The sequence below is a fragment of the Gammaproteobacteria bacterium genome (assembly GCA_028819075.1).
In the GTDB taxonomy this organism is placed as follows: Bacteria; Gemmatimonadota; Gemmatimonadetes; order Longimicrobiales; family Gaopeijiaceae; genus BD2-11.
On record JAPPMM010000059.1, the window covers coordinates 57,672 to 142,022 of the forward strand.

General features: G+C 69.6%; 71 protein-coding genes, 1 tRNA gene and 1 pseudogene (1 of these 73 cut by a window edge). 23 read left to right on the forward strand and 50 right to left on the reverse strand.

Annotation, left to right across the window (positions count from 1 at the left end):
- The 15 genes from OXU32_15985 to recA form a co-directional block, all read right to left on the reverse strand.
- A protein-coding gene (locus tag OXU32_15985) for a sodium-translocating pyrophosphatase (GenBank protein ID MDE0075456.1) crosses the window boundary here: on the reverse strand, positions 1 to 243 show its beginning. It extends 1,875 nt beyond the left edge of the window; 243 of the gene's 2,118 nt are visible here — the first part of the coding sequence; its start codon is at positions 241 to 243; its stop codon lies beyond the left edge, outside the window.
- A gap of 55 nt (positions 244 to 298) precedes the next feature.
- Positions 299 to 862 (reverse strand): aminoacyl-tRNA hydrolase, encoded by a 564-nt coding sequence (gene pth, locus OXU32_15990; GenBank protein MDE0075457.1) that lies wholly within the window; start codon positions 860 to 862, stop codon positions 299 to 301.
- The gene (locus OXU32_15995) at positions 863 to 1,498 is read right to left on the reverse strand and encodes a 50S ribosomal protein L25 (GenBank protein ID MDE0075458.1); all 636 of its coding nucleotides are present in this window, start codon (positions 1,496 to 1,498) and stop codon (positions 863 to 865) included.
- 19 nt (positions 1,499 to 1,517) lie between these two features.
- Positions 1,518 to 2,573 carry a ribose-phosphate pyrophosphokinase gene (locus tag OXU32_16000; protein MDE0075459.1) on the reverse strand — a complete coding sequence of 352 codons (1,056 nt, stop codon included), beginning with the start codon at positions 2,571 to 2,573 and terminating at the stop codon, positions 1,518 to 1,520.
- 118 nt (positions 2,574 to 2,691) lie between these two features.
- The gene (locus OXU32_16005; GenBank protein ID MDE0075460.1) at positions 2,692 to 4,452 is read right to left on the reverse strand and encodes a hypothetical protein; all 1,761 of its coding nucleotides are present in this window, start codon (positions 4,450 to 4,452) and stop codon (positions 2,692 to 2,694) included.
- A gap of 92 nt (positions 4,453 to 4,544) precedes the next feature.
- Positions 4,545 to 4,615 (reverse strand) — tRNA-Gln (locus OXU32_16010).
- Positions 4,616 to 4,679: 64 nt separating this feature from the next.
- A complete protein-coding gene (locus OXU32_16015) occupies positions 4,680 to 5,582 on the reverse strand; it encodes a 4-(cytidine 5'-diphospho)-2-C-methyl-D-erythritol kinase (protein ID MDE0075461.1) in 903 nt (300 codons plus the stop codon).
- Entirely contained in the window at positions 5,579 to 6,610 is a 1,032-nt protein-coding gene (locus tag OXU32_16020; GenBank protein MDE0075462.1) for a lysylphosphatidylglycerol synthase transmembrane domain-containing protein, read from the reverse strand. Before OXU32_16020 ends, OXU32_16015 begins: the two co-directional genes overlap by 4 nt.
- An 11-nt stretch (positions 6,611 to 6,621) precedes the next feature.
- Positions 6,622 to 7,386 (reverse strand): pyridoxine 5'-phosphate synthase, encoded by a 765-nt coding sequence (locus tag OXU32_16025; GenBank protein ID MDE0075463.1) that lies wholly within the window; start codon positions 7,384 to 7,386, stop codon positions 6,622 to 6,624.
- Between the two features lie 8 nt (positions 7,387 to 7,394).
- Entirely contained in the window at positions 7,395 to 8,819 is a 1,425-nt protein-coding gene (gene hflX, locus OXU32_16030) for a GTPase HflX (GenBank protein ID MDE0075464.1), read from the reverse strand.
- A 21-nt stretch (positions 8,820 to 8,840) separates the two neighbouring features.
- Positions 8,841 to 10,286, reverse strand: a complete 1,446-nt coding sequence (locus OXU32_16035) for a replication-associated recombination protein A (protein ID MDE0075465.1) — start codon at positions 10,284 to 10,286, stop codon at positions 8,841 to 8,843.
- Entirely contained in the window at positions 10,283 to 11,602 is a 1,320-nt protein-coding gene (locus tag OXU32_16040) for a CCA tRNA nucleotidyltransferase (protein ID MDE0075466.1), read from the reverse strand. Before OXU32_16040 ends, OXU32_16035 begins: the two co-directional genes overlap by 4 nt.
- A gap of 44 nt (positions 11,603 to 11,646) precedes the next feature.
- Complete coding sequence (locus OXU32_16045) at positions 11,647 to 11,940, reverse strand: hypothetical protein (protein MDE0075467.1); 294 nt, start codon at positions 11,938 to 11,940, stop codon at positions 11,647 to 11,649.
- Positions 11,937 to 14,684: an alanine--tRNA ligase gene (gene alaS, locus OXU32_16050; GenBank protein MDE0075468.1), complete on the reverse strand. Its 2,748-nt coding sequence runs from the start codon at positions 14,682 to 14,684 to the stop codon at positions 11,937 to 11,939. Before alaS ends, OXU32_16045 begins: the two co-directional genes overlap by 4 nt.
- A 58-nt stretch (positions 14,685 to 14,742) precedes the next feature.
- Positions 14,743 to 15,894, reverse strand: a complete 1,152-nt coding sequence (recA, locus tag OXU32_16055; GenBank protein MDE0075469.1) for a recombinase RecA — start codon at positions 15,892 to 15,894, stop codon at positions 14,743 to 14,745.
- A gap of 248 nt (positions 15,895 to 16,142) precedes the next feature.
- On the opposite strand from recA, the gene OXU32_16060 reads away from it, so the two are divergent.
- From OXU32_16060 to OXU32_16070, 3 genes are read left to right on the forward strand one after another with little or no spacing between them, the layout of a single operon-like run.
- Positions 16,143 to 16,955, forward strand: coding sequence for a DUF547 domain-containing protein (locus tag OXU32_16060; protein MDE0075470.1), 813 nt, complete (start codon positions 16,143 to 16,145; stop codon positions 16,953 to 16,955).
- Positions 16,952 to 17,671, forward strand: a complete 720-nt coding sequence (locus tag OXU32_16065) for a TIGR04283 family arsenosugar biosynthesis glycosyltransferase (protein ID MDE0075471.1) — start codon at positions 16,952 to 16,954, stop codon at positions 17,669 to 17,671. Before OXU32_16060 ends, OXU32_16065 begins: the two co-directional genes overlap by 4 nt.
- A complete protein-coding gene (locus tag OXU32_16070) occupies positions 17,668 to 18,312 on the forward strand; it encodes a TIGR04282 family arsenosugar biosynthesis glycosyltransferase (GenBank protein MDE0075472.1) in 645 nt (214 codons plus the stop codon). Before OXU32_16065 ends, OXU32_16070 begins: the two co-directional genes overlap by 4 nt.
- Here the strand turns inward: OXU32_16070 and OXU32_16075 are convergent.
- The 13 genes from OXU32_16075 to glmM form a co-directional block, all read right to left on the reverse strand.
- Positions 18,282 to 19,688: a hypothetical protein gene (locus OXU32_16075; protein ID MDE0075473.1), complete on the reverse strand. Its 1,407-nt coding sequence runs from the start codon at positions 19,686 to 19,688 to the stop codon at positions 18,282 to 18,284. The two genes, OXU32_16070 and OXU32_16075, sit on opposite strands and share 31 nt — an antisense overlap.
- Before the next feature lie 130 nt (positions 19,689 to 19,818).
- Positions 19,819 to 20,058, reverse strand: coding sequence for a CcmD family protein (locus tag OXU32_16080; protein MDE0075474.1), 240 nt, complete (start codon positions 20,056 to 20,058; stop codon positions 19,819 to 19,821).
- An 18-nt stretch (positions 20,059 to 20,076) separates the two neighbouring features.
- On the reverse strand, positions 20,077 to 20,754 hold the full coding sequence (ccsA, locus tag OXU32_16085; GenBank protein ID MDE0075475.1) for a cytochrome c biogenesis protein CcsA: 678 nt from the start codon (positions 20,752 to 20,754) through the stop codon (positions 20,077 to 20,079).
- 23 nt (positions 20,755 to 20,777) lie between these two features.
- Positions 20,778 to 21,458, reverse strand: a complete 681-nt coding sequence (locus OXU32_16090) for a heme exporter protein CcmB (GenBank protein ID MDE0075476.1) — start codon at positions 21,456 to 21,458, stop codon at positions 20,778 to 20,780.
- Positions 21,455 to 22,198 (reverse strand): heme ABC exporter ATP-binding protein CcmA, encoded by a 744-nt coding sequence (gene ccmA / locus OXU32_16095; GenBank protein ID MDE0075477.1) that lies wholly within the window; start codon positions 22,196 to 22,198, stop codon positions 21,455 to 21,457. Before ccmA ends, OXU32_16090 begins: the two co-directional genes overlap by 4 nt.
- A gap of 7 nt (positions 22,199 to 22,205) precedes the next feature.
- The gene (locus OXU32_16100; GenBank protein MDE0075478.1) at positions 22,206 to 22,688 is read right to left on the reverse strand and encodes a zinc ribbon domain-containing protein; all 483 of its coding nucleotides are present in this window, start codon (positions 22,686 to 22,688) and stop codon (positions 22,206 to 22,208) included.
- 54 nt (positions 22,689 to 22,742) lie between these two features.
- The gene (locus OXU32_16105) at positions 22,743 to 24,782 is read right to left on the reverse strand and encodes a heme lyase CcmF/NrfE family subunit (GenBank protein MDE0075479.1); all 2,040 of its coding nucleotides are present in this window, start codon (positions 24,780 to 24,782) and stop codon (positions 22,743 to 22,745) included.
- On the reverse strand, positions 24,779 to 25,195 hold the full coding sequence (locus OXU32_16110; protein ID MDE0075480.1) for a cytochrome c maturation protein CcmE: 417 nt from the start codon (positions 25,193 to 25,195) through the stop codon (positions 24,779 to 24,781). Before OXU32_16110 ends, OXU32_16105 begins: the two co-directional genes overlap by 4 nt.
- Before the next feature lie 99 nt (positions 25,196 to 25,294).
- The gene (glpK, locus tag OXU32_16115; protein MDE0075481.1) at positions 25,295 to 26,812 is read right to left on the reverse strand and encodes a glycerol kinase GlpK; all 1,518 of its coding nucleotides are present in this window, start codon (positions 26,810 to 26,812) and stop codon (positions 25,295 to 25,297) included.
- Complete coding sequence (locus tag OXU32_16120) at positions 26,809 to 27,468, reverse strand: Maf family protein (GenBank protein MDE0075482.1); 660 nt, start codon at positions 27,466 to 27,468, stop codon at positions 26,809 to 26,811. The genes glpK and OXU32_16120 overlap by 4 nt, the downstream gene beginning before the upstream one ends.
- Complete coding sequence (gene dtd, locus OXU32_16125) at positions 27,465 to 27,905, reverse strand: D-aminoacyl-tRNA deacylase (GenBank protein ID MDE0075483.1); 441 nt, start codon at positions 27,903 to 27,905, stop codon at positions 27,465 to 27,467. Before dtd ends, OXU32_16120 begins: the two co-directional genes overlap by 4 nt.
- 61 nt (positions 27,906 to 27,966) lie before the next feature.
- Complete coding sequence (gene glmS, locus OXU32_16130) at positions 27,967 to 29,805, reverse strand: glutamine--fructose-6-phosphate transaminase (isomerizing) (GenBank protein MDE0075484.1); 1,839 nt, start codon at positions 29,803 to 29,805, stop codon at positions 27,967 to 27,969.
- A gap of 64 nt (positions 29,806 to 29,869) precedes the next feature.
- Positions 29,870 to 31,288 (reverse strand): phosphoglucosamine mutase, encoded by a 1,419-nt coding sequence (gene glmM, locus OXU32_16135; GenBank protein ID MDE0075485.1) that lies wholly within the window; start codon positions 31,286 to 31,288, stop codon positions 29,870 to 29,872.
- Positions 31,289 to 31,427: 139 nt separating this feature from the next.
- On the opposite strand from glmM, the gene OXU32_16140 reads away from it, so the two are divergent.
- The 7 genes from OXU32_16140 to OXU32_16170 all read left to right on the forward strand — a co-directional run bounded on the left by OXU32_16140 (position 31,428) and on the right by OXU32_16170 (position 39,344).
- Positions 31,428 to 32,612 (forward strand): PLP-dependent aspartate aminotransferase family protein, encoded by a 1,185-nt coding sequence (locus OXU32_16140; GenBank protein ID MDE0075486.1) that lies wholly within the window; start codon positions 31,428 to 31,430, stop codon positions 32,610 to 32,612.
- A gap of 144 nt (positions 32,613 to 32,756) precedes the next feature.
- Positions 32,757 to 33,785, forward strand: a complete 1,029-nt coding sequence (locus tag OXU32_16145) for a M48 family metallopeptidase (protein ID MDE0075487.1) — start codon at positions 32,757 to 32,759, stop codon at positions 33,783 to 33,785.
- 16 nt (positions 33,786 to 33,801) lie between these two features.
- Positions 33,802 to 35,079, forward strand: coding sequence for a phosphoribosylamine--glycine ligase (gene purD, locus OXU32_16150; GenBank protein MDE0075488.1), 1,278 nt, complete (start codon positions 33,802 to 33,804; stop codon positions 35,077 to 35,079).
- 73 nt (positions 35,080 to 35,152) lie between these two features.
- Positions 35,153 to 35,461 (forward strand): heavy metal-binding domain-containing protein, encoded by a 309-nt coding sequence (locus OXU32_16155; GenBank protein ID MDE0075489.1) that lies wholly within the window; start codon positions 35,153 to 35,155, stop codon positions 35,459 to 35,461.
- A 42-nt stretch (positions 35,462 to 35,503) separates the two neighbouring features.
- Positions 35,504 to 36,334 (forward strand): bifunctional DNA-formamidopyrimidine glycosylase/DNA-(apurinic or apyrimidinic site) lyase, encoded by an 831-nt coding sequence (mutM, locus tag OXU32_16160; protein MDE0075490.1) that lies wholly within the window; start codon positions 35,504 to 35,506, stop codon positions 36,332 to 36,334.
- Positions 36,331 to 37,854 (forward strand): pitrilysin family protein, encoded by a 1,524-nt coding sequence (locus tag OXU32_16165; GenBank protein MDE0075491.1) that lies wholly within the window; start codon positions 36,331 to 36,333, stop codon positions 37,852 to 37,854. Before mutM ends, OXU32_16165 begins: the two co-directional genes overlap by 4 nt.
- Complete coding sequence (locus OXU32_16170) at positions 37,851 to 39,344, forward strand: pitrilysin family protein (protein MDE0075492.1); 1,494 nt, start codon at positions 37,851 to 37,853, stop codon at positions 39,342 to 39,344. The genes OXU32_16165 and OXU32_16170 overlap by 4 nt, the downstream gene beginning before the upstream one ends.
- Before the next feature lie 32 nt (positions 39,345 to 39,376).
- Here the strand turns inward: OXU32_16170 and OXU32_16175 are convergent, their stop codons facing one another.
- Positions 39,377 to 40,105 carry a ubiquinone/menaquinone biosynthesis methyltransferase gene (locus OXU32_16175; GenBank protein MDE0075493.1) on the reverse strand — a complete coding sequence of 243 codons (729 nt, stop codon included), beginning with the start codon at positions 40,103 to 40,105 and terminating at the stop codon, positions 39,377 to 39,379.
- Between the two features lie 44 nt (positions 40,106 to 40,149).
- Between OXU32_16175 and OXU32_16180 the strand changes: the two genes are divergently transcribed.
- From OXU32_16180 to OXU32_16200, 5 genes are all read left to right on the forward strand, one after another.
- Entirely contained in the window at positions 40,150 to 40,734 is a 585-nt protein-coding gene (locus OXU32_16180; protein ID MDE0075494.1) for a sigma-70 family RNA polymerase sigma factor, read from the forward strand.
- Positions 40,735 to 40,890: 156 nt separating this feature from the next.
- Positions 40,891 to 41,835 (forward strand): hypothetical protein, encoded by a 945-nt coding sequence (locus OXU32_16185; GenBank protein MDE0075495.1) that lies wholly within the window; start codon positions 40,891 to 40,893, stop codon positions 41,833 to 41,835.
- Positions 41,822 to 43,438: a hypothetical protein gene (locus tag OXU32_16190; GenBank protein MDE0075496.1), complete on the forward strand. Its 1,617-nt coding sequence runs from the start codon at positions 41,822 to 41,824 to the stop codon at positions 43,436 to 43,438. Before OXU32_16185 ends, OXU32_16190 begins: the two co-directional genes overlap by 14 nt.
- On the forward strand, positions 43,431 to 44,327 hold the full coding sequence (locus OXU32_16195) for a hypothetical protein (GenBank protein ID MDE0075497.1): 897 nt from the start codon (positions 43,431 to 43,433) through the stop codon (positions 44,325 to 44,327). Before OXU32_16190 ends, OXU32_16195 begins: the two co-directional genes overlap by 8 nt.
- A gap of 49 nt (positions 44,328 to 44,376) precedes the next feature.
- Entirely contained in the window at positions 44,377 to 44,607 is a 231-nt protein-coding gene (locus tag OXU32_16200; GenBank protein MDE0075498.1) for a hypothetical protein, read from the forward strand.
- A 24-nt stretch (positions 44,608 to 44,631) separates the two neighbouring features.
- On the opposite strand, the gene OXU32_16205 is transcribed toward OXU32_16200, so the two are convergent.
- The 6 genes from OXU32_16205 to OXU32_16230 all read right to left on the reverse strand — a co-directional run bounded on the left by OXU32_16205 (position 44,632) and on the right by OXU32_16230 (position 51,051).
- Positions 44,632 to 44,811 (reverse strand): hypothetical protein, encoded by a 180-nt coding sequence (locus OXU32_16205; protein ID MDE0075499.1) that lies wholly within the window; start codon positions 44,809 to 44,811, stop codon positions 44,632 to 44,634.
- Positions 44,812 to 44,855: 44 nt separating this feature from the next.
- A complete protein-coding gene (locus tag OXU32_16210) occupies positions 44,856 to 46,013 on the reverse strand; it encodes an Mrp/NBP35 family ATP-binding protein (GenBank protein ID MDE0075500.1) in 1,158 nt (385 codons plus the stop codon).
- A 48-nt stretch (positions 46,014 to 46,061) separates the two neighbouring features.
- Positions 46,062 to 46,292 (reverse strand): NifU family protein, encoded by a 231-nt coding sequence (locus OXU32_16215; GenBank protein ID MDE0075501.1) that lies wholly within the window; start codon positions 46,290 to 46,292, stop codon positions 46,062 to 46,064.
- A gap of 97 nt (positions 46,293 to 46,389) precedes the next feature.
- Positions 46,390 to 47,415 carry a lysylphosphatidylglycerol synthase domain-containing protein gene (locus OXU32_16220; GenBank protein MDE0075502.1) on the reverse strand — a complete coding sequence of 342 codons (1,026 nt, stop codon included), beginning with the start codon at positions 47,413 to 47,415 and terminating at the stop codon, positions 46,390 to 46,392.
- On the reverse strand, positions 47,322 to 49,805 hold the full coding sequence (locus OXU32_16225; protein ID MDE0075503.1) for a hypothetical protein: 2,484 nt from the start codon (positions 49,803 to 49,805) through the stop codon (positions 47,322 to 47,324). The genes OXU32_16220 and OXU32_16225 overlap by 94 nt, the downstream gene beginning before the upstream one ends.
- 139 nt (positions 49,806 to 49,944) lie before the next feature.
- Positions 49,945 to 51,051 (reverse strand): glycosyltransferase family 2 protein, encoded by a 1,107-nt coding sequence (locus OXU32_16230; protein ID MDE0075504.1) that lies wholly within the window; start codon positions 51,049 to 51,051, stop codon positions 49,945 to 49,947.
- Positions 51,052 to 51,290: 239 nt separating this feature from the next.
- On the opposite strand from OXU32_16230, the gene pruA reads away from it, so the two are divergent.
- A complete protein-coding gene (gene pruA / locus OXU32_16235) occupies positions 51,291 to 52,922 on the forward strand; it encodes an L-glutamate gamma-semialdehyde dehydrogenase (GenBank protein ID MDE0075505.1) in 1,632 nt (543 codons plus the stop codon).
- 17 nt (positions 52,923 to 52,939) lie between these two features.
- Positions 52,940 to 53,779 (forward strand): pyrroline-5-carboxylate reductase, encoded by an 840-nt coding sequence (gene proC / locus OXU32_16240; GenBank protein ID MDE0075506.1) that lies wholly within the window; start codon positions 52,940 to 52,942, stop codon positions 53,777 to 53,779.
- A 37-nt stretch (positions 53,780 to 53,816) separates the two neighbouring features.
- Here the strand turns inward: proC and OXU32_16245 are convergent, their stop codons facing one another.
- From OXU32_16245 to OXU32_16290, 10 genes and pseudogenes are all read right to left on the reverse strand, one after another.
- Positions 53,817 to 56,108 (reverse strand): penicillin acylase family protein, encoded by a 2,292-nt coding sequence (locus tag OXU32_16245; GenBank protein ID MDE0075507.1) that lies wholly within the window; start codon positions 56,106 to 56,108, stop codon positions 53,817 to 53,819.
- Between the two features lie 125 nt (positions 56,109 to 56,233).
- A complete protein-coding gene (locus OXU32_16250) occupies positions 56,234 to 57,436 on the reverse strand; it encodes a PLP-dependent aspartate aminotransferase family protein (protein ID MDE0075508.1) in 1,203 nt (400 codons plus the stop codon).
- Positions 57,433 to 58,020 (reverse strand): hypothetical protein, encoded by a 588-nt coding sequence (locus OXU32_16255; GenBank protein MDE0075509.1) that lies wholly within the window; start codon positions 58,018 to 58,020, stop codon positions 57,433 to 57,435. The genes OXU32_16250 and OXU32_16255 overlap by 4 nt, the downstream gene beginning before the upstream one ends.
- A gap of 19 nt (positions 58,021 to 58,039) precedes the next feature.
- Positions 58,040 to 58,945, reverse strand: coding sequence for a hypothetical protein (locus OXU32_16260; GenBank protein ID MDE0075510.1), 906 nt, complete (start codon positions 58,943 to 58,945; stop codon positions 58,040 to 58,042).
- A gap of 49 nt (positions 58,946 to 58,994) precedes the next feature.
- Positions 58,995 to 60,020 (reverse strand): carbohydrate kinase family protein, encoded by a 1,026-nt coding sequence (locus OXU32_16265; GenBank protein ID MDE0075511.1) that lies wholly within the window; start codon positions 60,018 to 60,020, stop codon positions 58,995 to 58,997.
- Positions 60,013 to 60,999, reverse strand: coding sequence for an ROK family protein (locus OXU32_16270; GenBank protein MDE0075512.1), 987 nt, complete (start codon positions 60,997 to 60,999; stop codon positions 60,013 to 60,015). Before OXU32_16270 ends, OXU32_16265 begins: the two co-directional genes overlap by 8 nt.
- Before the next feature lie 82 nt (positions 61,000 to 61,081).
- Entirely contained in the window at positions 61,082 to 62,881 is a 1,800-nt protein-coding gene (gene lepA / locus OXU32_16275) for a translation elongation factor 4 (protein MDE0075513.1), read from the reverse strand.
- Positions 62,882 to 62,893: 12 nt separating this feature from the next.
- On the reverse strand, positions 62,894 to 63,943 hold the full coding sequence (locus OXU32_16280) for an aminotransferase class I/II-fold pyridoxal phosphate-dependent enzyme (GenBank protein MDE0075514.1): 1,050 nt from the start codon (positions 63,941 to 63,943) through the stop codon (positions 62,894 to 62,896).
- 37 nt (positions 63,944 to 63,980) lie between these two features.
- Positions 63,981 to 65,009 (reverse strand): homocysteine S-methyltransferase, encoded by a 1,029-nt coding sequence (gene mmuM / locus OXU32_16285; protein MDE0075515.1) that lies wholly within the window; start codon positions 65,007 to 65,009, stop codon positions 63,981 to 63,983.
- Positions 65,006 to 65,308, reverse strand: a pseudogene (locus OXU32_16290) (ArsC family (seleno)protein). Before OXU32_16290 ends, mmuM begins: the two are co-directional and overlap by 4 nt.
- 257 nt (positions 65,309 to 65,565) lie before the next feature.
- Here OXU32_16290 and OXU32_16295 point away from each other — a divergent pair.
- Together OXU32_16295 and OXU32_16300 are read left to right on the forward strand one after the other, a co-directional pair.
- A complete protein-coding gene (locus OXU32_16295; GenBank protein MDE0075516.1) occupies positions 65,566 to 66,294 on the forward strand; it encodes a hypothetical protein in 729 nt (242 codons plus the stop codon).
- A 23-nt stretch (positions 66,295 to 66,317) separates the two neighbouring features.
- Positions 66,318 to 67,400 (forward strand): ATP-dependent 6-phosphofructokinase, encoded by a 1,083-nt coding sequence (locus tag OXU32_16300; GenBank protein ID MDE0075517.1) that lies wholly within the window; start codon positions 66,318 to 66,320, stop codon positions 67,398 to 67,400.
- Positions 67,401 to 67,430: 30 nt separating this feature from the next.
- Here OXU32_16300 and OXU32_16305 read toward each other — a convergent pair whose 3' ends face one another.
- The 3 genes from OXU32_16305 to OXU32_16315 form a co-directional block, all read right to left on the reverse strand.
- Entirely contained in the window at positions 67,431 to 69,356 is a 1,926-nt protein-coding gene (locus OXU32_16305) for a hypothetical protein (GenBank protein MDE0075518.1), read from the reverse strand.
- Complete coding sequence (locus OXU32_16310) at positions 69,353 to 72,226, reverse strand: prolyl oligopeptidase family serine peptidase (protein ID MDE0075519.1); 2,874 nt, start codon at positions 72,224 to 72,226, stop codon at positions 69,353 to 69,355. The genes OXU32_16305 and OXU32_16310 overlap by 4 nt, the downstream gene beginning before the upstream one ends.
- A gap of 110 nt (positions 72,227 to 72,336) precedes the next feature.
- On the reverse strand, positions 72,337 to 73,557 hold the full coding sequence (locus OXU32_16315) for a cytochrome P450 (GenBank protein ID MDE0075520.1): 1,221 nt from the start codon (positions 73,555 to 73,557) through the stop codon (positions 72,337 to 72,339).
- A 95-nt stretch (positions 73,558 to 73,652) separates the two neighbouring features.
- Here OXU32_16315 and OXU32_16320 point away from each other — a divergent pair, with 95 nt between their 5' ends.
- Positions 73,653 to 74,822 (forward strand): kynureninase, encoded by a 1,170-nt coding sequence (locus OXU32_16320; GenBank protein ID MDE0075521.1) that lies wholly within the window; start codon positions 73,653 to 73,655, stop codon positions 74,820 to 74,822.
- A gap of 68 nt (positions 74,823 to 74,890) precedes the next feature.
- Here the strand turns inward: OXU32_16320 and OXU32_16325 are convergent, their stop codons facing one another.
- A complete protein-coding gene (locus tag OXU32_16325) occupies positions 74,891 to 78,082 on the reverse strand; it encodes an efflux RND transporter permease subunit (protein ID MDE0075522.1) in 3,192 nt (1,063 codons plus the stop codon).
- 286 nt (positions 78,083 to 78,368) lie between these two features.
- On the opposite strand from OXU32_16325, the gene OXU32_16330 reads away from it, so the two are divergent.
- Positions 78,369 to 81,044 (forward strand): GH116 family glycosyl hydrolase, encoded by a 2,676-nt coding sequence (locus OXU32_16330; protein ID MDE0075523.1) that lies wholly within the window; start codon positions 78,369 to 78,371, stop codon positions 81,042 to 81,044.
- 329 nt (positions 81,045 to 81,373) lie between these two features.
- On the opposite strand, the gene OXU32_16335 is transcribed toward OXU32_16330, so the two are convergent.
- Positions 81,374 to 82,258 (reverse strand): hypothetical protein, encoded by an 885-nt coding sequence (locus tag OXU32_16335; GenBank protein ID MDE0075524.1) that lies wholly within the window; start codon positions 82,256 to 82,258, stop codon positions 81,374 to 81,376.
- Positions 82,259 to 82,358: 100 nt separating this feature from the next.
- Between OXU32_16335 and OXU32_16340 the strand changes: the two genes are divergently transcribed.
- On the forward strand, positions 82,359 to 83,714 hold the full coding sequence (locus OXU32_16340; protein ID MDE0075525.1) for a DUF1592 domain-containing protein: 1,356 nt from the start codon (positions 82,359 to 82,361) through the stop codon (positions 83,712 to 83,714).
- Positions 83,711 to 84,351: carboxypeptidase-like regulatory domain-containing protein (locus tag OXU32_16345; protein ID MDE0075526.1), on the forward strand; the 641-nt coding region annotated here is incomplete at its 3' end. The genes OXU32_16340 and OXU32_16345, both read left to right, overlap by 4 nt.

Sequence of the window (84,351 nt, forward strand, 5' to 3'; positions counted from 1 at the left end):
CCAGGTCCACCCCGGAATCGCCACCGCCAGGAGAATGGCGACCAGCACCACGAACCCGGCCAGCACCGTGTATTCGCGGCGCAGGAAGGCCATGGCCCCGTCGTGGATCTGGTCGGCGAGGTCGATCATGACGGCCGTGCCCGGGTCCTGCCGTCTCAGGTAGGCGAAGACGCCGCCGGCTGCAGCGAGCCCGAGGATGCCGAACATCCAGGCCCAGTTCGCAAGGGGTACCAAGTTGTTCATCGGGTCCGTTTCCGGTTGGGGTTGGCGGTTCGGCTCCCCGCGTAGCGCGGGCGGGTCATCGGTTGTAGGCGTTCATCACGGGCTCGATGCCCTCGCACATCCACAGTCGGGCCGCGGCCGCCAGCTCGCCCAGCAGGGCGACCACCTCGCCCTCGTCGTCTTCCGGCATGGGGGAGAGCACCCAGTCCGCCAGATCCATGTCTTCCGGACGGGCGCCCACGCCGATGCGCAGCCGCGGGTAATCCGTGGTGCCGAGCACGCCGGCCACCGACCGGAGGCCCTTGTGTCCGCCGGCGCCGCCGCCGGGCCGCAGACGCAGCCGCCCGACGTCGAGGTTGACGTCGTCGGCCACGACCAGAAGGTCCTCCGCGAGGCGGAACTCCTCGGCATCGAGATACGGCGCCAGCGCGGCCCCGCTTCGGTTCACCCAGGTGACCGGCTTCACCAGGTGCACGAGGTAGTCATCGACGAACCCGTCGGCCAGCAACGAGGCCGCGGTTCTCTCGAAGGGCCCGAGATTCCAGTCGTACGCCAGGCGGTCGATGGCCCACCATCCGACGTTGTGGCGCGTGGCGTCATAACGGGCTCCCGGGTTTCCGAGACCCACGATGACCTTCAACTAGGACTCCTCGACATCCTCGCCGGCTTCTTCGACCTCGCCGACTTCCAGAGCATCTTCCTCCTCGTCAGGCGCCCAGGATGTCGCGATGTGACAGACGAGGGTATCCGGGCTGGAGAGCAGCTCGACGTCGTCGGGAAGGGCGATGTCACCGAGCCGAAGCGACTCTCCAATGCCCAGCTCCGAGATGTCGGCCTCTATCGACTCCGGTATCTTTGCGGGCGTGCAGCGCACATGCGCTTCGTGCGCGGCGATGTCCAGGCGACCGCCGGCGCGGGTCCCTTCCGGAGTGCCGGAGAGCGTGATCGGGACGTTCAACTCCACGGCGACGCCGTGACGCAGACGCATGAAGTCGACGTGGATGATGTCGGGGCGGAACGGATGGGTCTGGATCTCGCGCACCAGCGTCCGCAACGTCTCTTCACCTCCGATGTCCAGTTGAAGAACCGTGTTTGCCACCGGTATGGACTGGAACAGGTTGACTGCCTCCTGTTCATCCAGCGAGAGCGGGATGGGGTCCATGTCCTTGCCGTACACGACCGCCGGGATACGCCCCGCTCGCCGCAGGCGGCGTGCGACGCCCTTGCCGGTCTTGTTCCTGCGGCTCGCCTGGAGGGATGCTTCTGCTACGCTCATTTCGGGCTCTTCGTCGGTTTCAGGAAGCTGTAAGGGGGGATTGGCTGCGCGCATCGATCCACGCGCCTGCCGACGCGGGATCGCCGTCACCGGCATCAACCACGATCGGCGCCTCGCGGGCCGGCATCCTGAACAGCTGGCTCACCGAGGCGTTGGAGTGAATGTAGCGGATGGCATCGGAGAGAAGCCCGGCCACGGACAGCACCTTGAGCTTGGGGAAGCGCAACTCCGGGACGATGCCGATGGTGTTGGTGACCACGACTTCCTCGACCGGCGCTCCCTGCAGCCGCTCGGACGCCCTTCCCGACAGGAGGGCATGGGTTGCACAGGCATAGACGGCGGCCGCCCCGCGTTCCTTGAGGGCGTAGATGCCGTTGGTGAGGGTGCCCGCGGTGTCGACCATGTCGTCGACGATCAGGCAGGTCCTGCCCTCCACCTCGCCCACCACGTTGACCACTTCCGCCACGTTCGCGGTGCGCCGGCGCTTGTCGATGACCGCCAGGGACGCCCCGAGGCGGCGCGCGAAGCCGCGCGCCATCTTCGTGGACCCCGCATCCGGCGCGACGACGGCCAGATCATCCAGGTTCATGTCGCTGAAGTACCGGGTCAGCACGGGCGCGGCGTACAGGTGATCCACGGGGATGTCGAAGAATCCCTGGATCTGATGCTGATGGAAATCGACGCCCAGCAGCCGGTCGGCCCCGGCCGCGACGATCAGGTTGGCGACCAGCTTGGCGCCGATCGAAACGCGCGGCTGGTCCTTGCGGTCCTGGCGTCCGTACCCGAAGTAGGGCACCACTGCAGTGACCCGGGCGGCCGAGGCGCGGACGGCGGCGTCGACGAGGAGCAGAAGCTCCATGATGTTGTCGGCCGGCGTCGTCGTCGGCTGGATGATGAAGACGTCGCGGCCGCGCGCGTTGCGGTCCAGCCGGACGAAGATCTCGCCGTCGGCGAAATCCCGCACCGTGGCGCCGAAGGCCGACTCGCCCAGCCTCTCCCCGATCTCCGCGGCCAGCGGCCGGTTGGCCCGGCCAGCCAGGAGCAACAGCGGACCGCGGCGGTATTGGTCGTCCATGGGGGCGTCACCGTAAGCTGGCGTTCAGGGGGCGTTCGACGTGACGGTAGCCGTTAAGTGTAGATACGCCGGAGAGGAGCGTCAACGCGCGCTTTGCTCGGGCGCCAGCGCGCCCGCGCTATCCGACAATCTGCACGCGCCGGCGTCGTATCACGGGTGCCCAGTCGTCGACGCTGAGCTCCAGCCGGAGCTCGTAGATCCCGGGTTCCAGGTTTCTGAAATCGAGATCGACGGAGCGGAAGTGCGCACCCGGTTGCCCCGGGCTCGGCTCGATCCACTCCAGCGTCAGCGGATCGCCGCTCCCCACCAGCCTCAGGAACTCTCCCAGCCGGCGGAAGAACGAGCGGTCGAGCGGCTCGACTCCGAGGCTGTAGGCGATCCGGCTTTCGCCCGTCCCGAGCCCGTAGGCTTCCCACGCGACCGCCAGCTCCTGCAGCCCGCCGAGCGCCAGCGAAGGCAGCGCATGGTCCAGGACGTCGTCGACCGACTCGGGCATCCGGTCCAGAGCTTCGATGATCAGGAAGTCGGAGAGATCCGGGATGTCATCCGGATGCGGACCCAGTGCGAGGTCTCCCCGAAAGCGCGCTCCATGGCCGGCCCGGCGGTCGAGGGCTTCCACGCTGTACACGTAGCTGCCGAGCGGCACCATGAGCGAAAGCGTGCCCCTGTCCGAAAGCATGCGCTGCGTCGGCGGACGCGCCTCCCCGGTCGTCTCCGCCCAGGGCACCAGGAACAGTCCCGCCTGAACATCGCGCCGATGCTCGTTCGCTTCCTCGGGGCTGCCCGGGCCGGGAACCGCTCCGGACGTGTCCCGCGGTTCGAACCGGAACGGAGCCACAACCAGCAGCGAGTCGCCGCGCCGGAAGCGGGCGAGCACGGTGTACATCGTCCCCAGTTCGGGGGCATAGGATGGCGCATACGCGCTGCGAGGCCGTTCGACCGGGTCGCCCCAGACCATGCCCGGGGGCAGGCTGGCTACGCCTGTCAGCACTCCGTCCGGGGGCATGTACCGCTCGGAGTGGGGAGGATGGCGCCCGGTCACCCGCGGAGTCATGCTCGATCCGCTGGTGGGCACGTATCGGGTCCAGCTGGTTTCCTGCCCGTAGCGAATGGCGAGTTCATCGAGGCCGGATGTCCACGGCAGCCCGTGGGGATTGCGCGCACGCCGCTGAATGCGACCCACGGTGTGCCGGCTCATGTGTTCGGTCCAGCGGTCGTTGCCGCGCACCAGATAGTAGGGATCGGCGAGCGCCCACAGCCTGCGGCTCGCCGCCTCGCGCGCTTGCGGATCGAGGCCGTCCAGGCCGGATTCATCCGTCCTCTCCAGCAGGAGCGCCAGTGAAAGCCACTCCTCGGCCTCGCGCGGATCCATCGCTTCCAGCGCCAGGCGGTAGGTACGCTCCGCGTCCTCGAACCGCTCCAGGCGATGGAGCGCGAGACCGTGCAGCAGGTGGCACAGGTCGGGCTCCGGAGCGGCGCAGTCGCGGGCAACCTCGAGCGCTTCGTGCGCCCGGCCCGCCTCCACCAGGTAGAAGACGCGCTGGCCCGCGATCCAGCCGTCGCCGGGCAGCCGCCGCGCGGCGTGCGCCAGGGTGTCGAGAAGTTCCTCGCGCGCCACGGTGATCTCCACGGCCTCCGGATCCGGCTCGTGGTGATTGTCTCCGTGCCAGTAGCACATGCGGCCGATGAGTTCGTCGCACGGGGAGGAACCGGGCTCCATGGACCGGGGCAGATGCTGCACGCGCACACGCTCGAAGCGCCGCTGCGCGTCGCGGGCCCGGTCGTGGATCGCGGAGGAGTCGGGTTGAACCGACGCCTCCTGCGGAGATGGATCCGAGGGCAGGTTGCGTTCCTCCCGCGGAGGAACCGCGGCCGCCACGGACGACACTGCAAGGGTCGCGGCCAGCGCGAGCGTGGCGGGGGCGAGAACCGGACTCGCGATGAGGGCTCCTCCTTCGAGGCGGGAGCGGATTGGCCCGGGTGGATTCGAACCACCACCGCCGGTTCCAAAGACCGGTGTCCTGCCATTAGACGACGGGCCACCCACGATGGCTCTCGGAATCCTACTCGTGCGCCGCTGCGGTCTCAAGAGTGAACCGGGGCGCGCTACGTCGGTTGCAGCGCGGGAAACCTCGAAAGGGTGGTCGTCAGATGGACGTGTTCGCCTCCGTGCAGCGGCTGGACCTGGCGGTGAGCTCGCGCAGCCGACTCCTCGTGCGGGTAAACCGCGAAGATCGTGCTGCCGCTGCCCGACATGAGCGCCAGCAGGGGCGAGGTGTCGCGCAGCGAGAGCATCGTGTCGCGGAGGTCGGGGCGGACGGCGAAGATGGGCGCCTCGAAGTCGTTGTGGGCCATCCCGGCCACGGTCGGCCAGTCCCGGCAGCGGGCCGGGGTGAGGGGGACCGGCTGCCCGGCGGACGGCAACTCCACGCTCCGGCCCCTCCCGCGCGCGAGCAGGTTGTACGCCCAGGCCGTCCCGACCCCTTCCGGCGATCCCACCAGAAGCACCGGGCGGGGCGGCAGCGGGGGCAGCGGCGTGAGGTGGTCGCCTCGGCCGCCACCCAGTCCGAGCGGCGACGGCGACAGGAAGAAGGGGACGTCGGCGCCGAGGCCGCGCGCCATCCCGGTGAGCGCGGCGACGCCCACGGGTGGTCCGAACAACTCGTCCAGGCAGCGGAGCGTCGCCGCCGCGTCCGAGGAACCTCCCCCCAGCCCGCCACCGACCGGAATGCGCTTCTCCAGCTGGATCGCCACCCCGCCCTGCTCACCGCGCGCGACCAGATACGCCCGCGCCGCCCGGTACACCAGGTTGTCGCGCGGGTCGCCCAGGTCAGCGCCTGTGACCTCCACGGTGATGCCCGCCCGAGCGCGCTCCACCCGCAGGCGGTCGCGCAGCCCGACCGCCGCGAAGAGGGTGTCCACGTTGTGGTACCCGTCGGCGCGCCGCGCGCCCACGCGCAGCACGAGGTTGACCTTGGCCGGAGCCTCGACCACGACCGCGCGCTTCACCGCGCCGGGACCGCCTCTTCGCCGCCCTTCCGCGCCAGCCCGATCTGCCGGAACGAAAACCCCATGCGCCAGAAGTACCAGAGCCCGATCGCGGTCACGGGAATGAACGTCGTGACGTGGTACCCCGCGGCGAACGCGAGCGCGGGGTTCTCGCCAATCCCGAGGACACCGACGAGCGCGACCCGCACCGCGGCCTCGAACGGACCGAAGAATCCCGGCGCCGAGGGCAGCGCGACCGCCAGCGCAGTGATCCCGTTCAGGAAGAGCGCTTCCGCATATCCGGCATCGATGCCGAAGGCGCGGAAGCCAAGCCAGAACGACGCCGAATGCCAGAGCCAGAAGGCTAGGCTCCACACCGCGGTGCGCGCCACCAGTATTGGACTTCGAAGCGCACCCAGCCCCTCGACGAGCCCGTCCAGAATGGACAGCGCCCTGTCCCCGGCGGCGTCCGGCAGCCGGGAAGCCAGCGCACGAGCGGCGGCCAGCACCATGTACGGCCGCGCCAGCACCAGCGTCACCCCCAGGATGACGATCGCAAGCACGGCCAGGAACCCGGCAACCGCGCCCCCGACAAGCTCGCCGGCGAGCTCCGAGTCCGCGCGGAACCCCGGCAGCGACAGCGAAACCACCAGCAGCGCCACAACCGTGATGCCATCGAAGAGGCGCTCGACGACGAGGGAGGACAGGCACGCGGAGGTCCGCATCCTGGCCATGCGCGCGAGCGACCAGGCGCGGGCGAATTCGCCGGCACGGGCGGGCAGCAGGTTGTTGACCATGAATCCGATGGTGGTGGCGGCAAAGCGGGCCCGCAGACCGGTCTGCGACCGGAGCGGGGTGAGCAGCACCTGCCATCGCATGGCGCGCAACAGGTAGCCGGCGGTCGCGACGAACACCGACGCCAGCAGCCACCACGGGTCGGCGGCCGCCACCTCCGCGGCAATGGCGCCCAGGTCCTCGCCGCGGAACACCCACCAGAGCAGCAGGGCGCTGACGGAAAGCCCCAGGAGGGGCTTCCAGGACGATGTCACCGGGCGCGGCCTCAGAAGCCGATGGGAGGCAGCCAGCCCTCGGCGCTCATCATCGCGGGAGCGCGCCGGATGATCTCCTTCATCTCCCGCACCGCCCGCTCGAGCCCCACCAGCACCGCGCGCGAGACAATGCTGTGACCGATGTTGAGCTCCTCGATCTCGCCGACCGCGGCCACCGGGATGACGTTCTCGTAGGTCAGCCCGTGCCCGGCGTGCACCGCCAGTCCCGCGGCCCGCCCGGCGCGCGCCGCCGACACCAGGCGACCCAGTTGCGCGGGACGGCCGTCCATGTCAGCCAGCGCGTACTCTCCGGTGTGCAGTTCCACGGCATCGGCGCCCAGCTCGGCGCTGGCTTCGATCGCGTCCTCGTCCGGGTCGATGAAGAGCGACGTCCGGACCCCGGCGTCGGCGAGCCGGTCGAGCGCGTCCCGCATGGCGGCGCGCACCTCCGCCGAGCCGAGCGCCAGTCCGCCCTCGGTGGTGACCTCCTCGCGGCGCTCGGGCACGAGCGTGGCCTGCATCGGCGCCAACTCGCACGCCAGGCCGAGGATGTCGGGGGCCGTCGCCAGCTCGAGATTGATCCCCGTGCGTGTCGTCTCCATGAGCAGCCGGACGTCGCGGTCGCTGATGTGGCGGCGGTCCTCGCGCAGGTGCACGGTGATCCCGTCGCAACCTCCCAGTTCGGCCAGTACCGCCGCGCGCACGGGATCGGGTTCGTCCGTCCGGCGCGCCTGTCGGACGGTGGCCACGTGATCGATGTTTACGTAGAAGCGCATGGCGTGCCTCAACCGGATGAAGGGGCGATGTCCTCGGACGCCGCCCCGGCGGCGACCTCCAGGATATCGATGTCCCCGCGGGCCTGGAGGCGCCCCAGGGCCGGCGCGGGAAGTCGGGCCGTGACCATCAGGGCGGAGCCGTTTCGCGTCGTCTTCACAACCTCACCCTCGCGATAAAGCGCTGCAAGCGTCCCCCCGTCGGTCACCTTGAGCACCACCTGCACGCTCTGGAGGGCTGCCCGGATGCGCGTCAGCAGCACGCTGCGCAGCCGCTCGAGCGTCTCCGGCTGGTAGACCGACAGGAAGACGGAGGGAGTATGCTCTCGTCCCCGAACGCGTTCCCTCAGCACCTCCTCCTCGCCGTGGGTGATGAGGTCGGTCTTGTTGAACACGAGCACGCGGGGCGCGTCCAGGAGCTCGAGCTCCTCCAGCACCTCGTGCACGACCGAGAGCCGGCCTTCCCAGTCGGGCTCCGAGGAGTCCACGACATGCAGGATCAGATCCGCTTCGCGCGCCTCCTCGAGCGTCGACCGGAAGGAGGCGATGAGATCATGCGGGAGCTTGCGGATGAAGCCCACCGTGTCCGTCAGCAGCGCCTGGTGCCCCTCTCCCACCGGCACAACGCGCGTGGCGGAATCGAGAGTGGCGAAGAGCCGGTCCTCCACCAGCAGGTCGGCGCCCGAGAGCGCCCGGAGGAGCGACGACTTGCCGGCGTTGGTGTATCCGACCAGGGCCGCCCGGAAGGAGTTGGCGCGTCCCTTGCGCTGGGTGGCGCGGGACCGGGCGACCCCCTCGAGCTTGTGCTTCAGTTCCGAAATCCGGGTGCCGATCAGGCGCCGGTCGGTCTCGAGCTGGGTTTCGCCCGGCCCCCTGAGCCCGATCCCGCCGCGGATGCGCGAGAGGTGGCTCCACATGCGCTTGAGGCGCGGCAGCAGGTATTCGAGCTGCGCCAGCTCCACCTGCATGCGCGCTTCGCGGGTGCGCGCGCGGGTGGCGAAGATATCCAGGATGAGCTCGGCACGGTCCATCACCCGGATCCCCAGGAAGTCCTCCAAGTGGCGAGCCTGATCCGGCTTCAGCTCGTCGTCGAAGATGACCAGGTCGGCTTCCGCCGCCCGCGCCGTCGAGCGCAGCTCGCCAGCCTTGCCCTTGCCGATATAGAAGTGGGGATGGGGGCTGCGGATGCGCTGCTGCACCGTCCCCACGACATCCGCGCCGGCGGTATCCGCCAGGCGGGCGAGTTCCTCGAGGTGCTCGCGCGCGGTGACCCGGCGCATGCGCCCGCGGGGCGCCCCGACCAGAATCGCGCGATCGGTGGTGGGGCGGTTGTCGATGAATCGATCAGGTATGGCAGTGCCTCCGTGGGTGGCGGGCTTCCGCGGGCTCGTTCCGCCTGCGCCTGCAAGCCTCGGGACCGGGACCGCCCGTGGCAAGTTGGAGCATCCGGCCCTCGCCTACGTCCCCGAGCCCGGTGGCGGTTTCGACCCGCGCTCTTCCCCATGCGATGAAGCCCGGGCGCGCAGGGATCTGAAACGCTCGAGCCTCGCCGCGATACTCCGTTCTTCGCCCGCGGTCGCGGGGGCGTAGAAGCGCCGGCCATCGAGCTCGCCGGGCAGGTAGCTCTGCGCGGCGACGCCCTGCGGAGCATCGGGATCGTACTGATACCCGGCACCGTACCCAAGCTGTTTCATCATGTCGGTGGGCGCGTTGCGCAGATGAAGGGGCACCGGGGCGCCGGGCGTCTGCCGCGCCGCCTGCCCGGCATCGAGCCACGCCCGATAGAGGCGATTGGACTTTGGCGCCGACGCCAGATACACGACGACTTCGGCCAGGGCCAGCTCCCCTTCGGGTGAGCCGAGGAAGTGGAAGGCGTCGCGTCCGGCGAGCGCGACCGCCAGCGCCCGGGGATCCGCGAGGCCGATGTCTTCGGAGGCCATGCGCACCAGTCGTCGCGCGATGTAGAGCGGGTCCTGTCCGCCCTGAAGCATGCGCGCGAGCCAGTAGAGGGCGGCGTCGGGGTCGCTGCCGCGCACCGCCTTGTGCAGGGCGGAGATGGTGTTGTAGTGCTCCTCGCCCGCCTTGTCGAAGTGCGAGAAGCGGTGCTGGGCCGCCTGCCGTGCGTGCTCCAGGGTTATGGCGCGTCCGGCACCGGCCAGGTCGCCAGCCCGTTCGAGCACGCCGAGCGCGCGTCGCGCGTCCCCGTCGGCGCGTCCGGCGATCCAGTCCAGCACGCCCGCGCAGGCGTCTTCCGGCACTCGCCCCAGGCCCCGCTCGCCATCCTCCAGCGCGCGCCTCAGGATGACGGTCAGTTCCTCCGCCGAGAGTGGTTCCAGCACGAACACCGGGGCCCGCGACAACAGCGGCCGGATGACCTCGAAGCTCGGATTCTCGGTGGTCGCGCCGACCAGGCAGACCACCCCCTCCTCGACAAAGGGGAGGAAGGCGTCCTGCTGCGCCTTGTTGAAGCGGTGAATCTCGTCGCAGAAGAGGATCGTTCCGCGACCGGTCGCGGCGATGCGCTCCCGGGCCTCGGCGATGATCGCGCGGACGCGCGCCACCCCCTCCGTCACCGCCGAGAACGCGACGAAGGCGGCATCGCCGCGGCGGGCCAGCAGGCGCGCCAGCGTGGTCTTGCCGCTGCCAGGCGGACCCCAGAGGATCAGGCTCGAGAGAGCACCCCCCTCGAGCATGCGCCTGAGCGGGCTTCCGTCCTCCAGAAGGCGCGCCTGTCCCGCGAACTCGCCGAGCGTGCGCGGGCGCATGCGGGCCGCGAGCGGGGCCCCGGCTCCGGCCGTGGATGCCCCTCCCGGACGCGTGTCGCGGCCAGTCGGCCCCGCTCTTCGCGACCCACCGGAGCCCACCCCGGTTGCGATGTCACCGAAGAGCGTGGGCTCGTTCACGCCGGTCTCTCGGAGGTGTGTGACGCCCGGGCGCGGGCGTCAACGTAGCGCCGGGCGCGAAGTGCCAGAATCGGACCACGATTCAACGCAGGATCATCCAGGACCAGCTCGAGCAGATGAGCGAGCACGGCGCCGAAACCGGGACCGGGCCGCATACCCATCTCGATGAGATCCCGCCCGGTAAGCGCCAGATCCGCCAGCGCGAGCGGGGGATCCATGGCCAGCTCCGCCCTGACCGCCCTCCAGCGGGAGAGCACGGCGCGCTCGGGGTTCCGGGCTCCCAGAGCGGTCTCCAGTCGGGCGCGGGCGATCCAGATCCGAAACAGGTGGCGGCGGTCCACTTCCCGGGTCTGGTGAAGCCAGCGCCGCAACGTCGGTCCGGCGCCGATTTCAGGGCTGGCCGCGACCGCGCGCACCAGCGCGCTCACGCCCTCGGTGTCGGCGCGGGAATAGCGCAGGCGCTCCATCAGCTCAGCCGTGCGCATCCCTGCGCGCTCCTCCGCAGGCAATTCCTCGCCCACATCCCCCGAGGGCACGCCGATCGCGCCCAGGAGGCATGCCAGACGTGCGAGCGGGTATCTCCGGGAGACGATGTCCACCATCTGAAGGGCGGCGCTCCAAGGGTCGAGCCGGCCGTCCTCGCGCCGGTTCAGGCATCGCGCCAGCTCCGGGTAGAGGATGGGGAGCACGCCGGAAGCGGCGTACAGAGAGAGCGCGCGCGATGGATGCGTGGAGCGGAGGGTCTTCGTCAACTCCTCCCGCACCCGCTCGGGCGACAGGTCCGCCAGATGCTGCCGGTGCTCACAGAGGGCGGACCACGTCTCCGGCTCAACGGCCAGGGCGAAGCGTCCGGCGAAGCGCAACGCACGCAGGATGCGCAGGAAGTCCTCCGCGAACCGCGTCCTGGCGTCTCCGACCGTGCGCAGGATCCCGGCGGCAAGATCGTCGGCGCCGCCGAAGGGATCGCGCATCTCGCGGCGCAGAGGGTGCCACGCGATGGCGTTGATGGTAAAGTCCCGCCGCCCCAGGTCCTCGTCGATGTCGTCGGCAAACTCGACCGTGGCTCTGCGCCCGAAGGTCTCCACGTCGCGCCGGAAGGTGGTGACCTCGTACATCTCCCCTCGCGTGAGCACCCCCACCGTTCCGTGCTCCAACCCGATGGGCACGACCCGCCGGAACACCCCCCGCACCTGCTCCGGCCGGGCGCGCGTGGCCAGATCCCAGTCGGCGTCCGCGCGACGCCCCGCGAGCGCGTCCCGTACGACGCCCCCTACCGCCCACGTCTCGAAGCCGGCCTGTTCGAGTCTTCGAATCACCCACCGGACCGAGTCCGGGGCGGCCGGCTGCTCCCTCCCCTCCGTCACTGCCAGGCGGCCGCGCAGCGATCCAGAATGAGGTGCAGCCCCGAGGCGACCTCCGGCTCATCGACGGCGGCCTCGCAGGCGTACGTGAGAAGCGCGTCCGCCGCGAGGAGCTGAAAGGCCGCGTGGCGGTCGAGCTGCCGCGCCACCTCGGCGCGGTCGAGCGCGGCGATGCCCAGGTCGGCGAGGCCGGCGACCGCGACGGGAATCTCGCCCTCCACCGCGAGCCACTCCTTCAGCCCGTCCGGTACGGCCGGACGGCGGGCGTCGAGCCAGTCCCGGAGCGCGGTCACGGCCTTCCGCCGCGGCCGGAGAGTTCGCGCACGACCGCCTCACCCGCCGCCAGCGCCTCGTCAAGCCGGCTGGGATCCGCGACGCCCGCCTGCGCCATGTGCGGCCGCCCGCCGCCGCGTCCTCCCACCACCGCCGCCACTCCCCGCACCACCTCGTCCGCCTTGATCCCCCGGCGGATGAGGGCGGCGCCGACGAAGCTGAACAGGGTCTGCTTCCCGCCGGGCAGTTCGGCGGCGACCACCGCCACCCCACTCGGTTCGGCGGCCAGAAACTCGTCGCCGTAGCTGCGCACCTCGTCCGCGCGGCGCGCCCGCATCCGCACCGCCCGGTAGGCCGCCCGGAAGGGGTCGCCGTCGCCGAGGGTGAGCTCGCTGGCCACCACCACGGTTTCGCGCCCACCCCCCGCCTTGCCCATCTCGTCCAGCAGCCGCTCGAGCTCCTTCTTCTCGTCGATGAGCTGGCGGGTACGCCGAACCGCGTTGCGCACCGGCGTCCGCAGCAGGCCGGATACCTCCTCGAGCTCCGCCTCGATGGACTGATAGTGCCTGAGGGCGCCCGGCCCGGTGACCGCCTCGATGCGGCGCACGCCCGCCGCCACGCCGCCCTCGCTCACGACCTTGAAGAGCCCCACTTCGCCGGTATGGCGCAGGTGGGTTCCGCCGCACAGCTCGATGCTGATGCCGGGAATCGTGATCGTGCGCACGCGGTCGCCGTACTTCTCGCCGAAGAGCGCCATCGCGCCCGCCGCGATCGCCTCGTCGTAGGTCGATTCGCCCACCTCGACCGGGTAGTCTCGCCACACCGCCTCATTGACGAAGGACTCCACCTCCTCGACCTCCCCGGCCGTCATCGGCCCGGAGTGGGCGAAGTCGAAGCGCAGCCGGTCCGGAGCCACCAGCGACCCCTGCTGCGTCGCGTGCTCCCCCAGCACCGACCGAAGAGCGGCGTGCAGAAGGTGAGTCGCGGTGTGGTTCCGCTCAGTGTCGTGCCGGTCGTCCTCCGGGACCCGGGCCTGCACGGGCAGCGGCCCCACATCCAGCGGCGGCGGATCCCCCTCCAGCGGCCCGGTCAGTGCCGTGCGGCCTTCCACCCGTTCGACCCGCTCGACGGTGAGCCGCCAGCCGTCGCCGGTAACCGTGCCCCGATCGGAGACCTGGCCGCCGGCCTCCACGTAGAACGGGTTCTCGCGAAGCTGCATGCCCCATTCAGCGTCGCCTTCGCGCAGTGCGATGACGTCTGTGGACACGCCTCGATGGTCGTACCCGACGAATGTCTGCTCGGCATCCGTATCCAGGTCCCGCCATCGCCGAGGGCCGAGCGACGCCACTACAGACAACTGTGCGTCCACGCCGACATCAACCGTTACGGTAGCCGTTAGTGGGCCCCGACTCCGCTCCCGCTGCCTCTCCAACGCCGCCTCGAACCCCTCCACGTCCACCGAATACCCCCGCTCGCGGGCCATCACCTGGGTGAGATCGAGCGGAAAACCGAAGGTGTCGTACAGGCGGAAGGCTTCTTCGCCACCGATCACGTCGTCGTGGGCGTTGGACGCGGCAACCTCGAAGCGCTCCATCCCCCCTTCAATGGTGGTCAGGAAGCGCTCCTCCTCCCCCCGCGTGATCGACAGGATGTGCTCCGCCCGCTCGACCAGCTCCGGGTAGGTCTCGCCCATGGCCCCGATGACCGCGTCCACAACCTCCACCAGGGCGGGCTCGCGGCGCCCCAGCAGCCAGGCGTGCCGCACGCCCCGCCGCAGGATCCGGCGCAGCACGTAGCCCCGCCCCTCGTTGGACGGATAGACCCCGTCGGCGAGCAGGAAGGCCACGGCGCGGCTGTGGTCGGCGAGCACCCGGTAGCTCACCCCCTCCGGCGCATTCGGGTCGTATGGCCTCCCCACGACCTCGGCGGCGCGCTCCAGAAGCGGCCGAAAGAGATCGATATGGTAGTTGGAGTCCACACCCTGCAGCACCGTAGCCAGGCGCTCCAGCCCCGCCCCGGTGTCGATGGAGGGCGCCGGCAGCGGGTGCTGCACACCCTCCTCGTCCCGGTTGAACTGCATGAACACGAGGTTCCACAACTCGAGGAACTCGCCCCGCTCCCCCTTCTCCTCGAACTCGGCGACGGGCAGATCCACGCCCCGCTCCCCCCTCGGCCGCAAGTCGTAGTGCACCTCCGAACACGGCCCGCAGGGCCCCGTGTCGGCCATCTGCCAGAAGTTGTCCTTGTCGCCCAGCCGGTAGATGCGCGACCGCTCGAGTCCCGCCACCTCGTGCCAAAGCTCGGCCGCCTCGTCGTCGGTGTAGTGCACCGTTGCGTACAGCCGGTCGGGATCCATGCCCAGCTCGACGGTCAGGAAGTCCCAGGCGTAGCGGATGGCCTCGCGCTTGAAGTAGTCCCCGAACGAGAAGTTTCCGAGCATCTCGAAGAAGGTGTGGTGGCGCGCGGTGCGCCCGACCTCTTCCAGATCGTTGTGCTTTCCGCCGGCGCGGAGGCATTTCTGGGAGGTGACCGCAGTGCGGTGCGGCGCAGGCTCTTCGCCCAGAAACACGCTCTTGAACTGGACCATGCCCGCGTTGGTGAACAGCAGGCTGGGATCGTTCCCGGGAACCAGGGAAGAACTCGATACTACGCCGTGTCCGCGCTCCTCGAAGAAGCTCAGAAAGCGCCGGCGGATTTCAGCAGTTTCCATCTGCAACGGGCCGGTGGCGGGAAGGCGCCGCCGCCCGATACGGGACGCCAGCACCTAGAATAACCGCGCCCCGCAGCCGGGCTCAATACACGCGGCCGGCTGCCTTCCCGACCTACGCCACCACGCGCGCTCCCCCGACCTTGCCGGCCGGGCTCCGGCGCGGACCCGCCGAGGGGGCCTTCCCGGCATTGGCGCGCGAACCCTTCCCGGAAGGCGCGGCGCCCTTGCCGTCCGCCGCCGCGAGTTTCTCATCGGGCCGATCCAGACCGAGCGCGATGCGCACCTTGGCCTCGATCTCGCCGGCGATGTCGTCGTTTTCTTCCAGGAACTTGCGGGAGTTGTCCTTGCCCTGCCCCAGGCGCAGATCGCCGAAGGAGAACCAGGAACCGGAGCGGGAGACGACTCCCTTGTCCACCCCGAGGTCGATCAGCAGCGACGAGTGGCTGATGCCCAGATCGTAGAGAATGTCGAACTCCGCCTGCCGGAAGGGCGGCGCGCACTTGTTCTTCACCACCTTGACGCGAACCCGGTTGCCCAGGAATTCCTGGCCGTCCTTGATGGCGCCGATGCGCCGGATGTCGAGCCTGAGCGAGGCGTAGAACTTCAGGGCCCGGCCGCCGGAGGTGGTTTCCGGACTTCCGAACATGACCCCCACCTTCTCGCGAATCTGGTTGGTGAAGATCACCGACGTGTGCGAGCGGTTCACCGCCCCCGTCAGCTTGCGCAGGGCCTGGCTCATCAGGCGCGCCTGCAGCCCGACGTGCGAGTCGCCCATCTCGCCTTCGATCTCCGCGCGCGGGACCAGCGCCGCCACCGAGTCGATGACGATGACGTCGATGGCGTTGGAGCGGATCAGCACCTCGGCGATCTCCAGAGCCTGCTCGCCGGTATCGGGCTGCGCCACCAGCAGCTCGTCGATATCGACCCCGAGCTTGCGGGCGTAGCCGATGTCCAGGGCGTGCTCCGCGTCGATGAACGCCGCGATGCCGCCTGCGCGCTGCGCGTTCGCGATCACGTGCAGGCAGAGGGTGGTCTTGCCGCTCGACTCCGGCCCGTACACCTCGCTGATCCGCCCCCGCGGCACGCCGCCGATTCCGGTCGCCGCATCCAGATTCAGCGAACCGGTGGAGATGGATTCGATCTGAATTCGGGATGAGTCCGACCCCATCTTCATGATCGCCCCCCTGCCGTGGGCCCTCTCGATCTGCGTGAGAGCGGTCTTCAGCGCCTTGTCCTTCGAGTTGGTCTGGATCTTGCGGGCCATCGCTGTATGTCTCCGTCGGGTTCGCGTGAACGAAGAGGTGCAATCCAAGATACGAGACCCGAACAGAAAGCGAAAGGGCTCGCGCGGGATGAAACATAACGGGTCCCCTTTGACACCTGGAATGTCAGTTCGGGACGATCTCGGGACCCCGTTGCGGAGCCACCGCGACTGCTGTTCTCTTTTTGCCAGAGGCCGCCCCGACCGGCCCGCGTTGATTGGTGGAAAACACTCGCTGGAGCTGCCAGGAAATGACCACAGGAAAAGCCCTTCTTACGTCCCTGCTCGCCTGCGTGCTCGCGGCGTCACCGGTCGCCGCGCAGGACGTTACCGACCACGCTGACTTCACCCGGATCCTCGAGGACGTCGTCCAGGCGCCGCGGGTGGACTACGCCGCCCTGCAGGACCGCCGGGCGGACCTGGCCGCCTACCTGGATCAGCTCGCGGGTACGGACCTGGCCGCGCTCGAGTCGGCGCCCGACGACGTCCAGCTCGCGTTCTGGATCAACGCGTACAACGCCTGCATGCTGGACCGGGTGTCGTCGAACTATCCGATCCGGAAGAACGCCGGGCTGGTGGGTTCGATCCGCAACGCGTTCGCCGACCGCCCCGACAACTCCGTCTGGCAGATCCGCGACGTCTTCACCGGAGCCTTCTGCGATGTCGCAGGAGCAACCCGCTCCCTCGACGAGATCGAGCACGAGATCATACGGCCGACGTGGGGTGAGCCGCGCATCCACTTCGCGGTCAACTGCGCCGCGCTGAGCTGCCCTCCGCTGGCGGCCGAGGCCTACGTGCCGGAGCGTCTCGACGACCAGCTCGATCGAGCCGTGCGCGGGCTGGTGGAGAATCCCGAACACTTCCTGATCGACCGCTCGGGCGCCGGATCCCTCACCCTGAACCGGGTGCTGGACTGGTACGGCGACGACTTCGGAGGAACAGACGGCCTGCTCGACTTCTTCGCCCGGTACGTGTCCGAGGAAGATGCCGAATACCTCCGGAACCCGGGCCTGGACGTGCGCTTCTTCGAATACGACTGGACGCTGAACGACCTCGACCCGTGACCGGCGCCACCCTGGGGGTGGTGATCCCGACCATCGACGAAGCGGGTCATCTGCCCCGACTGCTGGCCGACCTGGCGGAAGTTCAACTGCCGCTTCGTGTCGTCGTTTCGGACGGCGGTTCCGCCGACGACACCCTCGACCTTGCCCGTGCGGGAGGCGCCGTGTGCGTGTCCGGGCCCCGGGGACGGGCCACCCAGATGAACGCGGGCGCGGGCGCGCTCGACACACCCTGGCTCCTCTTCCTGCACGCCGACTCCCGGCTCCCGTCAGCCTCCCGCTCGGCGCTCGTCTCCGCGCTCCAATCCGACAACGGCCCGGCGGCGGCGTATTTCCCGTTCCGCCTGAGCGGGCGTGGCTGGTTCTGGCGCCTGGTCGAGACCGGACAGCGCGTGCGCGAGCGCCTAACCGGCCTGGTGTACGGCGACCAGGGCCTGCTGGTGCGGCGCGACGCCTTCGAAGCCGTCGGAGGCTACCCCGAACTGCCCCTCATGGAAGATGTCGAGATGGTTCGCCGACTGCGTCGCTCGGGCAGGATCGCGCGCCTGCCCGGGCCTCTGCTGACCAGCCCCAGAACCTACCAGCGCCTCGGAAGATGGAAGGTCTGGCTGCGCAACGGGGCGACCACCTCCCTGTACCTGGCCGGCGTCGCGCCCGAACGCCTGGCGCGTTGGTATCCCGAGCGCGTCCCGGCATCGGAGAATGGGCGCAACCGGTGACGCGCGACATGGAGCGCACCCTGATCGTCTTCGCGAAAGTCCCCCGTCCGGGGCGCGTCAAGACGCGACTGGCCGCCGCCATCGGGGAAGTCGAGGCCGCATCGCTGTACGGCATCATGGCACGCCGGGTGCTGGATGGCGTTCGCGGGGGGCGCTATCGCCTGGTCGTCTACATCGATCCCGCGAATGAACTGGCCGCGGCGCGTGAGTGGCTGGGGGCTGCGAGCGTCGGTTTCAGACCCCAGGAAGGCGGCGATCTGGGCGAGCGTCTGGCCGACGCCTTCCGGCGCGAGTTCCAGCGGGCGCGGCAGGTGTGCGCGATCGGCACCGACGCCCCCGCGGTGGATCGTCGCGTCGTCGAGCGCGCCTTCGCCGAGCTCTCGGCAAACGACCTCGTGCTGGGTCCCGCGCTGGACGGCGGATATTACCTGATCGGCGCGACCGGCTACTGGCCCGACCTCTTCCGCGACGTGCCCTGGAGCACCGAGGGAGTCATGACGGCGACGCTGGCTCGCGCCCGCGCCCTGGAGTTGCGCACGGCCACGCTCGAGCCCTTGCCGGACATCGACACGGTCGAAGACCTGGAACGGGCGAACGCTCCCCCGAGCCCTCAGCCGCGCACCCGCGCCGGCAACTCGTAAGGCTGCCAGCGTCCCGGGGTCACAGGCACGTAGATCATCGGAATCGGGTCTTCGCCGGCCGCGGCGGACTCCGCGAAGAGCGGTACGCCCAGCCACTCGCCGACCCGCGTGATCGTGGTGCAGTTCGGGCTGATCTGTTCGCCCACCTTCTCGTACGGGTAGTCCGCGTGCTCGATCTCGCTGTCGTTGTTGAACCACTCGGCGTCCGCCGCGTAGACGCCGCCCAGCGCATCCAGCGAAATCACTTCCGCGCCTTCGGGCGTGGCCATCACCGTGCCGTTCTCGCCTGTCGCGAGGCACAGGGTCCGCTCCATGCTGAGCTCGATCGGGATCTCGGTGGTGCGCTCGATGACCACCGTATCCGGCGGCGGAGCCGGGAGCTGGATCGGCTCCGGACGCGGCATCAGCCGCGGGCTGCACAGCAGGCCGCTGCCGTTGGGACAGAGCGCCAAGGAGGCCATCACCCCGAAGCGCGAGCTGCGGTATATGGTCGAGGTCTCGACGTGCTGGACCCCGAGCACGTAGGCGCCGGCCCGGATCCCGCCGACGTCCAGCTGCACTCCGGTGTTGAAGTCCCATCCGTCGTATTCCCCCATTAGGTTCAGGAGAACCCCCTGGGCGAGCTGGACATGCAGCGCCGTGGCCGCGAGCCAGCCGTGCGAATAGCGCCTTCCGTACCAGCCGAGATCGCTTCCGCTCCCGCCGAACATCCCCGTTCCGTACCCCAGCCCGAAGGTCAGGTCATGCTCGGGAAGGGCGTCGCTGTCGAGGCCGGCGAGCTGGAAGGACGCCATCACGTAGGGAGAGAACGAGGTCGACATGTCGTCGACCAGGCCTCCCTCGTATGCGTCGTAGAACCGGATGTCGGGGAATCCGAGCCGGGGAGGAATGTGATCGCGCCCGTCTCCGAAGGAAGGACCGCTCACGAAGCGCGTGCCCACCGCCAGCCCGAACCCGGACGATTCGGGTTTCACGACTGCGACCCGGCCGAATGCTCCGACCATGTTCCCACCGTTCTCGGCATCGGCGAAGTTCTGGAAGGAGGCGCCGACTTCGACGCGGTCGAAGAGCCCGACCGCAACCGACGCGTCCTGCAGCCACTGGCTCCACTCGCCCGCGAGACGACCCTTTTCGATCCCTCTCTGCGAGATGAACACGCGCTCGTCCACGCTGATCCCAAACCCCGAATAGGTGCCCGTGATCGCGAGATGCGGGAGCGTGGAAGCGGCGGGGACGTTGAAGAATCCGGAACCGTACCGCAGCGTGCTGCCCATCTTCGTGCTCTGCGCGTCGAGCGGCTGAACCTGAGCAGCCCCGGCCAGCGCCACGAGGAACAGCGCCATCCAACGTCCCCGATTCTCACGTCCTCTCATCATGTCACTCCTTGGGGTTTTACATGCGCCCGGACCCACGCCGGCCCCGTCCGATCATCAACCGGCCACAAACGTCGGAATCGCAAAAAAATTAGCCCCGGCCAATGCCGAAAGCCAGCCAGCGGGAGGCGATTCATGCGTCGCGATTCCCGGTTCCCCCGTCCTCCAGTCCCCGCATCCGCCGACCGATGGAGAACATCCAGCCCAGGAGCAGCAGCCACGCCAGCGCGTAGGCGATGAACACGTACCAGTAGGGCCGCAGCGATTGCTGTGCGAGCACTTCGGTACCCACCTGGGCGACCAGCGGAGCCGAGGACGCCAGCGACGCCGCCAGGGCCGCAAGGAGGACGAGTCGGGGTCGGGGACGTAACATTTGCATGGTCGATTTTCCTTACGTTGCCCGAGGCTGTTCGCGCATTTCGAGGGCGCGCTGGTAGCGCATGTGCTCGAGGCCGTATCTGAGGCAGAAGACGGAGAAGAAGATGAGGGTGAAGGCCAGCAGCCCCGTCATGAGGGTGATCAGCATGTCCCCGTCCAGCGTCGGCCCTTCCTCGACATTGAGCACCACCGGCTGGGGATGGAGCGAGGGAAACCAGAGCACACTCACGTGGACAAGCGGAATCAGCAGCGCCCCCAGCACGCCGACCACCGCCGCCATGCGCTTGCCCGCCTGCCGGTCCTCCGCCGAAGCGCGCACGAGGAAGTAGCCGACGAAGACGAACCACATGAGCAGCGTCAGGGTCAGGCGCGGCTCCCAGGTCCAGGGCGTTCCCCAGGCGTACGCCGCCCAGAGCGGCCCCGAAGTGAGCATGATCGCCCCGAAGACCAGTCCTCCCTCGGCCGCCGACTGCGCGGCCCAGTCCAGCCGCTCGTCGCGCAGCCAGAGATATGCGGCTCCGCACAGCGCCGTGATGCCGAAGGCGAGGAAGGTCACCCAGGCGGAGGGGACGTGCACATAGAAGATCCGCTGCACGATCCCCATGGTGCGCTCCGTCCCCACCCAGAAGAAGACCAGCCAGTGGAGAACCAGTACTCCGGCGACGCCCAGAACCCCCAGAGCCGCCGCCATCCATCGGATCCGCGCGAGTGACATCATTCCTCCACCACGTATCGAAACAGGATCGTTCCCGCCGTCAGCGCCACCACCGTGAAGGCCGCCAGCAGATAGAGGCTGCCCTCGACCTCCTGTACGGGACGCGAAGCGAAGATGCGGCCCGTGGCCGTGACACCGAAGATGACCACAGGAACCAGGAGTGGAAAGATCAGGATGGGAAGAAGGGTCTGTCCCATGTTCGTCTGCGCCGATATGGCGCTGAACAGCGTGGTGACGGCCACGAACCCGAGCGTCGCCACACCCAGCACGCCGGCCAGCAGGAGGGGGTCGTTGCCGTAGTTGAACCCGAAGAACAGCCAGTAGGCCGCCAGCGCGACGACCTCGATCAGGGTCACCAGGATGAAATTGGAGACCACCTTCGCCAGGTATATTCCATCCAGCGGGACCGGGCTGGTGAGCAGGCCCTGGATCGCGCCCTGCTCCCGCTCCATTTCGAAGGTCCTGCCCATGCCCAGCATGCCTCCGAACAGGATCGTCATCCAGATCAGGCCGGCGGCCAGCAGCTGCATCCGCACCAGCCCCTGATCGATCGCGAAACGAAAGAGGACGGCGACCAGGACGGTCAGCGCACCCATCGCCGCGAGCCGTTCCCCGGTGCGCACCTCCAGCAGCAGGTCCTTGCGCACGATCGCCGCCACCTGCCGCAGGTAGACGGTCACGCCCTTCCCTCCACCGCACGCCGATAGGACCGTTCCAGGCCAGCGGCATCCAGATCGGCCCGCTCGGCTTCGAACACGAAGCTGCCGCGAACCTGGATTGCCACGCGGTCGGCCAACTCGAGCCCCCGCCCCAGATTGTGCGTGACCATGACGACCGTGCGGCCCCCGTCCTTCAGCGCCGAAAGCAGCTCCTGCAGCATCGCGCCCGCGTAGGCGTCGAGACCGGTGTAGGGTTCGTCGAGCAGGACGATCCCGGGATCGTGAAGCAGCGCGCGCGCCACCGCCAGCCGCTGCACCGTGCCCCGGGACAGCGTGTCCACCGGGCTGTCGGCGTAACGCTCGAGGCCGACGTCGGCCAGACGGTCCGGCACCCGCGAGTCCAGGTCGCCGAGGCGGTGCAGGCGGCCGTAGAAGAGGAGATTCTCGCGGGCCGTCAGGCGGCCGTACAGAAAGCTCAGGTGCGACAGGATGCCGATCCGGGCGCGCGCCGCCCGGTCTCCGACCGTGAGGGGGATCCCGGACACGCGGACCTCCCCGGACGTCGGGCGGAGCCCTCCGGCGAGCAGCCGCAGGAGTGACGTCTTGCCCGCTCCGTTGGGGCCGAACACCGAGAGAAACTCACCGGCGCCGAGGCGGAAGGAGACGTGATTCACGGCACGCACCGGCCCGTAGTCCCGCACCAGCGACGCGGCCTCGAGGACAGGGAGGCCGGCGCGGGGGGCGGCAGCGGCGGCGGGCATCAGCTCATCAGCCCCGCGCGGCCGGCGCGGCCTCCTCCCCGCGCTCCGACTCAAGGCGTCGGCCGCAGGCCGCGCAGAAGAGCGCCACCTCCGGGTTGGCGCTGCCGCAGCGGTCGCACAGCGTGCCCGCTCTCAGGGCGGCCCGATACGCCGCGATTTCCTGTTCGAGGTCGTCGGCCACGGTGTCCTGCGCGGGCGGAGGGCGGCCCTCTGCCTGCTCCCGGCTCCGCCGCACCTCCTGCAACGCATCCAGTGCCTCGCGCGCCAACTCGTCGCGCAAGCGGCGGTAGTCGCGTTCGTCGATCTTTCCGGTCGCGAAGTCGTACTCGACGTCGCGCAGCGCCACCAGGCTCAGGTGCCTGCGCGCCTCCGCCTCGGTGAACTCCTCGTCCAGGCTCACGAGAGGCGCCTTCTCTCCACTGAACACGGGCTGCACGACGTAGAGGACCACCGCGGCCGCGACCAGAACTGCCCCCAGAACGATCATCATGCGCTATGCGGCGGCGGAGCCAGCGGCAGGAACCGGACGGAACGCCAGCCCGGGTCAGACCTTCGCGAGCCGGGCGCTCGCGGGCGTGGCCTGGACCTTGCGCCGGGCGGGTCCGCCCGCGCCGGGCCAGAGGGCGATCAGCGAACCGAGGGTAATGACCAGTCCGCCGTACCAGATCCAGCCCACCAGGGGCCGCACCAGCACCTGGAAGACCGCGCCCTGGGCCGAAGACTCGTTCAGAACGGCGCCCTCGAAGTCCTCGACCCCCGCGAGGATGACGTACACGTCCTCGAGCGGGGTCGAGCGGATGCCGACCTCCCGGATCGGCTGGTCCGCGGTCGAGTAGATGCGCTGCTCGGCGGTGATGGTGCCGAGCCGGCGGCCGTCCCGGGACACGTCCATGAGCGCCACCCACTGCCACATGTTGGGCGTGCGGGACGACGAAAGGCCCTGGTAGGTCAGCACGTACTCGTGGCCGTAGGGAGAGGCCGCCCGGATCTGGTCGCCGGGCTCGACGCTCCGGTCGATCTCGGTGTGGAACGAGGCTCCCGCGAACCCGGCGAACATGAGCACAATGCCCACGTGCACGATGTAGCCGCCCCAGCGCCGGCGGTTGCGCGCGATCAGGTGCAGGAAGGCCCTGCCCAGCCCCTCGCCTTCGATGCGCGCCCGCGCCCGGGTGCCCTTCCAGAACTCGTTCACCAGAATGGTGAGCACGAAGCCGCAGATCGCGAAGGTCGCGAGGGCGTAGAACCCGCGCATGCCGGCGATCATGAGCCCGGCGACGACGGCTGCCGCCATCAGCAGCGGCGACACGAAGTTGCGCTTCAGGTTCCGGCGCGTCGCCTTCCGCCAGGCGATGACCGGCCCGATCCCGGTCAGCGCCAGCAGCACCAGCCCGATCGGGATGTTGACGCGGTTGAAGAACGCCGGCCCCACGGCCACCTTGGTCCCCGCGAACCCCTCCGAGATCAGCGGAAAGAGCGTGCCCCAGAGCACCGCGAACGCCGACCCCAGCAGGATCAGGTTGTTCATCAGGAAGGCGGATTCGCGCGAAAGGAACGACTCGATGGTGCGTTCCGCGCGCAGATCGTCCTTGCGCCACAGGATGAGGAGCAGGCACGCCATCGTGGCGACGCCCAGAAAGCCGAGGAAGATGTAGGCGATGCGCGTGTTCTGGGCGAAGGAGTGAACCGACTCGATGAGCCCGGAACGCGTCAGGAAGGTCGCGAAGATGGTGAGCAGGAAGGTCAGCGAAACCAGCGACAGGTTCCACATCTTCAGCATTCCCCGGTGCTCCTGGATCATCACGGAGTGGAGGAATGCCGTCGCGGTGAGCCAGGGAAGCAGGGATGCGTTCTCGACCGGATCCCAGAACCAGTATCCGCCCCAGCCCAGCTCCTCGTAGGCCCAGCGCATGCCGAAGATGATGCCGTTGGTCAGGAAGAACCAGCTCAGCAGGGTCCAGCGCCGGGTCACCACCAGCCAGCGCGAGTCGGTCTTGCCGGTGATCAGAGCGGCGACGCCGAAGGCGAAGGGCACCGAGAAGGAGGTGAACCCCAGATAGAGCGTGGGGGGATGAATGGTCATCCAGTAGTTCTGAAGCTGTGGATTCAGCCCTTGCCCGTTGGCGGGCGTGAACGGCAGTCTCTCGAAGGGGTTCACGTCGGCGAAGAGGAGCACGCCGAGGAAGAACGCCGTGATCGTGAGCAGGACGCCCACCACCGAGGGCATGAACTCGCGGTTCCTGCGGCGGTTCTGGAAGACCGCGATGCTCGAGAAGAGCGCGAGCAGCAGCACCCAGAAGACCAGCGATCCCCGCTGGCCCGCCCAGAGCCCGGTCACCTTGAAGTAGGTTTCCAGCTCCCGGCTCGAGTACCCCCACACGTACCGGTACTCGTAGTGCTCTCCGACAAACGCCAGGATGATGCCCAGCGAGGTGAGGCAGAGCAGGAAGAAGACGGCGTAGACCGACCGTTCGGCCGAGAGGACCAGGTCGCCGCGCTTCCGGTGCCCGCCCACGAAGGCGAGCACGATGCCCCAGATCGAAACCGGCAGAGCCACCCAGAGGGCGAACTCCCCGAGCAGGATCATCCGGCCATCTCTTCCGGCATCGCCTCGTAGCGGCTGCCACACTTGGTCAGCACGGTCGTGGCCTCGAAGACCCCGTCGCGCCGGAAGCGTCCTTCGATGACGACTTCGGTCTCGTCGCTGAAGGTGTCTGGGAGGATGTCACGGTACTCCACCCGGAAGCTGGCGTCGTCGCGCGCCAGGTCCACCACCGAGAAGTAGTGCTCGAATGCGCCCTCGGCCTGATAGCTCCCCTTGACCACCCGGCCGCTCACCTTCACGCCGATGTCGTGGAAGGTGTCGTCCTCGGCCACCTTCGCCATGAGTTCGACCGGGGTCAGGTAGTAGACCATCGCCTTGTCGAACCCCGTCCAGATGAGGAACGTCACGACCATCGCGACGCCGACCAGACCGATATAGAAGCGGCTGTTCTTCATTCGCTGCGCCCCTTGTTTCCCGTTGTCCCGCACCTGGCCCGGCGGCCTCAGGTCCGGTCTTCCCAGCGTTCTCAATATATAGGATGGAGGCGCGGTTTCTCAAACCTGACCGGGTGGGTCTCCCTCGCGGGCCCAGCTGCGTGCAGCCGCAACCGCCCTCTCCCACCCGGCGACGAGCGCGTCGCGTTCCTCGGAGCCCATCCCGGGCGAGTAGATCTCGGGATCTCCGGAGGACTCCGCAAACGCCTCGCCGTCCGGCCAGATCCCGGCTGCGATTCCCGCCAGCCCGGCGGCTCCCAGCGCGGTGGTCTCCACCCGGGGGGCGCGGCGCACGGGCACGCCCAGCACGTCCGCCTGGAACTGCATCAGCCAGCGGTTGCGGGCGGCCCCGCCGTCGGCACGCAGTTCCCCGGTGGCCAGCCCGGCGTCCTCTTCCATGGCGCGGATGACGTCGGCCGTGCCGTACGCCATCGACTCGAGCGCCGCGCGCGCCAGGTGCGACGCGGTCGTGCCGCGCGTAATGCCCACCACCGTGCCGCGCGCCTCGGGGATCCAGTGGGGCGCGCCCAGCCCCACGAACGCGGGCACGAAGTAGACTCCGGCGTTGTCCGCCACCTCGCGGGCGCGCTCCTCCGATTCGGCGGCGTGGTCGAGGATGCCCAGGCCGTCGCGCAGCCACTGCACGGACGCGCCCGCCGAGAAGATCGAGCCCTCCAGGGCGTACGCCGGGCCGCCGCGCGCGTCGCAGGCCAGCGTGGTGAGAAGCCCGTTCTCCGAGGTCACCACCTCCTGGCCGGTATGCAGCAGCAGGAACGCCCCGGTGCCGTACGTCACCTTGGCCCGGCCCGCCCGGACGCAGCCCTGTCCGAAGAGGGCGGCCTGCTGGTCCCCGACCACGCCCGCAACCGGAACCTCCCTCCCCAGGTGCTCGCCGCGCGCGATCCCGAAGTCGCCCGAGCTGGAGCGCACCTCGGGCAGGATGCCCGCCGGGACCTCGAGCAGATCGGCGAGCGACGGGTCCCAGGCCTTGCGGTGCAGGTCGTAGAGGAGGGTGCGCGAGGCGTTGGTGTGGTCGGTGGCGTGCACCGAACCGCCCGTCAGGCGGGCCACCAGCCAGGCGTCGATGGTACCCGCAGCCAGGTCGCCGGCTTCCGCCGCCGCGCGCAGCTCCGGGCGCTCGCGGAAGAGCCAGGTCAGCTTGGTTCCCGAGAAGTAGGGATCCAGAACCAGCCCCGTCCGCCGGCGCACCTCGGACTCGTGGCCGCCGCGGCGCAGTTCCGCGCAGATCGACGCCGTGCGGCGGTCCTGCCAGACGATGGCCCGGCACACCGGCTCCAGCGAGGCGCGGTCCCACAGCACCACCGTCTCGCGCTGGTTCGCGATGCCGATGGCCTCGAGCCGCACCTGTCCCCCGGCGTCGTCCAGCGCCGCGCGCGCGACCCCCCGGGTCACCCGCCAGATCTCCTCGGCGTCGTGCTCGACCCGGCCCGGCCGGGGAAAGTGCTGGGTGAACTCCGAGTAGCCGCGTCCCAGAATCCGTCCGTCGCCCGCCACCACCAAGGCGGTGGAGCCGGTCGTGCCCTGGTCGAGGGCGAGCACTGCGGGTTGCCTGCTCACGGCTGCACTCCGGTTCCCGGTCTCACGCCCCCTGCGGATGCCGTTGCCCTGTCTCCAAACCCGTAGGGGATGCCGGCGGCGCCCAGCAGGCCCACGAGCAGCGGCACGGGCAGCCCCACCACCGTGAAGTAGTCGCCCTCCAGCGACTCCACCAGCACCGCGCCGGCGCCCTGTATGGCATAGGACCCCGCCTTGTCCATCGGTTCCCCGGTGGCTACGTAGGCCCGAGCCTCCTCCTCGCCGAAGGACCGCAGCCACACCGTGGTTCGGGAGACGCCGGCGTGCACGCAACCGTCGGGCTCCGCCAGCGCCAGCGCGCTGACCACCTCGTGGGCCCGGCCCGCCAGGCTCAGCAGCATCGCGACCGCGTCATCGGCGTCCCTTGGCTTTCCCAGGATGGTCCCGTCCCGCACCACCACCGTGTCGCCTCCCAGCACGAGTCTCCCCGGCCGGCGCGCCGCCACGGCCCGCGCCTTGCCCTCGGCCAGACGCCGGGTATGGGCGACGGGATCCTCCCCTGGGAGAACCTCCTCCGGGATGTCCGCAGGATCGACCTCGAAGGCGATGCCCAGCATGGAGAGCAGGTCCGCCCGCCGGGGCGACCGGGACGCGAGCACGAGGCCGGGGGGCCGCCCATCCGCCGGCCCGCCGGTCATCGTTCCAGCACCAGCGTGACGGGGCCATCGTTTACGAGTTCCACATCCATCATGGCGCCGAACACGCCGGTCTCGACCCGGCCCGGAGCCTTCTCCCGCAGGAGCGCAACGAAGTCCTCGTAGAGGGGCACGGCCACATCGGGCCCCGCGGCCCGTATGAAGCTCGGCCGGCGTCCCTTGCGGGTATCGCCGTACAGCGTGAACTGGCTCACGACCAGAACGTCGCCGGAGACATCCCGGAGCGACAGGTTCATCCTGCCCTGCGCATCGTTGAAGACGCGCAGCCCCAGCACCTTGTTCGCCATCCACTCGAGGGCGTCCGCGCGATCCTCGCGGGTAAACCCGACGAGCAGCAGGAGCCCGCCGCCGATGCGGCCCACCACCGACCCGTCGACGGTCACCGAGGCGCGCGCCACGCGCTGGAGGACGATCCTCATCCCGCGCCTCCCGCATCAGCCGCCCCGGACGGTGTGGCCCCCTGTCCCCGTGCCCGGACCATCACTCGACCGTGACCGACTTGGCCAGGTTGCGGGGCTGGTCCACGTCGCAGCCCCGCAGGACGGCGATGTGGTAGGCGAGCAGTTGAAGCGGCACCGTCGTGAGCACGGGGCGCAGGAAGGGCAGCGTGTCCGGCACCCGGATGACGTGATCCACCTTGTCCTCGAGCTCCGAGTTGCCCTCGCTGACGACGGCGATCACGCGCGCGCTCCTCGCCTTTACTTCCTCGATGTTGGAGACGACCTTCGGGTAGACGGGGTCGCTCGGAGCCAAGATCACGACCGGCATGGCCTCGTCGATCAGCGCGATCGGCCCATGCTTCATCTCGGCCGCGGGATAGCCTTCGGCGTGGATGTAGCTCACTTCCTTGAGCTTGAGCGCCCCCTCCAGCGCCACCGGAAACTGGTAGCCGCGGCCCAGATAGAGGAAGTTGGGCGCGTCCTTGTAGGTGCGCGCCAGCTCCAGAATGGAATCGTTCAACTTCAGGACCTCCTCCACCTGTCCCGGAAGGGCCTGCATGGCCTGGACGACGCGGCGCCCGCCCAGCAGCGAGATCTGCCGGTGCCGTCCCATCCACAGGGCAAACAGCGCAAGCACCATGAGCTGGCTGGTGAAGGCCTTGGTGGACGCCACCCCCACCTCGGGTCCGGCGTGCAGGTGGCAGCCGAAGGCGGTCTCGCGCGCGATGGACGAGCCCACCACGTTGACGATGCCCATGGTGCGGGCTCCCCTGCGGCGAGCCTCGCGCAACGCGGCCAGCGTGTCGGCGGTCTCTCCGGACTGGCTGATCGCGACCACCAGGGTGCGCTCGTCCAGAACCGGGTTCTTGTAGCGGAACTCCGACGCGTACTCGACTTCGACGGGTATGCGCGCGAGATCCTCGAGCATGTACTCGCCGATCAGCGCGGCGTGCCAACTGGTTCCGCACGCCGTCATCACCACGCGATCCAGCGAGAGCAACTCCTCCCGGTGCCGCTCGATCCCGCCCAGGCGAGCCATTCCGTCGGCCTCCAGCAGCCGCCCCCGAAGCACGTCGCGCAGACTGCGCGGCTGCTCGAAGATCTCCTTCAGCATGAAGTGCTCGAAGCCGCCGCGCTCGATGGCGGACAGGTCCCACGTCACCTGATGCACGGAGCGGCGCACCGTCCCCCGTCCCATATGGTAGATCCGGTAGCCGGTGCGCTCGAGCTTTGCGTAGTCCCCGTCCGCGAGGTAGACGACGTCGCGCGTCTGGGCCACCACGGCGGCCGCGTCGGAGCCCACCAGGTACTGGCCCGAAGCTCCCACGCCGAGCAGGAGCGGGCTCCCCTGGCGCGCCGCGACCAGCTTGTCCGGCTCGTGCGCGGAGATCGCCGCGATGCCGTAGGTGCCCTCGACCCGTTCCAGCGCAAGCGCCAGGGCTTCCTCCAGCGGAGATCCCTCTCTGAGGAAGAAGTCGACCAGGTGCACCACGACTTCGGTGTCGGTATCGCTCCGGAAGCGGTACCCTCGCGCCTCTAGCCGTCGCCTGAGCAGGCCTGCGTTTTCGATGATGCCGTTGTGGACGAGCGCCACGCCACCGTCCTGACTGACATGAGGATGGGCGTTGCGCTCGGTCGGGGCCCCGTGGGTGGCCCAGCGCGTATGGGCGATGCCGCAGCTCCCCCCCAGCGTGTCGCGGCCGATGGCCGCTTCCACCTGCCCCAGCTTGCCAGCCCGCTTCACCACGCTCAGCCGGGCGTCACCGTTGATCACTGCGAGACCGGCCGAGTCGTATCCGCGGTACTCGAGGCGGCGGAGGCCTTCGAGCAGCACGGGGGTCGCGTCACCGGGACCCACGTATCCCACTATGCCACACATTTCCTTGTCGATGATGGTGTCGTTCGGAAGCCCCTGCGGCCGCCAGCCAGCCTCCCCGCGGGTGTCACCGGGAAGCTACCGCGCGCGCATCCCGGTGGGAACGCGCCAGCCGGGAAAGCTCGCCGCGCGCCTCCTCCACGAGCGCCCTCGCCCGCGGCCCCGCCCGCGCTTCCGCGATCAGCCGCACCACCGGCTCCGTTCCGGAGGGCCGCACGTGCAGCCACTCGCGGCGGTCCGGCCAGGTGAGCCGCAGCCCGTCGGTGCGGTCCCGGTCGGCGCCGGGCCAGCGTTGCCGCAGGCGGGCGTACGCGGCCTCCAGCGCCTCCCTGGGAAAGGCGACCTTGTGCTTCACGATGCGGTAGGCCGGATAGCGGGCGATGGCGGCGGCCAGCGAGAGCCGTTCGTCGCGCAGATGCTGAAGCACGAGCGCGGCGCCGACCAGCGCATCCCGCGTGTGGTGCAGCGCGGGCACGACCACGCCGCCGTTCCCTTCCCCGCCCACCACGGCTCCCTCCGCCAGCATGCGGCGCACAACGTTGATCTCGCCCACGGGCGCGCGCAGTGTCTTCGCCCCGGCCGCGGCCGCGGCATCCTCGACCACCTGGCTGGTGGAGAGGTTGGTCACCACGAGGCCCGGACGCCGACGGGTCACGGCCGCGGCCGCCAGAGCCAGGGTGAAGTCCTCGCCCACGGGGGCACCGGTCTCGTCCACCAGGGACAGGCGGTCAACGTCGGGGTCCACCGCCATCCCCAGGTCGGCGCCGGTGTCCCGCACGAGCGCGCCCAGAGCCCCCAGGTTCTCCGCCGTGGGCTCGGGATCGCGCGGAAAGCGCCCGTCCATCTCCAACCCGATGCCGTGCACCCGGCACCCCAGCCGCTCCAGCAGCTCCGGCATGACCGCACCCCCCGCCCCGTGAACGCAGTCGAGCGCCACGGAGAAACCCCGTGCGCGCAACGCGGCAACCTCCACGAAGGGCAGGTCCAGCACCGCCTGCAGATGCCGCTCCGCCGCCCCCTCGTCCCGCGTCACCTCACCGACCCGATCCCACGGCGCGCGCGGAATCTCCTCCGCGAGCAGCTCGCGAAATCGGGCCATCCCGGGTGCGTCCAAGAACACTCCCTCGGCGGTAGCGAACTTGAGGGCGTTCCACTCCGCCCGGTTGTGGCTTGCCGTGACCGCGATCCCGCCTGCCGCCCCGGCGTCGCGAACCGCCATCATGAGCGTCGGGGTGGGGACGATGCCGATGTCGACCACGTCGCACCCCACCGACGCCAGTCCGGCTCCGGCGGCCGCCGCGAGCATGGGCCCGGAAGTCCGCGAGTCGCGTCCCAGCATCACGGAACGCTCGCCGCCCTCGGTGCGCAGGAATGCGCCGTACGCCGCGGCAAGCGCCGTGACCAGTTCGGGCGTGAGCGGATCTCCCGCCCGGCCCCGGAAACCCGAGACGCTCACCATGAGATCGGGCGGAAGAACGATTGGCATGGCTGGCGAACCTCCCCGGTGGGCGGCGGGACTCGCCCGGCGCCTCGCCGCTCCCGGTGCTCGGGCGGATTCATGCACGGACTGCTACATTCGGGCCTGTGACCGCTGTCCAGAACCCCTTCGGACGCATTCGGGATCCATGACCCAACCCTTTGCAGGGACGCAATCGCCCGAACCTCGGCTCGCGACGCTCGCGATTCACGGGGGACAGGCGCCCGAGCCGCTCACCGGCTCCATAATGCCCCCGATCTTCCAGACCTCGACCTATGTACAGCCGGGACTGGACCAGGGATGGCCCTGGGAGTACGCCCGTGTCCAGAACCCTACCCGCGAAGCCCTCGAACGCAACGTCGCGGCTCTGGAAGGGGGGTCCCACGGCATCGCCTTCGCGAGCGGGATGGCCGCCATCGACTGTGTGGCCCGCCTGCTGTCGGCCGGCGACCACGTGGTCTGCGAGGAGAACACCTACGGCGGGACGACGCGGCTGGCCACGCAGGTGCTGAACCGGGCCGGCCTCTCCTTCTCCTTCGTGGACTCGCGCGATCCGCAGCGGATCCGCGACGCGCTCCGGCCGAACACGCGGCTGGTCCTGCTCGAGACCCCCACCAACCCCATGATGCGCCTGTGCGACCTGCGCGCGGCCGCCGACGCGACCCGCGACGCCGGGGTTCTCCTGTGTGTCGACAACACCTTCGCGACGCCCGTCAACCAGCGCCCGCACGAGACGGGCGCGGACATCGTGATGCACTCGACCACCAAGTACCTCAACGGCCACAGCGACATCATCGGCGGCGTTCTCACGGTGCGCGACCCCGACCTGGACGAACGGCTGCGCTTCCTGCGCAAGTCGACCGGCGCGGTGCCCGGCCCCATGGACTGCTGGCTCTGTCTGCGCGGCACAAAGACCCTCCATGTGCGCATGCGCGAACACAACGCCAACGGGCTGGCGGTGGCGCGCTTCCTGGAGGCTCATCCGACCGTTGAAGAGGTGCACTATCCGGGCCTTTCCTCCCATCCGCAGCACGAACTGGCCGCGCGCCAGATGACCGGGTTCAGCGGCATGGTGTCCGTCACCCTGCCGACCGAAGACGCGGTGCGGCGGCTGGTGGAGGGCACGCGCATTTTTGCACTTGCGGAAAGCCTGGGAGGTGTGGAGTCGCTCATCTCGGTGCCCGCGCTCATGACTCACGCGTCGGTACCGCGCGAGCGCAGGGAGGAGATGGGGGTAAGCGGCCGCGTGGTGCGGCTGTCGGTGGGAATCGAGGACCCGCAAGACCTGCTCGAAGATCTCGGCCGGGCCCTTGGGCGCGGACCTGGCGGGTGATGGCCTTCCGGAAATACGGCGGAATACGTGCCGAAACCTCGGTTCAGGGCAGGGCGTACGAGAACCGACCACGGCGGGGGGTAGCCCGGCGCGGTCAACACGAATACGAGGACGCCGGCAGGCGTCCGCCAAAGGAGAATCACCATGGACGGTTCTGACGCAGACCGTGCAGGCGGCGCGGCCGAGAACGCCAATGGAAACGGGGGCGCGCCCCACGCAAACGCGCGCCGCATCCTCACCAGCATCTCGTCGCGCTCGTGGGAACATCCCGCGGATCGCGCGGCGCTGGCGGCGCTGCGCAAGCTCCCCGTCTTCGACGAAGTCCTGAAAACCCTCTTCGGCTTCTTCGGCGAGAAGCCCATCCGGCTCGCGTTCCAGGCGAACGCCCTGCGGGTGAGCGAGCGCCAGTACGGGCACATCTACGAGCGTTATCGCGATATCGTGGAGACGCTGGACACCGAGGAGTACCCCCTCTACGTCTCCCAGACGCCCATCGCCAATGCCGGCGCCTACGGCATGGACCAGCCCTTCATCATCCTCAACTCGGGGACGGTCCTGATCCTGAACGATGACGAGCTGTCGTTCATACTGGGCCATGAAGTGGGCCACATCATGAGCGGCCACGTGCTCTACCGCACAATGATGGTGCTGTTGATCCAGCTTGCCAGCCTCGGGTTCCCGATCGTCGGACTCGCCGCACGGGCCGTGCTCATGGGGCTGCTGGAGTGGTCCCGCAAGAGCGAGCTCTCCTCGGACCGCGCCGGACTGGTCTCCATCCAGGACGCGGATGTAGCCATGACCGCCATGATGAAGATGGCGGGCGGCGGCACCTCTTCGGACCTCGATCTCGGCGAGTTCGTGCGTCAGGCCGAGGACTACCGCGAGGGCGGAGATGTGGCCGACCACGTCTTCAAGGTGCTCAACCTGCTCGGCGTCACCCATCCGTTCTGGGTCCTGCGGCTTTCCGAGATACGGAGCTGGATCGAGAGCGGCGAGTACGACCGTATCGTGGCGGGAGAGTACCCTCGCCGCGACGACCCCGACCCGTCCTACCGCGACGACATTTCCTCGGCGGCCGACGCCTACGCGGAGGAGGCCCGCAGCTTCATCGGATCCATGCGCGGAGCGGCCCGCAGGATGGGCGACTCGATACGGGACAACATCCGCAGATAGCCCCGGGATCACTGGCATGCGCATTCTGATCGTCGGCAACGGCGGGCGGGAGCACGCCCTGCTCTGGAAGCTCCGTCGGGACGCGCCCGCCGCCGGTTTCTTCGCGACGCGCCCCAACGCCGGGATGGCGGGGATGGCGCGGGCGGTCGACATCTCCCCGACGGACGTGCGGGCGCTGACTTCCTGGGCGGAGTCGCACCGGATGGACCTGGTGGTGATCGGCCCGGAAGTCCCGCTCGCGCTCGGCCTCGCGGACCGCCTGGAGGCCGCGGGCGTGCCCGCCTTCGGGCCCTGGCGGGCGGCGGCGCGCATCGAATCGAGCAAGGCCTTCGCGAAGGACCTCATGAGCGCCGCGGGCGTGCCCACGGCCGACTACCGCGTCTTCACCGACGCGGCGCGGGCCGAAGCGCATGTGGCGGAGGCAGGCGGGCCGTGCGTGGTGAAGGCCTCCGGCCTGGCGGCGGGAAAGGGCGCGATCGTGTGCGACGATCCGGACGAGGCCTGCGTCGCCATCCGGCAGATGCTGGTGGAGGGAAGCATGGGCGATGCCGGACGCGAGGTCGTGATCGAGGAGCGCATGACCGGCGAGGAACTCAGCGTCTTCGCCCTCGCCGACGGGGAGCGGGCGATCCCGCTGGTGGCTTCGCAGGATCACAAGCGGGTCGGAGAGGGCGACACCGGACCCAACACCGGCGGCATGGGGGCGTACGCGCCGGTCTCGCTGGCCACCGACAACCTGATCGCGCGGGTCGGCGACGAAGTCCTCGATCCCGTGCTGCAGGCCCTCGCCGAGGCGGGCTGTCCGTTCCGCGGGCTCCTCTACGCCGGCCTGATGCTTACCGACGAGGGTCCCAGAGTGGTCGAGTTCAACTGCCGCTTCGGGGACCCCGAAACCCAGGTCGTACTTCCTCTGCTGGAGGGGTCGCTGCTGGACCCGATGATGGCGATTGCCGACGGGAGCGGTCTCCCGGGACACCGTGCCGGCACCGCCGGGGGAGCCGCGGTCACGACGGTGCTGGCGGCCGAAGGATATCCCGGGTCCTACCGGACGGGCGCGGCCATGGAGATCCCGGAGTCTCTCGCGGACGACCCCGACGTGCTTCTCTTCCACGCGGGCACCCGGCGCCACGAAGGTGCGGTGCTGACCGCGGGAGGCCGCGTGCTCGCCGCGACCGGGCTCGGCCGCACGCTGGCGGAGGCCGCCGAGCGTTCTCGGCGCGCCGCGCGCGAGATCCGTTTTGAAGGCAGGTACTTCCGGTCCGACATCGGATGGCGCGAGATGGCGCGAAGCTGACTTCTCCTCCGATCCCGGAGCCGGACGACACCCGGCGGTCCAACTCCAACAATCCAGGTCAACAAGGGAAACCATGATCATTACAACCACGCCAACGCTGGAAGGACGCCCGGTGCGCGACTACCTCGGCATCGTCACCGGCGAGGCGATCATCGGCGCCAACATCTTCAAGGATCTGTTCGCGGCCGTCCGCGATGTCGTGGGCGGGCGCTCCAACGCATACGAGCGCGCGCTGAGCGATGCCCGCGCGCATGCCCTCCGCGAGATGGCCGAGCGCGCCGCCGACCGGGGCGCCAACGCAGTCGTGTCCGTCGATCTTGACTACGAGGTGATCAACAACATGCTCATGGTGACCGCCGCGGGCACCGCCGTGGAAACCTGAGCGTCACCGCCCCGTCCCCCACCTCCAGCCGCCGGAGTCAGCCTGCCGGAGCTTCCTGAAGCGGAGACGATCGCGCGCGGCCTCACGCCGCATCTCACCGGCCGGATGATCTCCGGCGTGCGGGTGCGCCGCCCCGATCTGCTGTCGGAGCCGGCTGGCGCCTTCGCCCGCGGGATGGCCGGCGCCGAGATCGACCAGGTGGGCAGACGGGGCAAGAACGTGGTCTGGTTCTGCTTCCCGGACACGGTTCTGGTCATCAACCTGGGGATGACCGGCCGCCTTCTGTTTCATCCGCGCGGCGACCCCACCCCGCTCCCCATCCACACCGGCGTCACCTTCGATCTGGCCGGCGGCGACGCGGCCGTCTACAGCGACGTGCGCCGATTCGGGCGGTTGCGGCGCTTTTCCGGCCGCTCCTGGCGGCGCTGGTCGCGCACGCTGGGGGTTGAACCGCTGGGCCGTTCCTTCACGGCCCGGCGCCTGGCGGCCGAACTCGCCCGCTCCCGCTCACCGATCCGATCGTGGCTGCTCGATCAGCGGCGCGTGGCCGGAATCGGGAACATCTATGCCAACGAGGCGCTGTTTCTCGCCGGCATCCATCCGGCCCTGCCGGCGCGGGCGATTCCGGCGGCGAAGGTCGCGCCGCTGCACCGAGCCATACGAAGAGTACTGCGGGCCGCCATCGCCGCCTGCGGCACGACCCTGCGGGACTACCGCGACCCTGCCGGGCTGGAAGGATCGTTCGGTCCCCGTCTGGTGATATACGGTCGAGAAGGTCAGCCCTGCGTGAAGTGTCCAAGGGTTGTCCTGAGGACGGTGATCGGCAACCGATCGGCGTTCCACTGCCCCCACTGCCAGCCGCCACCTCAATGACCAGCACCGAGCGAGCTGCCGGGATTCTCGCGACCGCGGTCCTCGTATCGCTCGGTGCGCCTCCCGAGCTAGCCTCGGGCCAGGACGGCATCGTGGTTCCCGACCTGCCCGTGCACGAGTTGACGCTCGACAACGGGCTGCGGCTCATCGTCCTCCCAAGGCCATCGGCGCCGACCGTGGCGTTCGTCGTCGAGTACGCGGTCGGGGGCGTCAACGAGACCCTCGGGTCGACCGGCACGGCCCACCTGCTCGAGCACATGCTCTTCAAGGGCACAACCACGGTGGGCACCCGCGACGTGGAAGCCGAACTCGATCTCTTCGCGCGCATGGACGCCGCCCACGACTCCCTGCTGTTCGAGTCGTCCGCCACCGCCCCCGACACCGCCCGCCTCAGGACGCTCCGGGAGCGCGTCGCCACCTACGAGGGTCAGGCGCAGGCCCCGGTGGTCTCCAACGAGTTCAGCCGCATCCTCACGAGAAACGGAGCCCGCAACCTCAACGCGACCACCTCCTCCGAGGCTACCACCTATTTCGTGGAACTCCCGGCCAACCGGGCCAAGATGTGGTTCCTGCTCGAGAGCGACCGGGCGCACAACCCTGTCTTCCGGGAATTCTACACCGAGCGCGACGTGGTCATGGAGGAGCGCCGCACCCGCGTGGATACCAACCCGGGGGGCCTGCTCTACGAGGTCCACCTGGGGACGGCGTTCCTGATGCATCCGTACGGGGTCCCGGTGGTCGGGTACATGTCGGACCTGGAGCGGCTGTCGCGCCACGACGTGGAGGAATACCACCGCCGCTACTACGGCGCCCGCAATGCCGTGGTCGCCATCGTGGGCGACGTGGCGCCGGATTCGATCACGGCCTGGGCGCGCGACTACCTCGGCGACATCCGTCCCGGCGATCCCCCTCCTCCCGTGCTCGCCGTCGAGCCTCCGCAGCGGGGCGAGCGCCGGGTGGAACTGGTGATGGACGCCGAGCCGCAGCTGCGGGTGGGTTGGCATACGGTGAGCGGTCATCACCCGGACAGTCCGGCGCTCACCATGCTGGCGTCCGTGCTGTCGGGACGGCGCACCGCCCGCCTCTACCGCCGCCTGATCACGCAGGACCGTCTGGCCGTCTCGGTCACCGCGTCCACCATCCCCGGATCACGCTTCCCCGGACAGTTCGTCGTGCACGTAACCCCGCGCGCGCCGAGCACCCCCGCGCAGATCGAAGCCGCCCTCTACGAAGAACTCGAGCGTCTGGCGCTGGAACCGCCCGAACAGAGGGAACTGCAGCGCGTGCGCAACCAGCTGGTGGCATCCGGCGTGCGGCGCCTGCAGTCCAACCTGGGACTCGCGCTCCAGCTCGCCAGCTCGGTCATCCGGTACGGAGACTGGCGGACCACGTTCGAACGGACCGCGCTGCTCTACGACGTCCAGCCCGCCGACGTGCAGCGCGTGGTGCGAACCTACTTCACGCGCGACAACCGAACCGTCGCCACCCTCGTGAAGAGCACCGGGGAAACCGACCCGTGACCGGATTGGGGCCGGGGCGCCAGGCGGTCATCGCCACCCTGCTCGCGGCAGCGGCTGCGGCGCCGGACGGAGCGAATGCGCAGCGGCCGCCCGCCGACCGGGAGGCCATCGAGGCGCTCCGATTCGCCCCGCTGTCGTTCACGCCGCCCACCCCCTCGCAGCACGAGATCGAGGGCGTGACCGTCTTCTTCCTGGAAGACCACTCCCTGCCCCTGGTGAACGTCTACGCGCGCTTTGCGGGCGGTTTCGGACTCCTCGGCCGCGAACTGTACGCCGCCACCACCGCGCTTCCCTCGCTGCTGCGCTTCGGGGGAACGATCGAGCTGCACCCCGACTCCGTCGACGAACAGGTCGACCAGCACGCGCTGCAGCTCGCGTTCGGGTCCTCGGGCGGGAGCACCTCCGCGACCCTCAACTCGCTCACCGGCAATCTCGAACCCGGCCTGCGCCTGTGGAAGGACATGCTCCTCAATCCCCGCTTCGATTCGGTGCAGGTCGAGGTGTGGCGCGGCCAGGAACTGGAAAGCGCCCTGCGCCGCCCGGACGACCCGGGTCGTCTGGCCTTCTCCGAGTTCAACCGCCTCATGTTCGGCGACCACCCCATCGGCTGGGAGATGGCACCCGGCGATCTCGAACCGGAGGATCTCTCGCGAGAAAACCTCCTCACCGCCCATGGTCGCATCCTGTGTCGGGACAACCTGGCGCTGGGGGTGTCGGGCAACCTAGAATGGGAGGAAATCCAAGTCCACCTGCTCGAATTCCTCTCCGGATGGCCGGCCTGCGAGGAGGAGCTGCCCGAACCGCCGGTGCCCGACATCCTGGACGAACCGGGGGTCTACCTGATCCCGCGGGAACTGGACCAGACAACCATCGTCATGGCGCACCGAAGCTCCATCCGCCAGGAGGACTCGCGCGACTACTTCGCTTCCCGCATCGCCAACTCCATCCTCGGATCCGGGGGCTTCTCGAGCCGGATCCTGAACCGGGTGCGCACCGAACTCGGCCTGTCCTACAGCGCGGGCTCCTTCTGGACCACCCCCGACGACAACGACGGCATCGTGGGCGCGCTCACGCGAACGAAGAGCGAGTCGACGATCGCCGCGACGCGCGCAATCCTCGAGGTGATGGAGGAGATGCGCAGCTCGCCTCCCGCGCGCGGCGAAGTGGAAGCCGCCGTGGAAGCGGCCAGCAACGGTTTCTCCTTCAACTTCCAGGGAGCGATGCAGGTCGTCTCCCGGCGCGTGCTGCACGACGCCCAGGAGCTGCCGGAAGACTGGCTGGAAAGGTATGTGGCGGGCGTGCAGCGAGTCTCCGCAGCCGACGTGCGCAACGTCCTCCGCAGGCATCTGGACCCTGGCCGGATGGTCATCCTCATTCTCGGCGATCCGTCCCGGTTCGACCTGCCCGTCGAGACGCTCGGGGAAGTGACGACCTGGGAAGTGGAGGGAGTTACCGATTCGGTTCGGCCGGTCGGACCGTCCCCCGGGTGAAGCGGGGCCATCCGGGTCCGCCGCCCTCCGAGCTACCTCACGCCGACGTGGATCGCCGCGATCCCGAAGGTCAGCAGCTGCCACCGCACCGTGCCGAATCCCGCGTCCAGCAGTCGCTGGCCCAGGACTTGCGGGCCCGGGAATTCACCGACCGAGGCCGGCAGATAGCTGTACGCCCAGCGGTGCCCCGACACGATCCGGCCGACCGCCGGAAGAATGTGCCGGAAGTACCAGAGATATGCGGCCCGGACGATCGGGTTCGGAGGAGTGGTGAATTCGAGAACGACCAGCGGGCTCCCGTCGCGAAGCACCCGTCGCAGTTCCGCCAACCCCAGGTCGAGGTGGGAGAGGTTGCGCACCCCGAAGGCCACCATGGCGCCGTCGAAGGACTCGTCGGCAAAGGGCAGACGTTGCGCGTCCCCGCACAGCGGATGCACGGGCAGACGAACGCTTTTCGTCCCGCCGCGGCGCAGCATGGGTTCCGCGAAGTCCAGCGCCACCACCCTGCCCCGGAAGTCGGGGCGGGTCGCCAGTTCGATGGCCAGGTCGCACGTGCCCGCACAGGCATCCAGGTATCGGGCCGAGTCATGACGGGAATAGTCGAGCGCGCGCACGGCCCGGCGACGCCACCAGCGGTCGACGCTCAGGCTGAGCACCCGGTTGAGCAGGTCGTAGCGTGGCGCGATGCGCGAGAAGATCTCGTGCACCTGGCGCGCGCGATCCTCACCCGAGGACGGCTGACCACCGGAAACGTTCATCATCGATTCTCGTATGGGACGGCGCGAACCTCATCCGGCGGATGTCCTTGAACTACCAGAGCGTCGAAGACGCGGAACTCGTCACCCTCGCCGCCGAGGGTCGGGAGAGCGCCTATCGCGAGCTGCTCTCCAGATATGAACGTCCCGTCTTCTCCCTCATCTACAGGATGGTGAGGAACCGCACCCTCGCCGAAGACCTGGCGCAGGAAGCCTTCATCCGCACCTTCAACGCGATCGATACCTACAATCCGCAATACAAGTTCTCAAGTTGGATCTTCAAGATCGCAAACAACCTGACCATCGATCATCTGCGCAAGCGGCGCGTGCCCACCGTTTCCATGCACGGCGCGCCGGACGCGGTCACCGCGGAGGCCCAGGCGCGCACCAGCCTGGTGGTGCGGTCGCCCGGAGAGAGCCCCGAGGAGTACGTTCAGAACCGCGAGCTCGGCGGCCAGATCGAGGCCGCGATCGGGGAGCTGCGGGAGGAGTATCGGGTGGTGGTGTTGCTCCGCCACATCGAGGGACACACCTACGACGAGATCGCGCGCATCATGGATATCCCGCTGGGGACGGTAAAGACCTACCTTCATCGGGCCAGGGCCGAGCTCAAGCTTCGGCTCGCGGAGGCATGATTCGATGCGCATGGACGCGAAACTTCCCGCGGGTTCGTGCCGTACGCCGGGAGAACCGATGGACGGCATGGACACTTGGACTCAGATGACCCCGGATCCCGGAGATCCCGCGAGGATGGCAACGCCACGACAGGCGGAGGCAGGGACAGGCCGCAGATGAATTCGGACCGATCCAGCTACGGCAGGCATCTGGACGATGACGCGATCCAGGGACTGCTCGACGCCGCCGAAGGACGTGCCGACGCGGAGACCGCGTCCGCCCGCAGGCATCTGGCGGACTGTCCCGCGTGTCAGGCCCGGGTGGATGCCTGGCGGGAGGTCTTCGGCGAACTCGGCCGACTGCGGCGCTTCGCCCCTCCCGGCCGGTTCGCCGAGCGGGTCCTGTCCGGGATCGATCTCCCCGGCGAGGCCTCGAGTTCCTCCCGGGCATGGTGGTGGGTCCGGCTGCGCCGCCGGCTGACCGGACGGGCCGCGGACGCTCATCTCTCCGGGAGGCGGCTGCAGGCGCTCGCGGACGGTGGGCTGCCCCGGAAACGCGCCACCCTGGCGAAGGCGCATGTGGCGACGTGCGGGGACTGTGAGAGCAGGCTGGCGGGCTGGCGGCGCCTGATCGCCACACTGGAAGCCCTGCCCCCCTTCGCGCCTGCCACGGGCTTCGCCGAGCGGGTGATGGCGCGCTGGCGGGAGGTGGCCGAAGAAGCCACGGGGCGCGGCCAGGCTGCGCGAAGGTGGCGACTCCTGCCTCGTTCGCCGCGTGGATGGGTGCTCGCGGGAACGCTGACCAGCATGCCGGTTGCCGCATTCGCCGCAGTGGCGGCCTTCCTCTCAACCGTCCCGCAGCTTACCACCGGCGGCCTCGTTACCTATCTGTGGTGGCAGGCTCGCGACGCCCTGTCGGCGTTCGGGAGCTCGCTGCTGGCGGCGGTCATGCAGAGCGGGGCGGCCTTCCGGGCCTATTCGCTCGCAGAATACCTGATCGCGTCGCCCACTACCGCGGTCGCCGCCGCGGCGGGCTTCACCACCCTGATGTTCAGTTCCATCTGGGTTCTTCACCGCAACATCGGCTTCCCCCGTTTCGCGCTTCGCCATGTTTACAACTGACCCCTCCCGCCCCGCCGGCCTGAATCCGCTGTTCGGCGCGGTGCTCGCGCTCTCGGCGGCGGGTGCGGCGCAGCCCGCCGGCGCTCAGGAGCGGCAGGTGGTATCGAACCGCGTGACCGTGTCGGACGCGGATGCAACCCTGTCACTCGAGTTCGATTCCGGCCCGGCCCTCGAGATCTCCTTTCAGAACGGCGAAATCCGCGTCGACGGCGAGGAGGTAGACAGCTACCAGGCGGGCGGGGAGCTCGCTGCCTCATGGCGGTCCCTGCTCTCCGAAGTCGTTCCGCTGGATGACGGACCACTCGCCGAAGCCCTGCTCGCGTGGGAGCCCGGCGGACAGTTGAGTGGTGACGCGCGAGCCGCCGCCGAGCGGGTCGACCGGGCGCTGCAGGAGGCGCTCACCGGTACGCCGCCGGAAGGCGACCTGATGCCGCGGATTTCGGGGAGCGCCGAGGTGGGAGGCATGGCACCGGCCCTGGTTCCCCCGTTGCTCCGGCTCCTTCTGCAACGGGGCCGGGTGCTGGAAGAGGCGCTCCAGGACGTCGATCTGACGGAGCTGTCGCTTCATCTGGGCGAGGACGTGACCGTTGACGCCGGCACCGATATCGAGGGGGCCCTGCTTGTGGTGGAGGGCGACGCCACCATTTCCGGGGAGGTCCCCGGCGACGTGGTCGTGGTCGAGGGGACGTTGCGTATCGAGGGTGACGCGTACATCGGGGGCGAGGTGCGCGTGATCGACGGACAGCTGGAGCGCGACGGGGGGACGGTGGAGGGCACCATCCTCACCGTGGACGCCGGCGACGTCGCGGGAGCGGGGATGGTGCCGGATGCGGCGGCTTCGGGGGACGATGAGCGCGGCCCGCCCTCCCGTCAGGGTGAAGCACGCACCCGGCTGCCTTTCCGCTACGTCACATCCGGTCTGAGCGGTCTCTTCGGGGACGTGTTCTGGCTCGTGGTCATCCTGGCCGTGGGGACTGCGGTCGTCCACTTCGCCGGAGACCGGCTGCAGAACGTGGCCGAAGTGGTGAGAGCCGCTCCCGGACGGGCCGCGCTGGTCGGTCTGGCAGGCGGCTTTCTCCTTCTGCCGCTGTGGGTGCTGGGCGGTCTCGCTCTCCTGGTGTCGATCATCGGCATCCCTCTGCTGGTCGCCTGGCTGCCGCTCTTCCCCCTGGCCGCACTCCTGGCCGGCGGGCTGGGATACCTGGCCGTGGCGAGCGTTGTCGGCGAGTGGGTGGCGCGCAAGGGCATTCCGGCCCTGGACCGCTTCCGGCCCTCCAACCGGCTGCACGTGCTGGCCGTCGGCCTGGCAGCGCTCGTCCTTCCGTCGGCCCTTTCCCACGTCACGGAAATGGGCGGGCCGACGCTCGGTGCCTTCCTGAGCGGGCTGTTCACCCTCGTCGCGGTGGCTACCGCGATGATCGCGCTGATGCTCGGCTTCGGCGCCGTGCTGCTCACCGGGGCGGGCCGCACTTCCGACCCGGGCAGGATGGCGGCGACGTACGGCGGGGGGATTCGGGCGACGCGGGCGTGGACCCGGAGGCGTTCCCGGCGACGCTCGCACGAGAAACCCGGACACCCCGACGACGGAGGCACTGGTGAGTAGCAGCAATCCGTGGATGAATCAGCGCGCACATCGAGAACGGCGGGGCACCGGGCTGGCACGACTGACTTGCGCGGCCATCGGAGGGCTGGCCTGCACGGCGACCGGACTTGCGGCCCAGGACTGGAGCACCGTGACCGCATCGCGCCAGCTGAGTGGCGAGCGCGAGATCGAGGTCCAGGTGGAATATGGAGCGGGCGTCCTCGACCTGCGTCCGGGAGAGCCCGGCACCCTGTACCGGATGGAGCTTCGATACGATCGCGATCTCATGGAGCCGCAGACGCACTACGAGGACGGAGTCCTCGAGATCGGCATGGATCGCGTCGGCAGGGGTATCCGCATGGGCTCGCGCGACGGATCGGGGCGACTGGATCTGGAACTGTCGCCGGAAGTTCCCCTGTTGCTGGACCTGGAGTTCGGGGCGGCGCGGGCGGACCTGGATCTGGGAGGGCTCGCGATCCGGGAGTTGAATGTCGAGACGGGGGCATCCGATACGCGCATCGAGGTGTCGATGCCCAACGCCGTGGAGTTGGAACTCGCCTCCTTCGAGGCGGGCGCGGCCAACCTGGTCGCCACCGGACTCGGCAACCTGAACGCCGAGCGCATCCGGCTGGAGGCGAAGGCAGGCAAGGTGACCCTGGACTTCAACGGGGAATGGCAGCGCGACGCCGATGTCGATCTCGACCTCGACCTGGGCGCGGTTGAGCTTCGCTTTCCGCGGGGCCTCGGCGTGCAGCTGGTAGTGGATGCGCTTCTGACATCCGTGGATGCCCAGGAGATGTTCAGGCGAGGCGACAGTTACTACTCCGCGGACTGGGATGGTGCGGAGACACGGCTTACGATGGAAATCGACGCGCACATCGGGGCGATCGACGTGGTGTGGACGCCATGATGGGTTTCGTCATCAGGATTCGGGCATTGGGCCCGGGGAGAGGCTCGATATGATCAGCGCCCTGCTGACCCTGTTCGCCGTTGGCCTGGTTACGCTACTGGTCGTGGGAGTGCTGCTTGCGGTGGCGGGCACGGTGTTCTCCATCGGCTTCGGCCTGGCCAGCTTCCTGCTTTTCAAGGTCGCGCCGATCGCACTCCTGGGGTATGTGGTGCTCCGCCTGATCGCGCCCCGCAAGCGCAAGGAGCTGAGTGAAGCCGACCGCAAGTGGCTGGAGGGATAGCCAGGCAGGCTGCGGGAGGGTCGGTCAGGCGGGCGGCGGCCGCGGTGGCGGTCGCCAGGCGATGGCCTCTTCGATCTCGGCGATCAGGTCAGGGGTGGCGAACGCTCCTACCGGCGACGTCCCCACCAGGTCGAGATCGATGTCGCGGGCCAGCAGCGGCGCAAGCGATTCGGGGTAGTCGCGCACCATCACATGCGCGGGCATCCGCCGGATTCGATCCGGGCCGACGCGGGGAAGCGGGGACCACCTCAACCGGTCCCCTCGCGCAACGCCACCACCACCTGGTCGCAGATTCGGTTCAGGGCCTGCGCAACCGGCGACTCCGGCCGGCCCACCACGGTGGGCAGCCCGTCGTCGCCCGACCGCCGAACCGCGGGGTCCAGCGGCACGGCGCCCAGGAAGGGTACGCCCTGCTCCCTTGCCAGAGCCTCCCCTCCGCCCGTGCCGAACACGTCCACCGGTTCGCCGCAGTGCGGACAGGCCATCCCGCTCATGTTCTCTATTACGCCGATGATCCGCGTGTTGACGCGCTCGAACATCTTGATGCCGCGCCGGACGTCGGTGGTGGACACACCCTGCGGGGTGGTGACCATGACGGCCCCGTCGAGGTTGACGCTCTGCACCAGCGACAGCTGGGCATCGCCGGTGCCCGGGGGCATGTCGACAAGCATGACATCCAGGGTGCCCCAGCGCACCTGCTCCAGGAACTGCTTCAGGACGCCCGCGATCAGCGGGCCGCGCATGATCGCCGGCTGTTCGTCGGCGAGCAGGAATCCGAGGCTCATCAGCTTGACGCCATGGGCCTGGAGCGGCTCGATCATCTCCTTGCCCTTGCCGCCGGACACGCTCGGCCGGCGGCGCTCCCCGAACATGACAGGGATGTTCGGGCCGTAGATGTCGGCGTCCAGAAGTCCGACCCGCAGGCGGCGACGCGCGAGCGCGGCGGCGAGGTTGGTGGTGACCATCGACTTGCCCACGCCTCCCTTGCCCGAGCTCACCGCCACCACGTAGCGGGTGTCGGCGAGGATGCCCGGCCGGGGGGTCGGCGCGGGTACCGAGCCGGGAACGAGGGGCGAGCGCCCCGCAGGCGCGGGAGGCGGCGAAGGCGCGCCCGCGGGCGGCGAGGAACCTGCCGGGGCTGCGGGCCGCGGCGGCGCGCTCTTGGGGAGCTGGACGTTGACCCGCACCCCCGAGACGCCGCGCACGCCCCCGGCGGCGGTGCGGGCGGACTTCACCAGCGATCCAGGGTCGTCCGGCTTGAGCTGGAAGGCGAAACGCACCTGCCCTTCTTCGTCGACTTCGAGCTGCTGAACGCGTCCGCTGGAGACGATGTCACGCCCGCTGGCCGGGTGCCGTACCGCGGACAGGGCGTTCGTTACCGCTTCGATGAGATTTTGCTGCGACATACCCCGCCCAGGCCGAAGTGCAGGTGGGATGGTGAAGTGGCCGTGGAATCAGACGGCGGCTACCCTGGTAACCCCCGGAACCCGGTCCTTCAGGCGCCGTTCGATGCCTTCTCTCAGAGTGAGCATGGAGATCGGACAGGTCTCGCACGCGCCCATGAGGCGAAGCATGACCACCCCTTCCGCCTCGTCGTAGTCGATCAGCTCGACGTCGCCCCCATCCTGCCGGATCGCGGGTCTCACGGTCTCGAGGACCTCCTCGATCTTCTCCGTCGCCAGCATGATTCTCGTTCTCCTCGCCCACCCGTCCGCGCTCTCGATCCCGAGCGCGGGCGGACTCCGAAATCGCCCGAAGTTTAGGCAGCGCGCGAGGGCGTGGTCAACCTCGCTTCGGCTCGGCCCGCGACAGCGACCGCTGATGGAGCCCCCACAGGATGGCGGCGGGGATCACCTCAGCCGCGGTCATCCATAGCCGGGCGGCGATCGCGAGCACGGTGGCCGGTCCGCTCCCGAGTGCAGGGGCGAGGATGGCGACCAGGAATCCTTCGCGAACGCCGACTCCCGCCGGCGCGAAGAGCATCAGGTAGCCCGCCACGTACGCCGCCGCGAAAGCCGAGCCGGCGTGCACGGGCGACAGTTCCATGCCCAGACTCGCGGCCAGGATCCAGAAGGATGCGCCCATGGCCACCCAGGCCAGCGCGACCTGCAACAGCCAGCGCAGCACCAGAGCGGCGGTGAGGTTCGCGGGAGCGGCGGTGCGGACGATGCGAAACCACAGCGCAACCGCCGCGCGGAACAGGGAGGGAACGGCAAGCACGAGCACGAGCAGGCCGGCCGCCACCCCGGCGCCGGCGAGTCCCCAGCGCGGCAGCGGCACGGGTCCTCCGACGAATGCGCCGAGCCCGATTGCGCCGGCGGCCAGCAGCCCTGTGCCCTGCACGATCACCGCGGAGGTGGCCGAGACTGCCACAGGAACCCCCTTCCCCTTCGCCAGCGCGGCCATCCCGGCGACCGACCAGACCTTTCCCGGCACGTACCGGCCCATGTTGGCGATCATGAAGATGCTCACGGCGTCGCCCGCAGAAAGCCGCGGCCCGCCCAGCCCGGTCACCACTCCGCCCCAGATCAGGCCACTCAGGCCGTAGGCGGCGAGCAGGAGCAACGTCGCGCCGACGAGCGGAAGCAGCCGCGGACGGGCGAGCACATCCTGCCACTCCCTTAGTTCGGCCACCGACAGCCCCACCCGATCGAGGATGAACCAGGTGACAATGACCGTGAGGGCGACGCGCGCCGCCAGCGAAAGCCACTTCTTCAGGGTTTCGCACTCCGCGTCGCGCGGCGGGCCGACCAGATGCGGACCGCGTTGGCCGCGAGCAGCCCGGTCAGGATGATGAAGCCCAGCCAGAAGCTGCGCAGCACCACGTCGGACCGGTACCACAGCTCGACCTCGGATTCCCCCGCCGGCACGGGAACGGCGCGCAGGGTGTGGTAGGCGCGCAGCACGGGGGCGTCGCGGCCGTTCACGCGGGCATGCCACGCGGGGTACCAGTTGTCTGCTATGGCGAGCAGCGCCGGAGCGGAGGAGCGCACGGCGAGCCTCAAGCGGTCGGGGCCGCGCTCCAGCCAGTCGATCTCGCCCGCGACAGGCGTGCCCGGCAGGTCGACGGGCGGTGGCTCCGCCAGCACCACCTCCCCTGCGGGGTCGAACGCGGGAGAGAGCATGTACGCCATCGCCTCGTCGTCGGACCTGACGACGGCGCTTCCCACGAGCCGCGCGCGCGGAAGGCCGGCCTCCACGAAAACGGTCTCGTAGATGCGGCCGTCGGGCAGTTGCGTCCGGCTGAAGACATTCCCCTGCGGCGAACTCCCCATCTGCAGATCGGGCCAGAGCAGATAGCGCACGTTGAGCAGCCTGCGGATGTTCTCGTTTCCGTAGAGGTTCATCGGCTGTCCCGAGCCCACCATGCCGATGAGATTGCGGTAGCGGGCCAGGTCGTTGGGGTGGTGTCCGCCGGCGAGTTCGATGCCGTGTAGCGCGGGCATCAGGTCCTGGCCCGCGTTGCGAAAGGACAGCATGCGGTAGGGTTCGGAGCTGCCGGCCTCCCGGTCGAGCACTGCCTGGATGTTGGCATCCGGGGCAGACCAGCGCTCGAAGTCGATGGTCTGGATGAACACGCGGTCTATGCGGTAGGCGTCCAGCGCGACCAGGGCGACGAGCGCGCCCAGGACGATGCCGGGCGCCAGGTACGCCCTTCGCAGCGCCCACACCGCCGCCGCCACGGCCCCGGCCAGAAAGACCGCGATCCAGGCACCGGCCCCGATCCAGGGCAGCGCGGCCGCCAGCGCCTGACGCCTGGCCTCGGTGATTCCGGGATAGAGGACGGAGGCCCACAGAGAGGTCAGCGCGCCCGCTGCGGCGAGCAGCGCGATTGCTCCCAACGTGCCGGCAGCGACCAGAACCAGCCGCTGGACACGCCGTCCCAGTTCGGGATCGCGCACGCAGGCGAAGATGCGGTCCACCCCCAGCGCCGCCAGCGTCGCCGCGCTGAAGGCGACCAGGTAGGCCGCCTGAGAGGGCGCCCGGAAGAGGCTGATGCCGGGCAGGACTTCATAGGCTATGCGCCAGACGGGCGTATGGGTGCCGAGAGCGAACAGAAGGGCGGTCCCGGCCAGCCCCCCGAAGAACCAGCGCAGCCCGCGCAGGGGTCCGCCCACGAACGAGATCGCGGCAAGCAAGAGCAGTACCAGGCCCGCGTATTCGTGGTTGTGCTTGAACGGATTGCGGCCCCAGTAGGTGTTGTCGGCCCAGCTTCCCGTACCGCCGATGTTGGCTCCCGCGAATTCGGGGATGACGAGGGAGAAGGCCTCCTCCGGATGAAGCGACCAGGAACTGGACCACTCGAGGGCGGCATCCTCGTCGAGTGCCTCGGAGGTCGCGGTGCGCCGGGAGTCGGCGGTCACGTAGTCGAGGGCCGGCAGGAGTTGGCCGCCTGTGATGAGCGCGCCGGTGATCGACGCCGCCAGAAACAGACCGAAGCGTGACGCCGCCCGCGAGCGCGAGCCGGGGCGGGTCCCAGCGGCATCTGCATCCCGTGGATTGTCGTCCGTCCCGGCCACAGCTTCCGCACCCGTCCCCCGCAGGATCTGAACGCTGCGGAACATGGCGAACAGCCCGGTGGCGCCGAACAGGAAGTACGCCGTCTGGAAGTGCGGCGTCAGGATCACGAGCGCGATCACCAGGGCCAGCCAGGTGAACGACTTGAGGCCGGGGCCCAGGAAGTGCCGCTCCGTGGCCCAGAACAGCAGCGAGGTCAGCGCGGTCACGAACATCTTGCCGTCGTGACCCGCGAACACGAGCCCGACGAAGACCGGGGCGAGCATGTAGCCGGTTCCCGCGACCAGCGCCGCGGCCCGGGAGACCCCCAGCGCGCGCACCCACATGAACATGAAGAAGCCCGCCGCCGCGACGTGCACGACGAGCTTCCATCCGAGCGCCCGATAGGGCTCCACGAGGATGAGCAGCAGGAGAGAAGGCGGGTAGAAGGAATCGCCCGCGCTGAGGGCTTCTACCAAGGGAGTGCCCCCGAGGAACTGCGGCAGCCATCCCGGGATGCGGCCCAGTTCGGCCAGGGCGTCCGCGTAGATTGCGCGTGCCATGTAGCCGCCGGCCAGGGTGTCGCTCCCGTAGAGCATCGCGCTGCTGAAGATGAACCCGCGGAACAGGACCACCGTCAGCCCGAGGAAGAGGGCCCACGGAAGCCACCTGGGGATGGCGGGAGCGCCGCCGGAGGCCATCTGCGCCCGCGAAGGAGCGCTCTTCCGTGCCGAGGCTGTCTCTGCGCGCGGCCTCCGCGCCTGCTTTCGCTTGCCTCGTCGCTTCGCGCTCATCGATCTCGTCCCACGGTTCCGCGTCGCTTCAGCCCGCGCGCACCGCTCAACCGTCCCCGGTAGCCGCGGGCCCGGACCCTGCATCATCGCGTGTCCCGCCAGCCAACTGGCGTCGCAGCGCCTCGATCTCGTGCCGGACGTGGGCGATCTGCTCGCTGACCAGGCCGAATCCTGCCAGAAGGAACCCGAGCGTCTCCAGCAAGACCACCAACTGGATCAGCAGACGGTAGCCGAACGGGGGCACGTAGGGCTCGAATCCCAGCGCCGGATGCAGGTAACGCAGGTAGAGGGCGCCCGCCGCAACCAGTCCTCCCAGTGCCGCCAGAGCCAGTCCGGAAGCACCGAACAGCAGCAGCGGCTTGCGCGAAAAGAACACCAGAAAGGCGACGGATGCCAGGTCGGTAACGCCGATCACCACGCGCCACAGCCCCTGGTACTTGGATTCGCCCGCCCTGCGGTCGTAGAGCTTGATGTCGATTTCGGTGACCGTGGCCCCGCGCCCGTGCGCCAGCACAACGAAGAAACGATGCCAGTCGTGCCTGAGCGTGAGCCCGTCCAGGATCTCCCGCCGAAACCCCTTCATGGCTGAGTTGAGGTGGGTGACGGGCACACGGAACAGCAGGCGCGACATGCGGTTGTAGATCTCGGACACCGCCGCCTTGTCGTAGTGGCCGATGCGCCGCCCGGAGACGATGTCCCACCCTTCGTCGAGCTTCTCCAGGAAGCGGGGGATGTCGCGCGGGGAGTGCTGCAGATCGGCGTCGAAGAGGATGATGCAGCGACGATCGGTGGCGTTGACACCGGTGACCATCGCTTCGGTCTTGCCCCGGTTGCGCCGATGGCGGACGACGCGAAACCCGTCCCAGTCCGCCGCCTCGCGGCGGGCCACCTCCGCCGTGCCGTCGGTGGACCCGTCGTCCACGAGCACGACTTCACCGTCGAGATGGAACTCCTGGAATGCGTCCCGCAGTTCGCGCACCAGGTCGGGGACCACGGGGGCCTCGTTGAATGCGGGAATGACGACCGCGAAGTCCCTTCTGGCCTGCTGGATCTCCGGTTTCAGATTCTGCCCCGGTCGGAGGGTGGCGTTGCCGCGTGCGCCGCGCGTTGGGCGAGCGCGGTCAAGATGGTCTCGCAGGACACGGTACGCCACTCGCGGCACCCTCGTTCCGCGCCGTGGCAGGGCGCGGGAGGCACCGCGGGCGAGAGATCGCGGGGGTCTCGGCGGGCCCCCGGCTCAGCCCTTGCGGTGGGATGGCGAATCGCGAGATTTGTCCCTGCCGGTCGCTGCCCGTGCCCTTTGCCGGGCTGTTCGAAGAGCCGCACCCGAGCCGGGCGACCACCGTTTTCCCGTCGCCGCCCAGATTTCTCCCTACCGTACCCGAGGCTGTCATGTCCATGGCCGGAACCGTCCGCGTCCCTCCGCCCGTCAACGAACCCGTCTTCGACTACGCGCCCGGTGACCCCGAGCGCGCGGCTCTCAAGAGCAAGCTGGCCGAGATGTCGGGCCAGGAGATCGAGATTCCGCTGATCATCGGCGGCGAGGAGGTGCGGACCGGCGAGCTGGCCGCCTGCATCCTTCCGCACGACCACGGCCACGTGGTGGCGCGCTACCACCTGGCGGGCCCGGCCGAGGTCGAGGCCGCCGTGCAGGCGGCCATGGAGGCGCGCCGTGACTGGGCGTCCTGGCCCTGGGAGGCGCGCGCCTCCGTGTTCCTGACCGCGGCCGACCTCCTCGCCGACCGGTGGCGGTCGACGATCAACGCGGCCACCATGCTCGGCCAGAGCAAGACCTGCCACCAGGCGGAGATCGACGCCGCCTGCGAGACCATCGACTTCTTCCGCTTCAACGCCCACTTCGCCCAGCAGATCTATTCCGAACAGCCGCACTCACCCGGCGGCATCTGGAACTGGGCCGACTACCGGCCGCTGGACGGCTTCGTCTACGCGGTGTCGCCGTTCAACTTCACCGCGATCGGGGGGAACCTGACGGCTTCGCCGGCCCTCATGGGCAATTCCGTGGTCTGGAAGCCATCGCACAGCGCCATCTACTCCAACTATTTCGTGATGCGCGTCTTCGAGGAGGCCGGACTGCCCCCCGGGGTGATCAACTTCGTGCCCGGCGACCCCCGGATGGTGACGCGGGTGGTGATGGGGAGCGAGGACTTCGGGGGCATCCACTTCACCGGCTCAACGGACGTATTCCGCTCGCTCTGGCAGGGGGCGGCGGGCAACCTGCCCCACTACCGTTCGTACCCGCGCATCGTCGGCGAAACCGGGGGCAAGGACTTCCTTATCGCGCACCCGTCCGCCGACGCCGAGGCACTCGTGACCGCGATGCTGCGCGGGGCCTTCGAGTACCAGGGCCAGAAGTGCAGCGCCCTGTCGCGCGCCTACATCCCGGAGAGTCTCTGGGAACGGATCGGCGACCAGCTCGTGGAAGAGACCGAGGGCATCACCATGGGCGATCCCGCCGACTTCGGGAACTTCATGAGCGCCGTGATCCACCGGCAGTCCTTCGACAAGATCGCCGGGTACATCGAGGGTGCGAGGAACTCGAACGAGGCCGAGATTCTGGCCGGCGGGGAGGCGGACGACAGCAGGGGATACTTCATCCGCCCGACCGTGATCCGCGCGCACCGGCCCGACTACCGAACCATGTGCGAGGAGATCTTCGGTCCGGTGCTGAGCGTGTTCGTCTACCCCGACCGCATGTGGAGCGAGACCCTGGAGCAGGTCGACGGAACCTCTCCCTACGGGCTCACGGGGGCGGTGTTCGCGCGCGACCGCAGGGCCGTGGAGGACGCGCTCCACGCGCTCCGCTTCGCGGCCGGCAACTTCTATGTGAACGACAAGCCCACGGGGGCGGTCGTGGGCCAGCAGCCCTTCGGCGGCGGCCGGGCGAGCGGCACCAACGACAAGGCCGGGTCGAAGCTCAACCTGCTGCGCTGGGTCTCGCCCCGCAGCGTCAAGGAGACCTTCGCCCCTCCGACCCGGTACCGCTATCCGTTCATGGCGTCCTGACGGGGCTCGAGCCGGACATGGACACAACACGGTCGAACGGGCCGAGCGTGGCCTTTATCGGTGCCGGAGCCATGGGCGCGGCAATGATCGGCGGCCTTGCGGGGGGCGACGACATCGATCGGGCCCACATGATCGCGAGCGACCGAAACGAGGACCGGCTCGCGCTGGTGCGGGACCAGTTCGGGGTCCGGACCACCCTGTGCAACCGCGAGGCGGCCCGGGACGCGGACGTCGTCGTCCTGGCGGTCAAGCCGCAGGTCCTGCCCGGCGTGCTCTCGGAGCTTCAGGGCGGGATCCGGCGGGACGCGCTGACGCTGTCGATCGTGGCCGGCGCCTCCATCGGCACCATCGCCTCGCTGCTCAAGCACCGCGCCATCGTACGCACCATGCCCAACACGCCGGCCCAGGTCGGGGAGGGCATGACCGTGTGGACGGCGACCCCGGAGGTCTCGCCGGAGCAGAGGGCGCAGGCAGGAACCATCGTCGGGTCGCTGGGGCGACAGCTGTTCGTCGACGACGAGCGGTTCCTCGACATCGCGACGGCCATCAGCGGCACCGGACCGGCCTACGTGTTTCTCATGATGGAGGCGCTGATCGACGCGGCCGTTCATCTCGGGTTCTCGCGCAAGGACGCGCGCGAACTCGTGGTGCAGACCATCCGCGGCGCGGCGATCTACGCCGAGCACCAGACCGTCCATCCAGCCGAGCTGCGCAACCGCGTGACCTCACCCGGAGGCACCACGGCCGAGGCGCTGTACCAGCTTGAGAAGGGCGGTTTCCGCACCATCATGTCCAAGGCGGTGCACGCGGCGTTCCAGCGCAGCGTGGCCCTGGGCGAGATGAGCACGCAGGCGTAGCCGCGGACGCCGGGCGGACGACTCTTCGTCCGGCGTGCTACCCCGGCAGGAGTACCAGCCGGGAGACCGTGCGTGCCTCCACCTCCGACCGGTCGAGCGGCAGACGCCACAGTTCGCCGTGCTGCCAGCGCTCCAGCTGGTCCCAACTGTGGCGGTTGGCGGGACGGCCGGACTGCCCTCCGGGCAGGATGAATCCACCCCCGCGGCCGAGGTCTCCCAGGTCGGCGACGGAACGCTGGCTGGGCCCGGCGGTGACCTCGAACAGGGGGACGTTGCCCTCGAACGGGGCGGCGTCGACCGTGTAGTCGTCGCCCGGCCGGGGAAGACCGCGCCGGCCGAAGCCCAGCAGTCCGCCGATCAGCGGCACGTCCTGAAAGGGATGCGAGATGCGCAGGAGGTGGACCTCCCCCCAAGGTCGACCGCTCGCCTCGGCCGCCTCGAGCGCGGCCTGCCCGGCCAGGGAGTCCACCCCGGCCCCGCCGGCGTCGAGCGCCCGCCCCACCATGTACTGCGGGAAATAGCCGAAACCGCCTGAAGCCGCGTAGAAGCGGGCGCGCAGCGCAGCCCCGAGCGCGTCCGCCCAGGCGTGGAAGAGCGTCGCCTCCGTGCTCTCCACGGTCGCGCGGCCATCCCAGGCTTCGAGCGCGGCGGCGAGGCTGTCCAGCCCCGCGCGCCGAAAGGCGCCGGCCGCCCGGTCGCGGTAGCGGGCGATGAAGGCGCTCCGGACATCCAGTTGAATGGCCCTCATCGACTCCGCGTCGTGGTCGCTCCGCGCCTCGATCAGCTCGGTGATGCGCTGGGCGCGGTACGGGTCCTCCCAGCGGTCCGGGGAGATCAGCAGCGACAGCGAGTCCCGGCCCTGGCGGTTGTTGGCCGTCGCGATAAAGCCGGACGCCGGGTTGAGCAGCCGGGGATTGCGCTCGTAGGGCAGCGTCCCGGTCCAGTCGTGTTCACCGGTCCAGCCGGGCACCGGGAGGAGGGACGGACGGCCCGAGCGGCGCAGGGGAACGGCCCCGGCGAGCTGGTAGCCGAAGTCGCCGGCGGTGTCGGCGAAGACCACGTTCTGGTAGGGGCTGGTGAAGAGGGCCAGCGCGGCGATCAGTTCGCCGGCGGAATTGGCGAGGTTCATCGCCAGGATCCCGTCGAAGGTCGTCGACGGGTCGTGCGCGCCCCAGCGGAACGACAGCAGTTCGCCTCCCGGCACCGGATCCACGGATGTCATGACGGGGCCGTGGCGAGTTTCGCGCACCACCATGCGCACCGGCTCTTCGCGCCCGCGCACCCGGATCGATTCCTCCCGCACCCGGAACGGCTCGCTCCCCTCCGGCGTCAGGTAGCGCGTGGTGTCGGCAGGGTCCACCCGTTCGATGAAGAAGTCGGAGTCATCCACCATCGCGTTGGTGAAGCCCCATGCAACGCCGGCGGTGTGTCCCGCGGCCACGCCGGGCGCGCCCGGCAGGCTCTGTCCGACGACATCCAGGCCGGGCGCGTGCAGCCCGATGAGGTACCAGATGTTGGGGTGGTCCAGGCCCAGGTGCATGTCGTTGGCGAGCAGGGGCATTCCGGTCGCGGTGCGGGAGCCTCCGACGACCCAGGAGTTCGAGGCACGGAAGATGCTCGCCGCTTCCAGCGCGGTGCGGGCGGCCGCGGGCATGCGCGCCGACGCGATCACGTCGCCGGAGACGGCGGGGGGCAGAGCGGCCGGCGGCGCGACGGGACCGCTGGCGATCCCGCCACCCCCGGATACGCCGGTATCGCCGGGAACTCCGCCATCTGCGCGCGCCACCGGGCCATCCTGCAGAATCGTCACCCCCCAGTCCGGATAGGACGGCAGCAACTCCAGAACGGCTTCGTCTCCCGCGGTGGCGCGCGCGCCCGCCAGCGACATCGAGACCCCGTACTGTGACAGGTCCCAGGCCATGATCTTCTCGACCGCGAGCGAGTGCTCGAGCTCCCAGGTCTCGAAGCCGGCGCGCAGCAGGACGAACTCGGGCGGCAGGAGACCGCGCCATCCGGCCATGGCCGCGTTCACCCCGCGGGCGTACGCCTCCACCAGCGCCCGGGTCCCTTCGCTGACGGCCGTCTCGCGCCCCGCCCGCGCGAGGCCCAGCGCGCGCAGGAAGCGGTCGGCATCCAGGGTTTCCTCGCCGAACAGCTCGCTCAGACGTCCCTGGGCGACGCGGCGGAACATCTCCAGTTGCCAGAGGCGGTCCGTCGCGTGCAGATACCCCTGCGCGAAGACCGCGTCGGCCAGCGAACCCGCCCACACGTGGGGCACGCCCAGGGAGTCGCGCAGGATCTCCACCGGCTGCTCCAGGCCGGCAAGCACGAGCTCCCCGGACGCCGGCGCGGGACCGGCGGCCAGCCGCCTGAGCCAGATCGCGCCCGCCAGCGAAGCGAGCAGAACCCCTGCCAGTGTCCCGAGCAGGATCCTCCGGAACAGGCGGCCCCTCTTCAGCGCGACGCCTCCAGAGCCCGGCTGAAGTCGCGCTGCAGGTCCCGGACCTCTTCGAGCCCCACCGAGACACGAACGAACCCGTCGGGAATGCCCGCCTGCGTCCTCTCCTCCGGTGTCAGGCCGATGTGAGACGTGAAGCGCGGCTGCGACACCAGGGTCTCGACGCCGCCCAGGCTGGGCGCGACCCTGGCCACCTCCAGACTGCGGCAGAATGCGTCCGCGCCCGCGCCGCCGCTCTCCAGCACGAAACCCACCATGCCGCCGAAACCGTCCAGAAGCTCGCCCGCGAGAGCGCGGTCGGGGTGACTGGCGAGCCCGGGGTAGGAGACGCGCGAGACCCCGGGCCGGCCCTCCAGCCAGGCTGCGAGCTCCAGGCCGCTCCGGTTGTGGCGCGCCATGCGCACCGACAGCGTCTTGATCCCGCGCTCCAGCAGCCAGGCCGCGTGCGGGTCCAGCGCCGGGCCGTAGAGCACCAGCATGCGCTGCACGCGCTCGACCAGCTCGCGGCTGCCGGAGACGACGCCCGCGATCAGGTCGGAATGGCCGCCGAGATACTTGGTCGCGCTGTGGATCACCACGTCTACGCCGAGGCGGGCCGGCCTCAGGTTGACGGGCGAGGCGAAGGTGGCGTCCATCATGGTCACCGCTCCGGCCTGGCGCGCGAGGCGCACCGGGATGCGCGGATCGAAGACGCGCATCACGGGGTTGGTCGGGGTCTCCAGGAAGAGAATGCGGGTGTTGTCCCGCATCGCCGACTCCCAGGCGCAGGTCTCGTCCGGATCTACGAAGGTCGTGGTCACCCCCCGGTGCGGCATCTCATCGGCGAGCAACGTGGCGGTGGCGCCGTACAGGTGCTTCGAGGCAACGACGTGGTCCCCGGCGCGGGTCAGGGCGAGAACGGGAAGCGCGGTGGCCGCCATCCCGCTTGCCACGGCCAGCGAGGCTTCGGTGCCCTCGAGCGCCGCCAGCTTCTTCGCCACGGCGACCTGATTCGGGTTGTTGCCGTACCGGGAGTAGCGCAGCTCGGGCGCATCGCCGGGCGCGTTCCAGAAGAAGGTGGAGCTCTGGACCACGGGCAGTACGACGGCTTCGCCGGGACGCGGCTCGGGGGCGCCGGCGTGGACACCCAGCGTGCCCGGACCCCAGGCCTCCCGCACCTCCGGCGAATCGTTCGTTCTCTCCTCCGAGACGCTCTTCATCCCATCAGACTCCTCATCAGATTGCTCAGCGCCAGATAGTCTCCCGACTCGGGTCGCCGGAAAACAAGTCCGCGCCGCACGAGTGACTCCAGCGTAGCGCGATCGACCTCGTCCGGAAGGTGTGCCGGGACATCCCCCGGAGAAAGGGCTCCCCGCTCCTCCAGGGAACGCCAGACCCTCGCATCGGCCTCGCTCGGCACGCCAACCAGCCGGCACGGCCCCGCCGCGGTTTCCGCCACGGCAGTGAGACGATGGCGTTCCAGCACGGCCTCGATCGGCTCCAGATGAAGATCGCTCACGCCGCGCAGGATGAAAAAGGCGCGGGTGGCTTGCCCGGGCGGCTGGTAGTGCAGGAGCAGCTTCGCCACAACCTCGTCCGCGCACGAGAAATCCACCACGTGAACCTCGGAGAAGTCGATGACCGAGAGCGCCATCTCTCCCGCGTTCGCTAGCTGGCTCTCGATGGCCAGCCGCACCGCGCGCCCCGTGGGCCGGGTCACCAGGTGCGCGTAGAGCGACGCCACCTGCCTCTGTACCAGGCGACGGAGGTCGATCGCCACGGGATCGATGCCGAATCCGTTCATCAGGCCGGACCCGAGTCCGTCATGCGCCGCTCCTCTCCTTGCCCCGCTGCTTCGCGGGCAGAACGATGTTGATCTGGGCGCCCGGAAAATGCGCCAGGCCCTGCTCCAGAGCGGGGGTGTCGTCCCATTCGGGCACGTCGGCGATGCGCGCGGTCCCGCTGCGGATGGAGATGAGCCCGTCCCAACGGCGCACCTGCCTGCGGATCTGCTGGATTCCCTGGCCTCTGCCCAGGTCCTGGAAACGCGTGACGCCGTGGAGGAAGGCGGCCTCCAGCGCCCTGCCGTCCCCCCATCGCTCTCCGAAACGGCCGGCGTGCTCGGCCGCCAGCGATTCACGGAAGCCGCGCCCCAGGTCGGACACGGCGATCACCAGCATCCAACGGTCCCGGCGCTTTGCCCAGTAGTACGCCTGCGCGGCCACCCATCCCGGGGCCTCGGCATGTTCGATGATGTTCTGGCACACCTCCGAGAGCACCACCGAGAACTGGACGACGGTCACCAGTGGATACCCCAGGGTGCGGGTGAGGATGGTCCCCGCGCGCGTCTGCACGCGGTCCACCACCGCGTGCACGTCGCTGTTGGTGGTCACCGGGGTGATTTCGAGCAGCACGTCGGAGCTTGCGGCGATTTCGCGCGGACGCCGGATCTCTATCGAGAAGAAGCGTCGAGCCTGCTCGAGGAAGCGGATGCGCGCCAGGTATCCGAGGACCTCCGCCTGCCGGGGAAGCCGCAGATGGGGCGCCTGCCCCAGCCGGCGCTTCAGCAGTGCGCCGGCGCTGAGGAGCCCAACCAGGCCCTGCGGGTCGACGAAGCGAAGGTAGCCCGCGTCGAAGAGCGCCTTGCCTTCCACGGCCTGCGCGCATTGCCGGAAGACGCTGTCCACGGTGGAGTAGTCCAGCGACGAGGGTACGCGGATCACATGCACCCGGCGAACTCCGGAGTTGGCGCGGCGGGATCGGCGGGCGTGGCGCGGTTCATCGGCGGGCGATCCGCCCCTTCAGGTGGAGGTGCAGCCCGCGCGCACCGCGATGTTCGACGTTTCGGGCGGCCATGGAGTTGGCGGTGACGATCGCACGCTCGATGCGGTCGCCCTCCAGCAGGCGAGCGAAGAAGGTAGCGCCCCATACGTCCCCGCAGCCAGTCACGTCGCCTTCGCGCGGGCCTCCGGGGATGTCGATCTGCCGGGTGGTGGCCGGGGCCACGGTGGCCACCTGTCCGCGCATCGCATGCCAGGTCGAGGTGTCGGGCGAGAAATCCGGCGCTGCGACATACGCCGCCCCGCGCGGACCCATCGTGACCGTGACCAGCTTCAGGTCCGGCCCCACCACGTGCGCCGCCAGCCGCCATGGATCTCCGGCGTCCCGGCCCAGCAGCGCATACTCGTCCTCGTTCATCTGCACCGCGTCGAAGCAGCGCAGCCAGGAGTCCCACAGCGGCAGCCGGCGCGGCTCGCGTTCGCCGTGGCGCCCGATGCCCAGGAAGAGGGAATGGAGGTCGGCGTAGATCGGGCCCTCGAACGCTTCGCGCAGCATCTGTGCGGTGCCCAGCTCCATCTCGAATCCCGAGATGAAGTTGACGTAGAGGGCGTCGCAGTCGCCGGCGAGAGGCCGGAACTCTTCCCAGCTCCAGGCGGGCACCCCTCCGGACAGACGCTCGCAGCGCCGCTCGTCGTCCTGGTAGCGCAGCTCCACGCGGTTGTTGGGTTCCGGGACGATGCGGACGGCGCGATGCGGGTTCACGCGGGGGATCTCGCCCAGGAACCGGAGCGCGGGCTCGGCCAGGTCCCGGCCCACCTTGAGGATCGGCACGATGCGCCAGTGCGCCGGCAGCGACGCGGCCAGCGCTTCGAGGGCGTAGCTCACCCCGCCCCATTCCTCCACGGGATCACCGCGTCCGTCGCGCAGATGGATGGTGTCCCACACCAGCGTGCCGACCACGCCGAGGCGGGGGCGTCGTGCCCCGGAACGGGGCGATCCCCGGCGGGAGCCCGGGTCAGTCACGGACCGGATCGGTCCGCAGGCGGAACACCCCCGCCGCCCCCACCACCCCGGCGGTCCCCGGGAGCGCTCCCGGCACGAACGTGCAGGCATCCAGCGCCGAGCGGAAGCGGGGGCGGCCGAGTTCCGCGGCGAGCGGGCCGAAGAACAGGTCGCCGGCCGCGGCCACCCCGCCCATCACCACCACCGCCTCCGGGCCGAGCAGGTTGACCGCGCCGGTGATCCCGGCCGCGAGCATGCATGCCGCGCGCGCCAGCACGCCAGCCGCGTAGGCGTCGCTCCCCGCCGCCGCCTCGTGCACGGTGGCGGCCGTGATGCGGTTCAGGTCGCCATCGACCAGCTCGGGCAGAGTCGACCGCGTCCGACCGGCCAGCCCCTCGACCGCGGCGCGCGCGATCGCCGGCCCGGAGGCGTAGGCCTCGAGGCACCCCCTGCCTCCGCACGTGCAGGGTCGGCCGCCGAACTCGACCGTCATGTGCCCGATCTCCCCGGCGGCTCCCGTCGCCCCGGCGAAGGGCCGGCCGTCGATGACGATCCCGCCGCCGATTCCGGTGCCCAGGGTGATTCCCAGCACCGACCGGAAGCCGCGCCCCGCCCCCTGCCACCATTCCCCGTAGGCGGCGCAGTTGGCGTCGTTCTCCAAGACGGCGGGCAGGCCGGTCGCGGCCTGGACGCGGTCGCGCAGCGGAAGCCCGAACCACCCCAGGTTGTGCGACTCGAGCACCACGCCGCGGGCGCGGTCCAGCGATCCCGGCGCCGCGACCCCGACGCCGGCTACCGTGGCGCCCGGGCCCTCCGTGCGCGCCAGCTCATCCACGGCCGCGCGGACCATCGCGGCAACCTGGGCGATCACCGCACTTCCGCCCTGCCCGCCCGCCGTGTCCTCCATCCGGAGCGCGCGCGGACGCCCTCCCTCCGCCGGAACCATCCCCACCGAGAGCGTGGTCCCACCGATATCGACCCCGGCGATCCACTTCGCCATCAGAGCCATCCCATAGGGTCCGCCTTCCCTCCACGGCGCGCCCGACGAAGCATCATCGACATCTACTGATATCTACTGATGTTTACTGTTCAATAGATAGCACGGCTAGAAACGCCTCCTGCGGGATCTCGACCGACCCCACCAGCTTCATCCGCTTCTTCCCCTCCTTCTGCCGTTCGAGCAGCTTGCGCTTGCGCGTGATGTCGCCGCCGTAGCACTTGGCGGTCACCGCCTTGCGCAGGGCCTTCACGTTGGTGCGCGCCACGATCTTGGACCCGATCGCCGCCTGCAGCGCCACCTGGAACTGCTGGCGCGGGATGAGCTCCTTCAGCTTGCGCACCAGGTCGCGGCCGTAGAGCTGCGCGCGGTCGTGGTGGATGATGACGCTGAAGGCATCCACCGGATCGCCGTTCACCAGCACATCCAGCTTCACCAGGTTGTCGGGCCGGTACTCCGCGAACTCGTAGTCGAGCGCCGCGTAGCCGCGCGTGCTGCCCTTGAGGCGGTCGTAGAAGTCCAGGACGATCTCGGCCAGCGGCAGCTCGAAGTCCATCTCCACGCGCCGGGGATCCAGGTAGCGCATCCCCTTGAACGTCCCGCGCCGATCGTGGCAGAGCTTCTGCACGTTGCCGATGTATTCGGCGGGCGACACGATGTGCGCGCGCACCCAGGGCTCGGCGACCGACTTCAGCTTGCCGCGTCCAGGCAGGCGAGTGGGGTTCTCGATCGCCAGCTCGCTGCCGTCGGTGAGCGTGATGTGATACTCGACGTTGGGCACGGTGGTGATCAGGCTGACGCCGAACTCGCGGTCCAGCCGCTCCTGGACGATCTCCATGTGCAGCAGCCCGAGGAAGCCGCAGCGGAAGCCGAATCCGAGGGCGGCCGAGGTCTCCGGCACGTAGTGCAGGCTGCCGTCGTTGAGCCTGAGCCGGTCGAGCGCGTCGCGCAGCGACTCGTAGTCGTCGGCGTTGCTGGGATAGAGCCCCGCGAACACCATGGGGCGGACTTCCTTGTAGCCCGGCAGCAGTTCGGTCGCCCTGCGGGAGGCCTCTACGACGGTGTCCCCCACCCTCGTGTGCGTGACCGATTTGATGGCCGCGACCAGGTAGCCCACTTCCCCGGGGTGGAGGGCATCGCGGGGCACGCGCACCAGCCGCGTGTAGCCCACCTCGGTTACCTCGTAGGTGGCGTTCACGGTGCCGAAACCGATGTCCATCCCGGGGCGCAGCACACCGTCCACCACGCGCACGCTCGGGACCGCGCCCAGGTACTGGTCGTAGTAGGAGTCGAAGATGAGCGCGCGCAGGGGCGCCTCCGGGTCTCCCTCCGGAGGGGGCACCCGTTCGATGACCGCTTCCAGGATCTCCGCGGCGCCCGTCCCCTCCTTGGCGCTGGCGAGCAGCACCTCGGAGGGATCGACCCCCAGCAGGTCCGCGAGCTCGTCGCGGCGGCGCTCCGGCTCGGCGCCTGGAAGATCGATCTTGTTGATCACCGGGATCACCTCCAGGTCCGCGTCCAGCGCCAGGAACAGGTTCGAGATGGTCTGGGCCTGGACGCCCTGGCTGGCGTCGACGACCAGGATGGCGCCCTCGCATGCGGCCAGGGAGCGTGACACCTCGTAGGTGAAATCGACGTGTCCGGGGGTGTCGATCAGGTTGAGCTGATAGCGCTCGCCGTCGCGCGCCGTGTAGTCCATGCGCACGGCGTGCAGCTTGATGGTGATGCCCCGCTCGCGCTCCAGCTCGTTGGAATCGAGCACCTGGGCGCGCATCTGCCGGGGATCGAGCGCGCCTGTGAGCTCCAGGAGCCGATCGGCCAGGGTCGACTTGCCGTGGTCGATGTGGGCGACGATGCAGAAGTTGCGGATGCGGTCGAGCTGCACGGCGTCTCCTCGCTAGCCCCGGCAGGCCGCGCGCACCACGCGCCGCATGATGTCGAGCGCACGCTCCACGTCGGGCGCGGAGATGTCCCGGTGGGTCACGGCCCGGACGCCGGTTTCGCCCTGGGGCAGGAGATGAAGCCCGCGTGCATGGCAGCGGAGCGCGAAGGCGCCCGCCGGCACTGCGTTCACCCGGAAGCGCACCAGGTTGGACTGCACGCGGTCGAGATCGACCTCCAGGCCGTCGATGCAGGCGACCCCGTGCGCCAGGGCGCGGGCGTTGGCGATGTCGGCCGGCAACCCGCCGTGGTGGTGCTCCAGCGCGTGCAGTGCGGCGGCGGCCAGGATTCCCGCCTGGCGGAAGCCGCCCCCGAACTGCTGCTTGAAGCGCCGCGCCCGCGCTACCAGCTCCTCGGAGCCGGCCAGGGCGGAGCCCACGGGAGCGCCGAGTCCCTTGCTGAAGCAGACGTTCACGGTGTCAAAAGGCGCGCAGTAGCGGGCCTCGGAGACCCCCGTGGCGGCAGTGGCGTGCCAGAGGCGGGCGCCGTCAAGGTGGGTCGCAAGGCCGTGGCGGCGGGCGGCCGCGCACACTTCCTCGACCTGGCCGAGCGGCCACACCGTCCCCCCTCCCCCGTTGTGGGTGTTCTCCACGCACAGCAGCCGGGGTGGCGACTCCAGGTGGATGGGATTGAAGGGGTGCTCGGGCTCGATGGCGTCGTCCACATCGGCGGCGGTGAACACGCCGGCACGCCCGGGGAGGGGCTTCAGGGTCACGCCGCTGAGCGCGGCCGGGGCGCCCGACTCGCTGCGGACGATGTGGGCGCTCCGGTCGATCAGGACGAGGTCGCCGGGTTCGGTGTGGGCGCGCACCCCGATCTGGTTGGACATCGTGCCGGTGGGGACGAAGACCGCGGCCTCCTTGCCCAGCAGCTCCGCCGTGCGCGCCTCCAGGGCGTTCACCGTGGGGTCGTCGCCGTAGACGTCGTCGCCCACCGGGGCGGCGGCCATGGCGTCGCGCATGGCCGGGGTGGGAAGGGTCACGGTGTCGCTGCGCAGATCGATCATGACCCGCGATACCCCGGGCGGGACCGGTGGTGTCGCATCACCGCTGCCGGTCGGAGGGACCGAATCCGCCACCGGGCGATCCACCGGAAGGCGCCAGCGGCACACCCGCGATCTGCCGTCGCAGCGCGCGGATCTCCGCGGGACCGACGCGGCAGCACCCGCCGACTCCTGCCGCACCGCGGGCGATCCAGTCGCCCGCATCCGGGATCGGCTCGCCGGCCCCGCCGGCGCCGTTCGCGGGCCAGTGCCACGTGCCGGTGCGGGCGTCGTACACCTCCCCCGAGTTGGGATAGGCGATTGCGGGAAGATCGGTCACGGTGCGGATTCGCCCGATGAGCTCGCCGACATGGGCGGGGGCGACGCAGTTGACTCCCACCGCCACCACCCGGTCCGCCCGATCGCAGAGGCGTGCGACCTCCTCCACCGGCGTGCCGTCCCAGAGCCGCGCGCCATCCGCGCAGCAGAAGCTCATCCACACGCAGGCCTCCGGCGTCTCGTCCAGAATCCCGAGCAATGCCTCGACCTCGAGACCCGAGGGGATGGTCTCGCACAGGATCAGGTCGGCGCCCGAGCGCGCGAATAGCCGGAATCGGCGCCGGTGGAACGCGTCCAGCACCCCGAACTCGACGCCGTAGCGGCCATCGTACTCGGACCCGTCCGCGAGATACGCCCCGTATGGGCCGGCGCTCGCCGCCACCAGCGGCCGCAGCCGCCCGGTGCGGTTGGCCTCAACCGCCCAGTAGCGATCGCGCGCTTCGAGAGCCAGCGCGACCGACAGCTCAAGGAAGCCGGCCGCCTCGGCATCGTCGTAGCCCTGCTCGCGGAAGCCGGCAAAGCTCGCCTGGTAGCTGGCGGTGGAGACGCAATCCGCACCTGCTGCGAGGTATTCGGCGTGAATGTCGCGGATGGCATCGGGGTTCGAGACGAGCAGTTCCGCCGACCAGAGCCGGGTGCCGAGCCGGTGTCCGCGGGCCTCGAGCGCCGTCGCCAGACCCCCGTCGGCGATCAAGGGCCTCCCGCGAGCGAGAAACGGCGCAAGAGGCCCGTTCTTCTCCGCCGGGCTCATCCCTCCGGACTGAGCAGCGTCGACAGCATCTCCGCGTTGTATCCCACCATGAGCCGATCCCCGCTGCGCATGGTGGGCGCGCGCAGCTTTCCGAAGCGGCTGCAGAGCAGGCCCACGAGGTCCTCGTCGGCGGGCCGCGTGGCGTTCAGATCGACGTGCACGATCTTCTTCCCCCTGGCTACGTAGAGGTTGCTCACGCCCTCCAGCAGGCCCAGGACCTGGTCGCTCGCCACGGGGTTGCGCGTGGCGCTCTGCGTTTCCTCCGTCGCGATCTCGTTCTGCGCAAGAAACTCTTGCGTGCGCTTGCAACTGGTTCAGCCCGGGCGGTGATACCGCCATTCAACGGACGACGTGGCCATGGGTCCCTCCGATGAGTGTGCGGCGCGAATGGAAAACGGCGGGAGAGCAGCGCCGGTATGCCCGGACCTAATGTCGAACAACCGGCCTTGCGGCGCTATCGCGGCGGTTTGATTCTTGGGACGCATCCGGGGCGCGGGCCGACGCCGGACGGACACGCGCCGATGCCGCCCTGCGACCCGAACCCGTGGAGACCAGGATGACCGTTTTCCGATGCGCGGCGCTGGGGGGCCTCGTGCTCCTGGCGGCCGACGCCGGCGCGCAGTCCCTCGAAGACGCGAGAGCCGCGTACGCGGAAGGCCGCTTTCTCGAGGCGGCGGAGATCGCCGAGGCGCTCGAAACCTCCGACGGCTACGCGCTGGCGGCGCAATCGCTCTCGATACACGCCCACTACTTCACGACCGATAACGAGTGGGAGGAGCTTGTCGACCGCGCGATAGAGATGAGCGACGAGGCCATGGGCGCCGACTCCAGCAACGCCGAGGCACACTATCAGGCGGCCCACGCCCTCGGCCGCTACGCTCAGGGCATTGGTGCATTCACGGCGCTCCGCCAGGGTCTCGCGGGCAGAATCCGCGAACGGCTGGATGCGGCGATTCGCCTCGATCCATATCTCTGGGAGGCCAGGCTGGCGCTCGGCGGATGGCACGCCGACATCGCGGCGGAAGGGTTCATCGCGCGGCGGATGTACGGAGGGAATCGCCCGGCCGCCGTCGTCCTGTTCGAGCAGGCGCTGCAACTGGCGCCGGAGTCGAGGGTCGTGCTCTACGAATACGCGATCCGGCTTCCCGACCTCGACGAGGAGAACGGCGAGGAGCGGGCGCGGGAAATGCTCGACACGGCGGCTCGATTGCCGATCGTCGACGCCTACGACGGAATTATTCAGGAACTGGTGCTGGAGGCCGTCGCGGACCGGGAGAGCGGGTAACCCGGCGGCTCCGGCAGATAGCCATGCGCATCGCGATCACCACCGGCGGCGGGGACGCTCCCGGGCTCAACGCGGTCATCCGTGCCGCCGTGCTCGCGGCCCGGGCGCGCGGATGGGAGGTGTTCGGGATCCGGCGGGGCTATTCGGGTCTCTTCCAGGCGGGCTATGGCGGGGTGGTGGTGCTCGACGAGGCCGCGGTCCGCGGGATCACCCACGAGGGCGGCACGATCCTGGGGACCACCAGCCGGGGCAACCCGTTCTCGTTCCAGGTCACGCAGCCGGACGGATCGGTGCGCACGGTGGATCGTTCCGGCGAAGTCATCGACCGATTCCGGGAGATGGGGATCGACTGCCTCATCGCGATTGGCGGCGACGGCTCGCTCAGGATCGCGCGCGATCTGGCGCGCCGGGGCCTCAACGTCATCGGCGTGCCCAAGACCATCGACAATGACCTGGATGCGACGGTGGTAACCTTCGGCTTCCATACCGCCGTCCAGACCGCGACCGACGCCATCGACAAGCTTCATTCCACCGCCGAGGCGCACGAGCGCATCATGGTCGTCGAGCTGATGGGACGGCACGCCGGCTGGATTGCGCTCTTCGCCGGCCTGGCCGCAGCCGCGGACGTGATTCTCATCCCGGAGATCCCCTACCGGCTCGACCGTGTGGTGGAAGCGATCGAGGCCCGCTGGAGCCGGGGCCACGAGTACGCGATCGTGGTCGTGGCGGAGGGTGCGCTTCCCGTGGGTGGAGAAGCCTCATACCTGGACGACCATGCCGGCCTGAAGCGCCGACTGGGAGGAGCCGCGAGGCTGCTCAGCCGCCAGTTGAGGGAACGCACCCGCCACGAGACCCGCAGCCTGGTGCTGGGACACCTGCAGCGGGGCGGCGCGCCCACCGCCTACGACCGCATCATCTCCCTGCGATTCGGATCCGCGGCCATCGAACTCGCCGAACGTGGACAGTTCGGCTGCATGGTCGCGCTGGAGCCGCCCGACGTGAAGGCGGTGCCCCTCGCAGATGCGGTGAGGCATCTCAAGACAGTGCCTGCCCGGGGAGATGTCGTGCGCACTGCCCGGGCGGTGGGGATTTCGTTCGGCGACTGATCCGGAGCCTTGGAGAGGGCTCCGGGCGAGCTATTCCCGGCCGATCCTGGAGGGGCCCCGGCGGCCATCGCCGAGTCCGACGAGTTCCAGCAGCCGCAGAGCGTTGGTCGAGGTGGCGATTCCGGTCCTCAGACGGTAATCGAAGGTGAGCCCCTCGTTCTCGTCGCCGACGGACTCGGTCAGGTGGACCGGGACTGCCCTCATGTTCAGGTCTTCCGCGTCGGCCAGCGACAGGTCGTGGGTCGTTACGGCCCCGATCGCACCGGAGCGGAGCAGTCTCCGCAGAACGGTTCGCGCGGCGATCCTGCGCTCGGCGCTGTTGGTCCCCTGGAGAATCTCGTCGAGGAGGTACAGGACCCGTGGGCCGCCGGAGACTGGCCGGCCGGCCCGCGACCCCTCCCCGGCGCCGGGTGTCTCGGCCGCATCCACGACCTGCTTCAGGCGCTGCAGTCCGGCCATGAAGAAGGACACGCCGTCGGCGAGGGAGTCGGCAACATGCATGCTGGTGACGACGCGCAGCGATGGGATGCGCAACGCCTCGGCGCACACCGGTCCGCCCGCCTGAGCGAGCACGGCATTCAGGCCGACTGCCTTCACCAGCGTGGATTTCCCGGACATGTTCGATCCCGTCACCAGCAGAAACGAGCCTGCCGGGCCCACCTCCACGTCGTTGCGCACGCAGAGTTGCGGAGCGAGGAGAGGATGGCCCAGCGCCCGCCCCCGTAGCGAGGTGGCTTCGGCGTCCAGCGCGGGCATGGTCCAGTCGGGATGATCGGCGGCGAGCGCCGCCAGGGCGACCAGCGCCTCTGCCTCGCCGACAACCTCAAGCCACGCCCGGACGCGAGCGCCCGACCGCTTCTTCCAGCGCTCGAGGGCGGCCAGGACGTGCACGTCCCAGAGGAATACCAGAGCCAGAGGGATGTGGAATAGAGGCGACCTCCTGACTTCCGCCATGTCAAGCAGCCGGCGCAGTGCCGCGATCTCTCCAGGGGCGGGTCTCGTGCCGGCGCCCAGCCGTTGTCGGAGGTCCGCCGCGTAGCGTGAATCGAGGGGTGCGTCGGCGAGGAGGCTGAGCAGCGGCCCGTAGTGCCGCACGCCCGATTCGCCATCGTCGGCCTCGGAGCCGGCTCGGTTGATCGCCTTCCACGCCGGCGCCATCACCAGAGCGGACACCAGCAGCGGCCAGGCGGCGGCGGCCGTGGGCGCCATCCCCAGAGAGTAGAGAATGATGGCGGCCAGGTTCACCGGCGGAAGCAGGACAGCCGCCGCGCGCAGCCAGGTGCGCCCGGACAGCCAGCCCGGGCTCTCACACCAGCGCAGGAAGTCCTCCACCCCCTCCATCGAGTCGCTGTTCATCAGCCGCGCTTCGGCCGCGATGCGATCCCGGTAGTCGAAGGCGCCCGCCATCTCGCGGACCCCTTCCTGGCGCAAGGCGATGGTCTCCGGGTCCGCCGGAGCGAGGAGCCAGGACCAGAGCGTCGACCGGCCGGGTGCGGTTCCGCAGACCCCCGTCAGGTGAACGAGCGACGCGTGACCGTGCAGGTCCAGGTCGTCCGCGTAGTCGTGGTTCCGCGGCACGGGCGGACTGAACGGCCGCGGCAGGTCGGACCAGCGCCGCTCGACGCGGGCGATCCCCTCGCGATTGAAGTCGGCCATCAACTCCGCGCGTCGCAGCCGCCGTTGGGCGGCCCGGTGTCGCGCTACGACGATCACGAAGGCCACGACCGCCCCGGCCATGAGCAGCCAGACCCCCTGGCCTCGTCCCTGGGAGATCAGGAGCCAGGCGCCAACCGCGCTGGCCACGAAGACCACCAGCCGGAGCCGCTCGCAAAACCGGACCGCGCCGGCCCTCCCGGCCGCCTCTTCATCGAAGCGGCGGGCGCGGTCCGCGTATCGGGCGGCGGGCTGTTCGACCGGCTCCGTGCCGGGTGAGGCTGGCTCCGTTCGGCTCGTCACGAGGTGCCGCCGGCTCTCTTCCCGCCGCCGGCCACTCGCCTCTTCTCGTCTTCAAGGTCCTGCAGGGACACACCGTCCGTGATCCATGACGGGGCCGGATCGCCCTTCAGGTAGTGGCCGAACCACTCCAGGATGCGGCGGTGATAGTCCTTCTGGTTGGCTTCCTCGCGCAGTCCGTGGTCCTCGCCCTCGTAGACCAGCAGCACCATCTGTTTCCCGGCGCGGCGCGCGAAGTTGTAGAACTCGGTGCCCTGGTCCCAGTCGACGACCCCGTCGTCGTCGCCGAAGGCCATGAGCAGCGGCGTCTCCAGGTTGTGCACCTCGTGGATGGGCGAGTTGCGCCGGTGCGCCTCGGGATCCTCCCAGAACGGCACCTCCATCCGGGCCTGGCCGGTCTCCCAGTGGTCGACCTCGGGGATCCCCGGGTTCCAGTGGATGGCCCCCATGAAGCTCACGAAGTCGGTGAGGGGCGCGCCCGCCACCGAGGCGGCGAAGATGTCGGTCCGGGTGGGCAGGAAGGTCGCCTGGTAGCCGCCCCAGGAGTGCCCGATGAGCCCGACCGCGTCCGGATCGGCCACCCCCATGTCGACCACCCTGGCCACAGCCGCGCGCACCGACTCCAGCGCGCTCACGCCCGGGTCGCGGGCCCGGTAGACGATGTCCGGGAGCAGCACCGCGTAGCCGTGCTGGGTCCACGCCGTGAAGTTGTAGTAGTCGCGCTCGCTGGGGGCGATGAAGCGGTGCATCTGGGGCGAGAGCATCTCGTAGGTGTAGACGATGGTGGGCACGGCCGTCCCGGCCTCGTAGCCCGCCGGGTAGAGCAGCACCGCCTGCAGGTCCCGCCCGCTCTCGCTCGTGAAGTCCACCAGCTCGGCCCGGCCCCACGCGACTTCGGCGATGAACGGGTTGATGTCGGTGACCTGAACGGCGTCGGCCAGATCGGGACCACCGACGAAGTAGTCGGGCGGGTCGTCGAAGGCCTCGGCGCGGTAGAGCAGGATGTCGGCGCTGTCCGCGCGCGCAAGACCGCCCACCAGCGCGTCCTCGAATACCAGCGTCTCCACGGGCCCGTCCCAGCCCGGCGCGACGCGCGCGTACCCCCGCTGCTCCGTCCTCTCGTTGTAGAGCGTGAGATGGAGCGATGCGCCCGGATCGAGGCCGGGGATATCGTCATCCGGAAGGCTGGCGACCCGGTGCGTGATGCCGGCCTCGGCACCGGCGGTGAGCCGCGTTGCGCCGCTCCCGTCCAGCGCGACGCGCCAGATGTCGTGCTTGTCGTAGAGGAGGACTCCGGCGTCGTCCTCCAGCCATCCCCCGGGGCCGAAAGCGAAGGGCGGGACGACATCGGTGGGTGTGTCGTATTCCGTGTTGGCGAAGGAGGTCGCGAGGTTCGAGGTCAGGTCGTGCCGCTCCGCGGTTGCAACCTCCAGGCTCCAGTAGTTGGCCCCGTCGTACGACACCAGCCAGCGGCCGCCCGCGCCGGGCCACTCGTAGCGCACCCGGGTGAGAAGCCGGCGCCTCTCCCCGCTATCCACGTCGATCGACCAGACGTCGTGATACGGCCGGCCGAACATCGCGCCGAAAGGATAGGGTTCGGCGATATCCTCCAGGGCGAAACCCCAGCCGTGCAACAGGGTTGCGTCGGCCATCAGGTCGGAGCCGATGGTGACGACCCGGTTCTCGTCCAGATGCCAGACGGCCAGCAGGGTGCGGTTCGCGTCGCGGCCCTCCGCCGCCTGCCGCTGCGGGAAGATGCGCAAATCCCGGCTGTGCCAGATCTGCAGCCCGGGCAGGTCCGGCTGGTCGTCCTGCGAATCGGCCGACCCCGTCTCGTCGGCGTCGGCCTCACTGGTCCCGGTCGCGCCGGCATCCTGCGCATCTTCTTCTTCACGGGACCGGAGCCCGATGGAGATTATGGCGCCCTCGTCGGACCACTGCGGCGCCCGGTCCACGACCTCCAGGCCGTTCGCGATGCCAGCCGCGCCCTCGCCCAGCACGACCATCTCCGGTCCGCGGTCGAGGCCGCGCCAAGCCAGCACGTCGTAGGCGGAACCCCCCGCCGAGGCATCCTCACGCGAGCGCAGGGCCGCCAGGTCGGCCGCATCGTCGCGCCAGGCCAGCCCCCGGTAGCCGGCCCCCGACGCATCCACCGACTGCAGCGTGCCCGAGCCGGCATCGTAGACCTGCACGCCGTTCCCCAGGTCGGTTCCGGTGGCGATCACCATTGCGATCCGCGACCCGGAGGAGCTCCACGCCATCTCCCCGACGTTGCCGAAGCTCGTCTCGGAGCCCGTGGCCAGCACCACGATCCGCAGGTCGGCGCCCTTCCCCGCCGGCTCCTCGGGCGGATCCGCGCGCAGCGCAAGGAATCGTCCCGACGAGTCGAAGCTCCACCCGGACACCGATGCAAACTCGCGCATATCGCCGGTGGCCAGGTCGAGCAACGCCGCCCCCTCGCGGAGCGCATCACCTTCCTCTTCGCGTCGTTCCGTCTCGTCGGGCGAAAGCCCCACGGTCCACGCCAGCCAGCCCCCGTCCGGCGAGAAGCGCGGAGACCGTCCCCAGGGGAAGACGCGCGTCGCATCCTCGCTCAGGCGCCGTACCCGCAGTTCCGCGGTCTCGTCGACGCGGCTGACCGTGTAAGCGACCCAGTCGCCATGCGGCGAGAGCAGAGCAGGCCCGAGATTCTCCCAGCGCCCGTAGCCTTCGGGGGCGACGCGGGGCGGATCCTGGGCGGAGAGCGGCAGCGCGGCGGCGAGGCAAACGGCCGCGACGGAGACGGCCGCGACGGAGACGGCCGCAAGGCGACGGCGCGCACTGGAGTTTCGGCTGGGGATCGGCGCCGGCCGGAAGTCTGCGGATGAACTCACGGGAATGCTCCTTGAAACCGGGGGATGGCGGGCAGGAGCGCGCGTTCGCCACCGCCGGCGGTCTGCCTCAGTCCCGGCCGCGCCCCATGCCCCACGCTTCCTCGAACATATCACCCCCACACCACCCAAACCCCCGGCGGGGCCCGGAACTCGTGGCCGTGCGGGCGGCTGGGCCGCTCCGGGTCGAGTCGCAGGCCCGGCAGGCGGAACACCCGCGCCAGCGCCTCCCGCGCCTCGATGCGCGCCAGGGTGGCTCCCAGGCAGAAGTGGCGCCCGGCGCCGAAGGACAGGTGGTCGCGCGCGTTGGGCCGGTCCGCATCGAAGCGGTCGGGATCGTCGAAGTGGGCGGGATCGCGGTTGGCGGCGCCCAGCATGCACTGGACGGTCTCGTTGGCGGGGATCCTCACGCCCCGGATCTCGACCGCCTCCGTGGTGAAACGCGTGCAGGACTGGACGGCCGCGTCCCACCTGAGAGACTCCTCGAACACATCGTCCAGCCGGTCCGGGTCGTACGCGGCCAGCCTCGAAACCGTCCGGTGAGTCAGCGCGGCCCAGATGGCGCTGGCGATGGCCGACTCGGTGGTCTCGATGCCGCCGAAGAGGATGATCAGCAGGTTGGCGACCATCTCCGCCTCCGCAAGCGGCTCCGCGTCGGTGCGGAGCCCCGCGATGGTCGAGCCCTCGGGCACGGAGCTCCTCCCCTGCAGGAAGGGCGTCACGTACTTGCCGAACTCGCGGGCCGCGGCCTTCCCCCTCCTCCGCACCTCGGGATCGCCGGTGAAGTTCTCGAGCGCCGCGGCGAAGTCGTCGTACCAGGCGAGCAGGCGGGGTCCATCGCGTTCCGGAAGCCCCAGCACCCGGCAGATGCTCCGCACCGACAGTGGCCGCGCCAGCCGGGCCCGCAGATCGGCCGCGCGCCGCCGACCGTCTTCCAGCTCTCCCATCAGCCGGTCAAGCACCGCCCGCACCGTCCCGAGCAGATTGCGCTCGAGGTTGCCGCGCCGAAACGGGCCGATGAAGCGGCGTTTGTAGCGGATCTGGGGCTCGCCGTCGGTTGTGAGCATGTGCGAGCCAAAGATGTCGCGGATGGTGGAGGCGGGCGCGTCGGTTGTGAAGCGTTTCCAGTCGGCCAGCACCTCCACGATGTCGTCCCGGCGCGTGAGCATCCACATGCCGAGCTCCGGAACCCATGTCACCGGTTCCGCAGCCCGGAGTTCGTGGAACAGGGGGTAGGGATCGCCGGCCAGCGCCTCGACGGTCACCCGGGCTCCCCGGGGGAACCGCCGGGCGCGGCTGGCATCGCCCCGATTCATCGTTGTAGCGTTCTGCATGAAACCCTCCAAAGCCGTCCGGTCACCTTCCCGGGTTCCCTTCCGGCACCCGGACACCGTGACGAGCGGCGCAGACCGCTGCAAGGGGCACGCGGATGACCGAAGACCTGGTGCGCCACTACTCCCGCTTCCGGGTGTCGGAGCGCGTGCTCCTTACCGGGCATTCACACCAGGCGTGGCCCGACGTGGCGTTCGACGCCCAGCGGCAGGCATGGCTCGACGCCGCCGAACTTGTGGACGACAAGTGGGAGCGCGCGTTCGAGTTGGCCGCCGAGGTGCGGGGAGGGTACCGCCGCCTGCTGGACGACCCGGACGGCCACATCGCGCTGGGGCAAAACACGCACGAGCTGGTCACCCGGTTTCTGTCGGCGCTGCCCTTGCGGGAGCGGCCGCGCGTCGTGACCACCGATGGCGAGTTCCATACGATCCGGCGCCAGCTGGAACGGCTCGGGCGCGAGGGAATCGAGATCAGGACAGTGCCGACCGCGGATGGCGCCCCCGTGGCGGATGCGCTCGTCGCGGAGGTGGACGGCCGCACGGCGGCGGTGCTGGTGTCCTCGGTGCTCTTTCGCGACGCCCGGATCGTCGACGGACTGGACGAGGTGGCAGCCGCCTGCGCGCGGGTCGGCGCGGAACTGCTCGTGGACGCCTATCACTCGCTCAACGCAGTCCCGTTCTCGGTCGTGAAGTCGGGGCTCGCCGACGCCTTCGTGACGGGCGGCGGCTACAAGTACTGTCAATTGGGCGAGGGGAACTGCTTTCTGAGGTTCCCGCGGCACTGCCGGCTGAGGCCGGTGCTGACCGGGTGGTTCGCCGAGTTCGGGACGCTGGCAGCCGGACGCCGACAGGGCGGACCCCCCTACGGGGAAGGACATCTGCGCTTCGCGGGCTCGACCTACGATCCGGTCAGTCACTATCGGGCGGCGGCGGTGTTCAGGTTCTTCCGGGAGAAAGGGCTCGTCCCGGAGCGCCTTCGGCGCATCAGCCTGCAGCAGATTCGCCAACTCGCGGCGGGGATCGATGCCCTGGACCCGGATCCGCGGATTCTCTCGCGAGATCGCACGGTGCCATTGTCCCGGAGAGGCGGCTTTCTGGCCCTGACCACCCCCCTCGCAGGGAAGATCTGCGGCGAGCTCGGGAGGCGCGGCATCCACACGGACTTCCGTGGCAGTTCGTTGCGCCTGGGGCCGGCACCCTACGTGACCTCCCACCAGCTGGACAAGGCGGTCGAGGCTCTGGGGGAGGTTCTGGCCGCGCATTGCTGAGGTTGAACCGCTGGCCGCCGCCCTCCACGACGAGCGCTCGTCGGGTTGGCAGCTCAGGCCCCGGCTGCTCAGGCCCTGGCTGCCCTCCCGGCTACGATCAAGTGCTGGGCCATGAGGAGCGCCGGGATCACGAGCATGAGCAGCGCCGTGGCGATCAGGACCCCGAACCCCACGGACGCGGCCAGGGGCACGAGGTGTTGCGCGTGGGTACTGGTCTCGAAGACCAGCGGGGCGACCCCCACGAACGTCGTCACGGAAGTCAGCAGGATGGCCCGGAAGCGGTCCTTGGCGCCGGCAACGATCGCGTCCCGCACCGGGAGCCCGGACGCCTTCAGGTCGTTGATGAACTTGATCATCATCAGTGAGTCGTTGACGACCACGCCGCTCACCCCGATCAGCCCGTACATCGACCAGATGCCCAGGCTCAGCCCGAGAAGCATGTGCCCTGCGACAGCGCCGATCACCCCCAGCGGCACCGCTGCCAGGATGATCAGGGGCTGGGTGTAGGAACCGAAGGGAATCGCCATTAGCGCGTACATGACGAGGAGCGCCAGAAAGAGCGAACGGCTCAGATCGGCATTGGCCTCCTCCTGCTGCTTGCGCTGGCCGCCATAGGTGTGCTCGAAAAGGCGGTCCTCGGCCGACAGTCGCTCCAGGATGCCTTCCTCGAGGCTCCGGTTGACCTGCTGGCCGGTCGCGAGCACCGGATCGACATCCGCGGTCACGGTGACCGCGCGGCGCCCGTCCATCCGATGGATGGTGGCCGCCGACCGTGCGAAACCGGCCGACGCCACCTGACCCAGCGGAACCTCGCCGCCGGGCGTGCGCACCAGGTAGCGCTCCACATCGACGGCGGAATCGCGCTCGTCCTCGGGGAGGCGCACGAACACACCCACGTCCTCGCGCCCGCGCTGCACCCTCAGCGCCTCGGCTCCGAAGAAGGCGGAACGCACCTGCGACGCGAAATGGCCGACCGTCAGATTCAGCGTGCGGGCCGCCGGCTTCAGCTCCAGCTGCAGTTCGCGGAACCCTTCATCGGGGTTGCTGCGCACGTCGAAGACGCCGTCGATGCCATTCAGCTCGGTCACGAACTCGTCCGCGATCACGGCGAGCCGCTCGGGGTCCGGATGCGAGAGCTCGAAGTGCACCGGAAGTCCGAGCGTGATCAGGTTCGAGGAAATCGACAGCGATCTCGCGCTCGGGAGCACCCCGACCTCTTCGCGCCAGAGCCGCTCGAAGGTGGATGGAGCGATGTCGTGGCGCTCCCAGTCGATGAGCTTGAACTGGACGGCGCCCAGGTGGCCACGCGCGGCCTCCACCGCGTTGCCGCCCAGGGGGTCGTAGAGCGCCGCGGACTGGCCGACCGTCACGGCGACCCCGACCTCCAGGGGATCCGCATCCGCATCGCGCTCGCGCGAGATGCGCTCAACGGCGCGATGCCCTGCAGCCTCGAGTTGCGCCGCAACCGCGGACGTCCGTTCCCCGGGCGTGCCCACCGGCATCTCCAGGTTGGCGGAGACGACTTCACCCTCGATGGGGGTCAGGAACTGATTGGGGACCACGCCAGCATTGACGACTGCCATCGTGAGCACGAGCAGTCCCGCCGCGGAGGCGAGCACGATGCCGGGCTGGTCGACCGACAGACGCAGTCCGCGGTCCAGCGGACCATCCACGACCCGCTTCAGCAGGGCATCCACTCGTCCCCGGACACGGTTGAGCCGCCCGGACAGCCAGCCCTCGCGCGAGGCGCCCGGAGCGGGCAGGTGGGCCAGGTGGTTCGGCAGCACCAGAAGGGACTCCACCAGGGAAATCAGGAGGACCGTGATCACCACCAGCGGAATCGGACGACCAAGTTCACCCTGCGGGCCGGGCGCGGTCAGCAGCGCGGAGAACGCCGTCACCGTGGTGAGCACGGAGAAGATGACCGGCGCACTGACCCGCCGCGTCCCCTGGATCGCCGCGGCAACCCCGCCAACGCCCCGCTCCCGTTGCGTGAAGACGCTTTCCCCCACGACGATCGCGTCGTCCACGACGATCCCCAGCGCGAGAACGAGCGCCATCAGCGAGAACATGTTGACCGAGACGCCCAGGAACTCCATGAACAGGAAGGCCCCGATGAACGAGACCGCCAGGCCAATGGCCACCCAGAGCGCGAGCCGGACCTCGAGGAACAGGGTGAGGGCCAGGAGGACGAGCGCCAGCCCCAGCAGCGCGTTCTCGATCATCAGGCCGAGCCTTCCGGAGACCTCGACCGAGTCGTCCTTCCAGATTTCGACCTCAACCCCGGGCGGCAGGGCGGGGAGCACTTCGCCCGCGAGATACTGCCTTACCGCTTCCGCTATCTCGAGGACTTTCTCGTTCGACGCGCGGTAGACGTCGATGCCGACGGCTCGCCGGCCGTTGTAGCGCACGCTCAGATCGGTGTCCGCGAATCCGTCCCGCACGGTTGCGATCTCGTTCAGGCGGACCGATGTGCCGTCCGAGCGGGTCAGGACGATGATGTCCTCGAAGTCGCCCTGGTCGTAGTTCCTGCCCAGCGTGCGGACCAGGATCTCGTTCTCGCCGTCGGAGATCCTGCCGGCCGACAGCTCCATCGAGCCCTGCCGCACCGCCATGGCGACATCCTCGAGCGTGAGACCCAGCGCCCGCAGCCGGCTGACCGGGACCTCGATGGAGACCTCGTACGGCCGGGCACCGCTGACTTCGGCCAGCGACACCTCCGGGAGGGACGAGATGCCCTCCTCGATTTCGTACGCCAGTTCCTTGAGGGCGCGCTCCGGGACATCGCCGTGAACCAGCAGGCGGATGACGTTCTGCCGGCTCGTGATCTCGCGCACCTGAGGCCGTTCCGCCTCCTCGGGAAAGGTGATGATGCGGTCGACCTCGGCCTTGACCTCGCTGATCGCGCGATCGACATCGGTGCCCGACTTGAACTGCGCGATGACCGAGCCGAAGCCCTCGGAAGCGGTCGCTTCCACCCGGTCCAGGCCCTCCACGCCCCGGATCTGCTCCTCGATCTTGGTGACGATCGATTCCTCGATCTCCCCGGGCGTCGCGCCGGGATAAACGACGAGGACCTGGACTTGATCCAGGGACAGTTCGGGAAGGATCTCCTGAACCAGGTTTCTCGCTGCCGCCAGGCCCGCGAGGAGCAGAAACAGCATGAGCACGTTCGCCGCCACGCTGTTTCGGGCCATGAAGGCGATCGGCCCGGCGCGGCCGCCGGTCAGGTTCGGCTGATCCGCCCCTTCAGGGGTCAAGGGCCACCTGCTCGCTTCCCGCGAGGCCCAAGCCCTTCCGGAGGCAGGTCTGATCCATGGCGCATGCGGGATGCCTACGCGAGAGGTGACGGGGAAGACTCCCACCCCCTGCAAGAGAACCATGACACCAGCCGCAATCAAGAAGCGCGTCGTCCATGCGGCGTCCTGCGTGGGGGAAAGCGTCGGCGGCCAGCCAGGCAAGGGTGGCGGGAGGACTAGGTTTCCGAGGCTGCACGCTGTAGGCTGACTGCAACCCACCCAGTCCCGCCCCGGGGGAGGCAGTCAGATGGTTCTTCGCGTTCGTCCACGCAGAGCGCTCCGCCTGTTCGCGGCCATTGTTGTCACGGCGACCTCCATTTCGGTCTTCGGCACGCCCGCGCGCGCCCAACTTACCTCGCCCATCGAACTGACCACCCTCTCCGTGCCGCGCTTCGACATCATCCCTTCCCCCATCGAACTCACCGGCCCGGTGCGTCCCGGGGAGTACCTCGGCGTGGTCGGCCCGCGCGCGGCGTGGCTGGGGCTCGAGACCGGTGAAGCCGAACTGTGGGTGCATCCGCTGAAGGTCGGAAACGGCTTCCGCCTGAGCTTCACCACGCCCCGCTATGGCGCTCCGATCCCCGGGGGCCAGGTGGCGCGCACGGTGCACGTGCGGCCCGAGCTGGCGACCATCACCTACAGCCACGCTGCCTTCCAGGTGCGCCAGCACATCCTCGCGCCCGCGGACACGGCCACGTCCGGCCTCCTCGTGCTGCTGGAGGTCGACACCCCCGAGCCGCTCGAGATCGTCGCCGAGTTCGAGCCCGTGCTGAACTACATGTGGCCGGGCTCGCTGGGCGGACAGTACGCGTACTGGGATGCCGAGCGGCGCCTGTTCGTCCTCTCCGAGAGCCTGCAGACCCGCAACGCGGTCGTGGGGTCGCCGTGGGCGACCAACTCGGTGGAGCATCCGGCGCACCAGTTGGGCGAGGCGCCCCGCACGATGGTGATTCCGGTCGATCCGGAGCGGGCGGGGCGAGAGTTCATCCCCATCGCGGTCGCGGCCGGCACCGGCCCCCGCGAGACCGTCTTCGAGAGCTACCGCGAGCTCATCGCGAACGCCGAGGGGCTCTATTACGACAAGCGGTTGTGGGCCGGTCGCGCGCTCGCGTCCACCGTCTCGGTCGAGACCCCCGATGCCGAACTGGATCTCGCGCTCGAGTGGGCCAAGATCAACCTGGAGGAACAGCGGGTGTGCAACCCGGATCTGGGGTGCGGCTTCGTCGCCGGCTGGGGGTTGTCGCGCAACGGCACCCGCCCCGGTTTCGGCTGGTTCTTCGGCGGCGATGCGGCCATCAACACCTTCGCCATGGACGCGCTGGGCCAGTGGGATCTGGTGGCCGAGGAGCTGGCGTTTCTCGCCCGCTACCAGCGCGCCGACGGCAAGATCACCCATGAGATTTCGCAGGCCGCCGCGCACATCGACTGGTTCGACTCCTACTCTTACGCCTATTACCACGCCGACACCACGCCCTACTGGATGCTCGCGCTGTACGAGTACTGGCGGGCCAGCGGCGACGACGAGCTGGTGCGCGAGCTCTGGCCGGCCTACCGGCGCGCGTGGGAGTGGTGCCTGACCGCCGAGACCGACGGCGACGGCATCATCGAGAACACGGTGGGCGGTCTCGGCGCGGTCGAGGTGGGGGGGCTGGGGGAGGCCATCCACCAGGACATCTACCTCGCCGCGGTCTGGGTCGCGGCCCTCCAGGGGACGCGCGTGCTGGCGGAACATGTGGGTGACGGGGAGGTCGGGGCGGTTGCGGCCCGTCTGGCGCCCGAGGCACGAAGAACGCTCAACGAGGCCTACTGGCGGGAAGCGGAGGGGCACCACGCCTTCGCGATCCTCCGCGGGGGCGGCACCAACGACAACCTCACCGTGTGGCCCGCCACGGCGGCCTCGTTCGGCCTGCTCGACGATGAACGGGCACGCTCCACCCTGTTCAGGATCGCCGGCGACCGGGTGTCGTCAGACTGGGGTGCGCACATGCTCTCGACGGAGAGTGACCTCTATGACCCGCTCCAGTACAACATGGGCACCGTCTGGCCCTTCGTGACCGGTTTCGCGGCGTGGGCCCAGTACCGCTACCGCCGTCCCTGGGCAGGCTTCCACCTGATGGACGCGGTGAAACAGATGACCTTCGACTGGGCGTTGGGACGCCATCCGGAACTGCTGTCCGGCAGCTTCTACCAGCCTCTGGACCAGACCGTGCCGCACCAGTTCTTCGCGACCTCGATGCTCGTCACGCCCCTGCTGCGAGGCGTCTTCGGGTGGCAGCCGGACGCGCCGCGGGGGCGGGCCCGGCTCGCACCCCAGCTGCCCCCGGACTGGCCGACGGCCACGATCCGCGGACTGCGCGCCGGGAACACGACCCTGGACGTGGAGATTCGCCAGAACTGGAACTCCGCCGGTGGCGAGCAGCGAGCGATCATCCGCTGGCGAGGTCCCCGGCTGGATCTCGAATTCGTTCCCGACGTGCCCGTCGGAGCCCGCAACCCGTCGATCACGGTGGATGGCGTTCCGGCGCCCTCCGGGGGGGCCGTCCGCGTCCAGGTTGGCAGCGACGCATCCGGAGCCGGGGGTGCCGAAACCGAAGCCATGGACCAGGACGATGTTGCCGAGATCGTGGTGCGCTGGGAGGGCGGGCTGGCGGTGGCCCCGCCGCGCATCGACCTGGAGCCGGGTCAGCGCAGAACGGGCCTGCGGATCATCGACCTGGTGGCCGACGACGACGGTTGGCTGCTCACTCTCGAAGGCTCGCCGGGACGCGACTACGATGTTGAGCTTTTCGGCACCCTGATCGACGCCGCCGCGACCGATGCCACGGCGATCGTATCCGGCCAATCGGATAATACCATCCGCGTGAGCTTCACCGGCGACGCGGGCCGCGCCACTACTGTGGTCAGGCTTACCCCGACGCCATGAGCGTCGGCTGACGCAGACTCGCGCCAACGCCTGCGTCGCCCCGCGAGCCCGCCGACTCGGCCGGTTCAGGGCCGTTCAGCACCTCCATCGTGCCGAGTTCCCTGTGCACCAACCTCCTCGCAACCCGTGCGGTAGAGCCTCGCGCAACGTATTAGTTATAGGCTAGGGAGCGGTGTGTGCCTGCCGACACGCAGCGGGCCTGCTCCAGACGGTCTCAGAGGCGGCGCATGAAGAGACTCTCCGAGAGTTCGGTTCTCCTCGCAACGTGGTCCCTGGCCAGCCTTGGCCTGCTTGTGGGCAGCGGCACTTCCAATGCCGTTGGAACTGCGTCACTCGACGTCGGTTTTGGCGCCCCCCACGCGACCGAGCCCGTTTCCACTCCCTCCCCCGCCCCGCCGTCCCCCGCGCTCACGGCCGTCGTCCAGCAGTACTGCGTGGTCTGCCACAACGACGCGCTCCTCACCGGCAACCTCTCTCTGCAGCACTTCGCCGTGGAGGCCGCCACAGAGGAGCGGGAGACCGCGGAAAAGATGATCCGCAAGCTTCGCGCGGGGATGATGCCGCCGCCCGGGATTCCGCGCCCGTCGGCCGATACCCTGCTGTCGCTGGTGGAGACGCTGGAATCCTCCGTCGACGAGGTCGCCAGCGCGCTCCCCAATCTGGGCACGCGGCGGTTTCAGCGGCTCAGCCGGCCCGAATACGAGCGCGTCATCCACGAACTCCTGGGACTCGAGGTGAACGCGGACAACTGGCTTCCCGAGGATCTGCTGGTGGGGAGCTTCGACAACATGTCCGCCGCCCAGGGCCTCTCGACCACCCTGCTGGACTCCTACCTGAAGGCCGCCATCGACGTCAGCCGGCTCGCCATCGGAAACCCGCAGGCCCTGTCCTCCACCACCAAGCACCGCAACCCCCTCGAGGTGTCGCAGCACGCGTGGGAGCAGGTCGAGGGAGCGCCCTTCGGCACCCGGGGCGGGATGGTGGTGACGCACGACTTCCCGGCGGACGGCGAGTACGTCTTCCGGGTGGAGACGGAGTTCGGCAGCGGCAACCAGGTCGCCGCCGAGGACATCGACATCTCCATCGACGGGGAACCGGTCGCGCTGCTCAGGCTCGAGTACAACGCCGTGCGCACCGTGCCCGCCATCGAGACCGAACCGATTTTCGTGCGGGCTGGCCAGCGCAAGGTGTCGGCCGCCTTCGTCAACAGTCATCGAGGGACCCTACGAGGACCGCTTCAGCCCGGCCGCCTGGTCGGCCGCGGGGACGGCGGGAGGCAGCTACGGGGTAACGGGCCTTACGCACCTGAAGGAGTTGCTCATCACCGGCCCGGCCAATGTCTCCGGGGTGGGACAGACCGAGAGTCGGCAGCGCATCTTCACCTGCCGTCCATCCGCCCCCGGGGAAGCTCGTCCCTGCGCGCAGTCGATCCTGTCGCGGCTCGCCACGCGCGCCCACCGCCGGCCGCCTTCGTCCGACGACATCGCCGACCTGATGCGCTTCTACGACGCGGCGGCGGCCGACGAGGGCTTCGAGGCCGGGGTGCAGATGGGTCTGCAGGCGATTCTGGTGTCCCCGGAGTTCGTCTTCCGGCTGGAGCGCGAGCCCGCCGACACCCGGCCCGGCGAGGGCTACCCCCTGAGCGACATCGATCTCGCCACCCGGCTCTCCTTCTTCCTGTGGGCGACGGTGCCCGACGAGGAGCTGCTGGAGGTGGCGGGGAGCGGCCGGCTTTCGGCACCGGAGGTCCTGGAGGCGCAGGTCGAGCGCATGTTGCGGGATCCGCGCTCCGAGACCCTGGCCACGCGCTTCGCCCACCAGTGGCTGAGGCTGCAGGACGTGGGCAAGGTGTGGCCGGAGTCCTACCTCTACCCGGACTTCTCGCAGCAGTTGGCCGGAGCCATGGTGCGGGAGACCGAGCTGCTCTTCGACTACCTGGTTCGGGAAGACCGGAGCCTGCTCGAACTGCTCGATGCGAACTACTCCTTCCTCAACTGGCGGCTCGCGCGGCATTACGGGATCGAGGGCGACTTCCAGGGCGACGATTTCCGCCTCGTGCGGTATCCGGACGGTCGCCGCCGAGGCGTGCTCGGCCACGGGAGCGTGCTGCACCTCACATCCATGTCGGGCCGCACCTCGCCCGTGCTGCGCGGCAAATGGGTGATGGAGGTGCTGATGGGGACGCCTCCGCCGCCCCCTCCACCCAACGTCCCGACCCTTGAGGGCAGCCCGGACGCCGACGGGGACCGCATCCTGACGACGCGCGAGCGCATGGAGTTGCATCGCTCGAGCCCCGTGTGCAGTTCCTGCCACAACTTCATCGACCCCATCGGCCTCGCGCTCGACAACTTCGACGTCACGGGACGCTGGCGGGTGCGTGAGAACATGGCCCCGCTCGACACCCGCGGCACCTTCTACGACGGCACCGCCCTGAGCTCGCCCGGAGATCTGGCCGCGGTGCTCCTCAAGCGTCCGATCCCGCTCGTGCGCAACTTCACCGAGCATCTGTTCGCGTATGCGATCGGGCGGCCCGCCGACCATCTCGATCAGCCGACCATCCGCGCCATCACGCGGGCAGCGGCGGCAAGCAGCTACAGCATCTCGTCGATTGTGCTGGGAGTCGTACGGAGCGCTCCCTTCCGCATGCGACAAACGCAGGAGGTTCAATGAGAGAGTCCACGTCTGCAACCAGTCACCGCCCGACCTGGATGGCGCTCCCGGTCATTGGCCGCGCCGCCGTTCTGGCCCTCGCCCTTGTGTGGTCCCTCCCGCTGGCGGCCCAGCAGGGGCGGATCACCGGGCTCGTCACCAACGCCGCCACCGGGCAGCCCATCTCCTCGGCACAGGTCTTCCTGCCCGAGTTGAACGTCGGCGCGCTCTCCGCGTCGAACGGCCGCTACCTCCTGCTGGGGGTCAACGTCGGCACCCATACGGTGCGCGTCGAGCGCATCGGCTTCGCGGCGGCAACCGTGGAGGTCACCGTTGCGGTCGACCAGTCCGTCGAGGCCAACTTCCAACTCCAGGAGGTGGCCCTGAACCTGGACGAGATCGTGGTGACCGGAACCGGCGCGCCCACGCAGCGGCGCCGCCTGGGACAGACCATCACCTCGGTCACGGCCGACGAACTCGCGATCGCGCCCATCACCAGCCTCTCCGACGCGCTGGTCGGACGCCTTGCCGGGGCCCGCGGCCTGATCTCGGGTGGTCAGACCGGCGCCGGCAGCGCGATCACGCTCCGGGGCACGTCGAGCATCAGTATCCATGTCAAGCGGAAGCCGCTTTTCTTGGTAGAGACCTGCCTCGCGGC

What these genes read in the sequence shown, in the direction of transcription:
- OXU32_15995 (MDE0075458.1), bottom strand. Translation starts at nt 1,498, where the DNA reads ATGAGCGTAGCAGAAGCATCCCTCCAGGCGAGCCGCAGGAACAAGACC.
- OXU32_16000 (MDE0075459.1), bottom strand. Translation starts at nt 2,573, where the DNA reads ATGGACGACCAATACCGCCGCGGTCCGCTGTTGCTCCTGGCTGGCCGG.
- OXU32_16025 (MDE0075463.1), bottom strand. Translation starts at nt 7,386, where the DNA reads ATGCGCTTCTACGTAAACATCGATCACGTGGCCACCGTCCGACAGGCG.
- recA (MDE0075469.1), bottom strand. Translation starts at nt 15,894, where the DNA reads ATGGCCCGCAAGATCCAGACCAACTCGAAGGACAAGGCGCTGAAGACC.
- OXU32_16060 (MDE0075470.1), top strand. Translation starts at nt 16,143, where the DNA reads ATGACCACAGGAAAAGCCCTTCTTACGTCCCTGCTCGCCTGCGTGCTC.
- OXU32_16075 (MDE0075473.1), bottom strand. Translation starts at nt 19,688, where the DNA reads ATGATGAGAGGACGTGAGAATCGGGGACGTTGGATGGCGCTGTTCCTC.
- OXU32_16080 (MDE0075474.1), bottom strand. Translation starts at nt 20,058, where the DNA reads ATGTTACGTCCCCGACCCCGACTCGTCCTCCTTGCGGCCCTGGCGGCG.
- ccsA (MDE0075475.1), bottom strand. Translation starts at nt 20,754, where the DNA reads ATGGCGGCGGCTCTGGGGGTTCTGGGCGTCGCCGGAGTACTGGTTCTC.
- ccmA (MDE0075477.1), bottom strand. Translation starts at nt 22,198, where the DNA reads ATGCCCGCCGCCGCTGCCGCCCCCCGCGCCGGCCTCCCTGTCCTCGAG.
- OXU32_16100 (MDE0075478.1), bottom strand. Translation starts at nt 22,688, where the DNA reads ATGATGATCGTTCTGGGGGCAGTTCTGGTCGCGGCCGCGGTGGTCCTC.
- OXU32_16105 (MDE0075479.1), bottom strand. Translation starts at nt 24,782, where the DNA reads ATGATCCTGCTCGGGGAGTTCGCCCTCTGGGTGGCTCTGCCGGTTTCG.
- OXU32_16110 (MDE0075480.1), bottom strand. Translation starts at nt 25,195, where the DNA reads ATGAAGAACAGCCGCTTCTATATCGGTCTGGTCGGCGTCGCGATGGTC.
- OXU32_16120 (MDE0075482.1), bottom strand. Translation starts at nt 27,468, where the DNA reads ATGACCGGCGGGCCGGCGGATGGGCGGCCCCCCGGCCTCGTGCTCGCG.
- dtd (MDE0075483.1), bottom strand. Translation starts at nt 27,905, where the DNA reads ATGAGGATCGTCCTCCAGCGCGTGGCGCGCGCCTCGGTGACCGTCGAC.
- glmS (MDE0075484.1), bottom strand. Translation starts at nt 29,805, where the DNA reads ATGTGTGGCATAGTGGGATACGTGGGTCCCGGTGACGCGACCCCCGTG.
- glmM (MDE0075485.1), bottom strand. Translation starts at nt 31,288, where the DNA reads ATGCCAATCGTTCTTCCGCCCGATCTCATGGTGAGCGTCTCGGGTTTC.
- OXU32_16140 (MDE0075486.1), top strand. Translation starts at nt 31,428, where the DNA reads ATGACCCAACCCTTTGCAGGGACGCAATCGCCCGAACCTCGGCTCGCG.
- OXU32_16145 (MDE0075487.1), top strand. Translation starts at nt 32,757, where the DNA reads ATGGACGGTTCTGACGCAGACCGTGCAGGCGGCGCGGCCGAGAACGCC.
- purD (MDE0075488.1), top strand. Translation starts at nt 33,802, where the DNA reads ATGCGCATTCTGATCGTCGGCAACGGCGGGCGGGAGCACGCCCTGCTC.
- OXU32_16155 (MDE0075489.1), top strand. Translation starts at nt 35,153, where the DNA reads ATGATCATTACAACCACGCCAACGCTGGAAGGACGCCCGGTGCGCGAC.
- OXU32_16165 (MDE0075491.1), top strand. Translation starts at nt 36,331, where the DNA reads ATGACCAGCACCGAGCGAGCTGCCGGGATTCTCGCGACCGCGGTCCTC.
- OXU32_16175 (MDE0075493.1), bottom strand. Translation starts at nt 40,105, where the DNA reads ATGATGAACGTTTCCGGTGGTCAGCCGTCCTCGGGTGAGGATCGCGCG.
- OXU32_16185 (MDE0075495.1), top strand. Translation starts at nt 40,891, where the DNA reads ATGAATTCGGACCGATCCAGCTACGGCAGGCATCTGGACGATGACGCG.
- OXU32_16190 (MDE0075496.1), top strand. Translation starts at nt 41,822, where the DNA reads ATGTTTACAACTGACCCCTCCCGCCCCGCCGGCCTGAATCCGCTGTTC.
- OXU32_16200 (MDE0075498.1), top strand. Translation starts at nt 44,377, where the DNA reads ATGATCAGCGCCCTGCTGACCCTGTTCGCCGTTGGCCTGGTTACGCTA.
- OXU32_16205 (MDE0075499.1), bottom strand. Translation starts at nt 44,811, where the DNA reads ATGCCCGCGCATGTGATGGTGCGCGACTACCCCGAATCGCTTGCGCCG.
- OXU32_16210 (MDE0075500.1), bottom strand. Translation starts at nt 46,013, where the DNA reads ATGTCGCAGCAAAATCTCATCGAAGCGGTAACGAACGCCCTGTCCGCG.
- OXU32_16215 (MDE0075501.1), bottom strand. Translation starts at nt 46,292, where the DNA reads ATGCTGGCGACGGAGAAGATCGAGGAGGTCCTCGAGACCGTGAGACCC.
- OXU32_16225 (MDE0075503.1), bottom strand. Translation starts at nt 49,805, where the DNA reads ATGGCCTCCGGCGGCGCTCCCGCCATCCCCAGGTGGCTTCCGTGGGCC.
- pruA (MDE0075505.1), top strand. Translation starts at nt 51,291, where the DNA reads ATGTCCATGGCCGGAACCGTCCGCGTCCCTCCGCCCGTCAACGAACCC.
- proC (MDE0075506.1), top strand. Translation starts at nt 52,940, where the DNA reads ATGGACACAACACGGTCGAACGGGCCGAGCGTGGCCTTTATCGGTGCC.
- OXU32_16250 (MDE0075508.1), bottom strand. Translation starts at nt 57,436, where the DNA reads ATGAAGAGCGTCTCGGAGGAGAGAACGAACGATTCGCCGGAGGTGCGG.
- OXU32_16255 (MDE0075509.1), bottom strand. Translation starts at nt 58,020, where the DNA reads ATGAACGGATTCGGCATCGATCCCGTGGCGATCGACCTCCGTCGCCTG.
- OXU32_16270 (MDE0075512.1), bottom strand. Translation starts at nt 60,999, where the DNA reads ATGGCGAAGTGGATCGCCGGGGTCGATATCGGTGGGACCACGCTCTCG.
- OXU32_16280 (MDE0075514.1), bottom strand. Translation starts at nt 63,943, where the DNA reads ATGATCGATCTGCGCAGCGACACCGTGACCCTTCCCACCCCGGCCATG.
- mmuM (MDE0075515.1), bottom strand. Translation starts at nt 65,009, where the DNA reads ATGAGCCCGGCGGAGAAGAACGGGCCTCTTGCGCCGTTTCTCGCTCGC.
- OXU32_16295 (MDE0075516.1), top strand. Translation starts at nt 65,566, where the DNA reads ATGACCGTTTTCCGATGCGCGGCGCTGGGGGGCCTCGTGCTCCTGGCG.
- OXU32_16300 (MDE0075517.1), top strand. Translation starts at nt 66,318, where the DNA reads ATGCGCATCGCGATCACCACCGGCGGCGGGGACGCTCCCGGGCTCAAC.
- OXU32_16315 (MDE0075520.1), bottom strand. Translation starts at nt 73,557, where the DNA reads ATGCAGAACGCTACAACGATGAATCGGGGCGATGCCAGCCGCGCCCGG.
- OXU32_16320 (MDE0075521.1), top strand. Translation starts at nt 73,653, where the DNA reads ATGACCGAAGACCTGGTGCGCCACTACTCCCGCTTCCGGGTGTCGGAG.
- OXU32_16330 (MDE0075523.1), top strand. Translation starts at nt 78,369, where the DNA reads ATGGTTCTTCGCGTTCGTCCACGCAGAGCGCTCCGCCTGTTCGCGGCC.
- OXU32_16335 (MDE0075524.1), bottom strand. Translation starts at nt 82,258, where the DNA reads ATGACTGTTGACGAAGGCGGCCGACACCTTGCGCTGGCCAGCCCGCAC.